The 114492-nt window shown below is 68.1% G+C and carries 101 protein-coding genes, 2 tRNA genes, 1 pseudogene and 1 riboswitch; of the genes and pseudogenes, 42 read left to right on the forward strand and 62 right to left on the reverse strand.

The features are described from left to right. The first annotated feature begins 38 nt into the window (after positions 1 to 38). Positions 39 to 611, forward strand: coding sequence for a CGNR zinc finger domain-containing protein (locus AB0F43_RS03560; RefSeq protein ID WP_360470068.1), 573 nt, complete (start codon positions 39 to 41; stop codon positions 609 to 611). Between the two features lie 14 nt (positions 612 to 625). On the opposite strand, the gene AB0F43_RS03565 is transcribed toward AB0F43_RS03560, so the two are convergent. Further along, positions 626 to 1666: a PHP domain-containing protein gene (locus AB0F43_RS03565; RefSeq protein ID WP_360470071.1), complete on the reverse strand. Its 1041-nt coding sequence runs from the start codon at positions 1664 to 1666 to the stop codon at positions 626 to 628. A gap of 126 nt (positions 1667 to 1792) precedes the next feature. On the opposite strand from AB0F43_RS03565, the gene AB0F43_RS03570 reads away from it, so the two are divergent. The 8 genes from AB0F43_RS03570 to AB0F43_RS03605 all read left to right on the forward strand — a co-directional run bounded on the left by AB0F43_RS03570 (position 1793) and on the right by AB0F43_RS03605 (position 9915). Further along, the gene (locus tag AB0F43_RS03570; protein ID WP_360470073.1) at positions 1793 to 2995 is read left to right on the forward strand and encodes a helix-turn-helix domain-containing protein; all 1203 of its coding nucleotides are present in this window, start codon (positions 1793 to 1795) and stop codon (positions 2993 to 2995) included. A gap of 78 nt (positions 2996 to 3073) precedes the next feature. Then, on the forward strand, positions 3074 to 4267 hold the full coding sequence (locus AB0F43_RS03575) for an acyltransferase domain-containing protein (RefSeq protein ID WP_360470076.1): 1194 nt from the start codon (positions 3074 to 3076) through the stop codon (positions 4265 to 4267). After that, a complete protein-coding gene (locus AB0F43_RS03580) occupies positions 4264 to 5259 on the forward strand; it encodes a beta-ketoacyl-ACP synthase III (RefSeq protein WP_360470079.1) in 996 nt (331 codons plus the stop codon). The genes AB0F43_RS03575 and AB0F43_RS03580 overlap by 4 nt, the downstream gene beginning before the upstream one ends. A 74-nt stretch (positions 5260 to 5333) precedes the next feature. Beyond that, positions 5334 to 5585: an acyl carrier protein gene (locus AB0F43_RS03585; protein WP_360473000.1), complete on the forward strand. Its 252-nt coding sequence runs from the start codon at positions 5334 to 5336 to the stop codon at positions 5583 to 5585. A gap of 111 nt (positions 5586 to 5696) precedes the next feature. Further along, positions 5697 to 6932 (forward strand): beta-ketoacyl-ACP synthase II, encoded by a 1236-nt coding sequence (gene fabF, locus AB0F43_RS03590; protein WP_360470081.1) that lies wholly within the window; start codon positions 5697 to 5699, stop codon positions 6930 to 6932. A gap of 60 nt (positions 6933 to 6992) precedes the next feature. After that, the gene (locus tag AB0F43_RS03595) at positions 6993 to 8420 is read left to right on the forward strand and encodes a carboxyl transferase domain-containing protein (RefSeq protein ID WP_360470083.1); all 1428 of its coding nucleotides are present in this window, start codon (positions 6993 to 6995) and stop codon (positions 8418 to 8420) included. Positions 8421 to 8740: 320 nt separating this feature from the next. Next, entirely contained in the window at positions 8741 to 9238 is a 498-nt protein-coding gene (locus AB0F43_RS03600; RefSeq protein ID WP_132157315.1) for a DUF3145 domain-containing protein, read from the forward strand. Between the two features lie 281 nt (positions 9239 to 9519). Next, positions 9520 to 9915, forward strand: coding sequence for a hypothetical protein (locus AB0F43_RS03605; RefSeq protein WP_360470085.1), 396 nt, complete (start codon positions 9520 to 9522; stop codon positions 9913 to 9915). Here AB0F43_RS03605 and AB0F43_RS03610 read toward each other — a convergent pair. Next, a complete protein-coding gene (locus tag AB0F43_RS03610) occupies positions 9848 to 10858 on the reverse strand; it encodes a LacI family DNA-binding transcriptional regulator (RefSeq protein ID WP_360470087.1) in 1011 nt (336 codons plus the stop codon). The two genes, AB0F43_RS03605 and AB0F43_RS03610, sit on opposite strands and share 68 nt — an antisense overlap. Before the next feature lie 236 nt (positions 10859 to 11094). On the opposite strand from AB0F43_RS03610, the gene AB0F43_RS03615 reads away from it, so the two are divergent. Next, positions 11095 to 11643 (forward strand): glycoside hydrolase family 9 protein, encoded by a 549-nt coding sequence (locus tag AB0F43_RS03615; RefSeq protein WP_360470089.1) that lies wholly within the window; start codon positions 11095 to 11097, stop codon positions 11641 to 11643. Between the two features lie 64 nt (positions 11644 to 11707). Here the strand turns inward: AB0F43_RS03615 and AB0F43_RS03620 are convergent, their stop codons facing one another. Genes AB0F43_RS03620 through AB0F43_RS03630 form a run of 3 tightly spaced genes read right to left on the reverse strand, consistent with a single transcriptional unit; the run spans position 11708 to position 14687 of the window. Next, entirely contained in the window at positions 11708 to 12661 is a 954-nt protein-coding gene (locus tag AB0F43_RS03620; RefSeq protein WP_360470092.1) for a VWA domain-containing protein, read from the reverse strand. After that, entirely contained in the window at positions 12661 to 13623 is a 963-nt protein-coding gene (locus AB0F43_RS03625; RefSeq protein ID WP_360470095.1) for a DUF58 domain-containing protein, read from the reverse strand. The genes AB0F43_RS03620 and AB0F43_RS03625 overlap by 1 nt, the downstream gene beginning before the upstream one ends. A 29-nt stretch (positions 13624 to 13652) precedes the next feature. Continuing rightward, positions 13653 to 14687, reverse strand: a complete 1035-nt coding sequence (locus AB0F43_RS03630) for a MoxR family ATPase (RefSeq protein ID WP_360470098.1) — start codon at positions 14685 to 14687, stop codon at positions 13653 to 13655. A gap of 362 nt (positions 14688 to 15049) precedes the next feature. Between AB0F43_RS03630 and AB0F43_RS03635 the strand changes: the two genes are divergently transcribed. Continuing rightward, positions 15050 to 15910 (forward strand): hypothetical protein, encoded by an 861-nt coding sequence (locus tag AB0F43_RS03635; RefSeq protein ID WP_360470101.1) that lies wholly within the window; start codon positions 15050 to 15052, stop codon positions 15908 to 15910. A gap of 70 nt (positions 15911 to 15980) precedes the next feature. Here the strand turns inward: AB0F43_RS03635 and AB0F43_RS03640 are convergent, their stop codons facing one another. From AB0F43_RS03640 to AB0F43_RS03670, 7 genes are all read right to left on the reverse strand, one after another. Then, complete coding sequence (locus AB0F43_RS03640; protein WP_360470103.1) at positions 15981 to 16241, reverse strand: hypothetical protein; 261 nt, start codon at positions 16239 to 16241, stop codon at positions 15981 to 15983. Positions 16242 to 16261: 20 nt separating this feature from the next. Further along, positions 16262 to 16329: riboswitch (guanidine-III (ykkC-III) riboswitch) on the reverse strand. Positions 16330 to 16332: 3 nt separating this feature from the next. Further along, positions 16333 to 17163: an aldo/keto reductase gene (locus AB0F43_RS03645; RefSeq protein WP_360470106.1), complete on the reverse strand. Its 831-nt coding sequence runs from the start codon at positions 17161 to 17163 to the stop codon at positions 16333 to 16335. Positions 17164 to 17553: 390 nt separating this feature from the next. Beyond that, on the reverse strand, positions 17554 to 18663 hold the full coding sequence (locus AB0F43_RS03650; protein ID WP_360470108.1) for a lactonase family protein: 1110 nt from the start codon (positions 18661 to 18663) through the stop codon (positions 17554 to 17556). Beyond that, the gene (locus tag AB0F43_RS03655) at positions 18660 to 20252 is read right to left on the reverse strand and encodes a CocE/NonD family hydrolase (protein WP_360470111.1); all 1593 of its coding nucleotides are present in this window, start codon (positions 20250 to 20252) and stop codon (positions 18660 to 18662) included. The genes AB0F43_RS03650 and AB0F43_RS03655 overlap by 4 nt, the downstream gene beginning before the upstream one ends. Before the next feature lie 58 nt (positions 20253 to 20310). Beyond that, positions 20311 to 21246 (reverse strand): oxidoreductase, encoded by a 936-nt coding sequence (locus AB0F43_RS03660; protein WP_360470114.1) that lies wholly within the window; start codon positions 21244 to 21246, stop codon positions 20311 to 20313. A 38-nt stretch (positions 21247 to 21284) separates the two neighbouring features. Beyond that, complete coding sequence (locus tag AB0F43_RS03665; RefSeq protein WP_360470117.1) at positions 21285 to 22742, reverse strand: M4 family metallopeptidase; 1458 nt, start codon at positions 22740 to 22742, stop codon at positions 21285 to 21287. Between the two features lie 239 nt (positions 22743 to 22981). Further along, positions 22982 to 23437, reverse strand: a complete 456-nt coding sequence (locus AB0F43_RS03670) for an Lrp/AsnC family transcriptional regulator (protein ID WP_360470119.1) — start codon at positions 23435 to 23437, stop codon at positions 22982 to 22984. An 87-nt stretch (positions 23438 to 23524) separates the two neighbouring features. Here AB0F43_RS03670 and AB0F43_RS03675 point away from each other — a divergent pair, with 87 nt between their 5' ends. Next, positions 23525 to 24082 (forward strand): alpha/beta hydrolase, encoded by a 558-nt coding sequence (locus AB0F43_RS03675; RefSeq protein ID WP_360470122.1) that lies wholly within the window; start codon positions 23525 to 23527, stop codon positions 24080 to 24082. A 79-nt stretch (positions 24083 to 24161) separates the two neighbouring features. Further along, complete coding sequence (locus tag AB0F43_RS03680; RefSeq protein ID WP_360470125.1) at positions 24162 to 25262, forward strand: winged helix DNA-binding domain-containing protein; 1101 nt, start codon at positions 24162 to 24164, stop codon at positions 25260 to 25262. Between the two features lie 45 nt (positions 25263 to 25307). On the opposite strand, the gene AB0F43_RS03685 is transcribed toward AB0F43_RS03680, so the two are convergent. The 9 genes from AB0F43_RS03685 to AB0F43_RS03725 all read right to left on the reverse strand — a co-directional run bounded on the left by AB0F43_RS03685 (position 25308) and on the right by AB0F43_RS03725 (position 36096). After that, entirely contained in the window at positions 25308 to 25526 is a 219-nt protein-coding gene (locus tag AB0F43_RS03685; RefSeq protein WP_360470127.1) for a hypothetical protein, read from the reverse strand. 231 nt (positions 25527 to 25757) lie between these two features. Next, entirely contained in the window at positions 25758 to 26837 is a 1080-nt protein-coding gene (locus tag AB0F43_RS03690) for a M48 family metalloprotease (RefSeq protein WP_360470130.1), read from the reverse strand. Positions 26838 to 26897: 60 nt separating this feature from the next. Next, positions 26898 to 28040 (reverse strand): hypothetical protein, encoded by a 1143-nt coding sequence (locus AB0F43_RS03695; RefSeq protein ID WP_360470133.1) that lies wholly within the window; start codon positions 28038 to 28040, stop codon positions 26898 to 26900. A gap of 21 nt (positions 28041 to 28061) precedes the next feature. Next, a complete protein-coding gene (locus AB0F43_RS03700) occupies positions 28062 to 28847 on the reverse strand; it encodes a hypothetical protein (RefSeq protein ID WP_360470136.1) in 786 nt (261 codons plus the stop codon). Positions 28848 to 29006: 159 nt separating this feature from the next. Further along, positions 29007 to 31010: a hypothetical protein gene (locus AB0F43_RS03705; protein WP_360470139.1), complete on the reverse strand. Its 2004-nt coding sequence runs from the start codon at positions 31008 to 31010 to the stop codon at positions 29007 to 29009. Beyond that, positions 31007 to 33961 carry an ATP-binding protein gene (locus tag AB0F43_RS03710; RefSeq protein ID WP_360470141.1) on the reverse strand — a complete coding sequence of 985 codons (2955 nt, stop codon included), beginning with the start codon at positions 33959 to 33961 and terminating at the stop codon, positions 31007 to 31009. The genes AB0F43_RS03705 and AB0F43_RS03710 overlap by 4 nt, the downstream gene beginning before the upstream one ends. Further along, on the reverse strand, positions 33958 to 34521 hold the full coding sequence (locus AB0F43_RS03715) for a hypothetical protein (protein WP_360470144.1): 564 nt from the start codon (positions 34519 to 34521) through the stop codon (positions 33958 to 33960). The genes AB0F43_RS03710 and AB0F43_RS03715 overlap by 4 nt, the downstream gene beginning before the upstream one ends. Continuing rightward, positions 34521 to 34808, reverse strand: a complete 288-nt coding sequence (locus AB0F43_RS03720; protein ID WP_132325634.1) for a hypothetical protein — start codon at positions 34806 to 34808, stop codon at positions 34521 to 34523. Before AB0F43_RS03720 ends, AB0F43_RS03715 begins: the two co-directional genes overlap by 1 nt. 49 nt (positions 34809 to 34857) lie before the next feature. Continuing rightward, on the reverse strand, positions 34858 to 36096 hold the full coding sequence (locus AB0F43_RS03725; RefSeq protein ID WP_360470147.1) for a conjugal transfer protein: 1239 nt from the start codon (positions 36094 to 36096) through the stop codon (positions 34858 to 34860). Between the two features lie 418 nt (positions 36097 to 36514). On the opposite strand from AB0F43_RS03725, the gene AB0F43_RS03730 reads away from it, so the two are divergent. Together AB0F43_RS03730 and trxA are read left to right on the forward strand one after the other, a co-directional pair. Continuing rightward, positions 36515 to 37390, forward strand: a complete 876-nt coding sequence (locus tag AB0F43_RS03730) for an aldo/keto reductase (protein ID WP_360470150.1) — start codon at positions 36515 to 36517, stop codon at positions 37388 to 37390. 144 nt (positions 37391 to 37534) lie between these two features. Beyond that, on the forward strand, positions 37535 to 37924 hold the full coding sequence (trxA, locus tag AB0F43_RS03735; protein ID WP_360470152.1) for a thioredoxin: 390 nt from the start codon (positions 37535 to 37537) through the stop codon (positions 37922 to 37924). A gap of 247 nt (positions 37925 to 38171) precedes the next feature. Here trxA and AB0F43_RS03740 read toward each other — a convergent pair whose 3' ends face one another. Next, positions 38172 to 39437, reverse strand: coding sequence for an FAD-dependent oxidoreductase (locus tag AB0F43_RS03740; RefSeq protein ID WP_360470154.1), 1266 nt, complete (start codon positions 39435 to 39437; stop codon positions 38172 to 38174). A gap of 90 nt (positions 39438 to 39527) precedes the next feature. Between AB0F43_RS03740 and AB0F43_RS03745 the strand changes: the two genes are divergently transcribed. Continuing rightward, the gene (locus AB0F43_RS03745) at positions 39528 to 41075 is read left to right on the forward strand and encodes a helix-turn-helix domain-containing protein (protein ID WP_360470157.1); all 1548 of its coding nucleotides are present in this window, start codon (positions 39528 to 39530) and stop codon (positions 41073 to 41075) included. 258 nt (positions 41076 to 41333) lie between these two features. Here the strand turns inward: AB0F43_RS03745 and AB0F43_RS03750 are convergent, their stop codons facing one another. The 3 genes from AB0F43_RS03750 to AB0F43_RS03760 are packed head-to-tail and all read right to left on the reverse strand — an operon-like array spanning position 41334 to position 43908. Then, positions 41334 to 42356, reverse strand: a complete 1023-nt coding sequence (locus AB0F43_RS03750; protein ID WP_360470160.1) for an NAD(P)/FAD-dependent oxidoreductase — start codon at positions 42354 to 42356, stop codon at positions 41334 to 41336. Further along, positions 42353 to 42862 (reverse strand): isoprenylcysteine carboxyl methyltransferase family protein, encoded by a 510-nt coding sequence (locus tag AB0F43_RS03755; RefSeq protein ID WP_360470162.1) that lies wholly within the window; start codon positions 42860 to 42862, stop codon positions 42353 to 42355. The genes AB0F43_RS03750 and AB0F43_RS03755 overlap by 4 nt, the downstream gene beginning before the upstream one ends. After that, positions 42859 to 43908: a 3-oxoacyl-[acyl-carrier-protein] synthase III C-terminal domain-containing protein gene (locus AB0F43_RS03760; RefSeq protein ID WP_360470164.1), complete on the reverse strand. Its 1050-nt coding sequence runs from the start codon at positions 43906 to 43908 to the stop codon at positions 42859 to 42861. Before AB0F43_RS03760 ends, AB0F43_RS03755 begins: the two co-directional genes overlap by 4 nt. Before the next feature lie 18 nt (positions 43909 to 43926). Here AB0F43_RS03760 and AB0F43_RS03765 point away from each other — a divergent pair, with 18 nt between their 5' ends. Further along, a complete protein-coding gene (locus tag AB0F43_RS03765; RefSeq protein ID WP_360470167.1) occupies positions 43927 to 44745 on the forward strand; it encodes a UbiA family prenyltransferase in 819 nt (272 codons plus the stop codon). Here AB0F43_RS03765 and AB0F43_RS03770 read toward each other — a convergent pair. Both AB0F43_RS03770 and AB0F43_RS03775 read right to left on the reverse strand, forming a co-directional pair. Further along, positions 44734 to 46509, reverse strand: coding sequence for a thiamine pyrophosphate-requiring protein (locus AB0F43_RS03770; protein WP_360470169.1), 1776 nt, complete (start codon positions 46507 to 46509; stop codon positions 44734 to 44736). The genes AB0F43_RS03765 and AB0F43_RS03770 overlap by 12 nt on opposite strands. A 51-nt stretch (positions 46510 to 46560) precedes the next feature. Continuing rightward, complete coding sequence (locus AB0F43_RS03775) at positions 46561 to 47448, reverse strand: LysR substrate-binding domain-containing protein (RefSeq protein ID WP_360470172.1); 888 nt, start codon at positions 47446 to 47448, stop codon at positions 46561 to 46563. Positions 47449 to 47557: 109 nt separating this feature from the next. On the opposite strand from AB0F43_RS03775, the gene AB0F43_RS03780 reads away from it, so the two are divergent. The 3 genes from AB0F43_RS03780 (at position 47558) to AB0F43_RS03790 (ending at position 52171) form a co-directional block, all read left to right on the forward strand. Next, positions 47558 to 49084 (forward strand): MFS transporter, encoded by a 1527-nt coding sequence (locus AB0F43_RS03780; RefSeq protein WP_360470175.1) that lies wholly within the window; start codon positions 47558 to 47560, stop codon positions 49082 to 49084. A gap of 165 nt (positions 49085 to 49249) precedes the next feature. Further along, positions 49250 to 51379 carry a CBM35 domain-containing protein gene (locus AB0F43_RS03785; RefSeq protein WP_360470178.1) on the forward strand — a complete coding sequence of 710 codons (2130 nt, stop codon included), beginning with the start codon at positions 49250 to 49252 and terminating at the stop codon, positions 51377 to 51379. 66 nt (positions 51380 to 51445) lie between these two features. Then, the gene (locus AB0F43_RS03790; protein WP_360470180.1) at positions 51446 to 52171 is read left to right on the forward strand and encodes a DUF427 domain-containing protein; all 726 of its coding nucleotides are present in this window, start codon (positions 51446 to 51448) and stop codon (positions 52169 to 52171) included. Between the two features lie 4 nt (positions 52172 to 52175). On the opposite strand, the gene AB0F43_RS03795 is transcribed toward AB0F43_RS03790, so the two are convergent. Further along, positions 52176 to 52586, reverse strand: a complete 411-nt coding sequence (locus tag AB0F43_RS03795) for a hypothetical protein (RefSeq protein ID WP_360470182.1) — start codon at positions 52584 to 52586, stop codon at positions 52176 to 52178. Next, positions 52586 to 53359 (reverse strand): SDR family oxidoreductase, encoded by a 774-nt coding sequence (locus tag AB0F43_RS03800; protein ID WP_360470185.1) that lies wholly within the window; start codon positions 53357 to 53359, stop codon positions 52586 to 52588. Before AB0F43_RS03800 ends, AB0F43_RS03795 begins: the two co-directional genes overlap by 1 nt. A gap of 224 nt (positions 53360 to 53583) precedes the next feature. On the opposite strand from AB0F43_RS03800, the gene AB0F43_RS03805 reads away from it, so the two are divergent. After that, positions 53584 to 55794 (forward strand): SulP family inorganic anion transporter, encoded by a 2211-nt coding sequence (locus AB0F43_RS03805; protein ID WP_360470188.1) that lies wholly within the window; start codon positions 53584 to 53586, stop codon positions 55792 to 55794. On the opposite strand, the gene AB0F43_RS03810 is transcribed toward AB0F43_RS03805, so the two are convergent. Continuing rightward, a complete protein-coding gene (locus AB0F43_RS03810) occupies positions 55737 to 56561 on the reverse strand; it encodes a phosphatase PAP2 family protein (protein ID WP_360470190.1) in 825 nt (274 codons plus the stop codon). The two genes, AB0F43_RS03805 and AB0F43_RS03810, sit on opposite strands and share 58 nt — an antisense overlap. Positions 56562 to 56819: 258 nt before the next feature. Between AB0F43_RS03810 and AB0F43_RS03815 the strand changes: the two genes are divergently transcribed. Then, complete coding sequence (locus AB0F43_RS03815; RefSeq protein ID WP_360470193.1) at positions 56820 to 58004, forward strand: MFS transporter; 1185 nt, start codon at positions 56820 to 56822, stop codon at positions 58002 to 58004. On the opposite strand, the gene AB0F43_RS03820 is transcribed toward AB0F43_RS03815, so the two are convergent. From AB0F43_RS03820 to AB0F43_RS03830, 3 genes are read right to left on the reverse strand one after another with little or no spacing between them, the layout of a single operon-like run. Then, positions 57994 to 58404, reverse strand: coding sequence for a DUF126 domain-containing protein (locus AB0F43_RS03820; RefSeq protein ID WP_360470196.1), 411 nt, complete (start codon positions 58402 to 58404; stop codon positions 57994 to 57996). The two genes, AB0F43_RS03815 and AB0F43_RS03820, sit on opposite strands and share 11 nt — an antisense overlap. Then, positions 58401 to 59657, reverse strand: a complete 1257-nt coding sequence (locus tag AB0F43_RS03825; protein WP_360470198.1) for an aconitase X catalytic domain-containing protein — start codon at positions 59655 to 59657, stop codon at positions 58401 to 58403. Before AB0F43_RS03825 ends, AB0F43_RS03820 begins: the two co-directional genes overlap by 4 nt. 21 nt (positions 59658 to 59678) lie before the next feature. Further along, entirely contained in the window at positions 59679 to 61898 is a 2220-nt protein-coding gene (locus AB0F43_RS03830; protein WP_360470200.1) for a S41 family peptidase, read from the reverse strand. Between the two features lie 121 nt (positions 61899 to 62019). Between AB0F43_RS03830 and AB0F43_RS03835 the strand changes: the two genes are divergently transcribed. Next, entirely contained in the window at positions 62020 to 63195 is a 1176-nt protein-coding gene (locus AB0F43_RS03835; protein ID WP_360470203.1) for a hypothetical protein, read from the forward strand. A gap of 33 nt (positions 63196 to 63228) precedes the next feature. Then, the gene (locus tag AB0F43_RS03840) at positions 63229 to 63933 is read left to right on the forward strand and encodes a M50 family metallopeptidase (protein ID WP_360470205.1); all 705 of its coding nucleotides are present in this window, start codon (positions 63229 to 63231) and stop codon (positions 63931 to 63933) included. On the opposite strand, the gene AB0F43_RS03845 is transcribed toward AB0F43_RS03840, so the two are convergent. Next, positions 63930 to 64655, reverse strand: a complete 726-nt coding sequence (locus AB0F43_RS03845; protein ID WP_360470207.1) for a DUF5995 family protein — start codon at positions 64653 to 64655, stop codon at positions 63930 to 63932. The two genes, AB0F43_RS03840 and AB0F43_RS03845, sit on opposite strands and share 4 nt — an antisense overlap. 64 nt (positions 64656 to 64719) lie before the next feature. Further along, positions 64720 to 65751, reverse strand: coding sequence for an aldo/keto reductase (locus AB0F43_RS03850; protein ID WP_360470210.1), 1032 nt, complete (start codon positions 65749 to 65751; stop codon positions 64720 to 64722). Positions 65752 to 65817: 66 nt separating this feature from the next. Between AB0F43_RS03850 and AB0F43_RS03855 the strand changes: the two genes are divergently transcribed. Further along, a complete protein-coding gene (locus AB0F43_RS03855; RefSeq protein ID WP_360470212.1) occupies positions 65818 to 66318 on the forward strand; it encodes a DinB family protein in 501 nt (166 codons plus the stop codon). A gap of 49 nt (positions 66319 to 66367) precedes the next feature. Here AB0F43_RS03855 and AB0F43_RS03860 read toward each other — a convergent pair whose 3' ends face one another. From AB0F43_RS03860 to AB0F43_RS03870, 3 genes are all read right to left on the reverse strand, one after another. Beyond that, positions 66368 to 67489 carry a hypothetical protein gene (locus AB0F43_RS03860; protein WP_360470215.1) on the reverse strand — a complete coding sequence of 374 codons (1122 nt, stop codon included), beginning with the start codon at positions 67487 to 67489 and terminating at the stop codon, positions 66368 to 66370. Next, complete coding sequence (locus tag AB0F43_RS03865) at positions 67489 to 68352, reverse strand: exodeoxyribonuclease III (protein WP_360470217.1); 864 nt, start codon at positions 68350 to 68352, stop codon at positions 67489 to 67491. The genes AB0F43_RS03860 and AB0F43_RS03865 overlap by 1 nt, the downstream gene beginning before the upstream one ends. Before the next feature lie 131 nt (positions 68353 to 68483). Further along, a complete protein-coding gene (locus AB0F43_RS03870; RefSeq protein ID WP_360470220.1) occupies positions 68484 to 69260 on the reverse strand; it encodes a uracil-DNA glycosylase family protein in 777 nt (258 codons plus the stop codon). A gap of 78 nt (positions 69261 to 69338) precedes the next feature. On the opposite strand from AB0F43_RS03870, the gene AB0F43_RS03875 reads away from it, so the two are divergent. The 6 genes from AB0F43_RS03875 to AB0F43_RS03900 all read left to right on the forward strand — a co-directional run bounded on the left by AB0F43_RS03875 (position 69339) and on the right by AB0F43_RS03900 (position 74243). Further along, positions 69339 to 70898, forward strand: a complete 1560-nt coding sequence (locus tag AB0F43_RS03875) for an amidohydrolase family protein (RefSeq protein ID WP_360470222.1) — start codon at positions 69339 to 69341, stop codon at positions 70896 to 70898. 46 nt (positions 70899 to 70944) lie between these two features. Next, the gene (locus tag AB0F43_RS03880) at positions 70945 to 71277 is read left to right on the forward strand and encodes a metalloregulator ArsR/SmtB family transcription factor (protein ID WP_360470225.1); all 333 of its coding nucleotides are present in this window, start codon (positions 70945 to 70947) and stop codon (positions 71275 to 71277) included. Beyond that, positions 71274 to 71780 (forward strand): SRPBCC family protein, encoded by a 507-nt coding sequence (locus AB0F43_RS03885; protein WP_360470227.1) that lies wholly within the window; start codon positions 71274 to 71276, stop codon positions 71778 to 71780. Before AB0F43_RS03880 ends, AB0F43_RS03885 begins: the two co-directional genes overlap by 4 nt. A 349-nt stretch (positions 71781 to 72129) precedes the next feature. Next, positions 72130 to 73014, forward strand: coding sequence for a sigma-70 family RNA polymerase sigma factor (locus AB0F43_RS03890; protein WP_360470229.1), 885 nt, complete (start codon positions 72130 to 72132; stop codon positions 73012 to 73014). A 492-nt stretch (positions 73015 to 73506) separates the two neighbouring features. After that, the gene (locus AB0F43_RS03895; RefSeq protein WP_360470232.1) at positions 73507 to 74046 is read left to right on the forward strand and encodes a hypothetical protein; all 540 of its coding nucleotides are present in this window, start codon (positions 73507 to 73509) and stop codon (positions 74044 to 74046) included. 124 nt (positions 74047 to 74170) lie between these two features. Further along, positions 74171 to 74243, forward strand: a tRNA-Asn gene (locus AB0F43_RS03900). Between the two features lie 234 nt (positions 74244 to 74477). Here AB0F43_RS03900 and AB0F43_RS03905 read toward each other — a convergent pair. Further along, positions 74478 to 74621, reverse strand: a complete 144-nt coding sequence (locus AB0F43_RS03905) for a hypothetical protein (RefSeq protein ID WP_360470234.1) — start codon at positions 74619 to 74621, stop codon at positions 74478 to 74480. Positions 74622 to 74749: 128 nt separating this feature from the next. Between AB0F43_RS03905 and AB0F43_RS03910 the strand changes: the two genes are divergently transcribed. Together AB0F43_RS03910 and AB0F43_RS03915 are read left to right on the forward strand one after the other, a co-directional pair. Beyond that, positions 74750 to 74823 (forward strand) — tRNA-Ile (locus AB0F43_RS03910). 1118 nt (positions 74824 to 75941) lie between these two features. Beyond that, positions 75942 to 76316, forward strand: coding sequence for an alpha-isopropylmalate synthase regulatory domain-containing protein (locus tag AB0F43_RS03915; protein ID WP_360470237.1), 375 nt, complete (start codon positions 75942 to 75944; stop codon positions 76314 to 76316). Between the two features lie 278 nt (positions 76317 to 76594). Here the strand turns inward: AB0F43_RS03915 and AB0F43_RS03920 are convergent, their stop codons facing one another. Further along, positions 76595 to 76975 (reverse strand): helix-turn-helix domain-containing protein, encoded by a 381-nt coding sequence (locus tag AB0F43_RS03920; protein ID WP_360470239.1) that lies wholly within the window; start codon positions 76973 to 76975, stop codon positions 76595 to 76597. Positions 76976 to 77116: 141 nt separating this feature from the next. Between AB0F43_RS03920 and AB0F43_RS03925 the strand changes: the two genes are divergently transcribed. Further along, entirely contained in the window at positions 77117 to 77524 is a 408-nt protein-coding gene (locus AB0F43_RS03925) for a RidA family protein (RefSeq protein WP_360470241.1), read from the forward strand. A 303-nt stretch (positions 77525 to 77827) separates the two neighbouring features. Here AB0F43_RS03925 and AB0F43_RS03930 read toward each other — a convergent pair whose 3' ends face one another. The 6 genes from AB0F43_RS03930 to AB0F43_RS03955 form a co-directional block, all read right to left on the reverse strand. Next, a complete protein-coding gene (locus tag AB0F43_RS03930) occupies positions 77828 to 78430 on the reverse strand; it encodes a hypothetical protein (protein WP_360470243.1) in 603 nt (200 codons plus the stop codon). Between the two features lie 519 nt (positions 78431 to 78949). Then, on the reverse strand, positions 78950 to 79939 hold the full coding sequence (locus AB0F43_RS03935) for a pentapeptide repeat-containing protein (RefSeq protein ID WP_360470245.1): 990 nt from the start codon (positions 79937 to 79939) through the stop codon (positions 78950 to 78952). A gap of 433 nt (positions 79940 to 80372) precedes the next feature. Beyond that, entirely contained in the window at positions 80373 to 81095 is a 723-nt protein-coding gene (locus AB0F43_RS03940; protein WP_360470248.1) for an SDR family oxidoreductase, read from the reverse strand. 357 nt (positions 81096 to 81452) lie between these two features. Beyond that, positions 81453 to 81809, reverse strand: a complete 357-nt coding sequence (locus AB0F43_RS03945; protein ID WP_360470250.1) for a PRC-barrel domain-containing protein — start codon at positions 81807 to 81809, stop codon at positions 81453 to 81455. A gap of 77 nt (positions 81810 to 81886) precedes the next feature. Beyond that, positions 81887 to 82045 carry a hypothetical protein gene (locus tag AB0F43_RS03950; protein WP_360470252.1) on the reverse strand — a complete coding sequence of 53 codons (159 nt, stop codon included), beginning with the start codon at positions 82043 to 82045 and terminating at the stop codon, positions 81887 to 81889. A gap of 453 nt (positions 82046 to 82498) precedes the next feature. After that, positions 82499 to 83050, reverse strand: coding sequence for a dihydrofolate reductase family protein (locus AB0F43_RS03955; protein WP_360470254.1), 552 nt, complete (start codon positions 83048 to 83050; stop codon positions 82499 to 82501). Between the two features lie 232 nt (positions 83051 to 83282). Here AB0F43_RS03955 and AB0F43_RS03960 point away from each other — a divergent pair, with 232 nt between their 5' ends. After that, complete coding sequence (locus tag AB0F43_RS03960) at positions 83283 to 84026, forward strand: ion channel (RefSeq protein ID WP_360470256.1); 744 nt, start codon at positions 83283 to 83285, stop codon at positions 84024 to 84026. 100 nt (positions 84027 to 84126) lie between these two features. On the opposite strand, the gene AB0F43_RS03965 is transcribed toward AB0F43_RS03960, so the two are convergent. The 4 genes and pseudogenes from AB0F43_RS03965 to AB0F43_RS03980 form a co-directional block, all read right to left on the reverse strand. Beyond that, positions 84127 to 84852 carry an HNH endonuclease family protein gene (locus AB0F43_RS03965; protein WP_360470259.1) on the reverse strand — a complete coding sequence of 242 codons (726 nt, stop codon included), beginning with the start codon at positions 84850 to 84852 and terminating at the stop codon, positions 84127 to 84129. A 221-nt stretch (positions 84853 to 85073) separates the two neighbouring features. Next, positions 85074 to 85517: pseudogene (locus AB0F43_RS03970) on the reverse strand (DUF998 domain-containing protein); the annotation flags it as partial. Between the two features lie 368 nt (positions 85518 to 85885). Next, the gene (locus AB0F43_RS03975) at positions 85886 to 86734 is read right to left on the reverse strand and encodes a DUF1028 domain-containing protein (RefSeq protein ID WP_360470261.1); all 849 of its coding nucleotides are present in this window, start codon (positions 86732 to 86734) and stop codon (positions 85886 to 85888) included. Between the two features lie 107 nt (positions 86735 to 86841). Then, positions 86842 to 90162, reverse strand: coding sequence for a S8 family serine peptidase (locus AB0F43_RS03980; RefSeq protein ID WP_360470262.1), 3321 nt, complete (start codon positions 90160 to 90162; stop codon positions 86842 to 86844). 349 nt (positions 90163 to 90511) lie between these two features. Here AB0F43_RS03980 and AB0F43_RS03985 point away from each other — a divergent pair, with 349 nt between their 5' ends. Next, positions 90512 to 91102: a tetratricopeptide repeat protein gene (locus tag AB0F43_RS03985; protein WP_360470264.1), complete on the forward strand. Its 591-nt coding sequence runs from the start codon at positions 90512 to 90514 to the stop codon at positions 91100 to 91102. Positions 91103 to 91167: 65 nt separating this feature from the next. Here AB0F43_RS03985 and dnaG read toward each other — a convergent pair whose 3' ends face one another. Both dnaG and AB0F43_RS03995 read right to left on the reverse strand, forming a co-directional pair. Then, a complete protein-coding gene (gene dnaG / locus AB0F43_RS03990) occupies positions 91168 to 93066 on the reverse strand; it encodes a DNA primase (RefSeq protein ID WP_360470266.1) in 1899 nt (632 codons plus the stop codon). A gap of 225 nt (positions 93067 to 93291) precedes the next feature. Beyond that, entirely contained in the window at positions 93292 to 94533 is a 1242-nt protein-coding gene (locus tag AB0F43_RS03995; protein WP_360470269.1) for an FAD/NAD(P)-binding oxidoreductase, read from the reverse strand. Between the two features lie 101 nt (positions 94534 to 94634). On the opposite strand from AB0F43_RS03995, the gene AB0F43_RS04000 reads away from it, so the two are divergent. After that, the gene (locus tag AB0F43_RS04000) at positions 94635 to 96623 is read left to right on the forward strand and encodes a sialidase family protein (RefSeq protein ID WP_360470272.1); all 1989 of its coding nucleotides are present in this window, start codon (positions 94635 to 94637) and stop codon (positions 96621 to 96623) included. Between the two features lie 62 nt (positions 96624 to 96685). Here AB0F43_RS04000 and AB0F43_RS04005 read toward each other — a convergent pair whose 3' ends face one another. Next, positions 96686 to 97912: a deoxyguanosinetriphosphate triphosphohydrolase gene (locus tag AB0F43_RS04005; protein ID WP_360470275.1), complete on the reverse strand. Its 1227-nt coding sequence runs from the start codon at positions 97910 to 97912 to the stop codon at positions 96686 to 96688. Between the two features lie 140 nt (positions 97913 to 98052). Here AB0F43_RS04005 and AB0F43_RS04010 point away from each other — a divergent pair, with 140 nt between their 5' ends. Beyond that, positions 98053 to 98790: a DUF899 family protein gene (locus AB0F43_RS04010; protein ID WP_360470277.1), complete on the forward strand. Its 738-nt coding sequence runs from the start codon at positions 98053 to 98055 to the stop codon at positions 98788 to 98790. Positions 98791 to 98798: 8 nt separating this feature from the next. Here AB0F43_RS04010 and AB0F43_RS04015 read toward each other — a convergent pair whose 3' ends face one another. Genes AB0F43_RS04015 through AB0F43_RS04025 form a run of 3 tightly spaced genes read right to left on the reverse strand, consistent with a single transcriptional unit; the run spans position 98799 to position 100189 of the window. Then, entirely contained in the window at positions 98799 to 99017 is a 219-nt protein-coding gene (locus AB0F43_RS04015; protein ID WP_360470280.1) for a hypothetical protein, read from the reverse strand. Between the two features lie 19 nt (positions 99018 to 99036). Next, positions 99037 to 99561 carry a MerR family transcriptional regulator gene (locus AB0F43_RS04020; RefSeq protein ID WP_360470283.1) on the reverse strand — a complete coding sequence of 175 codons (525 nt, stop codon included), beginning with the start codon at positions 99559 to 99561 and terminating at the stop codon, positions 99037 to 99039. Between the two features lie 22 nt (positions 99562 to 99583). Next, positions 99584 to 100189 (reverse strand): dihydrofolate reductase family protein, encoded by a 606-nt coding sequence (locus AB0F43_RS04025; protein ID WP_360470286.1) that lies wholly within the window; start codon positions 100187 to 100189, stop codon positions 99584 to 99586. Positions 100190 to 100262: 73 nt separating this feature from the next. On the opposite strand from AB0F43_RS04025, the gene AB0F43_RS04030 reads away from it, so the two are divergent. Both AB0F43_RS04030 and AB0F43_RS04035 read left to right on the forward strand, forming a co-directional pair. Beyond that, positions 100263 to 100871 (forward strand): helix-turn-helix domain-containing protein, encoded by a 609-nt coding sequence (locus AB0F43_RS04030; RefSeq protein ID WP_360470289.1) that lies wholly within the window; start codon positions 100263 to 100265, stop codon positions 100869 to 100871. Next, entirely contained in the window at positions 100868 to 102109 is a 1242-nt protein-coding gene (locus AB0F43_RS04035) for an MFS transporter (protein WP_360470291.1), read from the forward strand. The genes AB0F43_RS04030 and AB0F43_RS04035 overlap by 4 nt, the downstream gene beginning before the upstream one ends. Here the strand turns inward: AB0F43_RS04035 and AB0F43_RS04040 are convergent. After that, positions 102070 to 102675: a TetR/AcrR family transcriptional regulator gene (locus tag AB0F43_RS04040; RefSeq protein WP_360470294.1), complete on the reverse strand. Its 606-nt coding sequence runs from the start codon at positions 102673 to 102675 to the stop codon at positions 102070 to 102072. The two genes, AB0F43_RS04035 and AB0F43_RS04040, sit on opposite strands and share 40 nt — an antisense overlap. 85 nt (positions 102676 to 102760) lie before the next feature. On the opposite strand from AB0F43_RS04040, the gene AB0F43_RS04045 reads away from it, so the two are divergent. After that, a complete protein-coding gene (locus tag AB0F43_RS04045; protein ID WP_360470296.1) occupies positions 102761 to 103654 on the forward strand; it encodes an alpha/beta hydrolase in 894 nt (297 codons plus the stop codon). On the opposite strand, the gene AB0F43_RS04050 is transcribed toward AB0F43_RS04045, so the two are convergent. After that, complete coding sequence (locus tag AB0F43_RS04050; RefSeq protein WP_360470299.1) at positions 103619 to 105145, reverse strand: UDP-N-acetylglucosamine 1-carboxyvinyltransferase; 1527 nt, start codon at positions 105143 to 105145, stop codon at positions 103619 to 103621. The genes AB0F43_RS04045 and AB0F43_RS04050 overlap by 36 nt on opposite strands. 196 nt (positions 105146 to 105341) lie before the next feature. On the opposite strand from AB0F43_RS04050, the gene AB0F43_RS04055 reads away from it, so the two are divergent. Beyond that, positions 105342 to 106559, forward strand: a complete 1218-nt coding sequence (locus AB0F43_RS04055; RefSeq protein ID WP_360470302.1) for a hypothetical protein — start codon at positions 105342 to 105344, stop codon at positions 106557 to 106559. A gap of 213 nt (positions 106560 to 106772) precedes the next feature. On the opposite strand, the gene AB0F43_RS04060 is transcribed toward AB0F43_RS04055, so the two are convergent. From AB0F43_RS04060 to AB0F43_RS04075, 4 genes are all read right to left on the reverse strand, one after another. Further along, positions 106773 to 107051 (reverse strand): muconolactone Delta-isomerase family protein, encoded by a 279-nt coding sequence (locus AB0F43_RS04060; protein ID WP_360470305.1) that lies wholly within the window; start codon positions 107049 to 107051, stop codon positions 106773 to 106775. Positions 107052 to 107413: 362 nt separating this feature from the next. Further along, a complete protein-coding gene (gene ppdK, locus AB0F43_RS04065; RefSeq protein WP_360473003.1) occupies positions 107414 to 110083 on the reverse strand; it encodes a pyruvate, phosphate dikinase in 2670 nt (889 codons plus the stop codon). Positions 110084 to 110358: 275 nt separating this feature from the next. Next, a complete protein-coding gene (locus AB0F43_RS04070; protein ID WP_360470308.1) occupies positions 110359 to 112317 on the reverse strand; it encodes a VWA domain-containing protein in 1959 nt (652 codons plus the stop codon). Between the two features lies 1 nt (position 112318). Further along, positions 112319 to 113716, reverse strand: coding sequence for a sigma 54-interacting transcriptional regulator (locus AB0F43_RS04075; protein ID WP_360470311.1), 1398 nt, complete (start codon positions 113714 to 113716; stop codon positions 112319 to 112321). Positions 113717 to 114492: the final 776 nt, after the last annotated feature.

A 114492-nucleotide genomic window follows, 5' to 3' on the forward strand; every position in this document is an offset into this window, starting at 1 on the left:
CCTAATGCATAAATCAGAATATCCGTTAGTGTGTCTGCATGCAGAACGTAGTTCTCGACAGCGGCGCCGACGGCGAGCTCGCGCTGGCCCTCGTCAGCACGATCCGGCATGACGGCCAGGGCGGCGTCGCCGACGACTTCGAGGCGGACGAGCACGTCGCGGCCTGGATCGAGGCACGCTGGCCCGCAGCACGCGTCGACGCCGCGAAGGTGCGAGAACTCCGCCGTGCCGCCCGCGCCGCCTTTGCCGCGACGGTGTCCCCCGCACCTCCCAGCCGTGCGGATACTGCGAAGCTGATGACCACGGCGACAGCCGGCCGGCTCCTGACCGAAGCGATCGCCGGGCTGGGGTTGACCCACGAGGTCGACGTGAGCAGCGGATCGGTGGAGGTACGCCGTACCTCCACCAGCCGAGGTGAACAGCTGGTCCTCGGCTCTCTCGCGCTGGCCGTGACCGACTTCCTCACCGGCCCGCTGGCAGTTCGCCTGCGCAGTTGCCAGGCACCGCGTTGCGTCCGGTACTTCGTCCAGAGCCACGGCAAACAGCAATGGTGCAAACAGTCCTGCGGCAACCGTGCCCGTGTCGCCCGGCACGCGGCACGTCAGCACTGATCGTCAGACACCGCCTAGTTGGCCCACTCGCGGAGCTTGTCCTGGTCCCAGGTGTTGACGACGCGGTCAGGAGTGACGCCGCAGTCCTCGGCGCGTTCACAGCCGTAGACCTGCCAGTCGAGCTGGCCCGGTGCGTGCGCGTCGGTGTCGATGGCGAACAGGCAGTCCATCTCGACCGCGAGCGACAACAGCCGCTTCGGCGGGTCCAGCCGCTCCGGGCGGGAGTTGATCTCGACCGCGGTGCCGAACTGGCGGCACGCCTCGAACACCACCTCGGCATCGAACTCGGACTCCGGCCGGGTCCCGCGGCCACCCGTGATCAGCCGGCCGGTGCAGTGACCGAGTACGTCGACGTGCGGGTTCGCGATCGCCCGGACCATCCGCTCGGTCATCGGCCCGGCCGCCATCCGCAGCTTCGAGTGGACACTGGCGACGACGACGTCCAGCCGGGCCAGGATCTCGGAGTCGCAGTCGAGCGAGCCGTCCTCGAGGATGTCGACCTCGATACCGTTCAGGATGGTGAACCCGTCCAGCTCGTCGGCCAGCTTCTTGTTCAGCTCGGCGACCACCTCGAGCTGCTGCAGCCGGCGTTCGCGAGACAGTCCGTTGGCGACAGTCAGCCGGCCCGAGTGGTCGGTCAGCGCCATGTACTTGTGCCCGAGGCGGTGCGCCGTACGCGCCATCTCCTCGATCGGACTGCCGCCGTCGGACCACTCCGAGTGCAGGTGCAGATCCGCCTTCAGCTCGGCGCGCATCGCCGTACCGGCCGTGGTGAGCTCACCCGCGGCCTGCTCCAGCTTGACCAGGTACGACGGCGTGCTGCCGTCCATCGCCTCGACGATGACGGCCTCGGTCTTCGGCCCGATCCCGGGCAGCTCGGTCAGCGTCCCGGCCCGGCGGCGGGCCCGTACCTCGGCCGGTGGGAGCGCCGCGATCGTGTCGGCCGCCCGCCGGTACGCCTTCACCCGGTGCGTCGGCTGCCGGTCACGCTCGAGGTAGTACCCGATCGCCCGCAGCGCCGCGACCGCGTCGGCCACACCTGCGTTATCCGTCATGCGCCCCATCATCGCAGGGCGGACCGCCAGGCCATCACAATCAAGCGGACGGCGATCACCCCACGTGGGCGTCGGTCGACGTCGTGCAATTGTGATGGCGTGGCGGTCCGCGGCTACTGTCGACACGTGACGAAACGGCCTAAAGGGCACCTGGCCCGGGCGGAGCGGTTGCAGGGCGCGACCGGTGCGCTGGCCACTGCCGCGATGGCCGCGATGGACGAGCAGCTGCCCTGGTTCGGCAAGCTGTCCGCGCAGGATCGGTCCTGGATCGGGCTGGTTGCGCAGTCCGGTATCACCGCGTTCGTGGACTGGTTCCGCGACCCCGAGGCGCACTCGTCGATGCCGACCCGGATGTTCGGCTCCGCGCCGCGCGAGTTCACCCGGGTGATCTCGCTGCACCAGACCGTCGAGCTGCTCCGGACCACGATCGAGATGATCGAGAACACCATCGGCGACCTGCTCCCGCCGGACGACGTACCGGTGGTCCGGGAGGCGATGCAGCGCTACGCCCGCGAGGTCGCGTTCGCCGCCGCCACCGTCTACGCCCAGGCCGCGGAGATGCGTGGCGCCTGGGACGCCCGGCTCGAGGCCCTGGTGGTCGACTCGGTGATCCGCGGCGAGGCCGACGAATCCGTCCGCTCCCGGGCCTCCGCCCTCGGCTGGACCGGATCCGGTACGACGGGGTCGACGGAAGTGGCCGTGGTCGTCGGGCGCGCACCGGACTCCGAGCCCGGCAGCGCCAACGTGGCCGACGTGGTCCGGCACGCGGCCCGGGAGGCGGGCGCTGACGCGCTGTGCGCGATGCAGGGCGACCGGCTGGTGATAGTACTCGGTGGTACGAGTAAACCTGTTGAGATCGCACAAAACCTGGCCCAATGGTTTGGACCCGGCCCGATCGTCGTCGGACCGGTGGTGAAAGACCTGATGGCGGCGGTGACGTCCGCTCGCGCGGCGATCGCCGGACTCCGCGCGGTGCCCGCCTGGCCGGGGGCGCCGCGACCGGTGCAGGCCGACGAGCTGCTGCCGGAGCGATCACTGTCCGGAGACGGCCACGCGCGTCGTCAGTTGGCCTCCGACGTCTACGGCCCGCTCACCATAGGCGATGGCGTGCTGCTCGACACGGTCTCGACGTACCTGGACTCGGGTGGATCGATCGAGGCGACCGCCCGGGCGATGTTCATCCACCCCAATACCGTCCGGTACAGGCTGAAGCGTGTGGGCGAGATCACGGGCTACTCGCCACCGAACCCCCGAGACGCTTTCACACTTCGTGTCGCACTGGCCTTGGGCCGCCTGCTCAACCCGGAGCCGGGGAGTACGGTTTTGTAGGATTCCCACAAAGTCGGCCCGGTAGAATTCGTGCTGCTTTCCGGCCCACGGACGGCCCGGCTCGGGGAGAGTTGTCACGTGCTCGTCATCGTCGCGCCCGGTCAGGGTGCCCAGACCCCAGGATTCCTCGAGCCGTGGCTGGAAGATCCCGCGTTCGAGAGCCGGCTCAACTGGCTCTCCGCGGTGGCCGGCCTCGACCTCGCCCACTACGGCACCAAGGCCGACGCGGACACGATCCGGGACACCGCGATCGCGCAGCCGCTGCTGGTCGCGTCCAGCATGCTGGCCGCGCTGGCCGTGTTCCCGCACCCGGCCGACGCGTTCACCAAGGTCGGCGCCGTCGCCGGGCACAGCGTCGGTGAGATCGCGGCCGCGGCCGGCACCGGCGTACTGAGTGCCGAGCAGGCGATGGTGCTGGTCCGTGAGCGCGGCAAGGCGATGGCCGCCGCCTCAGCGCTGACCGCCACCTCGATGACCGCCGTCCTGGGCGGCGACCGGGACGAGATCCTGGCCAAGCTCGCCGAGCACGGCCTGACCGCCGCGAACGACAACGGCCCCGGCCAGATCGTCGCCGCCGGCACGGTCGACGAGCTGGCCGCGCTGGCCGCCGACCCGCCGGCGAAGGCCCGGCTGATCCCGCTGTCCGTGGCCGGCGCGTTCCACACCAGGCACATGGAGCCCGCGGTCCAGACGCTGGCGAAGTACGCGACCGCGATCAGCACGCACGACCCACGGACCCGGCTGATCTCGAACCGCGACGGCCAGGTCGTGCACGACGGCCGCGACGTGCTGAACCGCCTCGTCACCCAGGTCAACTCGCCGGTCCGCTGGGACCTGTGCATGGAGACGATGGCCGACCTGCAGGTGACCGGCATCCTGGAGCTGCCGCCGGCCGGCACCCTGACCGGCATCGCGCGGCGGGCGCTCAAGGGCGTCGAGACGTTCGCGCTGAAGACGCCGGACCAGCTCGACGACGCCCGCGCGTTCGCCGAGAAGCACGGCAGCCCGTCCGAGATCGACGCGTCGCCGACCTGGCGGCTGCTGGTCGCGCCGATGAAGGGCACCTTCAGCCGCTCCGGGCAGACCGCCCGCGAGGCCGGTGACACGGTCGAGGCCGGCGAGGTGGTCGCGAAGGTGAAGAGCCTGCGCGACGAGCTCGAGGTCTCCGCGCCGCACGGCGGCATCGTGGTCGAGTGGCTGGTCGAGGAAGGCGACCCGGTCGCCCCGGGTCAACCGCTGGTCCGCCTGCACCCGAACGGAGTGACTTCATGACCACGATCACCCCGTCGAGTGGTGCGGCGTACGCCGGTGTGCTTGGCATTGGGTCGTACCGGCCGCGCCGGGTGGTGCCGAACTCGGAGATCCTGGAGCACATCGACTCCAGTGACGAGTGGATCCAGACTCGGTCCGGGATCAAGGAGCGGCGCTGGGCCGACGACGACGAGACGGTCCTGATGATGTCGGTGAACGCCGCCAAGGACGCGCTGAAGGACGCCGGGATCGAGCCGGCCCAGATCGGCTGCGTCGTGGTCGCCACCGTCACGCACCTGTACCAGACCCCGGCGATCGCGACCCGGATCGCGGTCGAGGTGGGCGCCCCGACAGCGGCCGCCTTCGACATCTCCGCCGCCTGTGCGGGCTTCTGCTACGGCATCGCGATGGCCAACGACTTGGTCCGCGGCGGCAGCGCGAAGTACGTGCTGGCGATCGGCGTCGAGCGGCTCAGCGACCTGACCGACCGGACCGACCGGGGTACGGCGTTCATCTTCGCCGACGGAGCCGGTGCCGCGGTGGTCGGGCCGGCCGACGAGCCGGGCATCGGCCCGGTGGTGTGGGGCTCCGACGGTACGCAGTACCAGGTGATCAGCCAGAAGGAGTCCTGGCAGGAGGCGGCGGGCAGCTACAACTGGCCGCACCTGCGGATGGACGGCAACCCGGTGTTCCGGTGGGCGTCGTTCGAGATGGCGAAGACCGCGCAGCAGGCGCTCGACGTCGCCGGCGTGAAGGCCGAGGATCTCGACCTGTTCGTGCCGCACCAGGCGAACATGCGGATCACCGACGCGATGCGGCGGGCGCTCAAGCTGCCCGAGCATGTCAAGGTGGCCCGCGACATCGAGCGGCAGGGCAACACGTCGGCCGCGTCGATCCCGCTCGCGCTCACCGCGATGCGCGACAGTGGCGAGGCGAAGAGCGGCGACCTCGCCCTCATCATCGGCTTCGGCGCCGGCCTCGTGTACGCCGCTCAGGTGATCCGGGTCCCGTAGCCCATAGTTGTCCGGGGCGGCTCAGGTGGCCGGCCCCGGTCGTTGCAAGCAAGAGAATCCGAAAGGGAAACGAACTGATGGCCAGCACCGAAGAGATCCGTTCCAGCCTCGCCGAGATCGTGAACGAGATCGCCGGCATCCCGGTCGAGGACGTCCAGCTGGACAAGTCCTTCACCGACGACCTCGACGTCGACTCCCTCTCCATGGTGGAGGTCGTGGTGGCCGCCGAGGAGAAGTTCGACGTGAAGATCCCCGACGACGAGGTGAAGAACCTGAAGACCGTTGGTGACGCGGTCGCGTTCATCGAGCGCGCCCAGAACGGCTGACCAAGCCCCCGCATGTGCTGGCCGATGCTCACCGGACCGCACGTCCGGTGAGCACGGTGGCAGACCACCCCTCGCTCGCCGATCTCCGTACACCGAAGAATGAGGTAGAAGATGTCGAAGACCCGAGTCGTGATTACCGGGCTCGGAGCGACCACCCCGCTCGGGGGTGACGTGCCCAGCACCTGGGAAGGGCTGCTGGCCGGCCGCTCCGGCGCGCGGCGGCTGACCGACGAGTGGGTGCAGAACCTGGCGGTCCAGATCGCGGCCCCGGCCGCGGTCGAGCCGACCGAGGTGATCGAACGGGTCAAGGCCCGCCGGCTCGACCGCAACGCGCAGTTCGCCGTCGTCGCCGCCCGCGAGGCCTGGGCCGACGCGGGGCTTGAGGATTCCGGGCTGGACAAGGAGCGCCTCGGTGTCGCCGTTGCCTCCGGCATCGGTGGCCTGCACACCACGCTGGCCAACTACGACGCGCTGAAGAGCAACCCGCGCCGGGTGTCGCCGCTGGCGATCCCGATGCTGATGCCGAACTCGTCCGCCGCGTACGTGAGCCTGGAGTTCGGCGCCAAGGCCGGCGTCCACACCCCGGTCTCGGCCTGTGCCTCCGGCAACGAGGCGATCGCCCTGGGGCTGGACCAGATCCGGCTCGGCCGCGCGGACGTCGTACTGGCCGGTGGGACCGAGGGCGCGATCATGGCGTTGCCGCTGGCCGCCTTCGGGCAGATGATGGCGCTGAGCAAGCGGAACGACGAGCCGGAGAAGGCATCGCGGCCGTGGGACGTGGACCGGGACGGGTTCCTGCTCGGTGAGGGCGCCGGGATCCTGGTGCTGGAGTCGTACGAGCACGCCAAGGCGCGCGGCGCGAAGATCTACGCCGAGCTCGCCGGCGCGGGCATCTCCGCGGACGGGCACGACATCGCGCAGCCCGACCCGACCGGCTCTGGCGCGCGCCGGGCGATGGAGCGGGCGCTGGCCGAGGGCGACCTGACCCCGGCCGACATCTTCCACATCAACGCGCATGCCACCTCGACCCCGCAGGGCGACATCGCCGAGTCGCTGGCGATCCGGCAGGCGCTCGGCAAGGAGGCCGACCACGCGGTCGCCACCGCGCCGAAGTCGATGATCGGTCATCTGCTCGGCGCGGCCGGCGCGGTCGAGTCGATCGCGACCGTGCTCGCACTGCACCACCGGGTGTCGCCGCCCACCATCAACCTGGACAAGCTCGACGACCAGATCGAGCTCGACGTCGCGACGGAGCAGCGCAAGCTGGCCGACGGGGACATCGCGGCGCTGAACAACTCGTTCGGCTTCGGCGGCCACAACGCCGCCATTGCCTTCAAGACGATCTGAGGTTGTGTGGGCCCGCAACCAGGGCCCACACCGCACCTTCCTTCTCACCCCGGAGACGCCATGACCACCGCCGCTCCACAGAAGCCAGCCAAGCTGCCTCGTGAGGACGACCCGCGGAACCCGGTCGCCCGGCTCTCCGCACTGCTCGACCCGGGTTCGCTGGAGCTGATCACTCCGGACACCTTGTGCGGGATGCTCGCGGCGCGCGGCACGATCGAAGGTGCCCCGGTCATCGCGTTCTGCTCCGACGCCACGGTGATGGGCGGCGCGATGGGTGACGAGGGCTGCGACGTGGTGGTCAAGGCGTACGAGGCGGCCCGCCGGGAGGAGCTGCCGATCATCGGTCTGTGGCACTCCGGCGGTGCCCGGCTGGCCGAGGGTGTGCTGAGCCTGCACGCGGTCGGCAAGATCTTCTACGCGATGACTCAGGCGTCGGGGAAGATCCCGCAGATCTCCGTGGTGCTCGGCCCGGCCGCGGGTGGAGCGGCGTACGGTCCGGCGCTCACCGACATCGTCATCCTCGGGCCGGAGGGACGGATCTTCGTCACCGGGCCGGACGTGGTTCGCTCGGTCACCGGTGAGGACGTCGACATGCTGCGCCTCGGCGGTCCCGAGCCGCACGGACGGCGGTCCGGCGTCGTCCACATCACCACCGACTCCGAGGCGGCTGCTCTTGCCGAGGCTCGCCGGCTCGCGGATCTGCTCGCGAACCAGGGGTCCGTGTCGAGCAACGTACCGGACAGCGATCTGTCCGGGTTGCTGCCGGAGTCGGCCAAGCGTGCGTACGACGTCCATCCGCTGGTCGGAGGGGTGCTCGACGAGGACTCCTCCGTCGAACTGCACCAGCGGTGGGCACCGAATATCGTCACCACGCTCGGCCGGCTCGGCGGTCGGACCGTCGGCGTGATCGCGAACAACCCACTCCGGCTGGGCGGGTGCCTCGACGCGCTGTCGGCCGAGAAGGCGGCACGGTTCGTCCGGATGTGCGACGCGTTCGGCGTGCCGCTCGTGGTGCTGGTCGACGTACCCGGTTATCTGCCCGGTGTCGGTCAGGAGTGGGATGGCGTCGTACGGCGTGGCGCGAAGCTGTTGCACGCGTTCGCGGAGAGCGTCGTACCGCGGGTGACGCTCGTGACGCGGAAGACCTACGGCGGCGCCTACATCGCGATGAACGCACGGTCGCTCGGCGCGACTCGGGTCTTCGCGTGGCCGCGGGCCGAGGTCGCGGTGATGGGTGCGGTCGCGGCGATCCGCGTGCTGCACCGGCGCAAGCTCGCCGAGGTCGACCCCGAGCTCCGCCCCCAGGTCGAGGCCGAACTCGCCGCCGAACACGAAAAGATTGCCGGCGGCATCGAACGGGCCCGCGAGATCGGCGTCGTCGACGAGGTCGTCGACCCCGCCGAGACCCGCTCCGCCCTAGCCGCCGCGATCGCCCACGCCGAGTCCACCGGCCCCACCCGCGGCCACCACGGCAACATCCCGCTCTAACCCCACCACCTCTCCCCCCATCGCCTCGCTCAAGCCGTCGAGTCGTCACTTGTGGTGGGGTTCAGTCGCCGGAGCTGACCAGAAGTGACGAGTCGGCGAGGCTCGGCCGGGTTGTCAGCTGCCGGATCTGGTCTGCGACACGATGGCGATGTGGTTGACACGGCGCGGCTGCTGGTGTCGGTGGGGGCGGTGGTGCAAGATGGAGGCAGTGTTCTGCCAGGTGCCGGTGTGGTGCCGGGTGGGATGCTCGTACCGCTGGGACCGACAAGCAGGTGTTCGAGAACGCTGGGGAAGGCGCCCCTCGAGCACAGGAGGTCCCGGTGGCGACGACTCGTGGCGTTCTTTACGTCCACACGGTGCCGTCAGCGTTGTGCCCGCATGTCGAGTGGGCCGCGGGCGGCGTACTTGGCGTGCCCGTGAAACTGGACTGGACGCCACAGCCCGCGGCTCAGGGCACCTATCGGGCCGAGCTGTCGTGGCAGGCCGAGGCCGGCACTGCGGCGAAGCTGGCATCCGCGCTGCGCGGGTGGCAGAAGCTCCGGTTCGAGGTGACCGAGGAGCCGAGCAACGGAGTCGAAGGCGAGCGGTACTCGTTCACGCCCGCGCTCGGTGTCTTCCACGCGACCACCGGCGTACACGGCGACATCATGGTGCCGGAGGAGCGGCTGAAGGCGGCGATGCTGAAGGCGGCCAGCGGCGAGGCGGATCTGACCGAGGAGGTCGAGCGGCTGCTCGGCCGGCCGTGGGACGACGAGCTCGAGCCGTTCCGGTACGCCGGTGACGGCGCGCCGGTGCGCTGGCTCCACCAGGTCGTGTGAGTCGCACGCCTGAGGTGAAGCTGAGAAGTTCTGAAGAAAGCAGTGAAAGGTGCGGACTTCCCCGAACTTTTCGAGAAGACTGAGCATCAGACATCTCACCAGGGTGGGAGGGGCCGTGGCCGCTGGGCCACCGGGTGTCGGGACACCCCCGGTTGTCGCAAACAGCGGCCGCACCACGTGAAGGGCGCGAACCTCAGGGTTCGCGCCCTTCGTGCGTTCGACCCTTCGCGCTCTTGGTGCGTCCGCCCTTCGCGCCCTCCGTGCGTTGGCACACTGTCTCTGTGCAGAATCCCGCGTGGACGCGGCTGACGGCGGCCGTCCCCTGGCTGGCGCAGCTCCCGCCGGAGGTGCCCGGCGTACTCGACCTCGATGAGCTGGTGGTTCCGGACGGGATCGTCGCGTCGGTGCGAGCCGGGCTCGAGCGTTCACTGAGTCATCACGTCATGACGTACCGGGCCGATGCTGTCCCCCGGCCCGGCCACCTCCAGCTGTGCACGATCCTGGTCCCGGCCGCGCTCTCGCCGGGGCAGCTGGAGCTGCTTCGCCAGACGGAGAGCGCTCTCGCCTCGCATCGCGTCGTTCTCTGCGCGTACGCGAGGCCGCTGACGATCAGGCCGACGTACGCGGGATCAAGCGGGTCGGCAGGATCAGCGGGGTCGGGTTCTCCCCCGCGATGAGCGAGAGGAGCATGCGGGCCATCTCGCGGCCGAGGGACTGGATCGGCTGGCCGATGGTGGTGAGTGGGGGTTCGGTGTGGCGGGCGCTGGTGATGTCGTTGAAACCGACGATCGCCACGTCGCCGGGGACCGACCTGCCGGCGTCCTTCAGCACCCGGAGGGCGCCGATCGCCATCTGGTCGGAGGCGATGAAGACGGCGTCCAGGTCGGAGTACTTCGCCAGCAGCTCCTCCATCGCGCGGCTGCCGCCGTCCTCGCTGAAGTCGCCGTGCACCACCCGGTTCGCCTCCAGGCCGGCCACCGCGAGCGCCTCCTGGTAGCCCTTGTACCGCGCCGTACCGGCCCCCTCGTCCATCCGGCCGGTGATGGTCGCGATCCGGGTCCGCCCGGCCGCGACCAGGTGCTCCGTCGCCAGCCGCGCACCACCGCGGTTGTCCGCGTCCACGTAGTACCGCGGCTCGAAGTTGACCGGGCATCCCCCGAACACGACCGGTACGTCGACTTTGTCGGCCAGCGCGGCCAGCGGATCGTCACCGTGCATCGACATCAGCATCACGCCGTCCGCCTGCCGGGTCCGCAGCAGCTGCTCGAGCCGGGTCTGACCGCGCGTCGACGTCGCCAGCAGCAGCATCAGCTCGAGCTCGGTCTCCTCCAGCACCGAGTTGACCCCGACCACCACGTCGGCGAAGAACGGGTCAGCGAACACCTGCGGGTTGTCGCTGGAGATCGCCAGTACGACGGCGCCGACCTGCTGCGTGGCCAGCGCCCGGGCCGTGGCGTTCGGCACGTACCCGAGGTCGACGACGGCCCGCTGGACCGCCTCGCGCTTGGCCTTGCTGACGTGCGGCGCGTTGTTGATCACCCGGGACGCCGCCGAGCGCGACACACCGGCCCGCTCGGCGACTTCGTCGAGCGTCACTTGCCGTTTGGAGAGGTCGGTCACCGGCTGGTCCTTAACGTTTGAGTGGGTAGAGGGTAGATCATCACGACCGAACGGCGCCGTCCATGATGCCGCTGATCAGCTGCCGGCCGAACAGGACGAACACCACCAGCAGCGGCACGGTCGCGATCAGCGTGCCGGTGAACATCAGCGTGTAGTCGGTGTAGTACTGCGCGGCGAGCTGGCTGAGCGAGAACTGGCAGGAGACCGGCGGGCTGGCCGACCTCGCCCTGGCCCGCGTGCCGTGGCGATTGTCGATTGTCGACAGGTGGAATGTTCGCCAGCGGATCGCCGAGGCCGCAGACGCCTACCTCGCCAACCTGAGAGCGCAGGGGTACGCCAACCCCTACAAGCCGGCCGACGGCAAGTATGTGTGGGGTTCCAACAGCGGTACGGCGAACAACGCGATGATCCTGGCGATCGCGGCCGACCTGACCGGCCGGCCGGCGTACCGATCGGCCGCACTGGAGTCGCTGGACTACCTGCTCGGGCGGAACGCGGTCGGCCTGTCGTACGTGACCGGCTACGGCGAGCGGTCCAGCCACAACCAGCACCACCGGTTCTGGGCTCATGCGCTGAACCCCGCGTTCCCGTCGCCGTACCCGGGTTCGCTGGCCGGCGGGCCGAACTCCGGCCTCCAGGATCCCGTTGCCCAGCGCAACCTCCAGGGCTGCGCCCCGGCGAAGTGCTACGTCGACGAGATCGGGTCCTACTCCACCAACGAGGTCGCGGTGAACTGGAACTCGGCGCTGTCCTGGCTCACCGCGTACGCCGACACGGAGGCCTGAACGCACGAACGCCCGCGCGATCACTCGCGCGGGCGTTCACTGTCACGGCGTCAGGTTCACAGCATCACGGGAAGCGGGAGGCGAGCGCGACACACGCCCCGGCCGCGGCCAGTGTGAAGAGCATCGCGATCCCGGCGAAACGGGCGGTGACTTCCTTGTCCACCTCGTCGTACCCGACCGAGGAACCGATGTCCTTGTACACGTCCTCGAGCTCGCCGGCCGACTCGGCCGTGTACGCCTCGCCGCCGCTGATCTCGGCGACGCTGCGCAGTTCGGCCCGGTCCGGTGGCACCCGCTGGCGGATGCCGTCCATCTCGATGAAGCCGGAGTCGGTGCCGAAGCAGATCGTGTAGACCGGGGTGTTCTTCGCCTTCGCGGCCTGCGCGCCCTCCTGAGCGGTCCGGCCGACCGTCCGCTTGCCGTCCGACAGCAGCACGATCCGGGCCGGTGCCGGGTCGTTCGGATGGTCGGGGTCCGGCGGGACCTGCGTGAGCGCCTGCAACGAGGTGAAGATGCCCTCACCGGTCGCGGTCGACTCGGCCAGCTCCAGCCCGTCCACCGAGCGCAGCACCGTGGCCCGGTCCGTCGTCGGCGGCACGATGATGGACGCCGTACCGGCGAAGTTCACCAGCGCCACGTTGAACTTGGACGGCAGCTGGTTGATGAAGTTCTTCGCCGACTTCTTCGCCGCCTCCAGCCGGTTCGGCTCGATGTCGGTGGCCATCATCGACAGCGACACGTCGATCGCGACCACGATGGTGGCCCGCTCCCGCGGCACCTTCACCTCGTCCTTGGGCTGCGCGAACGCCACGATGCAGGAGAGCGCCGCCATCAGCGCCAGTACGACGGCCAGATGCCGCCGCCACTGCGGACGCCGCGGCGCGACCCGGTCGAGCAGGGCGATGTTGGTGAAGCGGAGCGCGTACTGCGCCCGGCGGTGCTGCAGGAAGATGTAGCCGGCGACCACGACCGGGATGATCAGCAGGAACCACAGCCGCCCGGGAGACATGAACTCCATCAGCGAGCCACTCCCTTCGGCGGTTGGTGCAGGCGGGGCGCCACCCGCCGGTAGGCGAGCACGAACCGCACCGTGTCGGCGACCCAGTCACGATCGGTCCGGAGGACCAAGTGCCCCGCACCTACCCTACGCAAGGCGATCCTGGTTCGTTCCCGTTGTGCGAGCGCGGCCGTCGCGAACGCCTCCCGGACCTTGCGCCGCCGGGTGTCGATCTCCCGGACGGCACCGGTCTCGGGGTCGCCGATCATGACCACGCCGATATTCGGCAGTTCCAGCTCGCGCGGGTCGACGATCTCGACCGCGAGCACCTGGTGCTGCGCGGTCAGCTTGCGCATCGCGCGCTCCCAGGACGGCTCCATCCGGATGTCGACCTCGCCGTCCTCCGGGGTGAGGAAGTCGGACACGATCACCCGCAGCCCGCGCTTGCGTTGCGTCCGGGCCATCGACTCCAGCGCCGCCGCCAGGTCACTGCGATGCGCCTCCTGGTCACCGGCGACCTGCTCGGCCAGCAGCGCCCGCAGCAGCCCGTAGAGGGCCAGCCGCCCGGATCGCGCCGGCCAGCGCCGCAGCGCCGAGTCGCGCAGCATCAGCCCGCCGAACCGGTCCCCGAGCCGGTGCGTCAGGAACCCGACGGTGGCCACGGCCGCGACCGCCAGCTCGCGCTTCTCGAGTTGCGACGTACCGAAGTCCATCGAAGCCGACAGGTCGACCAGGGCCCACGTCTCCAGCTCACGGTCCGCGATCAGGTCCCGCACGTGTGGCACCGTCGTACGGGCGGTCACCGCCCAGTCCATCCGGCGTACGTCGTCCCCGACCTGGTACTCACGCGCCTCGGCCAGCTCGGTGCCGGGACCAGGCAGCAGCCCCAGGTGCTCGCCGTGCAGATACCCCTCCAGCCGCCGTACGACGGTCAACTCGAGCCGACGCAACGCGCGCTCGGGAGCGAGCTGCGAAATCGTCATCGCAGCCCGCGGGTCTGGTCGGTTGGGCACTACACAAACTCCGGGCGGCCGGAGCCGTCGGTGCCGTCGCGCCAGACCGGCTGCGGTGGCGGGACGGTGGCGAGAATGCGCTCGATCACGGCGCGCGGGTCGATGTTGTCCGCGACCGCGTCGAAGGTCAGGCCGAGCCGGTGACCCATCACGTCCAGCGCGACGGTCTGGATGTCACTCGGCAGCAGGTAGTCGCGGCCGTGGATCAGCGCCAGCGCCCGGCCGGCCGAGATCAGGCCCAGCGTCGCCCGCGGGCTGACGCCGAGCTCGATGATCGGCTCCAGATCGGGCAGGTGGAAGTCGGACGGCGTCCGGGTCGCCATCACCAGGCGAACGGCGTACTCCGCGACCAGGTTGTGGACGAAGACCTGCTCGGCCGACCGCTGCAGCTCCAGGATCGTCTCCGGCTTGAGCACCTGCCGCGGCTCCGGCGGGTCCACACTCATCCGGCGCAGGATCTCGAACTCCTCGTGCCCCCGCGGGTGCGGTACGTCGATCTTGACCAGGAACCGGTCACGCTGCGCCTCCGGCAGCGGGTAGACGCCCTCGGACTCGATCGGGTTCTGGGTGGCGATCACGATGAACGGCTTCGGCATCGGGAAGGTCTGGCCGCCGATCGACACCTGCCGCTCGGCCATCAGCTCCAGCATCGCCGACTGCACCTTGGCCGGGGCCCGGTTCACCTCGTCGGCGAGCACGAAGTTCACGAACGTCGGGCCGAGCTCGATGTCGAACGCCTCCCGCGTCTGCCGGTAGATCCGGGTGCCGACGATGTCGGACGGGACCAGGTCAGGAGTGAACTGGATCCGGGCGAAGGTGCCGCCGACCACCGAGGCGAAGGTCCGCACCGCGAGCGTCTTGGCGACGCCGGGGACACCCTCGAGCAGGCAGTGACCCTTCGCGAGCAGCGAGACCATCAAAGTCTCGACCATGTGCTCCTGGCCGACGATCACCCGCTTGACCTCGCTGATCGCCTCGCCGATCAGCCGGGACTGCTGGGCCACCGATCCAGCCGGCACAGTGGTTTCGGTCATGCCTGTCCTTCCGGGGTCCACGCTCGGACCTTGTCAACGCCACGCCGGTCTCCGGCGCACTCACAACACCGGCCATTCCATCAGATCCCCGGGTCCCCCGGGCGCTGGGCCCACCAGGTCCATCCCTATCCTCCCCATCCACTCAAGTCCGCACGCCTCGAGAGGCCTGTCGTCACACCCGGTGAGCGCCACCGGCCCCGCCGACCGCTGCCAGTTCGCGGGGGCTGCAGCACGATCCGGAGTCCTTGCACAGGAAATAGCCTGTGCCAGGAACCCGGATCGTGTTCAAGCCCCCGAGTGGTCGCCGTCCGGCATCCGGGTGTGGCGACAGTGCTACCAGGGATGTGGTGGGATTGGGGGTGATGACTGCGACGGAATCACACACCGAGGTGCGGCCGGCGGAGGCGCCGGAGCAGACGCCTGCCCGGGTGATTCCGGACGCGCTGCCGCTGATGCCGGAGGACCCACCGCGGGTGGGTTCGTTCTGGCTGCGCGGGCGGCTCGGCGCGAACGCGGCCGGTTACCTGTACGTCGCCAGCGACGAGACCGGCCAGGACGCCGTCGTGGCGATGATGGCCGAGGGATCCGCTGACGACGCCGCGGCGCGGGACCGGTTCGTGACCGCGGTCGACGAGCTGCCCGGCGACGCCGTACTGGCGCACAACGACGGTGACGACGACGATCTGGCGCTGTGGGTGGCGATCGGGCCGATCCGGGCCGACGACGGGTCCAGCGCGGCCTCGGACGAGCGGCTGCTCGCCGAGCGTCGCGGTGAGGACGTCCTGTCCGCGGTCCTGATGGACCGGATCCCGCACCTCGGCCGGTTCCGCGGCCCCGACTTCCTGCACTACTGGGAGGGCCGCCGGCGCCCGGGCCTGTTCCGGATCTGGCCGCTGCCGTGGCCGAACGCGTTGCGGGCCGCCTCACGGTGGGCGCTGGTCCTCGCGCTGATCACGATGGCGATCATCATGGCGCTGGCGGTCTTCCTCGCCTGGCTGCTGTTCCGCAACGCCGAGCCGCTCGAGCCTGAGCCGGTCATCCCGACCCCGACCAGTACGGCGACGGTCACGGTCACCCCGACCACACCGCCGCCGAACACCGGCTCCCCGACGATGTCGCCGTCGCCCGTTCCGACCCCGACATCGGTCCCGACCACCGGCATCCCGACCAACCTGCCCAGCACTCCGGGCACTCCGGGCGGAGACCCGGGCGACAAGTTCTAGGTCATCGGGTCGCGGCCTGTTGTGTCTGGGTCGATGAGGTCTAGGCCTGTGAGGTTCAGGTCTCTGAGGTCTAGGTCTTTGCGGGTGCCGGCTCGCGGGTGCGGGTGAGGCTGAGCAGGCCGATCAGGCTGATCACGGCCCAGGTGCCCTCCAGCAGCAGGAAGCCCCAGGACGAGTCGACCGCGGCGATCACCGCGAGCACGGCGGAGCCGACCAGGTTGAGCAGTTGGTACGAGACAGTGCGCTGCCGCAGCCGTCCGGCCTGGGCGGCCGCGAAGGCGATCAGGATGGTGAGCGCACCGGCGATCTCGACGATGTCGATTGCATGCATCGGAGTGCCCCTCCAGGGGGCGGGCGCCGTCTTGTCGTGGACCGGGTACGACGCCACTCGTCCGGGGAGCCGCAGACCGCGGCTCCTCCGCTCAGGATACCAATCGCAACAGGTCCGGATCACGCCACAGATTGACCGGCACCGGCTTGCGGACAAGGGCCGCGTCGGCGCGGATCTCGGCCGGGCTGGCCGCCGCGATCAACACTGACGTGACCGCGGGATGCCTGGTGGGGTAGGCGAGTGCGGCTTGCGGCAGCGAAACGCCGTACCGCTCGCAGACCGCGGAGATCTGGCGCGCGTGGATCGTTGCCGGGTCACTCGACTGCTCGGTCCGCAGCACCTGCGGGGTGAGGATGCCGGACACGATCACCGAAGCCCCGCGCGCGAGGCAACGATCGAGCAGCGGCCTCGCGGTCTGGTCGAGCAACGAGTACTGCCCGGCCAGCAGGACCGTGTCCAGCTCGACGTCGCGCACGATCCGGTCGAGCAACTGCCAATCGCCTGATGCGACGCCGATCGCCTTGATCACGCCGTCCTGCCGCAGCTCGTCCAGCGCCGGGTACGCCGCCTCGATCGCGGGACCCTCCGCGAACACGAGATCGACGGCGAGGCCGAGCCGTTCGATACTCGCGCGGACCGACTCCCCGGCATCCGCGCCGGCCACCTTGGTCGAGATGAGGAATTCACCGCGCGGCCGCCGCTGTAACGCAGTACCGAGGCGTTGCTCGGCGGCGGCGCCGTACGCCGGGGAAGTGTCGAAGAACCGGATGCCGGCCTGGTACGCCGCGTCGACGGTGGCGATCGCCTTGGCGTCTCCGTCCCGGTCCGGCGGTTCGCCGAGTCGCGAACCAGCGAGCCCGAACCGGGGTGGCCGGAACTTGCTCGACGCAAGGGGCGCAAGAGCATGCCTGGGAGCAGCCATCACTGTCACCTCCCCTGGTCGGCAGTCCCTACCAGGATCATGTCTCCGCGACGAGTTCGCATCCCGAACGCCCCGATCCGCGCGGCTTCCCCATCCAGTGTGTCTCTCCGCGGCTTCCCTCCCAACGTCTTTCCGCGGCCTCCCCACCCAGCGTCTCCTCGCGGCTTCCCCAGCCAGCCTCTCTCCGGCCCCCACCCATCGTCTCGTCGCCGCTTCCGGCCTGCGCGACTCAGGGCTCAGCTTCTCCTCGCGGCTTCAGGCTCAGGGGCCTGAGTCGTGGAGCGTCGGCACCTCAGCGTCGAGCGGAGAGAAATGGATGCCGTCAGCACCTGATGTGCTGGGATCGGGGCCCAGGCCACCAGTCCCGAACGGAGGAGGTCGCGCGCTGAATCAAACGCTGACGCAGACCGGTGTTGGGATGCTGAAACTGCTGGTCTGGGTGAGCCCGCCGGTCCGGTGAGCGACCGCAAAGGTGGTGACGTTGTTCGACCGCTGGTTGGACACGAACATCAGCCGGCCGGAGGGGTCCAGCGCGCAGTGCCGCGGCCAGTCCCCGCCGCACGACGGCGTGCTCACCAGGCTGAGCGCTGATCCCGCCGCGGAGGTGGCGAAGACAGCGATGCTGTTGTGACCGCGATTGGTCAGGTAGACGAAGCGACCGTCGGGTGAGGTGATCACTTCGCCGGGGTAGTTCTGTGGCGAGCCTGGTGGGATTGTCGACACTGTGTTTGTCGGCGTGAGTCGGCCGTTGTCGTAGCGGCAGACGGTGATCGTGCTGTCGAGCTCGTTGGCGACGTACGCGTAGCGGCCGGAGGGGTGGAAGGCGAGATGGCGTGGGCCGGCACCGGTCTTCAACGTGGTCTGGTGCCGAAGGAGGAGCTTGCCGTCGGCGAGGGTGTAGGTGTAGATCGAGTCCGTGCCGAGGTCGACGGCGAGGACGTACTTGCCGGCCTGAAGGACTTGATGGGCATGCGGGGTCGTGCCCTTGTGCTTCACCAGGTCGGTCTGTTGCCCAAGGCTCCCATCGGAGCGGATCGGATGCACGGCGAGATCGCCGGACCCGTAGTTTGCGCTGAGCAGGTAGTCACCCGCGATCGTCAGGTGACACGGCGCGGATCCCTGGTTGGGTTGGCGGTTCAGGATTCGGAGTTTGCCTGGAGCATCGATCGCGATCGCCGTCACTCCCCCGGCTCTTTGCTCGTTGACGGCGTACAGGTGGCGGCCGCGGGTGACGAGGAAGGACGGATCCTCGACACCGCTCAGCACGCCGGTCGCGCTGATCTTTCCGTTGGCTTCGTACGTCGCGATGCCGATGCCGGAGCCACCACCGGGCGATGAGGTGTACGTGCCCAGGTAGAGCGTCCTGCTCGGCGTGCCGCCGCCGGGAGGTGCGGCGGAGCGAGTGGCGACGGGAGACGCGGCCGCGGGACTTGTGGCGGCTGAGGTCGTGGCGAGGGTGGCGGCGGTGATGCCGAGGAAGCCTCGGCGCGTCACGGTCATGACGCCACCGGGATGCTGATCGACGACGGGTCGCCGGCCGGCGAGCTGAAGGTGACTGTCTTGCCGATCGCGCTGTGGCCGAGGTACCGCGGGTCGACCGTGTCGACGACCAGGACGAGATGATGACCGGCCGGCACCTCCCAGCTGGTGGCCTCGAGTCTGACGTCGATCGGCACGGCTTTGCCTGGCGTCGCCCCGCGCAGCGTGAACGGTTTGTGCGAGACGAGCGAGCCGACGCCGAGCGCGTCGACGTCGTACAAGTAGGCGAACAGCGACGTATCCGGCCCAGACGGCTTGACCGTCAGATGCAGCGTCGGCGTGCCGTTGACGACGGCCCCGCTGGCGTGGACGGGGCCGGACCAGACACCCGCGAACGACCTGTCGACCAAGGGCGTCGCGACACTGGTCGGTATCGACAGCAGCCCCTGCAGAGCGCCGGAAACAAGCGCCACGCCGCTGTCCGCGATCGTCGGCACACCGGCTCCGATCCCACTGCTCCAGCCCGTCGACGCCTTCGGCTGAAGAGCGCCGGTCCGCGACAATCCGGCCGGCTTGGTGAGGTACGACGTACGCGGTTGTCCGACCGCGGCCCAACTCGGGTACCCACGCCAGACGCCGCGTTGGGACTTCAGCTGGACCGGAGCTTCCACGTCGGCGCCGTTGTCCGCGCCGGTCAGGTGGTGGTGCAACCAGGCGGCGAGCTCGTCCCAGGTCTCGTTCGGCAGACCGATCGCGCCGGACGCTTCCGGGGTCGAGTGATCGCCGTGGGCGAGCAGCAATCGCTTCGGCCCGGTCAGCCGGGTGAAGAAGTCGGTGTACTGCGCGGGCGGGAAGATCGAGTCCTCGAACGCGTTGGCGAGGAACACAGCCGGACGGTTGGCGTTGATCCGGTCGACCACAGTCGCCGCGGAGCGGACTGGCGCCAGCTGCTTCGCCTCGGCGATCGCGCCGTCGAAGTTCCCGCTGACGAACTTGGTCTGCAGCGACGCCATCTCCGGGCCGGGCCGGCCGGTGACATTGCCAAGGGCAAGCAGACCGGCGACGGACTGGAGTGCGACGGTCTCGTTCGGGTTGAGCGACGCGATCAAGTCGGCCCAGCCGCTCATCGCGCCGACCGCCTTGATCCGTGCGTCTTGCGCGCTCGCAAGCAGCGACGTGCCGGCGCCGTACGAGATCCCGACCGCCGCGACTCTGCCGGTGTCCGCCGGCGTGTGCTGGTCTGCCCAGTCGATCACTGCACTGACGTCGGCGACGGTCGGCGGACCGGCGATGTCGATCTCGCCGCCGGTGTCCCAGAAGCCGCGACTCGAGTACGAGATGACCTGGAAGCCGGACTCGGCCAGCTTGGCGCCCTGGCCGACGTACTCGACATTCGGCACACCCCAGCTGGATGGCATCACCACCAGCGGGAACGGCCCGTCGCCCTGGCCGGTCGGGGTGAGCACGACCGCGCCGATCTCGATCCCACCCGTGCCAGGGATGCGCTGGTACGACGTACTGAACCCGGCCTGATCCGCCTCGGCACCGACGGCCGGGCCGATCGTGATCAGGGCAAGGACGACAGCAAGGGCGGCTGCGATTCGGCGCACGGGCACGACCTCCGGCTCGGGATTACCGGAGAGTAGCCACAAAGACGCCGGTGTGTCACTACCTCGGCACGGTGAGTGCCGGATCGACCCCAGTCGCCTCGACCGACCAGACCCAGAGCCGCTCGGCTAGGGCGGGATCCTGCGCGGTGCGGGTCGGCAAGACCGCCGTCGGAGCACCGCGGTACTCGAAGAAGCCCGGACCGTAGTAGCCGCCGGGCCGCACGGACGGATCGGTCGCGGCGTACAGGCTCGGCCAAGCGCCGGCCGCAGCGGACTGAGCGACCAGCTTGGTGAAGTTGCCCCACACCCGGGCTTGGAGGGCCCGGCCGGCCAGCTCCGGCCCCGCCGCCTGGAGGTGCGTGGCAGCGTAGCCGGGATGCGCGCCGGCGCTGAGCAGATTGGACCCGGCGGCGCGCGCCCGCCGGTCGAGCTCGAGCATGAAGAGCACATTCGCGAGCTTGGACTTCCCGTAGGCGATCCACTTCGAGTAGCCCTGCTCCGGCCGCCGCAAGTCCGTTGCCTTGAGCCCCCGAACCGTCTTGTGCATAAAGGAGCTGACGGTCACGACCCTGGGTGCCGGTGCCTTGAGCAACAACGGCAGCAGCCGTCCGGTGAGGGCGAAATGCCCCAGGTGATTGGTGCCCAACTGCAGCTCGAACCCGTCCGCGGTCTGCCGGTAAGGCGTCGCCATCACGCCGGCGTTGTTCACCAGCAGATCGAGCTTGTCGTACGTCTTGGTGACCTGGTCCGCCGCCTTCTCGACACTGGTCAGATCGGCGAGATCGAGCTCGACGACGGTCGGCTCGTGACCGGACGCTTGCTTGAGGTTCTCGGCTGCGTGCGCTGCCTTGGCCGGATTGCGCGCCGCGATCAGCACCTCGGCGCCGTGTCTGAGCAGTTCGAGCGCCGTCTCGTAGCCGAGTCCGCTGGTCGCGCCGGTGACGAGCGCGCGACGTCCGGTCAGGTCGGGGATGTCCGCCGTACTCCAGGTCATGCGCCCACAGTAGCCGTGGGCGCATGACCTGGAATTTCTCAGAGGATCTTGCGGGCCTGGAAGGCTTGGGTGACCTTCGCGGCGGCGGCCTTGCCGTAGAGCAGGCGGGCGGCCTGGACGGTGACCCGGGCGGCGTCGGCGAACGAGGTGTCCGGCGCGTAGAAGAACGTGCCCTCGAGGATGATCTTGTCGGCCTTGGTCCGACCGAGCGACTTGTGGATGTCCCACAGCGCGTTCGACCAGATCTCCCCGTCGTCATGCACCTGGCCGACGATGTCGTCGGTGGTCTTGCCGGTGTCGGTACGGCGCAGGCAGTGCGGCTCGGTCGTGGTGTACGACGTCGCGTCCCAGTCCATCACGCACGGCAGGTCGAAGTTCCGGCTCACCGGCACCGACATCGTCACGGCCCAGTAGTCGCCGAAGCCCTCGCCGATCGCGCCGGCCTGCAGCGACTCGCCGTACCCCGGAACGACGTCGTCCTGGATGGCGTGCCCGTACTCGTGCCAGATCACCTCCGCGTCCTCGCCGTCGTCGACGCCACCCTCGCCCATCGTGATGACGTCCTTCGACGGGTCGTAGAACGAGTTGTCACCGGCGTAGGTGTTGATCTCGAAGTCCTGCGACTCGTTGTTCACCTCGGTGAAGCCGAGATTGTGGATGTACTCCTGGGTCTGGTTCACCTGGTAGTACGCCATCACCTGTTCGAACCGGTCGTCGTCGCGGTAGTACAGGAACTGGTTGTTCGCGCTCTGCGCGAGACCGCCCTTGGCCTTCTTGACGTTGACGTACGTGCCCTCGAGCTTCCCGTTGCCGGCCAGGTTGCGCAGGATCACGTTCTTGTGCGCCGGGAACAGCTCGTCGGTGTTCGCGTCATTCTGATCGGTCAGCTTCTCGTCGCGCTCGCTGACTATCGGGTTCGGGTCGAAGACGATGCCGCGACCGTCGGCGTGATCACTGATCACCTTCGACTCGACCACGGCGCCGGACTTGGCGTCGACCAGCGAACGGGTGACGCCCTGCGTCGACCTGCTGGTGACGTTCCAGACCAGACGCGCGTTCGGGCCGCCGATGACGGCCAACTGCGCCGCGCCCTCGGTGGCGGTCGGGGCCGGCGTCACGTCCTTCTCCGGTCCGGCCATCCGGGCCCGGGCCCGCGCACTCACCGCCGCGTTGGCCGACTTGGTCGCCGTTGCCGATGGCACCTTCGCGGTCACATCCAGATTCGCCGGTACGGCGTCCCGCCCGTCGGCGATCTGGGCGCCGCCGGCCTTGGTCACGTGTTTGGCGTAGTACCCGTTGATCACCGGCAGACCTTTGAATGTCTGCTGGTACCAGTAGTGCTTGCCGAGCAACGAGGTCTTGGTCTTGATCAGCTTGAGGCCGGCCGGACTCGCCGCGGCACTCTCCGGCGCCGCCCCCGCGGCGCTGGTGAAGGACAGCCCCATCGACACGGTGGCCAGACCGGCGGTGACGACCGCGATCACGCGTTTCGCCATGCGTTCCCCTCCTAGGTGGACGAGTTGCGTAACACAACAACTACGATCCGTAGAACCCTAGTTCGCCCGCCCACCCGGTGGGAAGGAAAAGCTCCGCCGTACTGCGCCCGCAAGGGAAATCCCCCACCCGCCGGCAGTCGGCTCCGCCGAAGGTCTCCGATCGCCGCCGACTGGCCGGCGACGATCTGGGGCTGACCGTCGACGACGCGGCTCGGCCTACGTCGATCGGATCGCAAGCCTCACCCGGACGCGAGGGGTTTGACCGGGTACTCGCGGAGCACAAGCGAGGTGGTGACCGGCCCCAGTCGGCCGATCGCGTCGACGACCTGCTCGAGCCGCCCGGCATCGGCGGTGTGGACGTCGAGCAGGAAACAGTCGTCTCCGGTCAGCCGATACGTCGCGGTCACCTCGTCCAGCGTGGCGAAGAGTTCGAGCGCGTCGGGGATGCGCGCGTGCGTCGTCCGTACCCGAACGACGGCGTGGATGTTGAGGCCGACGCGCGCGGGATCGACGACGGCCCGGTAGCCGGTGATCACGCCGGACCGTTCGAGCCGCTGGATCCGCGCCGACACCGCCGGCTGCGACAGGTTGACCTTGCGGCCGATGTCCGCCCCGCTGAGCCGCCCGTTCGTCTGAAGGATCGCCAGGATCTCCCGGTCGACCTGGTCCAATGCATTCGTGGTCGATTCGCCCATCTGCCTTCATTTCATCAGTTCGCGTGGCCCGGCCTGGATGATCTCACCCATGATGACAGCACACTGCGGCAATCAAGGGAGCGCTCCATGCGATTCATCATCGTCCCCGGCCTCGACGGCTCGGACCACAACCACTGGCAGTCGACCTGGGAATCCGGGTGGTTGCCCAACGCCTCCCGCATCACCCCGGCGTCCTGGACGAACCCGGATCGCGACGACTGGAGCAAGGCCATCGATGAGGCGATCGGTCCCGCCGACGAGCCCGTCGTACTCATCGCACACAGCCTCGGCTGTCATGCGGTGGCTCATTGGCTGAGCTCAGTCGGCTCGCCGGCCGTTCGCGGCGTCTTCCTGGTCGCGCCGCCCGACGAACTCGCAGCAACCTTCCCGGTCGACCTGCTCCCCACCTTCACGGACCTTGACCAGACCCCTCTCCCTGTCCCCGGCGTCCTGATTGCCAGTGACAACGACCCGTACTGCACCGTCGACGCCGCCGGCCGCCTGGCCACCGCCTGGGAGGTGCCCTTGATCACTACCGGCAGCCATGGCCACCTCAACTCCGACAGCAACCTTGGTCTCTGGCCGGACGGTCAGCGCCTCCTCACCAGCTTCCTCGCCGGCCTCGGGCTGACAGTCGCCGCGTGATCGACGTACTCGAGTAGCGGACTGGTTCTGGCCTCTTTCTCTCCTAGCGTTGGATCCGTAAACCAGGAGAGGATCAGCCATGTCGAAGTTGAGTCTGCAAGCCCTGAACCGCGCCACCCTGCACCGCCAATGGCTGATCGAACGCCATGACGCGACCGCCCTCGAGGCGATCGAGCACCTGGTCGGTATGCAGGCTCAGTCGCCGCTGGCGCCGTACGTCGGACTCTGGACCCGCCTGAACGACTTCGAACCCGGCGAACTCGCGAAGCTGATCGAGAACCGCGAGGCCGTCCGCGGCTCGATGATGAGGGCAACGATCCACCTGATGTCGAGCCGCGACTTCCTCGCGTTCCGCCCGCTCATCCAGCCGCGGCTCGAACGCGAGGTGTTCCAGAACATGACGTACGGCCGGCACCGACTCGAGGGTCTCGACATCGACGCGGTCCTGAAAGCTGGTATCGAGCGCATGACCGAGGCCCCAGCGACCGCCGTACAACTGCGCGAACACCTCGCCCCGCTGTGGCCCGACCGCGATCCCGCCGCCCTGGCGCACGCCGTACGCTGCCTGCTCCCCACCATCCAGACCCCACCACGCGGCATTTGGGGCAAGGGCGGCAACCCCGCCATGTCCACCGCCGAGCTCTGGCTCGGCTCCCCCGTCACCGATCAGCCGTCGGCCGACGACCTCGTCCGGCGCTACCTCGCCGCCTACGGCCCCGCCTCGGTCGCGGACGCCCAGAACTGGTCCGGCCTCACCCGCCTGTCCGAAGTCTTCGACCGCCTCGACCTCCGCACCTACACCGACGCCGAATCAGGCCGCACCCTCTACGACCTCCCCGAGATCACCCTCCCCGACGAGGCGATCGACGTCCCCGTCCGCTTCCTCCCCGAATACGACAACCTCCTCCTCTCCCACGCCGACCGCACCCGCTGGATCGACGCCCCCACCCGCCAACGCCTGACCCTCCACGACCTCCTAACCCAAGGCACCACCCTCCACAACGGCCGCCTAACAGCCCTCTGGAAACTAACCAAAACCAAGACCCGAGCGACCCTGGAAATCCAGCCGATCACCAAGCTGTCCCCCGAGGCCTGGCAATCCATCGAATCCGAAGCCCAAAAGCTCCTCACCTTCAGTGCCCCGGACGCCACCTCCGAGATCAAGCGCATCACCGCCTAACGCACAACAGCTCGACCACAAGGGTCGAGCTGCTGTGTCCCGCGCCTACGCGCGCCGAATCTGCAGTAGCAGAGCCAACGACGCGGCCACGAGCGGCAAAAGCCCCGGCCAGAACACCGAGACCACGCCGACCACGATCAGGACGACCTGAGCAGCTTGCCGAAGCAAACGAGTCAAAGTCACCATCAACGAGGTCAACGCAACCAAGTTGGTGTTCCAACGCTCAACTCCGGCGAATCGATCACGAGTGAACGAAAGCACCACGTGGTTACTTCCGTCTTTGCTTAGTGGTCAGCAATCAGCGCTTAGAGGTCAACATTCAGCCCACCTGCCCGCCATTACCTCTCTCAGTGACCGTACTGGTCATGCGATCGACTGGAGAAGGTAAGATCGTCAGGTCAGTGGAGGTGCAGCAACACCGTTGATGCTGATGAGACCGCGGCGCATTTTTCGGATCCGACTCCGTGCGCCGCGGTCTCTTGTGGTTTAGGACGCCTACGCGGTCGGAGTCAGTCCCTCAAGGGCCCGTACTCGGTCGGCGAGCGATGGTGTGCTCGACATCAACTGGGAGCGCCGACTGGCTTCGCGTCCTGACATGTTCTGGTGTTGAAATTGCCAACCGTAGAGAACCTCCCCCAGAGTGTGGGCGTATCCCATCGCCGCCGCCCGGCGATCAGCCTGGAAAACCTCTCGGCGACCGAGCCATGCCAGGATCGGGGGTGCAACAAAGGGTGTCAGGAACAACAGCGGCAACACAAAGCTCTCGTCGAAGATCAGAATGGTTAGCAGCAACCCGAGATAACCGAGAGTCAGGAAGCCGACAACAACGCACCCGACTGCCGGCACAGCCTTCATCAGCTTGACGAGCCCCCTCACGGACCACAGTGCGCACCGCGCAGGGATCGAGTACCAAAAACTCAGGAGGCTCAGCCAGTCACGACCCCCAACGTGGTGACTGACCTCGTGCGCAAGAACTGCGGCGAGATGCGTGCTTGGCAGGGTATACAGCGCCCAGGTCGTCAAAGCGATTGTGTGGCCCGGGGCCGGTTGCGCATTGACTTCGTCCGACTCTTGAAGCCAAAGCGAGTACCGGGCCGGATCCACGCGCGCGCGCTCGGCCACTTGTCTCCAGACCGGGTCGATACGCTGTTGCTCGATGATCGTCGGCTGGCGCAGGCGCAAGATGTGACGCGCAATAGCAAGTTCAATCGGACGGACAAGGACAAGGACACCGGACAGCAGCCACAGTGCGACGATGACCCAGCCGTAACCGAAGCCGACGATGCTTGCGATCCAGGAGACGACGACCAGACTCCAGAAAAGCCACGGAACCATGCTGAGCAGTGACTGCGCTGCCGAGATCTCAATACCGGCCGGCGACGACCACGCGCGAGAAGCTCCGTCTGGACCACCTTGCAGCTCAGGTGCCGCGTACGGCGGATTGATTGGCTCGCTTCCTTGCCCGTCCGGCGGCACGTTGCGATGAGGACCACGGTAGTGCGGGTCAGCATGTTGCTGCCATGGTCCGTTTGTCCAGGGGCCGGTTGGTTCGTTCGGGTCACCCGGACTGGTCATTGGGTTCTCACTTCCTGTGCCGCCTCAGCCACACGCGGCAGATTACGGAGACATCGATCATCAGTACAGGGAGACGTGGACGTGGTCGTAGTGGCCGCCGGTGGCGTCGGTGGGGCTGTAGACGCCGCCGCCGTTGTACGGGATCCAGGTGCCTCGGCGGGCGGACCAGATTTTGCCGTACCAGATGACGTAGCGCACGCCGGTCTGGCCTGCGGTCCTTACGGCCCAGTTGGCTATCTGGTCGCCGCGGGCGCGGGCTGGGGACGATTGGCGGGCGTCGGTGCCGACCATGATGTCGCAGGCTTTGCCTCGGGGATGGTCGCTGGTGGGGTTCCACAGGTGTGCGTCCCAGCAGCTCATGCTCAAGGTGCCGAGGTTCTTTCGAGCTTCGGCGACCCAGGCCGCCGTACGCGGGGTGACCAGGCCGCCCGTTCCGGTCGGGTCCGTGACGGTTTGCTGCTGCTCGGGCCATACACCGTTCACTGGTTGGCCGGAGATCAGGCCTTCGCTACTACAGTCGTCGTCTTGTGCGACGGCTTCGATCGAACCGCTCGGGGGTGCGCCCGCTCGGCCGGCGTACGGGTTGCCGGGGCGATTGAGGTCGATGCCGGCGGCGGCCGCGATCTGACGTGCCTCGCTCTCACGAGTGGCGTAGCGGTCAGGGAACGCGGACACCTGCACTCGCTGGGCCGCGTCCCCGAGGGCCATCGAGGGCCAACCGTCGATGTCCACCAAGCCCGGCGGATCTGGCGCGTCCTTACCACCGAAGAAGGCTTTGATCGAATACACCGGGTCGTTCAAGATCTTGGTCCTGTTGCCCCATCCCGCCCCTTGCCGCTGTTGGAAGAGCCCGACCGAGTCGGCGTCGCCGTACGCCAGGTTCTGAAGATTCGACTCCACCAAGGCCGTCATCAAGGCGATCAGGGTGGCTCGGCCAGGCAGACCCCGATCCTTCGCAACCTGATCGATGAGCTTCGCCCACCCGATCTGTGTTGCCCGAAGTGGACCGTCGGGGAGCGGATCGCCGGCTTGGCCGGGTGCAAGCGGTAGGCATGCGGCCTGTGGCTTGCTCGATCCGCCGAATGGGGCGAGCATCAGCAGACTGGCCACGCCCACGACGGCCAAGGCGGCTGCGGCCTTGACGAACACACCCCTGCTCGCGACCGAGAGCAGTCCCCTGCCGAGATCACGCTCATCGAACATCGCAGCCCTCCACAGATGTGGTCATGGCCCGGTACCGCCTGACACGTCACTGATGACCCATTGGTTGTCCTGATTCACCAGCGTGACGAGCAGGGGTACGTCGAATCGCTGAGCGTTCTTTCCGGTGACATCGATGGTGAGCTTCACGAATCTCGTGATCCGCGCCGGTGTGTCGACCGGCGCCTCCGCGTTGGCCGGCGGAGCACTGACCGGCGCCGAGATCACCGTCGACTTGCCACCGTCTTTCTTCAGTGCGTCGTACGTCGGATCGCCGGCGGAGCGGAAGCTCGACGCGACCTCCGGAGTCATGTACTTCGCAGACTTGGCGACCAATGCCTCGTAGGTTTCCGTAGCCGGATCCCGGGTGTAGAAGGCGCGCGCCCAGGTGCCGACCACATCGGTTGCCAGCGCAGTCGACTCGGCAGACGGACGCTGAGTCTGCGGCGGCGGAGTGGTGAGGGTTGGAATCGTGCCTTGTGGGCTCTCCTGACGTGGCTGGGTATTCGACGGCGCGGTCGGCAGCACGACCGAACTGCCAGGGGTCAGTAGGCCGATTGGGGTACCGTCCTCTGAGCTTTCGCCGCCGAACAGGCGCGGCAAACCTCCGCCCAGGCCGAGGATGATGATCGCGAGCAGAACGACCAACGCCACGATGACAGCTGGGCTGGTCGGCTCAGCCTGGCGCTGGCTGCGCAACCAGGCCATCCGCTGCGCATGGTCGTCACGCCGCCAGTTCTTCTTCGCCCGGCGACGCTCGCGACCGGTGAGCTCGTCCAGCTCTTCCGGATAGTCGTAGTCCGCGCTCATCAGCGAACGCCAACTGTCCGGTGCTTCCGGGCGCGGTCGTTCGACGCGGTCGTCGTACTCCGGTTCCGCCCACGAATTCTCGCGATTGCGCCGACGGGACGCGCGGCCCGCGCCCTCCCGGCGATCGTCAGTCGATCGATGCTTCCGTGCCATCCGCGATCACCTGCGCGTCGGCACGTGTACGGTCACGCCATCCTTCGTGATGGCGGAGTACTCGCGGAACCGGCGCGGCTGTGCAGCTGGCGCCCGGCGCCGCTGACGAGCCTTCGGCGGACCCTCGCGGAGGCTGGCCGAGTGCGTGTATGCCCTGGGTTCGTACCTCGGCTCGCTCACCGGGGCTGGCGCAGGCCTGCGCGAATGACGGGCCTTCTGTGCTTCCGCTGATGTAGTGCGGGACGTACCTGAACCGTTCGCGGAGGCGACATTGGCAGCCGAGACGGAGATCGTCCGCCGCCCTTCGCCGCCCTTGGACTGGGTGCGAGCGCGGGCAAGGTTCAACGCAGAAGTACCCCGACCCGGCCCATTCACCCCGGCTGCCCGAACAGCACCACCCTCAGCCCCCACCTGCTGACCAGCCGGACCGACTCCACCGGCAGTCCCGGCCCCCTCAGTCCTGCGTCGCTCAGGTCCTGCGGTGAGTTCATACGGCGAACTCGCCGCAGTCCCTCGCGTCAACGAACCGACTGCGGGCGCTTGTCGATAGACGCGGACAGAGGTAACCCGTTGAGAAGCTGCTTCGGTTGGCCGCATCCGGTCCCTTGCTCGTTCCGCAAGAGCCGGCGCCGCACCCCGGCTGCCGATAGCTCCCATGATGCGTCTAACGGCGCCCATTGCACCTCGACGCGCCAGTCCACCAAGCATGATGCTCCCAGCCCCGGGGCGCATCATCGTTGTCAGGTTGTCCAGCAGGCGACGGAGCCTGAATCCGGCAATCAGGACGGCTATGGCGAGCCCACTGACTGGAAGCCACCCGAGGGTACCGGTCAGGCTGAACACAGCGGTCACCAAAGTCAGCGCTGTACCAAACACGAGCATCGCCAGGAACGACTGAAGGACCAAGCCGAGCAATGCTTCAAACCAGTTCAGTCCCCACTGGCGGGGCCTACCGGGAATGATCCAGAGACAAGCAAAGAAGACACCCACGACTAGCAGGAGTAGACAGCCAACGAAAGCCATCAGCGCCGTGAACGCCAATGCGATGTTGAGGAATGCGAACAGCGTGGCGGCGATGGCAGCCAGCGTCAGAACACCGATCCGCCCGAACGGGTTCTCACCCTTGGTCCACTTGACCGTCGGAGAGTCACCACCCCCTTCGGCCGGGCTGATCACATCGTCAATGTACTTCTTTCGCGCGTCGTTGTCCGTCCCGGCATCCAACATACCTTTGCCATACCGCTGGCAGGCCGCGATTGATCCGAATTCGGCGATACACCATGGCGTCACGGCAAAACCGCGCCAGCTCGAATCTGCCGACTTCCTCAGCAAGGTGTCACGCGCGCTCCCAGCAAAACTCGGCTCGGGCCACGCGAGTGGTGACTGCATGGTCGGCCCCATTGCTTCCGATGACGCTGTCATCACCGCATCCGCCCCAAGCTGGCGAGCGCCGTCGACACCCCTCAACCACGTCGCGGGCGCAAGCGCGAAGCTGATGCTGAGAACTCCTGCCACGAAGACCCACGCCATTTGCCCGAGCGCACTCCCGCTCGCTTTCCGCTGTGTGTAAGCGGCCACCGCACCAAACGCCAAAGCCGAGGGCAGCAACCACCCGACCATCTGCGTACTAGTCGCACCAATCGTCGCCGACGTCGCATCTGTCAACGGCTTGATGTCCGTAAACGAGAACAACCACCAGCCGACCGAGATTGCGCCGCGAGTGATGGCAACGATGTACATCATCACCAACTGCGCATACCCGTTGAAAACGCTTGAGAGGGGATCGGTGATTGAGCGTTCGAAGTCCAGCGCATACGCCATCGGACTGTACTGCTCGAACAGCGTCCTGGTGTCACCGTGGGTCAAGTCTGGCGTCGGCACGAGATCGGCAAAGCCGGTTGGGCTTGTTGGGCCTGGTTCTGGGTCGGCGGCTAGGGCGATTTGTGTTGTGACGACCAAGGAGATGGAGAGCACTGTCACTGCCGTCCGCAGACGGCGTGACCAGGTCATGCGACGTGCTCCTTGTTTGAGGGGCCGGGGCGGGGGGTGTTGCCGTCTGGGGAGGCGGGGGCGCCGTCGCCGTGGGCGGGGTACATGGCTTCGTTGTAGGCGGCTTCGTCGGCTTCTTGGTCGTAGACCTCGTCGGGGCCGATGGGGGATTCGTAGCGGAGGGAGTGGCCGTTGGGGGTTGGGGGGTGGCCGTTTTGCTGGGGGACCGTGGGGGGCGGCTCGGGGGTGGGCGGTGCTTGGTTGGTGTACGCCGGCTGAGGGGTGGACGGTGCGTGCGCCGGCTCGGGGGTGGGCGGTGCTTGGTTGGTGTAGGCGGGCTCGGGCTCGGGGGTGTAGGTCGGCTCGGGCTCGGGGGTGGGTGCCGGGTCGGGGTGGGTGGTGTGGGCTTCGGCTTGGGCGGTGGCGGTGGCGGCGGGGGTGGGGAGGTCCTCGTAGTCGTCGGCGAAGGGGTCTTCTTCGACGGGCGGGAGGATGGGTTGGGTGGGTTCGTTGGCGTGTTCGGATTCGGGGGTGGTGCGGAGGAGGGCGGCGACCTGTTGGCTGGGGATGTCGATCTGGACGGTGGCTACCTCGTCCCAGCGGTCGCGCATGATGCAGTGGCCGTGGCGGATGCTCTTGCCGTTGGCGGCGGTGTTGATGCCGCGGACCAGGGCCTGGTACGGCGGGGTCTGCGGCCGGCCGAGGAGCTCGAGCAAGGAGTCGACCTGCTCGCGGGAGCGGAGGCTGAAGGCGAACAGGGTGGTGATCTGCTCGACCAGGCCGGGCAGTTTCAGGATGGAGGCCGGGTCCTGGGTGTCGAGGACCAGGGAGGCGCCGAGGGCGCGGCCGACGCGTGCGATGTAGTCGAGGAAGGACGCGCCGTCCGGGGTCTTCGTCAACAAGTGGACCTCGGGCACGATGACGACCTTGGAGCGGCCGCGGAACTCGCGGCGTCCCGTCGTACGGACCATCCAGGCGAGGCACCCGCGCAGGCAGGCCATGCCGACACGTTCGATCGGCGACCAGGACTCCGGTGCCGACTCGGGTGAGGGCAGGGTGAGGCCGGGCATCTGGACGACCCACAGACCCGGGTTGGTGGTCAGCGACGACAAGCCGGACGGCGGGCCGGCGACGACCGAACCGAGGCCGGTCTCGACCATGTCGCGCAGGGCGAAGCCGACCGTACGTGTGGTCTCGGAGTCTGACGCGCAAAGCCGCTGGATCACGCCCCACGAGGACGGGTCGGGCGACTGGATCTCGGCCCGGGTCGCGGCCATGACCGGAGCCTCGGCCGCGCCACGCAGGTGCGGAGGAAGCAGCAGCATCAGCTGCGAAGGTGCCTGCAGCAAGGCGTCGTCGACCGGCAGCACGCGCAGCAGGTCGGCAGCACCGGAGAACTGTGCGGTGATCTCGATGACAGCAGTCGGTACGCCGTACTCCGCCGCGACCGCGGACACACCGGCCGCGTCACCCTTCAGGTCGAGCAGCGGCACCCAAGCACCGGCGAAGGCGGAATCCAGGCCACCGAGCATCGCGGCCGTGGTCTTGCCTCGGCCGGAACGACCCAGGAAGAGCGTCGTCGTCGCGTCACCCAACGCAGAACCGGCGGCAGCGTCGAAGCGCACCAACCCGGGCGTGGAGCCGGTCAGGTAGCCAATGGCCGGACCGGTCGCGTCACCGATCGACGCGCCGCCCCAGAACCAGGAGCCGAAGAACGCGGTCGACTCACGCACGTGCCCGAGGTCGGGTACGCGCAACTGGTCGCCGGGCAGGGATTCCAGCCAGAGGTCGCGCTGCTCGTCCGCGCCGGCGGCCACGGTGATGCCGCGGTCGGCGTAGTGCGCGATGACGGCGTCGACGTACGCCTCCAGGTCCTCGCGGGTGTCCGCGCTGACCAGCAGGCGGGGGTGGTCCTCGACCAGGGTCAAACCGCTGCGGTTGATGTCGCGCTTGACCTCGCGCATCACGCGCTCGGTCTCGACGATCTCGTCAGCGGTCTCCTCCGCGGTGCCCTTGGCGGCGGACCTTCGTTGTTCCTTGGCGCTCTTGCGGGTCTCGTCGACCAGGTGCCGGGCGGTCTTCTTCGTCAGCACCCGGAAGCGAACGGACGCCTCGACGGTGACGTCGATCTCCTCACCGTCGTCGTCGATCGCCTTGATCTCGGACAGCGTCCGCAGCCACTCCCCCGCGCCCGGGGTCTCGAGCTCCTCGGGGAAGTCGGTCATCGCGAGCACGGTCGTGTACGCCGCGATCTGGCCGCGGGCGTCGTAGATGCGCAGGTGGTCGGTGTACGGAACCACCCGGCCGGAGGTGAGCCGAGCCAGGGAGGCGCCGGTGATCAGGCCGCGACGGGGCGCGGCGACGGCGCCGCGGTGCATCTCGCGGCTGATCAGCCAGGAGATCACCTCGGCCGGCGCGGTGTGCGCCCGCCAGACGGTGGAGCCGAGCTGGCGGCCGAGTTTGCGGACCCGCTCGTCCAGGTGGGCGAGCTCACGGGCGCTGACCCGCCAGGACGTCGTACCGAGGGCGTCGCTGATCGAACCCCGCACCTGGGCGGTGGCGCGGGGGTCGCGGTCGCTGAGGTGGACGCCGAGGGCGACGTACCGCTCCGGCATCCGCATCTCGTCGATCCGGTCGGCCCTGGTCTGTGCCCAGGCTTCGTGGTCGCCGAGCCGGTAGTGACCGGCCACGCTGTCGATGTAGTCCTGACCGGTCGAACGGCCCCAGACCACCTTCAGGTGGCTGAGCCGGTCGCCGAGGATGGTGGCGGCGGCGCTCACCGCGGCGTCGAGGGCCGCGTCCTGCTCGGACTCGGTGGCGAGGTCGGTGTTGGCCACCGAGATCAGGAACCACGCCTCGGCGCTGCGCTCGGTGACGAGCAGGCCGTCCGCGATGGCGACCAGACGTGGCGGCGGCAGGCCGCGCTCCCGGCCGACACCCACCAGGTTCAGGAGCTTGTCAGCGATCTTCATCCGTCCCTCTTCCCAGACGACGTCCTGCGACTGACCCGCTGCACGTGATCCGCCCCGAGGAGGCGGGCACGCTGGTTCACAGTGATGTCCGCACCCGCGCGGACTCTCGGATCCAGCTCCACCACGACCTCGCGATCCCACTCCGGGGTCACCCTGGCCTTCGCCAGGTTGGCCACCTTCTGGGTCGCGACGCGCTCACGCCATGGCAGGTACTCCGTCTTGTCGGCGGCCCGGGCGCCGAGACCGATGATCGGGCGGTGGGCGCGCAACGCGTAGCGGACGGCCAGCGCCCACTCGGTCACGCGGCGGCGGCGTTCGTGGAACTTGCCGGGTCGCCAGCCGAACGCGGTGATCACGAACGGCGGAACGATGTACAGGCTGACGGTGCTCTTCTGCGGGACTCCGATGAACGGAACCAGCAGCGCGACCCACAGCACGATGACCACCGCTCCGAAGATGATCATCCGGCGCCGGGCGCCTTCACCGAGGTCGATACCGAGCAGGTCGTACTGCCGGGTCTCGATCTCGAAGTGGTGAGTCAGGGTACGGCCGACACGCATCAATTACCTCCGGACAGCAATCCCCAGAAGCCCTTGAGCACATTGATGGTCTGGTTGTTGGCGTAGATCAGCCCCCCGACCAGCACCCCGGCCGCGATGTGGCCGAACAGTTCGCCCCACTCGCGCTTGAAGTAGTGCCCGATGGCACGCAACACGAGGATGGCGATGAAGATGTTCCCCGCGATGACCAGGACCCAGTCCTTGAAATCCGCGCCCGTCGGGACGTTGCTGTCGACCAGCGGCACCGCGAGCTGAACCACGCTCGCAGCCAGTTCGTGCGTCATCATTGCGGTGTCTCCCTTGTTGCCTCGGTCATCCGACGGCTGGTCGCTGATGTCATCCGACGGCAGCCACTTGCCATCGTTGTGCTCCGTCCGTGGCGACCGTTCGCCGCAGCGTGAGCGTGTAGGTCTGGTCCAAGGTGGTGTCCCCCACCCCGTCCCAGGTGACGGCCGCGGTCGCCCGCCGCTCGTCGTCGTTGCCGGCGAAGACCTGCCAGTCCTTGAGTTCGCCGAACTTCACCGAGCCGTTCAGGCTGCGGATCGTCGAACCCGGCGAGGTCACCGCGGACACCTTGTTGTCCGACTCGGCGTACGCGGCGAAGAACGCCTCCGCGTCCTTCCGCGTCGCGGCGGTCAGGTCGTCGTCCGGTACGCCGGCCTCCGGCATGTTGTCCGGCAGCGCGGCCCGCTCGTCCGGTACGAACGTCGGCGGCCCGCTGGCCACCACCCGCGACGCGGTCCGGGCGACCGGGACGGACAGCCGCTCCCAGGAGTACGGTCCGGCGACCCACGCCGCGCCACGCTTGCTGAACGACCGGACCTCGACGCGTACGTCGACCACGGCCGTGACGCCACCGGAGTCGACCTTGACCTCACCCGGGTACGCGGTGTCGGCGGTCTGCTTGCCGCGACCGTTCCACCCGGCCCGGCTGTCCAGGCCGGCCGCCAGGTCGAGGGCGATCAGGGCCGGGCGGGCGTCCGGGTTCGTCTCGTCCCAGTTCAGGTAGGAGACGGCGTACCGGGTCGCGACCGCGCGGGCCTCGTCGACCGGGAAGCTGTTCTGGTTGCTGACCACGGTCTCCGGGGTCCGGTTCGGCGCGATCCAGGAGCGGACGCCACTGATCGCGGCCAGCAGCAGTACGACGACCACCAGGCCGCGGAAGAACCGCCGGGCCCAGGTGGAGAACGACGACTCGGGCTCGGTCGACCACGGCGGCTGCCCGGGCTCGAGCGGCTCGCGGACCGGAGCTGGCGTGGCGTGCGCGCCGTGGGGTGAACGCTGTTTCAAACGCTCGGGCGTGCGATGCGCGCCGGGTGCTTCCGACGTACGAGACGCGGGACGACGGGGTGGAGCCATCACGCCGCCGGCCGGCGGATGTGCCGGCGGGGCTGAGTACTGCGCCGCTACGCCCTGTGCCTGGCGAGGTGTCGGTGACACCGGACCTTCCGGGTGGGCCCACCACTCCGGTGCGGTGTTCGACGGGCGCCCCTTGCCCGGCTTCTTCGTGCGCCGCTGGTCCGACCAGTGCTCACCTTTTGGCGGCAGGTTCAGCAACGTTCGCCACCAACTCATCGCTACCCGCCCCTCAGACAGCAGTTACGCGGACAGTAGCCGGGACAATACGACAAGCAACTGCCCTCCGGGAGCCCTGAGACCAGGATCCGGATGCTCCATCGCTCCCCGCAGCCATACTGTTACCCCGCTCGCGGGAAGTGTCACCCTCCTCGAGCAAGAGTGACACCTTCAGTACCGTCGTCATAGCTCCTCTCTCATGCTCGATCCTGTCGAATCGGGCAGCGCACACCATGCCATACACCGCGGACACCCTTCGAATATCCGTGCGAACAACATGGTAAAGAACGCATCAACTGATCACGCATAGTAACCGATCTTCACGTCCAGCCTGTGGAAACTCTCCCGTGGCGAGGGGTCAAAAACGCCCCGGGCGGGCATAGGGTCGCAGTAACCCTGCTACCCCTGGAGGACCGGGATGGAAACACGCCGACTGGGCAGACTCGGGCACGAGAGCTCGGTGCTGATCTACGGTGCCGCGTCGCTCGGCGGGGTCGACCAGGATCGGGCCGACGCCTCGATCCAGGAGGCCCTCGATGCCGGCATCAACCACTTCGACGTCGCCGCCGACTACGGCGACGCGGAACTGCGGCTCGGTCCGCGGATGCCCGAGATCCGCGACCGGATCTTCCTCGCGACCAAGACCGGACGGCGCACTTACGAGGAGGCCTGGTCCGAAATCAACCGGTCGCTCGAGCGGCTGCAGACCGACCACGTGGACCTGATCCAGATGCATGCGGTCTGTGATCTGGAGAACCTCGATCTCGTCACCGGCAAGGGCGGTTCGCTCGAAGCGGCCATTCGGGCCAAGGAAGAAGGACTGGTCCGGGCGATCGGTATCACCGGGCACACCGCGCAGGCGCCGGCCGTGCACACCGAGAGTCTGCGCCGGTTCGACTTCGACAGTGTGCTGACACCGCTGAACTACCGGTTGTCGACGGATCCGCAGTACGCCGCCGACTACGCCGCCCTGGTGGACGCGGTGAAGGCGTCCGACGCCGCGCTGATGACGATCAAGATGATTGCCCGGCGCAACTGGAGAGAGGGCGAGGAGAAGACGTACGACACCTGGTACCGGCCGTTCGACGAGCAGCGGTACATCACCGCCGCGACCGCCTGGCTGCTGAACGGGCACCCGGAGATCACCGGCCTGGCCACGGCTGGCGAGATCCGGCTGCTGCGCCAGATGGTGGTCGCGGAGCGCGAGCGGGCCGACCTCTCCCCGGAGGCCGCCGCCTCGATCCTCGACGAGGTGCAGGACTACTCGTCACCCTTCGTGGACATGCCTTTCTGACCTCGACGTGTGCCAGGTCACACTCGGCTTACCGCATTCCGGTCACGGTCAAGCGCTTGTACGCCGTACCCGCGAGGCGACCGGGAACACCTGCGCGCGGCCTGATGTTGTAAAGGCTGTATTCGTCTAACTTCGGAGGTCGCAGTGGCAACGGTCGAGCTGTCCCAGGAGAACTTCAACGAGGTCGTCAGCGGTGACGGTCTCGTGCTGGTGGACTTCTGGGCGGAGTGGTGCGGCCCGTGCAAGATGTTCGGACCGGTGTTCGAGAAGTCGTCCGAGCAGCACACGGACATCACCTTCGGCAAGGTCGACACCGAGGCGCAGGTGGAGCTCGCGCAGGCGTTCCAGATCCGGTCGATCCCGACCCTGATGGCGGTCCGTGACGGCGTCGTCCTCTACTCCCAGCCCGGCGCGCTTCCCGCCGCCGCCCTGGAAGACCTGATCGGCCAGCTGCGCGCGGTCGACATGGACGAGGTCCGCGCCCAGATCGCAGCCCACGAAGCCGAACACGGCGCCGAGCCGCACACGCACTGATCCAACCGCAGAAGCCCCGGACCGGTCGCGGTCTGGGGCTTCGTCATGTCGCCGGGGATCGATCGGAGCGGGCCCTGGGCAGGAGAACTTGGCCAGGGCCCGCTTCGGGCTGACCGGTGCGGCGGAGGTGAGCCACTGAGGCGCAGGGCGGTGAGGCAGTGCCGCCCGAAGGGTCACCTGTAGCGCCGCTCGAGGTGTGGTCAGCGCGGGTGGAGGGACCACGTCGTTGGGGTCCCTCCCGATGGTGTCAGCGGAGTGGGTTGAACGGAGCCAGCTCCCTCGGGGTGCGGCCGGTGGTGATGGTCTCGGCCAGCAGCTGTCCGGTGATCGGGCCGAGGGTGATACCCCACATGCCGTGACCACCGGCGGCGAAGACGCGCGGTGACGCGGTCGCGCCGATCAGCGGGAGACCGTCCGGGGTGCAGGGGCGCGGTCCGACCCACTCGAAGGTCCGGGCGTTCAGGTCGGCGTCCCGCAGGAGCGGCCGGGCCGCCTCGACGATCGCGTCGATCCGGCGCGGGTCGAGGTTCGCGTCCGGCTTGCGGAACTCCATCATCCCGGCGACCCGCAGCCGGTCGCCGAGCGGCGTACACGCGATCCGCTGCGCCGGGAAATACACCGGGCCGGCCGGCACGTGCGCCATCGGGACGCTGAAGCTGTAACCACGTCCTGCCTGCACGACGGTGCGTACGCCGAACTGCCGGGCCAGATCGCCCAGCCAGGCGCCGGTCGCCATCACCACGGCGTCGAACGGGTAGGTCTCACCGTCGCCGGTGACAAGGCGTACGCCGCGGATCTCGTCGACGATGTCCTTGACCACGACACCGCTGATGATCTGCCCGCCGCGAGCGATCACCGAGTCCGCGAGCATCTTCACGTAGTCGCCCGGGTTGATGAACCGCTGCCCGTGCAGCCGGATCGCGGCCCCGATCTCATCCGACAGCGAGGGCTCGATCTCGCGGGCGTCGTCACCGCTGATCGGCTCGAACTCGATGCCTTGGCCGGCCGCGTGGATGTGCTCGATCTCCTCGAGCAGCACGCTGCGCTCGGCCTCGGTCCGGTACGCGGCCAGGAACGACTTGGCCTCGTACGTCTGTGCCTCGACGCCGGCCTTGGCCAGAAAATCAAACGCGGGCAATGCCTGGCGGTTGATCGGGACCAGCGCCTCCATCGCGGTCCTCCAGCGTCCGGCGGTGCTGTTGCGAGCGAAGCGGGTGAGGAACTTGAGGAGCCGCGGGCTCGCGGTCGGTGGAACGTACACCGGTGAGGAGGGGCTCAGCACCGCACGGACGCCGTACTTGAGGACGGCCGGTTCCGGCAGCGGGGTGGCCAGGCCGGGCGTCAGCCAGCCCGCGTTGCCCCAGGAGGCACCGGCGGCGACGCCTTCGCGATCGAGCACGGTGACCTCGACGCCGGCCTCCTGGAGGAACCAGGCAGTGGCGAGGCCGACCATGCCCGCGCCGACGACGGCGACGCGGTCGGGAACGATGTGGGTGGAACCAGCAGCGACCATGTATCGATGGTGCGTCCCCGGCGAACCACTGTCATGGTGCGATCACACCACAGAAGAGACAAGTGACTGTGCTCAGCGCACAATAACCTCATGATCACCGCGCCTGACCTGATCGTCGCCGTCGGACCTGCGCTGTTCGAGGTGGTGGTGACCGGCAAGGGTGACGGAGAGGTCCGTGACGTCTTCCTGGCCGATCCACAGGAGCCTGCGACCGGTCAGCCCGGCGACCTGGTCCTGGGGCTCGGCCTGCGTGACGCAGAGGACGCAGTCGAGCTGGTAGAGCGCTGCGCCGCCGGCAACGCCTCAGGGGTTGTTCTGCGTACGACGCTCGCACACGAACCCACCGTGGTCGCGGCAGCCGAGCGGTGGCTGCTCACCCTTGTCGCATTGCAGCCAAGCGTCACGTGGGCCCATGTGGTCTGGCTGCTGCGCGGTGTCATCGACAGGGCCGCCGCACCCGACTCCCCCGCGGCAGGAGACGCCGGCGTGCACCAGGAGCTGTTCGCACTCGCAGATGCGGCCGCCGCGATCGTGGACGCTCCAGTCACCATCGAAGACAACCAGTCACGCGTGCTGGCGTACTCCTCCGGCCAGGACTTCACCGACCCCACCCGCGTGTCCACCATCGTCGGTCGTCGCGTGCCGGCCGAGGTCATCGCGCACTTCCGGGCTCGTGGCATCTTCCGTCGGTTGGCCCGGTCCAGTGAGCCGTTCCTGGTGCCTGACGGCCCCAACGGCATCCGCCCGCGTCTCGTCGTACCTGTCCGTGCAGGGGGTGAGTGGCTGGGGTCCATCTGGGCTGTGGTGGACGGACCGGTCAGTGACGAGGTGACAGCTGAGCTGAGCAATGCTGCGTCGGTGCTGGCACTGCATCTGCTCCGGCTGCGCGCTCAGGCGGACGTCGCGCGACGGAGTGCCATCGACAGGTTGCGGACGATCCTCCGCCAGTTCTCTCCCGACAATCCGATCGACGTACGGCTACCACCTCAGCCCTGGCGGGTTGTCGCACTCGGCACGCCCGAGGGGTACGACGTACCGCAGCAGCTCGACCTGTGGGAGTCGACCGGTCGTCGGCACGGGTGGAGCGAGCCGCAACTCGCGGATCTCGACGGCACGGTGCTGGCGGTGGTCACTGACGCGGACGGCCCCGGCTCGTGGAACTGGTTGCGCAAGCTGGTCACCGAGCAGGCCAAGACCGCTCCTGGCACGATCGCTGCCGCAGGCGGCCCGGCGCGCGGTCCTGCCGATCTTCCGAGCTCACGCGCCCAGGCGGTCGAACTGCTGGGCCTGGTACGACGAGGTGCCGCAGCCGGACCGGCATTACCCGTGGAGGCGGCCTGGCACGTGCTGACCGTTCACCGGGCAGTCACCTCATTGGACATCACCAAGCTGGACGGACCGCTCGCGACACTGCTGCGGCACGACATCGAGCACGACACCGGGTATGTCGAAACGCTGCAGGCGTGGCTGGAGCACCCGGGTCAGCCGCAGCGCGCGGCGCGCGAGCTTCACCTACACACCAACACCCTGCGGCACCGGATGAAGCGAATCGGCGAGATCGCGGCGCTGGATCTGTCCAATCCGCGCGAACGGCTCGCGTTGCAACTGCAGATCGCGGCGGTGCGGACCGAGCACTGAGATGTACGCCACAAGCCTCCGTAACAAGGCTTCATATTCCGGCAACTGTTGGGCAACATCCGACTGATTAAGTCTTCCTCAGGAACACCGAGGAACACCCCAGGGACTGTCCCAGCTTTTCACCAGGAAGCTGGGGCACCGTTCCAGCCTTTCACCAGGAGGCTGGACCGGCCGGTCCGAGCTTTTCACCAGGAAGCTCGGGTCACTCGTGGGCCCGGCGGTTGTCTGAGCGATCGCCGGGCCCCAGAGAAACCTTGCTCACGACAACCGGTTGACGATCGTCGCGTAGACGCCGGGAAGCCGCACGGCGGCCGGCACGATGCGGGGAGCGAGCAACGACGTGTTGCGGGCCCAGAGCAACGAACCGGTGAGCAGGCGGCACTCCCAGGAGACTCGGCGCCAGGCCGCCTCGTAGTCTTCCGGCCGATCCTGCTCCACGCAGCGGACCAACTCGGCGGACGTGCGCAGCGCGACCGCGATGCCTTCGCCGGTCAACGCGTCGACGTAGCCGGCCGCGTCGCCGACCAGCATCACCCGCCCGGCCACCCGCGCCCGCACTCGCTGGCGGAGTGGTCCGGCCCCCATCACGGCGTTCGCCGGGCAGGCGCCCTGGAGGCGGCGCTGCAGGGCTGGGAAGGCGTTGAGGTGAGAGTCGAAGCTTCCGCGGGCCGAGGTGAGGATGGCGACGCCGACCAGGTCGTCGGCGACCGGTGTCACGTAAGCCTCCCCCAGCCCGGACCAGTAGACCTCCACGAGGTCTGTCCAAGGAGATACCGAGAAGTGCTGGCGCAACCCACGACGAACGGCTCCTGCGGCGCCGGGTGTGGGGGCGAGGCCGAGTTGGCGGCGGATCGGTGAGTGGAGGCCGTCGGCGGCGGCCAGGTAGCGGGCTGTGTAGCCGGCGGCGGTGACCGAGGTGGTGTTCTGCGTGATCGGGCCGACGCGACCGTCGACAATCGGCACGCCCAACGAGGTCAGGTGGTCGACCAAGGCCTGGTGGAGGGTGGTGCGCCGTACGCCGAGACCGGGCCCGGCGGTGAACCGGGCGTCGACCTGGTGGTTTGCGTCGAGGTATCTGATTCCGTAGAACGGGCGGCCGGTCAGCTCCACGCCCAACCGGCCCAAGTACTGGACCGCGCTGTGCGCGACGCCCTCGCCGCAAGCCTTGTCGATGGGCGCCGAGCGGGGCTCCACGACCACGACCGACAAGCCGGCGAGCGCCGCACGGATGGCTGTCGCGGCACCAGCGGGACCGCAACCTGCGACCAGAAGGTCGATCACTTGGCCAACGCAGAGGTCAAGGCGGCTTCTTCCACACGAATGCGAATCGCGAGCAACGGAATGTTGAGCACAGTGAAGACCAGGGCAGTCACCCACGCCGTGTGGACCAGCGGCAACGCGATGCCCTCGGCAACGACCGCGACGTAGTTCGGGTGACGCAGCCACCGATACGGCCCACGCGCAACCAGCCGCAGCCCTGGTACGACGATCACCCGCGTGTTCCACTGCCGCCCGAGCACCGTGATGCACCACCACCGCAACCCCTGCGACAGCAGCACCACCGCGAACATCGTCCACCCGAGCCACGGCACGAACGGCCGATGAACCGCCTCCACCAGACACCCGGCCAGCAGCCCCGTGTGCAGCACCACCATGAACGGGTAATGCCCGCGCCCGGACTCCACGCCACCCTGCGCGAAACTCCACTTGGCGTTCCGCAGCGACACCACCAGCTCGGCGACCCGCTCGAACCCGACCAGCACCACGAGCACCGCGTACCAGATCATCGCCACTCCAGCAGTACCAGCTCGGAGCAGAATCCCGGGCCCATCGCCAGCAGCAGTCCCATCCCGACAGGATCCTGCCGCAACGTCTCACTCAGCACGTGCAACACCGACGACGACGACAAGTTGCCGACCGCATCGAGCGACTGCCAGGTCAGGTTCAGTGCCCCGGGCCGCAGGTCGAGCGTCTCCGCGACCGCCTCCAGGACCTTCGGTCCACCCGGATGACTCACCCAGGTCCCGATGTCCGGCACGGTCAGTCCGTACGACGACAGAAACCCCCGCACGTCATCACCGAGATACGTCCGGACCACGTCCGGCACGTCCGCCCCGAGCACGATCCGGAACCCACCCGAACCGACGTCCCACCCCATCACCCGCTCGGACTCCGGATACAGCCGGCTCCGCGTCGCCACCACCGACGGCCCTGACGCCGCCGGATGCTCCGACCCGGTCATCACCACCGCCGCCGCGCCGTCCCCGAACAACGCACCGCCGACGAGATTCGGCAACGACGAGTCGTCCCGCTGCAGCGTCAACGAGCACAGCTCGACGGACAGCAGTACGGCGACATGCGTCGGCCAGGCCTGCAAGTAGTCGTGCACCCGAGCGATCCCCGCCGCCCCGCCGACACATCCCAGCCCGAACAGCGGCAGCCGCTTGACGTCGTCCCGCAACCCGAGCCGCAACGCGACCCGCGCGTCGATCGAAGGCGCCGCCACCCCGGTCACGGTGGTGAACATCAGCAGGTCGACGTCGTCCAGCGTCAGCCCGGCATCCTTCACCGCGCCCGCCACCGCTTCGGCGCCCAGGTCCACCGCCGTTGCGATCCACGCGTCGTTCGCCTCGCCGAAGTCCTTCAGTACGGCGTACTGCTCCAACGGCAACGCCAGATGCCGAAACGACACGCCCGCGTTGGCGTGCAGCCGCCGGAGCAACGCCGTTCCACTGCCGTCGGGCAGGCAGATCGACGCGAACGCGTCGGTGAGGTCGGACTGCGGATAGCGGTACGGCGGCAACGCGGGCCGGACCGCTGCGATCCGCGTCATCGTGGCATCGTTACTTCGGTGAGCCCAGCCGTCACGACCGTGCGAGGCCTCGCGCTCGCTTGCCATCCCGGACCGACGGTCGCCGTCACCGCACTCACCACGGCCGTGGCGTGGTCGGCCGGGCGCAGTCCGGCCGGGTGTCTCCTGGTCGCAGCAACGATCCTCACCGGCCACCTCTCGATCGGCTGGAGCAATGACGCGATAGACGCCGCCCGCGACACCATTGTGAACCGGCAGGACAAGCCGGTGGTACGTGGACTGGTGAGTCGCCGCACGCTGATCGTGGCCGCCGCGGTCATGCTGGTCGTCACCATCCCGGTCTCCCTCGCCAACGGGATCGCCGCCGGCTTGATGCATCTGCTCTTCGTCGCCTGCGCCTGGGCGTACAACCTCGGCCTCAAGTCGACGGCCGTGTCCTGGCTCCCGTACGCCGTCGCGTTCGGGGCGCTGCCCTCCTTCGTCACCCTCGGCACGACGCACACCTGGGCGCCCTGGTGGGCCACCGCCGCCACCGCCCTGCTCGGAGTCGGTGCCCACCTGGCAAACGTCGTACCCGATCTGGCCGACGATCTCGCCACCGGTGTCCGGGGCTGGCCGCAACGACTCGGCCGCGCGGCCCGGCTGCTCGCCCCGGTCCCGTTGGCCGCGGCCACGCTCCTGCTCGTCGTCGCCCCGCCCGGGCCGGTCGGTGTGGTCGGCTGGGTGACCCTCGGCGCGGTCGCCGTACTGCTCGCCGTCATCGTGACGTGGAAGAACGCCCCTTTCCTGGTCACCATCGCGGTCGCAGCCGTCAGCGTCGCGGCGCTCGTCCTCCGCGGCGACGCGTTAGTGCCGTAGCTCCTGGAGTTTTGTCTTCACGCCTTCCTTGAGCACGCCCCAGCGGTCCTCGTCACCGCGCCACAGCGACTTGGCCGTCTTCTGGATCTGATCCCAGCTCGCGTGCGGCGGAATCGGCGGTACGTCGGGATCGCAGTGCACGTCGAGCAGGGTCGGCCGGTCCGCGGCCAGCGCGGTGCCCCAAGCGGAGGCCAGTTCGGCTCCGGAGCGAACCGTCATCGCCGCCAGCCCCACGGATCGCGCGAAGGCCGCGTAGTCCACGGACGGCAGCGTCTGCGAGTCCGGGAACTTCGGCGCACCCTGCAGCGACCGCATCTCCCAGGTCACCTGGTTGAGGTCGTTGTTGTGCAGTACGGCGATCACCAGCCGTGGATCGCTCCACTCCTGCCAGTACCGCTTGATCGTGATCAGCTCGGCCAGCCCGTTCATCTGCATCGCGCCGTCACCGGAGAACGCGACCACCGGTTTCCCCGGGTGCCCGACCTTCGCGCCGATCGCGTACGGCACCGCGGAGCCCATCGTCGCCAGCGTCCCGGACAACGACCCGTGGGTGGTGTCGTTGAACCGCAACTGCCGCGCGTACCAGTCGGCCGCCGAGCCGGAGTCCGCGACCACGATGCAGTCGTCCGGCAGCCGCTCGGAGAACTCGGAGAACAGCCGCTGGGGGTTCACCGGGTCCGCCTCGACCTGCGCGGCCGCCGCCATCACCTCCCACCAGCGCTGGACGTTCTCCTCGATCCCAGCGCGCCAGGACCGGTCCTCTTTCTGCACCAGGTACGGCGTGAGCTCACGCAACGTGGCCCCGGCGTCGCCGACCAGGTTCACCTCGTACGGGTACCGCATCCCGATCATGGTCGGATCCGCGTCGATCTGCACAGCCCGCGCCTGACCGAACTCCGGCAGGAACTGCGAGTACGGGAAACTCGACCCGACCGTCAGCAGCGTGTCGCAGCCCTGCATCAGCTCCCAGCTCGGCCGCGTCCCGAGCAATCCGATCGAGCCGGTCACGTACGGCAGGTAATCACTCAGCACGTCCTTGCCGAGCAGCGCCTTCGCGACGCCCGCGTTCAGCAGGTCCGCGACCACCTCGAGCTCACGCCGCGCACCCCGCGCACCCTGGCCGACCAGGATCGCGACCTTCTCACCACTGTTCAGAATGTTGGCCGCCCGCTGCAGAGCCTCCTCGTCCGGCACCTCCACCGCGGCCGCGAACCCCAGGCTCGACGGCACCATCTTGAACGCGTGCGGAGGCGGCGAGTACTCCAGCTCCTGTACGTCGGACGGCACGATGATCGCGGTCGGCGCCGACCGGGCCAACGCGGTCCGGATCGCCCGGTCCAGCACGTTCGGCAACTGCTCGGGCACGTTGACGGTCTCGACGTACTCGCTCGCGACGTCCTTGAACAGGGAGTGCAGGTCCACCTCCTGCTGGTACGAGCCGCCCATCGCGGACCGGCTCGTCTGGCCCACGATGGCGACCACCGGGACGTGGTCGAGCTTGGCGTCGTACAGGCCGTTCAGGAGGTGGATCGCGCCGGGACCGGAGGTCGCCATGCAGACGCCGACCCGGCCGGTGAACTTGGCGTAGCCGACCGCCTGGAAGGCGCTCATCTCCTCGTGCCGCGACTGGACGAAGTGCGGGCCCTCGTCAGTCTGCGTCCAGGCGGCCAGGATGCCGTTGATGCCGTCGCCCGGGTATCCGAAGACGGTGTCCACCTGCCAGGCCCGGAGCCGCTCGAGCAGGTAGTCGCCGACCGTTGCCATGATTCAACCTCCGAGAATGGGTTTCTCCTCGGGTGCCCCTCGATCAGGTCTTCATGCGGCGTCAGGCTTGAGCGGGGCGTTGCTCCCGAGGATGGCCGCGGTCAAGGCTTCGGCGGGCTCCTTGGCAGCGCGGGGATTGGTGATCAGGACCAGGTCGATGGCCGGCAGCTCCGGGAGGCCGGCGCTGGGTGGCGGCTCGACCAGGTCGGCCGGCATCAGGGAGCGGGCGAAGATCGCGATGCCGAGCCCGGCCCGGACTGCCGCGAGTACGCCGTTCACGCCGCGGACGATGCAGGTGATCCGGCAGGACCGGCCCGCCTGTTCCAACGTTTGGACACCGAGCGACCGGCTCAGGCTGGGCGCCTGGTACGCGACCAGCGGCACCGGGCCGTCGGGCGCGATCCGGGTCCCGTTGATCCCGGCCCAGACCAACGGGTCCCGGCGGACCAGCCGGCCGTTCGGCTCGTAGCCGGTGCCGACGCTGTGCTTCACGTAGGCCAGGTCGAGGTGGCCGGACTCCACCCGGCGGAGCAAATTGGGGCTCTGGGCAACCGTAAGCTCGAGGTCGATCCGTGGATACAGCTGCCGGAAGTCGCGCAGGATCCGTGGCAGTGGCGTGAGGGCCAGGTCGTCGGTGACGCCGAAGCGCAGCCGGCCGCGCAACTCCGAGCCGGTGAAGTAACCCGCGGCCTCCTCGTGCGCGGCCAGGATGGTCCGGGCGAACCCGGCCATCGCCTCGCCGTCCGCGGTGAGCGTCACCGTCCGGGTGTCGCGCAGGAACAGCGGTCGCCCGACCGCCGCCTCGAGTTTGCGGACGTGTTGGCTGACGGTCGGCTGCCGGATACCCAGCCGCTCGGCCGCCTGGGTGAAGCTCAGGGATTGGGCCACCGCGAGGAACGTGCGCAGCTGGTCCGGGTCGTACATCGATTCCCCTCTCATAGCGCGACGCAATAAGACTAATAGGAGTAATTCGGTGTCAGAATCCAGTACCGAACTGTGAGGATGGGACTGTCCTCCCCTGACCAGTCCACTCGCGTAGGGAACGCTCTTGACCTCCCGGGCCACCGGTACTGTCCCATCCGTCCCCGACTTCCACACCCACAACAGCAAGACCTCGTCCGAACTCCGCGCAGCCCAGCGGCGCCCCGGCTTCCGGGACACCTTCAGCGCGCTGCAGGTCCGCAACTTCCGCCTCCTGGTCAGCGGTCTGCTGGTCAGCTCGACCGGCGGCTGGATCCAGCGCATCGCCCAGGACTGGCTGGTGCTCACCATCACCGGCAGCGCCACCGCGGTCGGTATCACCACCGCGCTGCAGTTCCTCCCCACCCTCCTGCTGGGCCTTTACGGCGGAGTGATCGCGGACCGCTTCCCGAAGCGGAAGGTCCTGCTGGTCACGCAGTCGATGATGGGCACCGGCGCCGCCATTCTCGCCGTCCTGGCCTTCACCGGTCAGGTGCAGGTCTGGCAGGTGTACGCGCTGGCCCTGTTCCTCGGTCTCGCGACCGCCGTCGACAACCCGACCCGGCAGTCCTTCGTCACCGAACTGGTCGGCAAGGATCGGATCCGGAACGCGATCAGCATGGTCTCGTCGACGTTCCAGCTGGGCAGCCTGATCGGCCCGGCGCTCGGCGGCGTCCTGCTCGGCGCCCTCGGCACCGGCTGGGCGTTCGCGCTGAACGCAGTCACGTTCTTCGCGTCGATCTCCGCGCTGCTGATGATGCGCGAGCACGAGATGCCCGGCCTGCAGGCGGCCCGCCGGGCGAGTGCCGGGATGCGGATCCGCGACGGACTGAAGGACGGGGTGCGGTACGCCCTCGATGAGCCGGCCGTCCGCTGGGCGATCGCGCTGGTCGGGATCTACGGCATGTTCGCGATCAGCCTGCCGGTGACGCTGACCGCGTTCGCCGACCGCGTCTTCCACACCGGCGCGACCGGGTACGGCGTACTGAACTCGGTGGTGGCCGTGGGTGCGCTGACCGGCGCGCTGCTGTCCGCGCGCCGGGTCCGGACGCCTCGGCTGCGGAACCTCGTCGGGATCGCCGCGCTGCTGGCGGTCACCCAGATCCTGGCCGCGATCCAGCCGTCGTTGTGGACCTTCATCCCCCTGCTGTCCGCGCTCGGTATGGCGACGCTGATGTTCCTCACCGCGGCGCAGTCGATGGTCCAGCTGACCACCCCCGACGGGCTGCGCGGGCGGGTGTCCGGGATCTACAACCTGGTGTTCATCGGTGGCGGTGCGATCGGCGGACCGCTGGTCGGCTTCCTCGCCCAGACCTGGGGCGCACGCAGCAGCCTGCTGCTCTCCGGCCTGATCCCGGCCGTCGCGACGATTGCCATCGCGCTCCGGCTCCGCCGCGACGGCCGGTTCCGGCTGGTCCTGATCCGCACCCGGTCCCCGTGGCACCAGCCGCCGGTCCGGGTCAACCTCGAGCAGACATCGATCCAGCTGTCGGCTCCCACCAGCCGTCCCGCGGCACGTACGTCGCGACCCTTCGTGCTCGGCCGTCGTCAGCACCAGCGCACCGATCCGCACACCCGCCCGGTCCGCCCCCGCCGCCGCCCCCAACACCACTGACTCACCGCTCTGGACGCTCACCTTGAGAACCCACCAACCATTTCTTGGCTCGTCACTTGGTTGGTGGCTTCTCAAGGTAGAGCAGACTCGAATACTTGACGCGGTAAATTAAGCGACCCTAGGCTCGGCCGGGTCCGCTCTCTCCTCCCCCGGAGGATCATCATCGTGTTCAACTCGCGCCTCCCAGGACGCCGTACCACCGCCGCCGTGATCGCAGCCGTCGCCCTGGTGTCGACGGCCGCGGCGATCGCACCGGCCGATGCGGCCCAGCCAACAGCGATCCAGCCAGGCCCCAAACCGATGCCGGCCGAGCCCGACTCCACCTTCCAGGGCATTCCCGACCTGACGCAGTCGGCCAAGGTGCCGGCGGCGTACCCGCAGGTCGCGGCCAAGCCGTACATGGGCTGGAGCAGCTGGAGCCTGCAGTCCACCAACTACCCGGGTGTGAACCCGGACGGCCCCGGCAGCTTCATCAGCGAGAAGAACATCCTCACCCAGGCCCAGGCGATGGCCACCAAGCTCAAGCCGTACGGCTACGAGTACATCAACATCGACGCCGGCTGGCAGCTCGGCGGCGACGAGTACGGCCGCCCGGTCGCGAACCCGAAGCGGTTCCCGCGGGGGATGAAGGCAGTCGGCGACGACCTCCACAAGCTCGGCCTGAAGTTCGGCATCTACACCGTGGTCGGTCTCGGCTTCGATGTCTACCGCGACGGCAACACGCCGATCTACAACGCGCCGGGCTGCTTCACCCGCGACATCGTCTACCCGGACCTGCGCACCACGAACGGCTGGGACCAGGCCTACAAGATCAACTACGAGAGCCCGTGCGCACAGAAGTACGCCGACTCGATCGCGAACCTGTTCGCCGGCTGGGGCGTTGACTTCATCAAGATGGACGGTGTCGGCCCGGGTTCCTGGAAGGGCGCTCCGGACGATCCGAACCACAACAACACCGAGGATGTCGAGGCGTGGTGGCGCGCGGTGCAGAACTCCGGCCGCCCGATGATGTACACGCTGTCGTGGTCGCTCAGCCACCGGTACGCCGACGTCTGGAAGCAGAACTCGAACGGCTGGCGGATCGACACCGACGTGGAGTGCTACTGCGACACCATCGTCCGCTGGGACGGCTCGGTGAAGCAGCGCTGGTGGGACCTGCCGCAGTGGATCGACGACGCCGGCCCGGGCCACTGGAACAACCTGGACGCGGTCAACGTCGGCGTGGGTGCGATGGACGGCCTGAACGAGGCCGAGCGGCAGAGCTACATGACGTTCTGGGCGATCAACGCCGCACCGCTGTTCGTCGGTGACGACATGACCAAGCTCGACGCGTACGGCCTGAAGCTGCTGACCAACCGCGAGGTCATCGCGATCAACCAGTCCGGCAACCCGGCCCGCCCGCTGAACCAGGACCAGCTGCAGCAGGTCTGGTACGCCAAGAACGCCGACGGCAGTGTCACGGTCGGCCTGTTCAACCTGGCCGAGACCCCCGCCACGGTGACGGGGAACTTCGACCAGCTCGGCATCACCGGTACGGCGACCGTCCGCGACATCTGGGCGGACCAGAACACCAGGAACGTCAGCGGCCAGGTCAGCGCGGCGCTGCCGGCGCACGGCTCGAAGCTCTACAAGATCATGCCGAACGCGAAGGCGACGCCGAGCAAGCCGGCCGACCTCACCGCGACCGACGTCAGCCGTACGACGGTCAGCCTCGACTGGCAGCCGAGCACCGGTGCCTCGTCGTACAAGATGTATGCCAATGGCAAGCAGGTGGCGACCAGCTCGAGCACGAACGTGGTGGTGACCGGGCTGCTGCCGCAGACGCAGTACACCTTCACCGTGAAGGGTGTTGCCAACGGACGTACGTCGGAGGCCAGCGCGCCGATCACCATGTTCACCTCGAAATCGGGTGGACCGGTGAGGTACGAGGCCGAGGCGCCGACCAGCACGCTGACCGGGAACGCGAGCATCTCCGGCTGCACCCTGTGCTCGGGTGGCGCGAAGATTGGCAACATCGGCGGTGACGCCACAGTGACGCTGAACAACATCACCGTGCCAACCACCGGGACTTACCTGGTGAAGATCGCCTACACCGACGGCGACACCAGCCGGCAGAGCATGCTCACCGTCAACGACGCCGACACCTACTGGGTCAACTACCACGGCCTCGGCGACAACGACTGGGGTACGCCGCAGGTCACCTACCTGCCGATGAAGCTCCAGGCCGGAGCCAACTCGATCAAGGTGCACAACCCGACCGGCTACATCGCCGACATCGACTGGATCACCGTCTGATCCTGAAAGAAACCCCCGAGTGGGGCCGGCCTTCCCTGGGGCCGGCCCCACGCCTTTACTGGATCCATGAGCGCCTATCCCGAACCTCTGGTCCCTGCCGGCTCCACCGCGCCGGTCCCCCGGCGGATCCGCGCGACGCTGGGCAATCGCGTCGTACTGGACACGACGGATGCGATCTACCTGTGGGAGTTCCCGCCGTACCCGCAGTACTACGTCCCGGTCGCCGACGTGGCGGACGGCGTACTGACCGACACGGGTGAGACCAAGGCGTTCGAGCACGGGGTCGCGCGGGTGCACACCGCGGGGTCGGGCAAGGGGTGGGTGTACGACGACGGGGTCGCCAAGGATCGGGTTCGGTTCCAGTGGGAGGCCCTGGACCGCTGGTTCGAGGAGGACGAGGAGGTGTTCGTCCATCCACGCAATCCGTATGCGCGATGCGACGCGATCCGGTCCGGCCGGCACGTCAAGGTCGAGGTGAACGGCAAGGTCCTGGCCGCATCCCGATCGGCCGTCATCGTCTTCGAGACCGGCCTGCCGCCGCGCTACTACTTCCCGTGGCCCGAGGTGAACTTCGACAACCTCACGCCGAGCGACAGCCGGACCGCCTGTCCCTACAAGGGCCGCACCACGGCGTACTGGTCCGTCGGCGGCCGGGACGTCGCCTGGTCGTACGACTTCCCGACCGCAGCCTTGCTGCCGGTGGCCGGACTCGTCGCCTTCTTCGACGAGCGAGTCGACATCACGCTGGACGGCGTACCCCAGGAACGCCCGGTCACTCCGTTCTCGGACTGAGACGTCACTCCGCCCGGTAGCCCTGCCATCCTGCGGTGCTCGCGAACTCGAATCTGTAGTCGGTGCCGTCCTTCACGTTGGAGGCGACGACCTTCCAGCCCTTGCCGCCGGCGGGGATCCAGGTCCAGCGATCCTGGCAACCGCTGCGTCGGAAGCAGACCGTGACGTTCGCGCCGGTCTCCATCCACATGGCCGACTGGACGTTGATATCGCGGCAGTTGCTCGTCGTCCGGAACCACGAGATCCCCTGTGGCACAAGCGTCGTACCGGACTTCTTCTCGAAGAACTTCTTGCTGTCGTAGCAGCCCGCGGCACTCGCCTGGCTGGCGGCGATACCACCGATCGTGACCGTGGCGGCCGTCAGCAGGCCGGTGGCGAGCGCGATCCGGCCGGCCGGCTCGCCGATCCCGAACATCAGATCGCCGACGTCACGCCGCCGTCCATGGTGATGATCGCGCCGGTGACGTAGCTGGCCAGTGGGGAGGCGAGGAAGACGGCGACATTCGCGACCTCGGCGGGTTCGCCGGCGCGGCCCATCGGGATCTCGGCGACCATCTCCGCCAGCAGCTCGTCCTTCGGGCGGCCGCTGGCCCGGACCGCGGCCTCGAGTCCTTCGTCGACCCGGGCGGTGCGGGTCATCCCGGGGTTGATCACGTTGACCCGGACGCCTTGGCCGGCGTACGCCTTGGCGTAGCCGACCGACGCCAGCATCAGCGCCGCGTTGGCCGCGCCGCCGCCGATGTGCAACGGGTTCGCCGCGCGGCCGCCCTGGCCGACAACGTTCACCACCGCGCCGCTGCCGCGCTCGGCCATCCCGCGGATGACCGCCTCGGTCGCGTGCATGTAGGTGAAGTACTTCGCCTCCATCGCCGCATGCAGCGCCACGCTGTCGAGCTCGTCGACCGGGGTACGGCGGGCCGCTCCCGCGCAGTTGATCAGGATGTCCGGTACGCCGATCCGCCCGAACGCGGCCTTCGTCGCGTCGGCGTCGGTGAGGTCGACCGCCAGGACGTCGTAGCTCAAACCCTTGCCCGCCAGCTGCTCCTGCGCCTTGGCGAGATTCCCGGCATCCCGGGAGATCCCGATCACCTTCGCCCCCTCCCGGGCGAGCGCCTCCACACAGGCCAGCCCGATCCCCTTGCTGGCTCCGGTGACAACCGCGGTCCGACCGGACAGTTGCAGATCCACGTCACTCCTCAGCACTCGGCGCGTCGTACTCCGCTCGAGTCTAGGCGACCTGATCGATGCCCTGAGCAATCGTCAGCTGTCGGGATCACGGGCCTTCGGCAACGAATTGGAATTGTCGCTGTTGTGAGCTTGAACAGCCCAGTACGATGAGTGACCAGATCGACACTCTTTGTTTCGACGCCTGATGCCGAGAGCACCCGACGCCGGAGGGACCCGTGCCGACCATGTCAACTTCCCATTCCCCGCCCGCTTCCAACGGTGGTCCTGCGCCTGAACGCAGGACCTGGAAGCTGGTCCTTCACCATGACCTACCGGCCTCGCTGGTGGTCTTCCTGATCGCAGTACCACTCTCCCTGGGGATCGCCGCCGCGTCCGGTGCCCCGCTGATCGCCGGTCTGGTGGCCGCGGTGGTCGGCGGTGTGGTCGCCGGCGCGCTCGGCGGCTCGACGTTGCAGGTCAGCGGTCCCGCCGCCGGCCTCACCGTTGTCGTCGCCGGCCTCGTCAGCCAGTTCGGCTGGGCCGCGACCGCCGGCATCACCTGCGCCGCCGGCCTCTTGCAGATCCTGCTGGGCGTCACCCGGATCGGGCGGCTCGCCCTGTCTCTTTCTCCCGCTGTGGTGCACGGCATGCTCGCCGGGATCGGCGTCACGATCGCCGCCCAGCAGTTGCACGTGGTGCTCGGCGGGCAGGCGCAGAGTTCATTGATCGCCAACCTGGCGGAGCTGCCCGGCCAGCTTGTTGCCCATCACCCCCATTCGGTGCTGGCCGGCGTACTTACCGTCGTCATCTTGCTGGTGTGGCCCAGACTGCCCACCCTCAAGGCGATTCCGGCGCCGCTGGTGGCCGTGGTCGCGGTGACCGCGTTGGCCGCCGTGTTCATGGCCGACGTCAGCCGGGTCGACCTGCCGGATCAGCCGCTGCAGGAGTTGATCCTGCCCGCGATGCCCGACGGCACCCCGATGGAGATCGTCACCGCGGTGCTGACCGTCGCCTTGGTGGCGAGTGTGGAGTCACTCCTCTCGGCCGTTGCCGTGGACAAGCTTCATCGCGGCAAGCGGAGCAACCTCGACCGTGAACTGATCGGCCAGGGCGCGGCGAACGCGGTGTCCGGCGCCCTAGGTGGCATGCCGGTGACCGGCGTGATCGTGCGCAGCTCCACCAACGTCGCGGCGGGTGCCCGGACCCGCGCCTCGGCGATCATGCACGGCATCTGGATCGCGGTGTTCGTCCTCGCCGCGGGCTCGATGCTCGAACTCATCCCGATGGCCGCGCTGGCCGGCGTACTGCTCGTCACCGGGTTGCGCCTGGTCCAGCTGGCCCACATCCGCACCCTGCACCGGCACGACGAGTTGCTCGTGTACGTCGTGACAGCCGCCGGCGTCGCAGTACTCGGACTGGCCGAAGGTGTCCTGATCGGCTTGGTGCTCGCCCTCGCCCGCGTGCTCTATCGGTTGACCCGGGCAACTGTCACCGCGACCGAGCAGGACGGGCTGTGGACCGTGCGGATCCGCGGCACGCTGGTCTTCCTCGGCGTCGCGTCGCTGGTCCGGACGTTGCGGACGATCCCGGTCGGTACGCGGGTCCGGGTCGAGCTGGAGGTCGACCACCTCGACCACGCCGCCTACGAGGCGATCGAGGACTGGCGGCGTGGTCACCTCGCGCGCGGTGGCTCGGTCGAGCTGAACCGGGCCGCGTTCCGGGCCGCGCTGCGCACCGACCCGGCCCGGCGGCTGCTGCCCTGGCAACGCCAGGTGATCCCCGAGCCGGACCGGCGCGTCTCGATGCTGGAGGGGATCCGCGAGTTCGAGGCGTCGGCCGAGCTGATCCGGCCGATGCTGGCGAAACTGGCGGCCGACGGGCAGAGCCCGGCGCATCTGTTCATCACCTGCGCGGACTCGCGGATCGTGCCGAACATGATCACCACGAGTGGTCCGGGCGACCAGTTCTGCGTGCGCAACATCGGCAACCTGGTGCCGCCGAAGGGATCGAACAGCGACTCGGTCGACGCCGCGATCGAGTACGCCGTCGAGGTCCTGGGGGTGAAGTCGATCGTGGTCTGCGGTCACTCGCACTGTGGCGCCGCCGCGGCCGCCCTGGAGGCGAACGTCCCGGCCGGCTCCGGCCTGCAGAACTGGTTGCGCCACCTGGAGCCGTCGGTACGTCGTGCCGTCGGCCTGCCGGACATCGTCGACCCGGCGACCGGCGTGAAACTGTCGCCGGCCGACAAACTGTCCGTCGCGAACGTCGGCGTACAGCTGGCGAACCTGCGCAGTTTCGCCTGCGTCCGCACGGCCGAGGCCGAAGGACGGCTCGAGCTGATCGGGCTGTGGTTCGACATCGGGGCGGCCGCGGCCCGGCTGGTCCTGGACCGCGAGCCCTACCTGGTCCGCGCCGGCGAGGAACTCGCCACCGCGGGCACCTTGTCCAAACGCTGATCGAGTTCGGCGGGTGCGCTCCTCGGGCGGCGCACCCGCCGGGCGTCGAAGACCGACAGCAACGGCAGCGCCAACGCGATCGCCACCAGACCGTCGAGCCAGTAGTGGTTGGCCGTCATCACGACGACGGCGAAGGTGAGCACCGGGTGCGCGATCCACAGCCAGCGCCAGCGCGAGCGTGTCGCGCGGATCAGGAACACCGCGACCATGAACGACCAGCCGACGTGCAGACTCGGCATCGCCGCGAACTGATTCGCCACCCCCGAGTCCGTCGTCGGGCCGTAGACGGACTGCCCGAGCAGTACGCCGGTGTCCACCCAGCCCGGCATCATCCGCGGCGGCGCCAGCGGGAAGAACATGTGCCCGATCAACGCCAGCCCGGTCAGTGAGACGAGCGCCCAGCGGGCTTTGCCATATTCGGCCGGCCTTCGGATCATCAACCACAACAGGACCGCGGCTGTCAGCGGGAAGTGCACACTCGCGTAGAAGACGTTGGCAGCCTCGGCCAGCCCAGGGATGCGCAGCGCCTGCTCCTGCACAGTCGCCTCACTCGGCAGCCCGAGCCAGGCCTCCCAGCGGATGAGCTCGTCGGCGTGGTCGTACGCGGAACCGGCATGCGCCGCGGACAGAAAGCGGCCCAGGTTGTAGACCCCGAACAGAACCGCCAGCAGGGCGATCTCCCGAACGATCCGCCGTCCGCCGCCGCGCGGTTTCACGACCACCGGAAGTGACGACTGCTCCACCCGCTCCAGCGTCATCTGCGCCATGCCGACCCCCATCAAACCGAACGCTCGTTCTTTGAACTCTCAGGGTGCTCCCGCGGTCCGCGGAAAATCAAGAACGGTCGTTCGTTTTGCACTGTGATCCCGACCCGCATCAGTCCGCCCTTTCAAATTATCGCAACTTGCTTATAGTTGCGAAAAATATGAACCAGCTCACACGTTGCCGGAAATCCAGTGGCGGTGAGCCGGTCCCGGAGTGAAGGGTTGGGGCCGGACGAGCTGACCAGAGGAGGCCCAGGCGACGTGGTGACCGTCTTCCTGCGGTGGACGTGGATGCGGGCGGTGCTGCACAACGGCTGGTGGCTCGTGACCAGCGTCTACCTGGTCGTCGATGCCGGCCTCTCGCCCGCCCAGCTTGTGCTGATCGGCTCGGTGCAGAGCGTGTTCGCGTTGCTGTGCGAAGTGCCGGCCGGGGTCTTCGCCGACACGATCAGCCGCAAGTGGTCGCTGGTGATCTCGCAGCTGCTGATGGGTACGGCGATGATCACGACCGGCCTCGTCTCGTCCTTCCCGTTGCTCCTCGCCACTCAAGTGCTCTGGGGCATCTCATGGACCTTCGCCAGCGGGTCCGACGTCGCCTGGATCACCGACGAACTCGATCAGCCGGACGGCATCACCGCCGTACTCGCCCGTGCGGCCCGGGCTCAGCTGACGGGTGCCGCGGCTGGACTGATCCTCCTCGGCCTGCTCGCCTGGGCGACCCGGCGCGACATCACGATCGTCGCCGCCGGCCTGGCGATGATGTCGCTCGCGGTCTACATCGCGCTTCGGTTCACCGAGCAGCGGTTCGTCCCGGTCCGGACCGCGCGCTGGTCATCGTCGTGGACCACGTTCCGGCGGGGTCTGACGCTCGTCCGGCGAAGTCGCGAGATCCTGCTCATCTTCGCCGCGACCTTCCTCGTCAACGGCGCCTCCGACGCGGCCGGGCGGCTGACCCAGAAGCAGTTGCTCGACCTCGGCTGGCCGAGTGAACCCGATCCGGTCATCTGGTTCACCGGGCTCGGCGTCGCCGGGTTGATCGTCGGCGCGTTGACCTTGCGCGTGTTCGCCAAGCGCATCGACGGCGATCACGCCCGCACCGACTACGCCTGGGCTGCCGTTGCCGGGGTGATCAGCATGCTGATGCTCGCAGTGGCGCATGATCCAGTCGTCGGTGCGATCGCCGTCGTCATGGTGTCCGGGATCGTCACACCGCTGACCCGGGTGATCAGCACGATCTGGGTGAACGCGCGAACGACGGCGGACATCCGGGCGACCACGCACTCGTTCCTGGCCCAGCTCGAGTACCTGGGCGAGATCGTCTGTGGTCTCGGCATCGCCGCGATCGCCCGTCTGACCGATCTACCCGTGGCCCTCGCCGCCTGTGCGGCCCTTTTCGCCGCGACCGCCGTACTGATGAGACGTCAGCGGACTGCGGTCACCAACTGATGGTGGCGTTCTCCGGGTCGGCGTTGATGCGCAGCTGGCGGTCGGTGGGGAGATCGTCGTACGCCGGCCGATCGAGGACGACCACTGGGGTCGCCAGGCCGTAGAGCTCGTGGGCGACAAGGGCGCCGAGGGCAATGATCGAGTCGGGACGCGCGAGGATGATCGCGGCCGGCGCGGTGTGCGCGCGGATCTGCTCGGCGAGCACACTGGACGCGGAGCTGGAACCCCGGCCGGACTCCATCACCAGCACGCGACCGGCCAGGATCGTGCCGCACTGCGGGTGATGCGCGTCGACGATGCGACCCTGCTCATCCGTGCCTCCCCAGAAGGACAACGGTGAGGCCAGGCGGATCGGCTCACCGATTGCGGTACCGGGATGGAGTGTGCGCGCGGGAATCATCCGCCGACCTCGTGCAGGACGACGCGACCCGCTCGCGCCGAGGCGACGCATTCCTCCAGCGAGCCGAGGACGACGTCGACGTTGAGGTTGCCCGGCGCGTAGTGCGCCCACTTGCCGGAGTTCGTCATCACGTTCTTCCAGGCCGGCGACAGGATCGACGTCACATACGTACAGGTGTCGACGACGACCGTGACACCTGCGGACTCGAGTGTCCGCAGTACGCCGGTCTCCTCGGCGCCAGCGCATGTCGCCCGCCCGGTGGACAGATAGAAGGGGACCTTCAACGGAGGCCCGGCGCGGAGCAGGTCCGCGAGGCGTTCACACTCGGCGTACGACGCATGCGGCGTGCCGACGCTCACCGCGTCCAGACCCCCCATCGTGAAGGTGGACAACTTACTCCGGGTAAGTCGCATCGTCTCGAGGTCGACGTCGTACCTCGGCAGCTTGTCGAGCGGACCCGTCGGCGCCTCCGGTGTCACCCCGACCACGTGGAACAGCGCGACTCCCCCGGCCGAGGCCGCCGCGGCGCCAAACGCTTTCAGGTTGTCCTCGCCCGCGTCCGCGGGAATGCCAACCAGCACAGGGATTTCGCTGCCGACGACAGACCCGACGTGATGCCCGAGCAGCGGGTAGGCCAGATCCGACCGCAGGAAGCGATCGCCGAGCGGGCGGCAGTCGAAGACCACGGTCCCGCGTCGCGCCTCGGTCGTCTGCAACCCGGCGTACGGCGCTCGTCCGGTGATCGCGGCGCAGATGTCGAGGAAGTCGCCGTACCGATCCGTCCGTGCGCCGAGGACCGAGTTCGCGAACACGATCGCGTTCGACTCCGCCCAGGCGATGTGCTCGCCGAGACCCGGACGGTTCGGGAGCTGGTACGGCGCGCAGGTCCAGGTCGGGGTGCAGCCGAGGTCGACGTACGCGGACATCAGCTCGCGGCCGCGGAGCGCGACCTCGCGTTCGGCGCCGGTGCCGGTGCGGACCAGGCCGGGATGCAGGAGGTCCATCGAGCCGACGTTCAAGGTGGTCGGGACCCGGACGGTCGCGCCGAGGCCGACGAGTTTCCGGGCGAAGTCGAGGCTGACCTGGCCGTGGTACAGGCACGAGTCGACATGGGCGGAGGTGATCTCGACCAGCCGCGGTGCGCCCTCGATCCGGGCCAGGCTGACGACCACCCGCATCGCCAGCGCAACGCCGGCGCCAACCTGACCGCCGAGCATTCCTTCATCCTCGGCGGTCAGGTGCAGATTGTTCACAATCCGAAAAACCTACATCCTTCAGACGGTGTGGCGGCGAGAGGCCACCAGCTCTCCCGCCTGGTACCCGTCGGCTCTCAGCAGCTGGCCCGGCGTGACCTCCAGGATGTCGATGCTGAGCGGCGCGCCGGTCAGGTCCTCGGAGCTGATCGGCCGGTCGTCCAGGTACAGGTCGACCCGGTCGATTCCTTCCACGTCCAGCGTGACCGTCAGCGTCGTACCGCTGAAGGACGTGGTCATGCCGAGCCGTCGCACCGGCAATGCCGCCAGCAACTCACCGGCCTTGTTCAGCAGGTCGACGTTGCCTTCGAGCAGGTCGGCCCGCGTCATCTTGTGTGTCTCGTGCGGCCGGATGCCGAGATCCTCGACCGGTGTGCCGGACAGTTCGCCGACCCGGAGCGTGCGGCGGATCGAGACGCGCAGGTTCGCGCCGTTCGGCAGCGCCTCGTACGGCGAGGTCGAGTCCGGTGGCGGCGGTTCGTTCAGCAGCGCGGCGAGCAACCCGTGCGTCCACACGTTCGCGCCACCCGCGCCGGTGTTGTCGTCGACGCCGAGGATGGTGCCGATCTCGTGGTCGGCGAACCCAGCGGCGAAGATGTCGGTCGCCGAGTACACCCGGGCGTCGGTGATCAGCACCACCGGCCCGTGGTACGTCTGGCCGATGTCGTTCGCGCCGTCCTCGGGCGTGATCGGCTTCGCCGCCGAGTACGCCGCCCCCGTCTCGGTGGCCAGGTCGAGCGAGTCGAACCACGGCCCGAGGTCGATCCCGGCCGGGTTGTCCTTGTGCCGGCGGCAGATCCTCAGGTTGAGCGGCGTACTGATGAACTGCACCGGCTCCGGCGCGATGCGCCGCGGTGTCAGCGTCTGCAGGGTGAACTCGCTGGCGTAGATGTGCCCGCCGCCGTTGTCGCGGACGTCGACAATCAGACCACGCTGTGGCAGTAGGCCGGCCAGCCGGACGAACTCGTCCCGGAACGCGACCGGGTTCTGCACGCTGAAGGTGAAGATGCGCAACTGCCCGAACGTCCCGGACGGCGTGACGACCTCGCGCGCCCGGAACACCCCGGGCATCGTGGTCGGCAGATCCGCTCCGCCGACGGCAGCCGGCGTACTCAACTCGGCCGAGCTCTGGCCGCCTTCCAACTCGACCACGTCGCGAACGTAGAGGACCTTCTTCGCCCGGGCCTTCTCGTCGGAATCCAGATCCAGGCCCATCGAGGCGGACGTCTCGCTGATCGCGTCCAGGTCCGTCATCGGCGGGAGGTTGGCGGTCACCTTCCACTGCTCACGCAGTTCCTGGGTCGAGCCGTCGAGGCCGATGTAGGTGAGGTTCACCCAGTCCTCGTCCGGCGGCGACTGGATCACGAGCGGCCGCAGAGTGAGTGACTCCAGCCCGCGGGCGAGGTTCGCGGCATCGTTGCTGCCGGCGAACTGGGCACCGTTCAGGGCGACGGCGCGGGCGATCGGCGTACCGTTCCAGTGCGTCACCTCGGCGCCCGGGCCGAACTGCGGGGCCGAGTAGCCGGTGACCGTCCGGGTGATCAGGTAGTGCTCGTCGCCGGCGGCGTCGTTGCACTTCTCGATCAGGAACGGCAGATAGGCGATCTTCCCGGCGAACGGGACCGGCAGCAGGTAGTTGGTGTGCAGGTCGCGGACCGAGTGGAAGATGCTCGACATCTGCCGGTGGAACATCCACTCGGGTTCCATCGTCTCGGCGGTCTGGCGTTCCATCCGCGACCGCATCACGCGCAGCCGCTGCAACGGGTTGACCGCGTGCATCGCGGCCTTGAGTGGCAGGTGCACGTAGTTCTGGTCGAGCAGCAACAACGCCTGGTCGACGAGCAGCTTCCGCTGGCCGATGGTCAACGTTCCGGCCGAAGCCAGGAACTGCGGCAGCGGTACGGCGGCCGCCGCCTCGACGTCTGCGGCCCGGCTCGCACGCTTCCTGGTTGTGCTCGCGATCGTCTGCTTGGCTGCTCTCCTGCTGCCGGACGTGGCCCGCGCCGGCGTCTTCTTGGCGGTACTCGTCTTCTTGGCGGTGCTCGTCTTCTTGGCGGTGCTCGTCTTCTTGGCGGTGCTCGTCGCCTTGGCCGTGCTCGTCGCCTTGGCGGTACTCGTCTTTGTGCCGGCGCTCTTCTTCCTGCCGCTGCTGGTCTGCTTGGCGGTGCTCGGCTGCTTGGTGCCGGTGTTCTTTGCCGTCGTCTGGTCGGCAGTGGACTTGATGCTGCGTGGCTGTGACATCTCTCCCCCAATACGGCAGCCCTCCCCCGGGCCACGATCCCTCCACCGTCGTGCGCGCACCCGGCGATGTCAACGCCCGCGAGCCCTCGCGTTTCCGGCGCTTGTCAACGATTATCGAAGAATGCGGATCAGTCGTTTGTTGTTCACCGCCGCCCTGCTGATCGGCGTCTGTCCCCTGCCGTCCGCCCAGGCCGCGGCCACCTTTCCACGCATCGACGCGACCGGCTTCCAGCTGGTCTCCGGTGACACCTTCAGCACGTACGGCGCGCGCGTCGCCCACCTGGAGACGAAACCCCAGCTCGCCCCGGTCGGGGTCACCGAAGTCCTCGCCGCGTCCAACCGAACCGGCCGGAACCTCTGCCATCCGACGTACCTGAACGCCTCGCTCAACCCGCAGGGCTTCTGCTGGCAGGACGGCGAGGACGACGACGCGAACGTGTGGATACCGCAGGGTTTCAGCGGCTCCGGCGACGCGCAGTCGGCCGGTGGCGCCCGTCGCGTCCTCGTCGCGAGCTGGCACAGCAGCGGTGACACGGCGATCCGCGTCTCGTTCCTCGACCTCGCGACGTACAAGTATCGGCACGTCCTGCTCGTCGAACCGACCGCGGACGGGGACTTCCAGGCGATCGCAGGACACGGGCATGGGTTGTTCTGGTCCGGCAACCTGCTGGTGGTGGCTACCAGCGGGTCGGTGCTGCGTGTGTTCGACCTGCGGCACATCTGGCGGACGGACACCAGCACCGGCGAGGTCGGATTAGGTGCCGACGGCAAATATCACGCGCTGTGGCACGCCTTTGCGCTGCCGCAGCTCGGCGCCTACTGGTACGCCGGCGGCGGGTGTGCGTCGTCAACCGGTGTGAAACCGTGCTTCGCCAGTCTCGGGATCGATCACGCCGGGGACGGTTCCTTCGTCGCGGTCGAGCACACCGTCCGCGGCGGCGGCCGGATCGTACGCTGGCCGCTCAACGAGTCCACCGGCCTGCCACGCGCCGGCGCGGACGGCGTCGTACGCGCGATCGAGGCGTTCAGTTCGCCGGTGTGGGGGATGCAGGGCGCGGTGTCCCACGACAACAACTTCGTGATCGCCGGAGTCTGTCCGGAGTACGCCGACAACATCGGTGACGGAGTCGATTACCCGAGTTGCCTGCATCGTGGCACCGGCGGCGTGTCCACATCGGTCTGGACCAAAGCACCCAAGAACACCGAGAACCTGTCCTACTGGCCGGCCACCCGCGAGCTCTGGCTGATGAACGAACAACTCCGTGAGCGCGTCAGCGTGCACATCCCCTTCCCCTGAGGCGGTTGACCACCGTGCTGCAAGGATGGGGTGGTGAACGAGGTCTGGGACAGCTTGACGTCGGTGCAGCCGGAGCCGTCGCTCCGGGTGGTGATCGGCACCGGGATCGCCGCGCTGCTGCTGATCGCGTGGCGGCCGCTGTGGCGGCACACGCGGCAGGTGGTGACGATCGCACACGAGGGTGCGCACGGGCTGATCGCCGCGCTCGTCGGCCGGAAGCTGGCCGGAATCCGGCTGCACTCCGACACCTCCGGGGTCACGGTGTCACGTGGTCATCCGACCGGCGCGGGGATGATCGCCGTACTGCTGGCCGGCTATCCCGGGCCGGCGCTGTTCGGGTTGGCCGCCGCTTTCGTGCTCAGCCGTGGGTACGCCGTCGCACTGCTGTGGGGGCTGTTGCTCGCGTTGGTGATCCTGCTGCTGCAGATCCGCAACCTCTACGGTCTGTGGTCGGTCGTCGTTTTCGGCGCGGTCGTCTTCGCCGTGTCCTGGTGGGGGTCGCCGGATGTGCAGTCCGCGTTCGCACATCTGCTGACGTGGTTCCTGCTGCTGGCCGCGCCGCGCGCCGTACTCGAGCTGCAGCACTCGCGCCGAGGTGGCGGCGGGCGTAGTTCCGACGCGGATCAACTCCGGCGGCTGACCGGCGTACCGGCGCTGATGTGGGTCGGGTTCTTCGGCCTGGTGACGCTCGGGTGCTTGGCGCTCGGAATGGTGTGGTCAGGGGTCCTGCCCGGCTAGGCCGGCGGTGGGAGCGTTACGCCGAAGCCGGTGATCGCGAGCCGGAGTAGCACCTGACCTGGGCGGAGCAGGTCCGCGATCTTGGCCGCGCTCAGGAGTTCCAGCTCGGCGAGCCGATTCGCGTACGCCGTTGGGCCTTCGAGCCGGGCGCGTTGCAACTCGGCGGTGTTGTGCCAGACCTTCTGCCGGGACTCGCGGAGGAACCGCTGCGACGAGAGCCGGTTGAGCGGGGTGAGGACTCGGTCGAGCAGGCTCCTGGCACCGCCCAGCGCGTTGTCTTCGGCGGCGACCCGTTGCGCGAGGACGCCGTCGATACGTTCGTGGTCGCGACGACGCCGCTCCATCAGCTGCGGATCCGTGAAGTCCTCGTCACTGATCACGGCGAGCAGCGCCTGCGGCAGGTCGTAGTTGACGTGGGCGTTGATTCCGAGCAGAACATGCAGCAGGGGTGGGAGGTCCGCCGGCGCATCGAACGCGAGCCGCCACGGCCGCGCCGCGTTCTGCGCTGCGTCGTGCGCGTCCAGGTAGAGCTCGGCGAACTTCACGTCCCATTCCTCAACCCACTCCGCGTCCTCGAAGCGTGCCTGCTCGATCGCCACGCCGACGGCCTGCGTGGTCCGGAGGTAGGTGCTGAGAAAGATGCGGCGATGGTCGAACTCCGCGGGCAGCTCGTCCAGCCGCTGCTGCATCCGGGCGACAACTCGGGAAATGCCATCGGTCATCGGGTCTCCTGGACTGGTCGGCGCCTCCCGGAGAGCGGCTGGTGTCTCCGGCAGGCAGTTGAGGTCAGGCCCGGCCGCCGGAGATCGGCCGACCGCGCTGGGCGATACCGGGTCCGCCGTACGGGTAGTCGGCTGCGCCGGGGTCGCTCGCTTCGTCGAGCTTCGCCGTCTCGTCCTCGGTGAGGTGCAGGTCGGCCGCGGCGAGGTTGTCGTCGAGCTGCTCGAGGGTGCGGGCGCCGAGGATGACCGACGTGACCGCCGGCCGGTCGACGAGCCAGGCGAGCGCGACCTGCGCCATGGAGATGCCCCGGGCCGCGGCGATCTCACGAACTGCCTCCACCACCTCGCGAACGCGCTGGTTGCGGCTGCGGCGATGCCAGGACTCGACGCCGCGGTCCGGATTCTCGCCCAGGCGGGTCGCGCCGGTCGGCTCCTCGTCGAACGAGTACTTCCCGGTCAGCCAGCCACCACCCAGCGGCGACCACGGCAACAGCCCGAGTCCGTTGTCCTGCGCGGCCGGGACGATCTCCCACTCGATCTCCCGCACCAGCAGGTTGTACTGCGGTTGCAGCGTGACCAGCCGGGACCAGCCACGTCGGTCGATCAGGTCGCACGCCTTCTGCAATTGCCACCCGGTGAAGTTGGACAGTCCGGCGTACGAGATCTTGCCCGCGCGTACGGCGTCCTCCAGGAAGCCGAGCGTTTCGTCGAGCGGGGTGACCGGGTCCCACGCGTGCAACTGGTAGAGGTCGACGTGGTCCACGCCGAGGCGGCTGAGGGACGCGTCGAGGGCTCGGCGGAGATGCCAGCGGGACGTGCCGACGTCGTTGGGCGAGTCGCCGGTCGGGAACCGGCCCTTGGTGGCGAGGACGACGTCGTCGCGGGCGGAGCTCTTCGCCAGCCAGCGGCCGACGATCTCCTCGGAGACGCCGGCCGAGTACACGTCCGCGGTGTCGACGAAGTTGCCCCCGGCCTCGACGTACCGGTCCAGCTGCGCGTGCGAGCCGGCCTCGTCGGTCTCGTTGCCGAACGTCATGGTGCCGAGCGCGTACGTGGACACGACAGCGCCGCTACGGCCCAGAGTGCGATATTCCACGGTTGCTCCCTCTTTCTTGTACCGACCACCTTAGAACTGTCGGGAACGCGCGCTAGGTTGGCGAGCATGGACACCAGTGAACTGCTGATCGACGCGTACGGCCGGATTCAGGAGGAGGTGCATGCGGTGGTCGACGGGCTCGACGAGAAGACCCTCGCGGCCCGTCCGAACGACACGGCGAACTCGATCGCCTGGCTGATCTGGCACCTGACCCGGATCCAGGACGACCACCTCGCCGACGCGGGTGGGTACGAGCAGGTCCTCACCGCCGACGGGTGGTACGACCGGCTCGGGCTGCCGTTCGACCCGACCGACACCGGGTACGGGCACACGTCCGACCATGTCGCGCAGGTGCAACTCTCGGCCGAGCAGCTGATCGGGTACTACGACGCCGTCCACGTGCGCACGATCGAGTACCTGAAGACAGTGACCGACGAAGGGCTCGACCGGATCGTCGACCGGCGCTGGACCCCGCCCGTGACGCTGGGTGTGCGGCTGGTCAGCGTGATCGGCGACGACCTCGAGCATGTGGGCCAGGCGGCGTACCTGAAGGGCCTGCTCAGCTGAAACCGGTCTACTCAGCTGGAAATGTTCTGTTCAGCTGAGCGTGGTCTGGTTAGCTGAGCGTGGACTGCCAGAGGTTAGTGCCGGCGATCAGGTAGAGCTTGCGGTCCTTGGTGATCGCCGCGTCGGTCACCGGGCCTTCGGCGTCGCCGGTTGAGTTCTGCACGGTCCAGCTGCCGTCACGGCCGCTGACCACCTTGACCTTGTTGTCCTGAGCAACGACCTGGACGATCCGATCGCCGTCGACGATCGGCGGCGGCAGCTTGTCCTTGTCCCCGACCGGGATCGACGGTACGCCGGTCAGTCGCTTGGCGGTCCCGTCCTTGTCCAGCTGCCACAGTGCGAGCTGCCCGTCGACGTACCCGGAGATCAGGCAGTACGTCGTACAGGTCGCGGAGATCGCCTGACTCCGGTTGCCCGGATCGGGCAGCGCGATCCGGCTCCAGCCCTGGTTGAGCTTGGTCGATCGCCACACCGCGGCCTCCTGCGCGACCACGTTCGGCGCGAGCCGGACCTGCGAGCCGACCAGGATGATGCTGTCGCCGAGCGCCGTACCGTAACTGGGTCCGACCAGGAGGGACGGCGTACTCTGCAAGGCCGTCTTCGCCGGGTCCTGCCGGATCCACTTGGCGTCGCCCTGCGGCAGCCAGACCGCGCCGTCGTTCCCCGTCTCGACACCGCCCCAGGAGCCGAGCAACGCGCGGCCGCTCGGCGTGATGATGACCGAGTACAACCCGCCCGCGGTCTGTCCGCCGAACGTGTTGAACTCCTGCGGCCTCTCGATCAGCCCGCCGTCGATCGTGCCCGTCCACACCGTCCAGCGCGTGTTGGAGTGCGCCCCACCGGATGCACCGCCGAGCGCGAGCAGTTGCTTGCCGTCGTACGCGATCGAGTACCAGATCGCCTCGAACGCGTAAGGGCTGGTGGGCGACGGCTTGACCGCGACCTTCTGACGCTGATCGTTGTGGAGGACGACGAGCTGCGGCACCACCTTGGCACCCCGATCACGCAGGCCGACCAGGAGCTGATCGCCGTACTCCGTGAGTACGACGGGCTCCGCGCCGACGTCGACCTTGGTCCAGGCGACGGGCGCTGGTGCCGACGTCTTGTCGTCACTGCAGGCGGCCAGCGACGCCAGGACCACGGCCGCGACCGCGGCGGCTAGGCGACGCATCAGCGGTTCTGCGGGAGTTTGGTCTTGCGGCCGGTCCGTGGCGCGGACGGCGGCGGTACGACCGGACCGATATCGCCGTCCGGGGCGACGTCGAGGTCCACGATGACCGGCGCGTGGTCACTCGGCCCGGTGCCCTTGCGCGCCTTGCGATCGATCCACGCGGCCTTGACCCGGTCGGCCACCGGCTCCGTCGCGAGCATCAAGTCGATGCGCATGCCGAGATCCTGGTGGAACATGCCGGCCCGGTAGTCCCAGTAGCTGAAGATCCGATGGTCGGGCCAGCGATCGCGGACAACGTCGTGCAGCCCTTTGGCCGACATCAGCTCGGCCAGTGCCTGCCGCTCCGGCGCGGTCACATGCGTCTGGCCGACGTACGCCGCCGGATCGAAGACGTCGGCGTCCGTCGGCGCGATGTTCATGTCGCCGCAGACGATCTGATCGGCCGGACCGGCGGCGACGACCTCACGCAAGGCCGCGAGCCAGGCGAGCTTGTAACGGTAGTGATCCGAGTCGGGCACGCGCCCGTTCGGCACGTAGAGCGAGTGGATCCGGATGCCCCCACAGGTCGCCGCGATCGCGCGGGCCTCGGGTTTCGGGAAGCCGGGGCCACCGGCGACGCCGGTCACCACGTCCTCCAGCCCGACCTTGGACAGCAGCGCGACACCGTTCCACTGCACCTCGCCGTGCATCGCCGTCTCGTAGCCGCGCGCGGTCAACTCGTCCTCGAGCAACTCGGTGAACGCGTCGTTCGCGAGCTTCGTCTCCTGCAGGCACGCCACGTCCGGCTGCCGCTCGTCCAACCAGCCCAGCAACCGCGGCAACCGCTGCTTGACCGAGTTCACATTCCAGGTCGCTACTCGCACCCGACCCACGGTAGACCCCGGCATGGACCATTTCAGCTCTTCGACCGGCTCACGCCAGCCTGGTTGCGCGCCTTCAGCTCTTCGACCGGCTCACTCCAGCCTGGGTGCGCGCCTTCAGCTCTTCGACCGGCTCACTCCAGCCTGGGTGCGCGCCAGACCAGGGTGTTGAGGAGGTCGCTGGACGGGCGTTCCACGCAGTTGTTGTGCCTCGGCTTGTCCTTGCGACCCCAGGCATCGTCACCCAGCCACGGTGGTACGCCGAACGGCAGGTCGCGGGCCGGGATCCGCGCGTAGTCGGACTCGAGGAACTTCGGGCCGTAGTTCGGCACCGACGGATCGCCGTCGGCATCCGGCGTGACGATGGTCCGCAGTTCCGTCACGGCCGCCCGCCAGCTGTCCACCAGAACCTTCGGGCTTCGGCTCGACGGATGCGGTACCTCGAACACCGGCACCTCCGGACTGCCCTCCCACAGCCTGAGCGCCAATCGTGCCTGCGACCCGAACGCGACGATCGCCTGCAACTGTGGACCGGTGATCAGCTCCAGCAGCGTGTTGCGCCAGGCGAGGTGCTCGGGCTTGGACAGCAGCGGCGCCGCCTGCTGGGCACGCGACGGCAGCAACGCATACGCGTAGGCGTTGACGAGCGTGTAGCTGCGCGTCAGGCCGAGCTTGGTCAGGAACCCCTGCACGCGCTGCCCGGCGTCCCCGACCAGCGTCCGGCCGGCGATCCGCTCGGTCGGGCCGGGATCGGACGCGATCGCCAGCAACCTCGCGGTGCGATTCAGCCGCCCGCGATAGAACACCGGACCCCAGTCGTGCCAGAACATTTTTCGGTAATCCGCATAACTGGGCACTTTCGCGAAGTGTCGCGCCACCGCGGCCGGCGGGCCGGGATCGAAATCAGCCATCGTCAATACCCCCTCCTCAGCGATTCCTGACCTACGCTCGTGAACAGGGCGGCACGGGGATTGTAAACGGGAGGGACCATGTTCGTACTGCGTGGAACCGTGGTGACGATGCGACCGGACGGGCAAGTGCTCGATCAGGGTGCGGTGTACGTCGGTGACGACGGACTGATCGCGGCCGTCACCCCGCCCGACGCCGAACCGGACGGTTTCGAGGACGCACCGCGGATTGCCGCCGGCGGGCTCATCTATCCCGGCCTGATCGATCTGCACAATCACTTGATGTACAACAGTCTGCCCTTGTGGACTGAACCTTCGCGCACAGTTCCGTGGACCTCCCACAACCAGTGGGGGCGCGCACCGTCGTACAGCTCGCAGATCAGCCAGCCGGCCCGGCTGCTGGGGGCCGCGGCCGGCCGCGCCCTGCTCCGGTACGTCGAGACACGGGCGATCGTCGGCGGTACGACCTCGATCCAGGGCAACCCGCGCGGCGCCGTACCGCCGGACAACGACCTGATCCGCAACGTCGACTCGGAGAAACTCGGCACCCGCGACGACTTCATCCGGGTCAGCACACTGGTTGCCGACAGCAAAGAAGCGCTGGCGCCGTACGTCGCCGCCGTTCAGCAGGGCCGTGGATTCATCGCGCATTCGGCGGAGGGGTCGGATCCCAGACTGCGCAAGGAGTTCCAACTGCTCGACGAGGTCGGCGTGGTCACCCCGCAACTGGTCGCCATTCACGGCGGGGCGCTGACCGCGGCCGATTTCGCCCGGATGAAGTCCGGCAATTCGAGCCTGGTCTGGTCACCTTTCTCGAACTATTGGCTGTACGGCGCGACCGCCGACGTGGCCGCGGCGAAGGAGGCCGGCGTACGACTGTGCATCGGCTCGGACTGGGCGCCGTCGGGCACCCGCAATGTCCTGTGGGAGCTGAAGGTCGCCGATCTCTGGAACAAAGCCCAACCGGCGCGGGTGTTCACAGACGAGGAATTGGTGCGCCTGGCAACGTCCAACCCCGGCGAGGCGCTGTCCGGCGTCTGGCCGCACCCGCTCGGCCGGATCGAGCGAGGCGCTCTGGCCGACCTGATCGTCGTACGACGGGAGCACGCCGGCGTCCACCGCAACCTGATCGAGGCGACCGAACCCGACATCCGGCTGGTCGTGGTCGGCGGGCGCGCCCGGTACGGCCTGCGCTCGCTGATGAAGCTCCTGGCCCCGGCCGCGACCACGATCTCGGTCGGCCGTCTGTCCCGATCGATCGACTACGGCGACCCCTCCATCACCTGGAAGTCGGTCCTCACCGAACTCGAAGAGATCCGCAAGAACCCCTCAGCCGCCGCCAACCGAGCCGCCGCAACGTTCGCCGCCCTGGCCGCCGCCGACAGCGCCGGCTTCAACGCCCTGGTGACTGGCGACGGCCCGATGAACCTCGGGACCGACGACACCTTCGTCCTCCTCCCCGACATGCCGGCTCCCGAGCTCGACACCGATGTCCGCCGCCGGGGTCCCACCGCCGCCACACCCCCCGCGGTCACCGTTCCCCCGCTGGAACCTCTGATGACCGGTCCCAGCTGGTTCGACCAGGTCGACACCAACCCCTTCCACAACGGCCTGCTCTCCGAGCTCCGCAGCTACGCCTGAACGTATTACTTGTAGTGTATATACGCCTTCTGTAATACTTCTGGTCATGGACGTGTTCGAGGCGATCGCGGAACCCAGCCGGCGGGAGCTCCTGGACCTGCTGGCCGAGCGGGAACGACCAGCCGGTGAGTTGGTCGACCACCTGCCCCGGCTGACCCAACCCGCCGTGTCGCGCCACCTGCGGATCCTCCGCGAGGTCGGCCTCGTCGACGTCCGCCCGGACGGTCAGCGCCGGATCTACACCCTCCGTGCCGACCGCCTGATCGAGATCGAGAACTGGATCAGCCAGTACCGCAAGTACTGGCCGGGCCACCTCGACGCCCTCGAGCAGCACCTAGCCCAGACCCAGAACCAGACGCAGAAGGAGCCCACCGAATGACCACCCACGACCGCCATGGCGAGCTGACCATCGACGGCGACCGCGCGACCATGACCTTCCGCCGCCACCTGCCGCACCCGATCGCGGCCGTCTGGGCCGCGCTCACCGACCCATCGGAGCGCAAGGCCTGGTTCGGCGAGACCACCATCGACGCGCGTACCGGCGGCACCATCGAGATGATGCCCGACGAACCACCCGCCGCCCCCGACGCGAAACGGCTGACCGGCCGCATCCTCGTCTGGGACCCACCCCACGTCCTCGAACACGAATGGCACCAGCGCATCGTCGAAAACAGCATCGTCCGCTACGAACTGACTCCCGACGGCGACGGCACCCTCCTCACCTTCACCCACACCGGCCTCTCCCCCACCAACGCCCGCGGCTTCATCCCCGGCACCCACGCCTTCCTGGACCGCCTGGAAGCCCACGTCTCCGGCACGCCCCTCCCCAACTGGTCCACCCGCTACGAAGAACTAGCCCCCACCTACCCAGCCTGGACCTAACCGCAGCAGCCTGGACGACGACCACGCGCCGCTCGACCGTACGAGGCGCACGTCCACCGCCGAGCCGCCGTCCACCGGGGTCCGGGCATGCCCAGCCCCGCCCCCGTCGTGAATCTGCCCGGCCCCGCCCCCTCTCATGCTCGGCGCCACATCCAGCCAGGCCTTGCCTTCACGCCGTACGAGCTCAACCTGCGAGCGCGGCCGGGCATCGTACATCGGCACAGACCCCCGATCCCCTTCATCCACAGGGGCAGGTCCGGTGACCTGTGGTAGTTATCCACCGACGGAAAGTCAGTGCGTTCGAGCTGCCCCGATCACGGCACTCTCTTTGTCGAAGAGAGGGGAACGGATGGCCGAACTCGACTGTGAACCCGCCGACGTCACCGCACTGGTCGCCTACCTGCGCGACATCGGACACCACGAACTACTGACCCTGGAGGAGGTCAACGAGCACTCGTACTGGATAGAAGCCGGACTCCTGGCCGCCGAACGCCTGGCCGGTGACCCAGGCCGGCCGGACCACGCCGACCTGCAGCAGGTGGTCGCCCTCGGAAAGCACTCGTGGCGGCGGATGATCGAGGGCAACCTGCGGCTGGTCGTGTCGCTCGCCAAGCGCTACACCGGCAAGGGCATCTCGCTCCTGGACCTGATCCAGGAGGGCAACATCGGCCTGATGCGCGCGGTCGAGCGATTCGACCACCGGCGGGGTCACCGCTTCTCGACGTACGCGATCTGGTGGATCAAGCAGTCGATCGGCCGCGCGATCTCGGACCGGTCGCGCCTGGTGCGCATGCCGGCCCAGGCGTACGCCGACGCCTGCCGGCTGGCCGCGATCCGGCACGACCTCACCCAACGCCTCGGCCGCGAACCCACCGTCCCGGAGCTGGCCACCTCATCCGGCCTCACCGTCGCCCGCGTCGAGCGCGCGCACGCGTGGCGGGTCCACCCCGAAACCCTCGACCTCGACGACTCAGAACTCTTGATCGACGACGAGTCGGTCGTACTCCGCGCCGCCCTCCGCCGAGACATCGCCCACCACCTCCAGTTCCTGGACGACCTCCACCGCCAAGTCATCCACCACCGCTACGGCCTCAACGGCCACACCCCTTCCACTCCCGACGAAACCGCCATCGCCCTCAACCTCACCCCCGCCGAAGTCCGCACCCTGGAACGAGAAGCCCTCCGCCACCTCCGCCGCCGAGCCACCCCCCACCTCCGCGACTACGCCGCCTAACCACCCATCCGCCAACCACACCCCACCCGCCAGCCTCCGGCCCAACCGCCGGACACCAACTCCCGCCATCCCCAACCAGCTGAACCGCATTCCCACCGACCGACACGACCACCCGCCGACCTCCGGCCCAGCGGCCGGACGCCAGCCCGCCCCTGGCCAACCCCATCCGCCGGACGCCAGCCCCTGCCCACCACCCCCAACCGCCAACCTCAGCCCCCGCCGCACCAATCCCAACCCGCCCCCCGTCCCCCATAACCGCCACGCCACCCCATCCGCCCACCCCAGCCCAACACCCACCGCCACCCCATCCGCCCACCCCACCGCCCCCAGCCGAACCGCTGCCCCGACCCCAACTGCTCCCGTTTCGGTGCCTTGCCTGGCCGCCGACGACCACCCGAAAGCAGGCCTGCAAGGCACCGAACGGGAGCTACCCGCACAAACCGCGGCGACAGCGGCAGCCGCACCCCTTGGCCCAACTGGAATGATGGGAGCGTGAGACTCAGGCGCACCTCCTGGCCCCGCGAGCTGACCGAGTCAGTAACCGCCACCTCCAAGCACACCGGCGGGGGCAAGGAGGACATCCTCGCCGCGGTACAGCTGACCGACGGCAACTGGGTCGCGGGCACCCGCGCCGCCGTCTACCTCCCCGCCGACTCCCCCGCAGCACTCCGCCGCGTCGGCTGGGAGAAGATCGAGCGCGCCGGCTGGGACTCCGAAGCGTCGGTGATGCACATCTACGAGACCACAGAGTTCGGCACGCCCCTCCGCGCAACCGAGCTCAAGATCGACGACCCCGGCCGCTTCGGCCAGCTCCTCCGCGAACGCATCGACGCCAGCATCGTCGTGCAACGCCACGTCCCGCTCGCCGGCAAGCGCGGCGTACGCATCGTCGGCCGCCGCAATCCCTCGGCCACCGACGCCCCCGTCACCTGGAACTTCGTTCTGGACAAGGGTTTGGAGCCTGACCAACCAGGCATCGTCGACGCCGCCGAAGCCGCCCTCAAGTCCGTCCGCGACGAGTTCGGCATCTGACCGTCACCCGCCCCAAAGCTGCCCCGGAAGCCAAGATCCCTGCCCCGGAATCCCGTTTTTGTGGTTCGCCCCGGGCCTGCTAACCTACTCAAGTCCTCGGGATCGGGGGCACGATTCACACCGATCCCGCGTAGCTCAATTGGCAGAGCAGCCGGCTGTTAACCGGCAGGTTACTGGTTCGAGTCCAGTCGCGGGAGCAATCCAAGCCGGTTTCCACACGAAACCGGCTTTCGTCATGTCAGACCGCCGTACGCCGGGGCCCACGCTGAAGCCGAAGAGCGAACAGCCTCAGCCGGTGAGGCTGAGGCTGTTGAGTGTCTGCGGAATCGTCGACTCACACGCCCTGTGACGCACTCTGACCCGTCGTCGGCGAGCAGCCCGACATCGGGCATCCCGCAGTCAAAGCCCAACCTGAAATCAGGAGCGTGTACTCAGCGCTTGTTGTCCTTCCGCCGGTCGATCGCTCGCTGGATACGGTGCTGCGGCTGCCCCGTCAGCTTCGCGATCAGCGGGACGCGATACTTGTACGCCGCGATCGCGCCCACCACGAGCACGAGGAATATGAACCAACCCATCGGTCTTCCCTTCGTCGGGACCTGCCTCCATCATGCCCGCTCCGCCGTACCCGCCTCCTCAGTCAGACCCCTGACCCACCCCTGGTTTCCCTCCCCACCCACCCGAACCAGATAACATCTCCGCACACGGGGCGGTAGCTCAGCCGGTTAGAGCAGAGGACTCATAATCCTTTGGCCGTGGGTTCGAGTCCCACCCGCCCTACAACACAAAACCGCAGGTCAAAGGCACTTTGCGCCGTCTGGCCGAGGCTCAGACGAACCCACCTGCCATGGCTCGTGCCATCCCTCATGTCACGGTCTGCGCATGGAGCTCGGTCTCCCAAGTCGAATCGTCAGCGAGGCTCCATTCGCCGCCAGCCCTCTGGCTCGCTTGCCAACCCGGCTGCTCAACCTGGTCGATGAGAAGCGCAATCCGAAACACCCGCGCCAGTCTGCTCGGCTCGACACAGCTCGCGCGGCTCGACATCGAGACACTCGACACCTTCTACTCCGAGCTGCGCCGATGCCGAAGGACACCAAGACGCGCCAGCAACGTCGAGTCATCCTCGGCGCGGAGCCCGATTCGATCCTCGACCGCCAGGAGCAAGAGCGAGAGAACGTGCCGCGGCCGCCACCGTCACCTTCGACCCCAACGGGTTCATCTACTCCCCGTTCCTGATGACAGCCTTCCGTACAGCCCCAAGCGGTATGCCAGACTCGCGAAACGTCTTGGAATCCAGTGCACACTGAAGCATCATCGCCACTACAACGCGACCGACTGATCAACGCGGGCTCCAACGTACACACAGCGACCAGCCGCCTGGGGCATCCCGGCGGAGGGACGGCGACGCCGCGCGTATACACGGCATGGTGATCAGAGGCAGACCAGCGCGCCGCCAGGTCCACACCGACTCGAGTGCCACCGAGACCAACGCCAGCTAAGCCGACAGCGCGGAAGTCGACGCGCGAGCTACCGCACCTCCGATGAGGATCTCCAGCCGCACGTGGTCGGGCGCCTGCGGATGGGCAACTACGACGTGTCGGACAGTCTGAGTTCGGTCACCGAAGCAACTGCTGGCTCATCAGTCGCGGTGCGCTACTCGTGGCGGCACGGCTCGTGACCGCGTCAAGAGGAAGGCGAGCGACGCCGCGGCTCGTCGACAATCTCTCCGGCAGACCCATAGCCGAGCACGCGCGCCGGCGACCATTGGTCGGATTCCTAAACCGTCGGGCTATGCGTCATGCGAACCAGAGGATGGTGCTCCGGCTTAGGGCGCCGGGCGCAATATGCTTTCGGGGAAAGTACCGACCCTGGCTTTGCTGGACATCAAGGGGGATCGCATGACGGAGCCATCCACCGGCTGGCAGCTCGACGCCATCACGTACTCCGGGGGCACGCAGGACGGGCCGCGCGCCAACGTGAAGCTCTCCCGGGCTGGGGAACAGGTGCACGCTGAGGGTTCTGGCACCGGGCTCATCGACGCGGTGTGCCATTCGATCTCGCAGACGACGGGCGTGGAGGCGCGGGTAGTCGCATTCCGGGCCTATTCAGTCGGCCCGGGCAGCGAGGCTGTCGGAGAGGTCGAGCTCGAGGTGGAGCTGCCGGGCCGCAGGGTTGCGGTCCGGGCGTCGTCCACGGATGTCGTGGAGGCCGCCGGGCTTGCCCTCGTCGCGGCCCTCAACCAGTACAACGCGAAGCGGCCGGCACGAGGCTGAGCCCAGCGAGATGACCGTGGTCCGATGAGCGCGAGCGCCGCCGCGCCGCGCGTTCCGTCGCTGGCCCGATCCGGATGTGCGTGCTGACGGCTGCGTTCGGGCGACGGGTCAGCAACCGCCCGAGATTGCCCGCACTGTCAAGGTCTGCGGTCACCTGGGTTGGAACTGCGCCAGGCGGCGACATCTCGACTCAGTACCTGTTGTTGAGCTCGGTCGGCAGCACCTGTGATTGAGCGCTTCGGCTGGTTCGCGCTCTGAGCATCTGTTGACCGCGGAGGTCAGGCGTTGAAGCTTCGGCGGGCGGCCTCGATGTGACCTAGGTACCGGCGGGTCCAGCCGCACATTCCGTCAACTGTCGCTCGCAGAGCCTGCCCCGGCTCGGTGAGGGTGTATTCGACCCGCGGTGGGACGGTGGGGTACACGGTGCGCTCGACCAGGCCGTTGCGTTCCAGCATGCGTAGGTTCTGGGTGAGCATCTTGTGGCTGATGCCTTCGATCTCTTTCCGAAGCTCGCTGAATCGCAGCGTGCGATCACCGAGACCCTCGACGATGAGGAATGCCCACTTGTTGGCGACGTCCGAGAAGATCTCCCGCGCCAAGGAGTCCGCACGCGCCAAGTCCGCATCCTCGGGCGAGCCGGTGAACGGCTTGGTCACCATAAGGTTCTCCAGTCACTGAAAAGTGCGTTCTTCCATCTCACCGGTCACTCTCCTACGGTTTCTCAGTAACCACAAGAGAGTACGAGCGTGTTGATCGGGCGGACGCGAGCCCGCGGCGCTCAGGACGAGGAGGTACGCAGTATGGCCATCACCTTTGTGAACCCCAGCGGATTACCCAAGATCGATGTCTACCGGCAGGTGTCGATCGCATCCGGGTCGAAGCTGGTCTTCATCGCCGGGCAGGTCGCATGGGATGCCGAAGGGGTCACGATCGGCGAAGGTGACCTCGCTGCCCAGGTCGAGCAGGGTTACCTCAACGTGGCCACCGCCCTGGCAGAGGTCGGTGGCTCCTTCGACGACGTCGCGAAACTGACGTTCTACGTCGTCGACTGGACTCCCGACAAGATGCCTGCGCTCCTGGAAGGGATCTCGCGGGCAGCCGCGAAGCTGAGGGTCACCCCGACCCCGCCGACCACGCTGATAGGCGTTGCGGCACTCGACGTTCCCGACCACCTGGTCGAGATCGAAGCCACCGCGATCCTCGACTGAACCGACACCTTCGCTCGCTGAACGCCGAAGTAGCCAACTCTGGTTCGCCGGTTCCTTGCGTAGCCTCAGCACCAGCTCGACCGCCTCGGCCGCCGCGACCGCGGCTCCGACCACGAGCGCGCCGGCAGCCGCTAATTGGAGTGCTCAGGGCCGGCCTCAGGTGCTTGGCCGTCTTGGACTTCCGGAGGCGTCGCCTGCTCCCACGGTTGTTTCAATCCACCGGCTCCAGCGGATCTGCACCGAACGGGTTCGCCCTCTCCCGGACGGCGTTGACCCACGGTTGGCCGCAGGTGCGCCACCCCGCTACTCGCTGTCTGTCGGCAGGGCTGGCAACTTGATGACGGCCACAAAGAATGCAAACAAGACGAGTGCGATGCCCGAGAACCAGTCTTCGTACCAACTGGTGGTTGCAAACCATCCACCTGTAGCGAACACGTAGACGGCAATGCCAACGGCACCCATGGCGATCTGTGAACCTCGGACAATGTTGAGGACCGTCCTCGCATAGACGGCTGTCAGAATGATCGCGGCTACAAGAGTCCAGAAGAGCCACCTCTGCAGGGCGTCGGAACCCTCCTCCACATTCGCGGTTATCAGGCCCTCAACGAATAGGTATGCGCCGAGCACTTCAATAGGCACGTACTTCAGGAGCTTCGTCAGGTAATCATCGGCGGTCGGCACCTTGACTGCGCCTGGACCACCCGCCGGAGCTACGCCCGGCGCTGCGTGAGGGGCCGGGGAACCATCGGCCCGCGCTGCCGGAGTAGCCGCGGCACCAGCGGCAGAAGCAACGGGGATGTCTCCGGCAGGTGGCGCCGACTCAAGTGTCCTAGGAGTGCCCGCGTCGGGGTCGAGCAGATTCTGGATGTCAACGTTAGTGATGATGTTTCGGTTGAATGGACCCATGCCGCGCTCCCGTGATGGTGATGGAACAGTAAAGAAAGGACACTTGGTCGCAGCCGAGTTACACAGTTGATTGAGACATGTCGGCGCGGAATTTGTCAAGATGGTAGCGGCCGGCGGGAGTTACCCAGCGGTCGCGTGAAGCGCCTTGTTTTGTTGGGTTTCTTGGCTGGGCCGGTTGATCCAGGCGGCGGCAGGCAGGTTGAGGATTGCGGGTGTGGTGGGGGTGGTGAACCGTTCGGCGTTGGTTCGTTCGGTTCGAACGGGCAGCCAGGGCGCGGTGGCGGCGTCGGTGGCCGCGGTGAGGCGGCAGGCCGCGGGATCAATCGCGGTGCGAAATGGAGTCAAACGGTGTCAGTTAGATGGGGCCAGCAGCCCTTCCAAAAGTGACGTCCCTGACGCCCAGAGGGCTGGTTACCAGGCCGTATGCGCCCTTTGATCCCCAGGATCACCGGCGAGACAGACCAGATATCCATTTCGGTCTCAACAATTGTCCTCCGTCGTTGGCACGCTGTTGAGCAGTCACGTCGGGGCGTGGATCTCATCAAGGTACTGCTGCACCGGCGGGGGCAACGACACGCCGAGAGCCTCGGGTCCGCCGGTGGGTCGAGTGTCGGCGTCGTGGTGCCAGAGTCCATGCTCATTGAGGCTGTCGATGATGTCCTGCGGTAGGCGACTGTGGCGGTGCTTGCGGACGTGCTGCTGGAAGTCGGGCGGCAGGGCGTCCCACCAGGCGGCGATGAGACCGCGCGTGAGGGGCAGTCCAATTGCACCCTTCTTCAAGGCGACATTCAAGTTGTGCGCGTTACTGAGCTTCGCCCCGGTCAGATTGGCGAAGCTCAGGTCTGCACCGGCCCGGTACAACTTGCTGTCTTCTTGGAACCTGCCGAAGTTGGCCTCATTCAGATCGCTATTCTCCAAGTGAGCCTCACGAAGATTGGCGCCTTCCAGTCTCGTCCCCCATAGGCTGACACCATCGAGCCGCGCATTGTGCAGGTCGGCACGGCGAAGATCCGTACGAGACAGGTCGAGCAGTCCGGTCATGCCCGAGGAGACACGCTCGTCGGATAAGGGCGAACGACAGAGGACGGTCAGGGCGGCCTGCGCATCGGGCGCTCGCAGTCGCAGGATCTTGACATAGCCGCCGTCGCCAACCTCGGCGGCTGGCAGGCGCTCGCGAATGAATGCCGCCAGCGTGTCAACAATGTATGCGTGATCGCTGGGTGAATCCCGAGCCATCCGTTCCAGCGCGAAGATCCCACCCATCCGGACATGAGGGATCTGGCTCCCCAGCTGTTCGATTGCCCTCGTGAACCGGTCAGTTGCCTGCGCTGATCGTATGAGGTCTATCTCGTGTTCTCGAAAATCCCTCTGCCAACGCAGAGATTGGCGCTGGCTCCGGTAGTTCAGAAGTCCAATGACGAAGGTCGCGGCTGCGCCAATGACGGCTACGATGAACGCGGTTATCGTGACGGCTGGAGAAGGGGAGGCTGCTGCCAACACGGTTGTCATGGACGGACCCGCTCTCCAGTGAACTGGTCGCTCAAGTGTCGCGCAGATGCGCCGAGCTCGCTAGTTGCTGGAGTCGATGAGATTCGAGCTCATGATGGCCTCTGAGGGGCTCAAGTCGACCCCCGCCGCAGCGGTCCAGCGGCCTTCTAATCCGTTTGCCGTCGACTCAGCCGGATCGCCGGCGGCCGAATAGGCAGCAACTGCTTGAGGCTGTGACTCTGCCAGTCGGTCGTAGAAATGCAGCATCGCGGCCGGTACTACTTGCGGATGCCATTCATCGAACCGCTCTTCATGCGGGCAGGCTAGGGCTTGCCCGCATGCACCGAAGGCGCGTCCCGCGGCCCGTCGGCGCGCGCTCTGGATCTGCTTGGATCACATTCCCGGTCGGAAGCCGCGCTGGGTACCGTTCGTGCCACCTGCAAGGTGCTGAGCATTACCAGGGGATCGGGCCGTTCTCGTCGAAGAAACCGCCGGAGGGTCCGTCAGCAGGCAGGGCCGCGTACCGGACCACGACGGCAGCGCCGTGTGCGACCGGTCGGTCGGCGTCGGGTGACATGTCCGTCCTGGTGTAGCCGGGGTTGACCGCGTTGACCTTGATCGGCGTCTCCCGCAGCTCGATCGCGAAAGCGACGGTCACCGCGTTCACCGCCGACTTCGACGTGTTGTACGCCAGACCGTTCCACTCCGGTCGCCAGTCCGGTCGGCTGGTGACCGCCAGCGACCCAGCCCCGGACGACAGGTTCACGATCCGTCCGGCATCGGCTCTGCGCAGCAACGGAAGCGCAGCCTGCGTCACGGCGACCAGACCGAACACATTGGTCTCATAGGTCCGCCTGAGGACGTCCAGTGCTACCTCGCTCGGCGGGCCCTCGGGCTGGGCAATGCCGGCGTTGTTGACGAGCACGTCGAGCCGTCCGTGCTGCTGGTCGATCAGCTGGATCGCTGTCGCGACGCTATCCGGGTTGCTGACATCCAGGACGACGTACGACGCCTCTGCACCCTCGGACCGGAGTTTGTCTGCCGCTGTCCGGCCGCGGAACTCGTTGCGCGACCCGATCACCACCCGGTGATTCAGTTGGGCCAACTGCCGGGCCACCTCGAAGCCGATGCCCTTGTTGCCGCCGGTTACCAGCGCGATCTTCCCGCGGTCTGTCATTCGTCATCCTCGGCGTAGAGTCCTGGTCCGCGTCCGGAGGTCGGCGCGAAGGAGGACACCATTCTCACCATCGAATACAGCGGCGTTTGACGTGGCGGGGATTGCGCGGGGTCGCAGCGAGCGGGTGAACTCGTTCGGCGGCGGCGGGACGATGACGGGGCTCTTCAGTCGCGGGTCAACGGCGTGTTCGTGATCGACGACCGAGAGACGTCCAGTGAGGTGGCCCACTCCGCGGGCTTGGCTTGAGGCTCACGCGAAGGCGACGACACTTGACGGAGTGCACAGGTCTGGCCTCAGCAAGCCATCTCTCCGGCGGCGGGTCGACGGTGGATCGCTGAGGCCAGCGGTCCTGGGGGGTTACCGGTAGGTGTCGCCGTAGTAGCCGCCGAGGCGGGTGCGGTAGTCGTCGTTGATGCCAGCGTCTTCGTCGTACTCGGGGGCGTCCTTGATCTGTTCCTTGGTCCGGTCCACGTAGACCTTGCGCTCCTCGGTGTCGACGCGGTCCACCACGCCGGCTGGCAGCAGCACCTTGCGGCCGAAGATCCACGGTCCGGTGTCGACGACGAGACCGGAGGCACCGGCTTCGTAGGTGGCCTGGTCGACCTTGCCGATATCGCCGTCGAGGGCCGCGATCTTGTACCCGACCAGGTCCAGCCCGGACGAGTAGCCGGTGTCGGGCCGGTAACTCCAGGGATCAAATGCGCTCATTGTCATCGTTGATCCCTCCTTCCGTTGCGTACAGGATGAAGCGGTGGCAGGGGGAGTTCACCTGAGGGACGTCAGGTCTGCCCTCAGCCGAGCGGGTCGGCGTCTGGCCGGCCGGGCAGGTCCGGGTTGGGATCCAAGTCCGGCTCTCGGTCCGGATCGGGCGCCGGCATGTCGGGGTCGATGTCGGGCTCCGGGAACGGCCCAGTGGGGTCATCGGGGTCCTGCGGGAAAGGTGTCGACATGACAGGCCTCCTTTCGCAACTTGAGTCACCTGTACCCGCTTCCACGCATCGGCAGCGCTGCCGTGGTCTGTGGGTACGTCGCATTCACGCCGCTCGATCCCTTCAGCCAGCTTGACGAGGTCATGGGTGCAGCGACGCGCTGAGTGGTTGTACGAGCCGATGCAGGTGACCAGCGCCAACCGGGGCTACGAAGCACCGTGGAACAGGTCGGGGCGGCAAGGCTCCGTGCCGGTAGGTCCGGCGAGCCACAACTCGGTACCGGCGTCCACGAAGCCGGGCAGCGCTAGCCGGATCGGGGCAATGGCGGCTTAGCGTGAGGAAGCGAGCAAGGGTGCGCTGGTGGGGCTGCGTTCCGCAGGTGTTGAAGGGCAGGCTGCCGAACCTCTCAGCCATCACCGAGCGGCATGCCGATGGTGATCGTCCACGAGCAAAGCGATCGGCGACCGTGAGCGGTCAGTGCAGGGTCGGCACGTATCTGAGCAGCTGCATGCGCCCGTCAAAGGTGCGCGACGTGACCAGCTCGAGGTCCAGGTCGGGCCAGTCCGCGAAGATGGGCTGCAGGCCGGTCTGGCCGGTGACCACGGGGAAGACCACGAGCTGAAGGGTGTCGACCAGGCCCTCGCGAAGCAGCACCTTGTTGAGAGAGATGCTCCCCATCGTCCGCAGAGGGGCCGAGTTCTCCTCCTTCATCTGGCGCAGAGCCGTGACGGCGTCCTCGGCGACCACCTGCGTGTTGGCCCACGTCAACGGCGGTTTCAGTGTCTTGGAGAACACGACCTTCGGAATCTCGGCCATCCGCGCGAAGGTGGGATCCTCTTCCTCGGCCACAATCTGCGACATCGTGCGGTAGGTGTTCGCGCCCATCACGATGACGTGGTCCTCGGCCAACGTCTCCTCCAGCCACGCCATGAGCTCGGGACCTTCCTTGCCCCAGTAGCCCGGCCAATCCTCAGCGGCGGCGAAACCGTCGAGGCTGCTGAAGAGGTCGATGGTCAGCGTGCTCACGGATGGAACTCCCGTCTACCCGAACGCGGCCGGACGTGCGGATCCATCGGTCGCCCGGCGTCCCCCTGCAGTGCCGGGACCGTCCAAGACCGGGCCTGGCTCCTCGTACCTGGCTACCTCATGTGCCCACGGCATTCAAGATCGGCGACGACCAGATGCGCGGCAGATGGGTCGCATCGGTTCCTCGCGACAGCGTTGTAGCAACGAAACGCGCCTGCGAGATCCTGTCGGCATGGTCACTACGAATGCAGAACGCTTGGCGACGTACGAGCGGCGGACCGGGTGGCTGCTCACTGTTGCCGCCGTGCTCTTTCTTGTTGTGTACGCGTGGCCGATCCTCGACCCTGACCTGCCGATAGCGCTGGTCCGCGCCTGCTCGATCGCAAACATCGCGATCTGGGTCGGGTTCGGCGTCGACTACCTGGTGCGGTTGGCGCTGGCGCCCAGCAAGCGACGGTTCGTCCAGGCGCACATCCTCGACCTGGTGGTCCTGGTTCTGCCGCTGTTGCGCCCGTTGCGGGCCTTGCGGGTGGTGGCTGCCCTCGCGCGGATGAATCGAGCATCGCTTTCTTTCCGGGGCCAGACCACGATGTACGTCGTGGGCGCCGTCGCGCTGCTGGGTTTTGTCGGCGCCCTGGCCGTGCTCGATGCGGAGCGAGACAGCGAGAATGCCAACATCGCATCGTTCGGCGATGCCCTGTGGTGGGCATCCACGACCATCACGACAGTCGGGTATGGGGACCGCTTCCCCACGACCGCGGAAGGCCGCATCGCCGGCGTGGCCCTGATGATCGGCGGAATCGCACTCGTCGGCACGATCACTGCCGCCCTGGCGTCATGGTTCGTAGAACACATCGGCTCGGTCGAGAAGGGCAATGCAGAAACGCTGGACGAAGTCGCAGGCCTCGTGGCGGAGCTGAGGGCCATCCGCACCGAACTCGCGGCGGATAAGGACACTGGTCAGCCTGAGAGTTGAAAGAGGCCGGTAGTGCTTTCCGATGTCAGTGGCGAGGTTCGTTGCGGTCGGCCACGAATTGCTCATGACGAGTCCGCTACCGGTGAGCTGGCTCGGCTTCCTAAGGGCAGGATCGGGTGATCGCCTCGGCGGCGTCGTGATCGGCTGCGGTGATCGGGAGCGCGTACTTGCGGGCGACCTGGAGGTACCGCAGTACGTAGGTGCATCGGTAGCCGCGGTTGAGGGGCATCCACTCGCCAGGTCCAGCGTCGTTCTTGGACGCGTTGGCCGGCCCGTCTACAGCCAGCAGGTTCGCGGCCTGGTCGTTGGCGAAGTCGATGCGCCGCTGCATGGGCCAGCGGGCCGCGCCCATGTCCCACGCACGGGCCAGCGGATACAGGTGGTCGATCTGCACCTTGCTCGCGGCGGCCTTGCGGAACTCGACGCGGCGACCGGTGTAGGGCTCGGCGGGAAGGGTGCCGGCGATGATGACGCATCTGGAGCGACCGCGGTACTGCACCGCAGTCAGTTGGGCCGTGAGTACGTCGTTGCGCGTGTCGCAGCCGTTGTGGCCACCGCGGCCCGCGTGGTCGTCGGTCCAGGCCTGCCCGAACTGGTCTCGCTTGTATCCAGGCACATCGGGCCGGGCGGCGATGACACGGATGCGGCGGAGTTCGGCAGAGATCAGCTTGGCCGTGCCGGCCGCCGGCTGAACGGTGACGGGATTGCTGGTGGGTGTGGCTCGAGGCGGTGGGTTCGACTCGGCCGGGTCGACGCCGGCTACCGGATAGGCGCACCCGGCAGTCGCGAAGCCGAGCACGATCAGGGCAGCAAGTACGGTGCGCATCCCGCGACCTTAGGGTACGGCTGACCCGAATCTCACCCGCCACACGTAGCGGCTCAGCCTCATCTCAGCCGCTACGCAATAGGGCTCTTCTGAACCCACATGTGCCCTGTCCCCTAACGAGAGCAGACCGGAGGGGACGGGGCCGGTGTGGCGTCATGGAGGCCATATCCTCGCCGATGTGGACGACCAGGGGGCAGTCGGTGGGTGAGGCCGTGGTGGGCTCAGGCAAGTTGGCGAAGCCGTAGGCCCATCACCGCGAACCAGGCGAGAAGCACGGTGACCAAGCCATAGAAAGCCACTTGCCCAAACGGTGAGAGCGCCGCTGCGACCGCGACGGCCAGGGGGATGTTCAGCAATGAGTACAGCCAGTACCCCTTCCAACCTGGCGCGCCCCGCAAGGCCAGTCCGCCGGCGACGAAAGCCACTGCCGAGCCCAGCATGAGAAGGAAAAATCCCAAACCGTGAAGGTTGCCATGCCAACTGGCCGGCTCTCCTGGCAAGTCAGTGACGAACGCGCTGAGAGCCCCAGACAAGCCGACCGCCGCGAGGCCGACGGTGGCCACCAGACCCGACCAGCGGTGAACGAACTGAGTGCGCAAACCTTGGGCGAAGATGACAGCAAGCACGCCGAGGACGAGGAAGTTGAGTGATTGCAGAAGTCCGTAGTCGCCAGTGCCAAAGTGCTGGGGTAGTTCACTGTGTTGTCGTCAACGACCGTCCAGCCCGTTCGATGTAAGAAGTCCCATTCGAGCCAGGTCAGCAGGACGACGACGATCGTGAAGGCTGGATACATCGCCAAACCGGCGGTTCCAGCTAGCCGCAGGCTCCGATGACTGGCAACGGGATGCGCTGCTGCGCGCAGGTAGCTTTGGGTACCCATCGCGGCTCCCTCTTGGCCGCCTGACGGCGGCTCTTCCTCTGACGTTACGCCTGATCCCACGCGCTGCAATGAGCGGCCGGACACTCGGTGGGCAGGTGGTCACCGAGATCGTCGAGCAGGGGTTCTGTGCATGCTCGGCGTGGGAATGAGGGCTCAGGAGGCCTTGGGGGCCTGGTGGCGGAGTTGGTCCAGGAGCACCGGGTCGAGTTTGCCTGGCACTAGGCGCTCCTCGAAGTTTTCTGTGGACGCCCAGGTTTCTAGGGCCTCGAGCAACCGGGCACCGTCGGCGGTGGGATAGCCGAGGGTTTCCAGGGCTCTGGCTACCTCGGCGGCCAGCTTGCCTTCCAGTGGCAGCAAGCTCTCTGGAGTTGGCTTGCCGAAGTACAGGTCGTGGAGGTCCAGTAGACGGCGGAGTTCGTCGATTGGCGTTGGGTGGTCGTCGACGCGCAGGTCGATGGCGATGTCGAGGGCGCCGCCGTACGCGGCCCCGGAGCGCCACACGCGGAGTGCCGCGCTCTGGCGGCCTCGGCGGTCTCCGCCGGCCTGGTCGCCGGCCGTCAGCGCCGCTACCAGTCGCCGCTCGAATGCCTCACCGGCGCGCTCCTTCCAGGTGTCGGCCATGGCCGCCACCACCTGCGGGCCGGCCAGGATATTGCCCTGGATCGCGAACCCGTCACCGGCCTGGCCGCCCGCCCAGTCCAGGCAGGAGGTGCCCGTGAAGGTTGCGCCTCGACCTTGGGCGTCGACTACGCCGACCTGGCGGTGCTCGCGCTCGTTGTCGGACTGGGTCAGCTGTGCCACTACCTCATCAGCCGAAACACCGTCGGCGAGCAGATCGAGACCGTCTGGCCCGTACGAGGGGTTGGCCATGGCCTGGGTGGCGACCGCGCCGGCGCCGGCCCGGCCCCAGGGCACCACCGCGCCCACCGCCAGGAACTTCGAGGCGACCGCGATTCCTGAGGAACCGGAGTCCGGATCGAACGCCACGATTGAGAAGGTCATCGCATTCTCCAGCCTGCCGGATCCGGCCGGCCGTTCGTCCGATGGTTGAGGACCTCCTGGCGCTGGAGATGCGCCAGGAGGTCCTCGCCGTCAGTAAGGATTCGTCGTCACGGCTGGGTCACCGTGTCGACGATCAGGGAGCCTGCGCCGACGGTGACGCCGGCGTCGGTCTGCACGGTCAGGGTGCCGGTGATCTTGCGGCCCGCACCCGGTTCCCCAGTGACGGTCAGGGTCGCGGTCGGCGTCCATGACGAGCCAGAGGGGTGGCTGGCGTCGGCGTCGTTGCTGGTCAGCGTGCCGAGCGCCGGCGACACGTAGGAGTCGACGAGGTCGTACGCCGTACTGCCACTCGGCACTGAGAAGCCGTCGACCTCTATCCGGTAGAGCGCCGCCGGTGGGTTGGTGAGCGTCACCTGCTCAACAGCCGTCGCGCCGCCACTGGATCCTACGAGCACGCAGGTAGGCGCGCAGCGGAAGACGAGCAGATCGATGTCCGCCCGCAGATCGGACGCGTTCCCGGTCCGGATCGTGTACGACGTAACACCAGCCGGCAGGGTGACGTCGAAGGTCTGCGACGCCAGGTGCGCAACCGTTGGACGCTGGGTCTGGGTACTGGCCAGCGCGCCGCCGCCGACGAGCCGGCCGGTGAATCCGGCGAGCTGGTTGGTGACCGTGTAGTTGCGGACCTGCGGCGTACCGATGGTCGCGGACGACACCACGTCCGGGTTCGGCGAGATCGCCGTACCGAGGACAGTCGCGGTCAGCCCGAACGGCGCCGAGAGTACGTCGGAGGTACGGCGTGCCTCCACCACGAGCTCCCAGACGCCCGGCTGCGGGTTCACCACCGTGCGACTGTGCGCTGTGCCGTTGGCGCAGCCCGAGCCCGCGTCCGGGTCGTAGCAGCTCAGGCTCGAGGTGCTGTCCAGCGGCAGGCCCTGTGGGGTGTACCGCAGGAACCGGATCTGGCCGGCGCCCGCGCCGGCCCCGCCGCCGGTCAGGTCCACCTTGAGCGCGCTGGCGCCGACAGGCACGCGGACGAAGTAATGCCGAGTGGCGTTGCGGCCGATGGTGCCGCTTGCCTGGAACGTGTAGGCGTTGGCAGCCGTGAGGTCGTTCGGCACGAACACGGCGTTCATGGTGATCAGGTCGACGCCGCGTGTGGTCGGGTCGTCGAGCTGCAGTACGGCGGAGTGCGCGCCGGGACTGAACGGATTGACCTGTACCGAGAAATCGACCGGCTCGTTCAGCGGCAGATTGACCTTCGCCCGCGAGCTGAACGCCCCGTCGTTCCCCACCCATCGCACCACGTGCGGAACCGGCTTGGCCGGCCCGCTGGTCCGGGTCAGGGTGTACGTGCGGTTGTACTTCACCCCGAGTGTGACGCCCTCGCGATCGTGAATGCCGACACCGACGTTCGGCGTGGCCAGCTGGTCGCTGAGCACCGTGTTCACCGGCACGGTCGCGGTGATCGCGTTCGGCCGCTGTCCGGCGCGAAGCTGATCCCAGGCCGCCGGCACCGCGAACAGGCCGGTGCCCTGCTCGTACGCGCCGAGCTGGGGCTGATAGGCAGCGCTCGAACGGATCGCGCTGCGCAGCGCGGCAGCGGTCGGCCGGCTGCCGAAAGTGGCCTTGTACGCGCTGACCAGCAACGCACCGGCGCCGGCGGCCTGTGGGGCGGCCATCGAGGTGCCGTTCAGCATCGAGTAGCCGGGCGGCAGGGTGTAGGTGCCGGTCACCGGACCACCGGGCTGCCACAGCGGCGTGGTGGAGATCGCCGCGCCCGGCGCGACGATGTCGGGCTTGAAGCCGCCGTCCTCACGCGGGCCGCGCGAGGAGAACGGGTGCAGCCCCTTGTCGTTCAACGGGTCGGAGCCGTAGTTCGACAGCCAGGTCGCCCTGGTGACGTACGACCCCACGCTGATCGAGTTGGTCGCCACGGACGGGTCGCCGACGGTGTTCGCGCCGGCGCCGCTGTTGCCGGCCGAGATGAAGATCTGCATGTTGAACTCGTCGATCGTGCGGTTGTACAGCAGCGCGCGGGCGTTGTTGCCGTCGTTCAGGCCGGGCAGGCCGCCGATCGAGATGTTGACCACGTCGGCGCCGTTGTGGGCGGCGTACAGAACGCCGTCGACCAGGCCGCTGCTGGTGCAGGACGAGGTGGTCAGGCAGACCTTGACCGCCATCAGCTGCGCACCCGGGGCCGCACCGCTCATCGCTCCGCCGAACAGGCCGTTGGCGGAGGTGATGCCGGCGACGTGGGTGCCGTGCTGCGCGCCGGCGATGCCCAGGTTGACGACCGAGCCCGCATCCGAGTTCGGGTTGTACACGGATCTGTCGGTCACCACCACGAACGGGACGCTCTCCTTGACGGCGGTCGCCGGGTCGTCGGTGCCGAGGTGACCGGCGTCCCGATTGACCTTGAAGTCGATCATCGGGGTCTGGTCGGTGAAGTCGCCGTCCTGGTCGATGTCGACGTACACCTGCTTGGTGGTGCGGTCCTGCAGTACGCCGATCGACTCGGCGGTCACGCCGTCACGGTCGATGTCGCCACCGAGCTCACCCTGGGCGAGTTCGCCGGCCGCCTCACGGAGCAGACCGAACGCGTACGGTCCGCCGGTCGCGGGTGCGGTCCAGGTACGGCTGCCGGAGGTGAAGGTGCCGGTGAATCGTCCGGTGGTGCTGATCCAGGTGGCATCACCGGAGGTCGGAGAGTTCGCGTTGTACCAGTCGACGATCTTCGGCTGGCCCGTCGTTGTGGTCTGCAGCGCTGGGACGTCGAGGTCGACACCCGAGTCCAGGATCGCGATCGTGGTGCCGCGGCCGTCCCACTGCGGGTTGGCCATCGCGAACTGCGCAGCCTGGGTGTCGCCTGTGGGCAGGTAGGGGTTGATCCGCGGGGTGTTCGCGTCGGGCGGTGTCTGCGGGGTCGGCTGCTGGGCGCCCTCCGGCTGCGGGTCGTCGATCGGGACCAGCCCATCGACGTCCACTGCCTCGATCGAGCTCAGCCGCGCAGCCTGCTCGGCCTTCCCGGTCGGGATCTCCACCTTGAGGTAGTCGACGGCCCCATCGGACTTCAGCACGACGCCGCCGAGGGCGCGCAGCTGACCGGCGGCAGTCGACAGCTTGCCGGGTTCCGCGGCGACCAACAGTGTCACTGTCTTCTTCCCGGCGGACTGGGCCGCGGCGATCCTCGCCCGGTCCGCCTCGCCGAGGTCTTTGTCGGATTTCGGATCCGGCCGGCTCGCCGCCGCGTCGGCACGGTCGATTCCCCCCGGTTGAGCGGCCGCCCCTGGCAGCGCGGCGAGAGTCGCGGCCGCCAACCCGAGTACGGCGGCGAACACGGCAACAGGCCGAGCCTTGGTACGACGTTCGGCGCCATGTTTGGTACGACGCTTGGCGCGATGCGCAGGCGTATCCGACAGAGTCATGATCCGGTCCCTCCCCTGGCCCGATTGAGCTAGGAGCAGTGCACTCCGTCCCAGCCAGGTAGCGCAATAGCCTGAGCCTTGTGACTCTCCGCAGTCACGGTCCAGCCCTGACCCAAGTTATCTCACCCTGTGTGCCCTATCTGTCACACAACGGCAGTATCCCCGCGCCCCAGCCGGTGATTGCTCGGCGGGCGCTTGCGCGCTGGGGCCGGCTTGGGCCTCGGAGGAGTGGTTCCGAAGCGATTTTCGTAGGGGGTACGATAATGCGGTGTTCGCGCATGCCGTGCCGATCCTGCCGTGTCGGTCTATCGATGATGTTCAGCCGTTTTATGAGGCACTTGGGTTCGTCGTGGGTTATCGGCAGCTGCGGCCCAACCCGTATCTGGCGGTCAGTCGTGACGAACTGGATCTGCACTTCGCCGCGGTGCCTGGGTTCGTGCCGGAGGAGTCGTACGGGAGTGTGATCTTGGCGGTCCCGGACACCGGCGCGGTCTACGAGGAGTTCGCGGCCGCGCTTCGATCGGCGTATGGCCGGCTGCCGCTTCAGGGGATTCCGAAGATCACCCGGCCGCGGCGGAAACAGGGCACCCCGGGTGGCTTCAGTGTGGTCGATCCCGGCGGCAACTGGTTGCGGATCACGGCCAGGCAGGACGAACCGGATGAACCGGTTGCCGAGGGCCCCTTTGACCGGGCGTTGCGTACGGCCGCCCGACAGGCCGATGCCCGTGGGGACGAGACGAACGCGATCGCCGTCCTGGACGCCGCGCTCACCCGCCACCCAGACACCACGGCGGCCGAGCGGCTTCCGGTCCACCTCTACCTGGCCGAGCTCCTCATCCGCACAGGCGACACGACTCGAGCCCGCGCGCTCCTCACCGAACTCTCCAAGGTGGCACCCGCTGAGGTGGCCGACCTGACCACCCAACTGCCATCCCTCTGACGTCAGCGCCTGGTCCGGAGGAATGCGACGTCGCGAAGCGAATGGTCGTTGGCGCAAGCAGAACCCTAGAGGGCGCCGGAGATCGCCTTCTTGCGCAGCTCGGAGCGGTAGGCCTCGAGTGCGATCAGCTCGCCGAACATCCGGTTGTAGTCGTCGGCCCGGTCGATCGGGTTGGTCCGTTGCAGCTTGGACTTCAGGTCCTGGATCCGCCGTGCACAGGTCAACTCCTGCAATCGAGCCAGCAGCGCCAGGGCGTACGCCTCGTCCGGTTCGCGGCCGAGCCGGAGCGGGTCGACGGCCAGCGCGCCGACCACCGCCGCGGCCGGATCGTTGCCGATGGCATCGCGTACGGCGACCACCCAGGCCTCACCGGGAGCCGCGGAGGCCGGACCGCCCGCCTTCGCCATCGCCGCGCGGATCGCGGCCAGCCACGGATGCGTGAAGTCGTGGTCGTCCAGCTCGTCGAACGCGACACCCACCAGCGCCGGATGTTGCATCGCGACCTTCAGCACGTCCCACTCGATCACGAACCGCTGGTCCCGCGGCGACGGCACGTCGACCCGTGGCGGTGGCGGCGGAGCCTCACCCTGTACGACGACCGGGTGCGACCGCTCGTTGGAGACAGCAGGCCGCGACGCCGCCCGGTACACCTCCGAGCGAACCTGGTCGACCTCCATGCCCAGATGCCCGGCGAGCTCACGGGTGAAGGCGTCCACCTTCGACCGGTCGCGGATGCTGACCACCAGCCGAGCCGCGTCCCGCAGTGCGTCGATCCGGGTGTCCGCGCGGTCCAGGTCGTACTTCGACAACACGTTCCCGAGCACGAACCGGTACAGCGGGACCCGCCGGCCGATCAGCTCACGCACCGCCGCGTCGCCCTTCTGCAGTCGCAGGTCGCACGGATCGAGCCCGTCCGGCTCGATCGCGACGTACGTCTGGGAGGCGAACGCCTGGTCCCCCGCGAACGCCTTCAGCGCCGCCCGCTGGCCGGCCTCGTCACCGTCGAAGGTGAAGATCACCTCGCCGCGGAACTGGTCGTGATCGAGCAGCAGCTGACGTAGCACTCGCGCGTGATCGTCGCCGAACGACGTACCGCAGGTGGCGACGGCTGTCTGGACGCCGGACAGGTGGCAGGCCATCACGTCGGTGTAGCCCTCGACGACGACCGCCTGGCGGCCCTTCGCGATCTCGCGGCGGGCGAGGTCGACGCCGTACAGGACCTTGGACTTCTTGTAGATCGGGGTCTCGGGGGTGTTCAGGTACTTCGCTTCGATCCGGTCGTCGTCGAACAGCCGCCGGGCTCCGAACCCGATCACCTCCGAGGACGCGTCCCGGATCGGCCACATCAGCCGGCCGCGGAATCGGTCGTACAGCCCGCGCTGGCCCTCCGCCGACAGCCCGGACGCGACCAGCTCCGCGTTGCTGAACCCGCGGCCGCGCAGGTGGTTGGTCAGCGCCTCACCGCCGCGCGGCGAGAAGCCCACGCCGAAGTGCACCGCGGCGTCCTTGTCGAATCCGCGCTTGTCCAGGAATTGCCGTCCCAGCTTCGCGTCGGCGGCGCCGAACAGCTGCTCCACGTAGAACTCCGCGGCGACCTTGTGCGCCTCGACCAGCCGAGGCCGCTGGTTGCCGGGGCCGCGTTGCATCGGCGCACCGGAGTCGTCGTACCGCAGCTGGATGCCGACCTTCGCGGCCAGCGTCTCGACCGCCTCGTGGAAGGTGATCTGGTCGATCTTCTGGATGAAGTCGATGACGTCGCCGCCCTCTTGGCAGCCGAAGCAGTAGAAGAATCCCCGCGACGGGGTGACGTTGAACGACGGCGACTTCTCGTCGTGGAACGGGCACAGACCCTTGAGCGACCCACCGCCGGCGTTCTTCAAGGTCACGTACGAGCCGACGATGTCGTCGATCCGGGCGCGCTCGCGCACCAGCGCGATGTCCTCGTCCTTGATCCTGCCTGCCACCCCGTAAGCCTACGATCATCTCCAAGCCATCCGCCCCACCGGACGACGATCTGGGGAAAACTCCGTGCCGAGAACCTTCCGCGAGGGCCAGCGCGCCGAGCTGTACGTCGTCGACGCGAGCACCGGCGACCAGCGTCTCGTCCACAGCTCGTCCACGCTGCTGTTCGAGGCGCCGGGCTGGTCGCCGGACAGCACGTCGTTCGCGTACGTCGCTTACCCGCTGGATCAGACCTCGGACAGGTCCACCGACGAGTCGGCGAGCCGCGCTGGGTCCAGCTGCTTCTGCGAACGGATCAGGTCCTGGACGGCGTCGATCGCGCCCCAGGTGTTGACGTGCATCCCGGCCAGCATGCGCCGGTCGTCGTCGAGCCAGAAGGCGAGATACGCGCCCGACGCCGGATCACCGCGCAGCACCACCTGGTACGACGTACCGCGCGGAACGTCACCGGCGTACTCCATGCCCAGGTCGTACTGATCGGTGAAGAAGAACGGGATCGCGTCGTGCGCGACCTCCTGGCCGAGCATCGCCTTCGCCGCCGACTTCCCGGTGTCCTTCGCGTTCTGCCAGTGCTCGACCCGGACCGGGCGGCCGAACAGCGGGTGCTCCCACCGGACCACGTCACCGGCCGCGTACACGTCCTCCGCCGAGGTGCGCAGGTCCGGGCCGGTCACGATGCCGGAGCCGTTGTCCGGGGTGGCGACCTCGATACCGGCCTCCGCGGCCAGTTCGGTGTTCGGCTGAACGCCGACGCCGACGATGACCAGGTCGGCGGGGATGACGTCTCCGTCGGAAGTCCGTACGCCGGTCACCTTGTCGGTGCCCTCGAATCCCTCGACCCCAGTGCCGAAGCGAAGGGTCACGCCGTGCTGCCGGTGCAGATCGGCGAACAGCTCACCGACCTGCTCCCCGAGGACGCTGGCCAGCGCGGTGGACTGTGGCTCGACCACCGTCACCTCGCAGCCGCGCTCCCGGGCAGCCGAGCCGGCCTCGAGCCCGATCCAGCCGGCGCCGACCACGACTACTCGCGGCTTCGCGGCGTACGCGTCGGTCAGGGCCTGTGACTCCTCGGCCGTGCGCAGATAGTGGACTCCGGATAGGTCGGCACCGGGTACGTCGAGGCGCCGTACGCGGCTGCCCGTCGCGATGAGGAGTTTGCGGTAGGACAACTGTGAGTCGTCGTCGAGCGTGACGGTGTGGGCCGCGGTGTCGATGCCGGTGACGGTCGTGCCGAGTCGCAGATCGATGCTGTTGTCGTCGTACCACTGCTGATCGTGCAGCTGGGCGACCTCGGTCTGGTCCTTGCCGAGCAGGACGCCCTTGGACAACGGTGGTCGCTCGTACGGCAGCTTGGCCTCGCTGCCGATCAGGACGATGCCGCCGGTCCAGCCGTCGTTCCGGAGTTCCTCCGCGGCGGTCGCACCCGCAAGGCTCGCGCCGACGATGACAATCTGCTCTGCATCGGTCATGCGCATGACTCTAGTGGTCGAGCCCTTGTCGCGCGCGCGACTCATCGCATACCTTTCGCAAGACATCATACGTCCTATGTCCTGCCAGGAGAGCCATGCGCATGAAACCTCGTCTCGCAACCACCGCCCTGCTTGCACTGGTTCCACTGCTGGCCTCATTCGCAGCACCTCCGGCCGCCTCCGCCCGCCTCGCTCCGGACTCACCGGTCGCGGCCTCCGCCGTACCGAGGCCCGACGCAGCGCCGCCACCTGACGCCGCGCCGAGATCTGAGGCTGTGCCGGCGTCTGAGGCGGTGCCGGCGTCTGAGGCGGTGCCGTTGCACGAGGACAACGTGCTGTTCCAGCAGAAGACGAACGGGTACGCGTGCTTCCGGATCCCGGCGATCGTGCGGGCGACCAACGGCCTGGTGCTGGCGTTCGCCGAGGGGCGGGTCGCGGACTGTGGCGACGACGGCGACATCGACGTCGTACTGCGGCGATCGATCGACGGCGGCGCGACCTGGGGCCCGCTGCAGGTGGTGTCCGAAGGCAACGGCAGCACGCATGGCAACCCCGTTCCGATTGTCGACAATCGGACTGGCCGGATTGTCCTCGTCACCACCCACAACGGTCCGGCGCCCTGTATGAACGGCTGCGACCGCGACCCGTACGTCCAGACCAGCGACGACTTCGGCGCGACCTGGACGACGCCACGCGCGATGACCGAGGGCAAGCTGCCGAGCTGGAACTTCTGGTACGCGACCGGCCCGATGCATGGCATCCAGCTCGAGCACGGTCGACATGCCGGTCGTCTGATTGTCGGCGCCAGCTTCGAGACGTACGACGGCGTCGGCCCGCACGTGTACGGCACCCACCTGCTCTACAGCGACGACTCCGGGCAGACCTGGCACATCGGCGCAACCACCTCCCGCGACGACGGCGAGGTGATCGCCCAGGAGGTCACCGTGGCCGAACTGACGGATGGCCGGATCTACGCACTGGCCCGTGAACGCGGCACCGACCCGGGAAGTCGCGCGTACGCGATCAGCGGCGACGGCGGCGAGACCTTCGACCGGCCCTTCCGGACGCTGCCCCGGCTCGTGATGCCCGACGTCCAAGGCTCGTTGCTTCGCTTCAGCTCGCGGCCGGATGGCGATCGGCGCAACCGCATCCTGTTCTCCGCGCCGGCGCATCCGTCCGCGCGCGAGGTGATGACCATCCGATCGTCGTACGACGAGGCGCGGACGTGGGAGAGCTGGAACGAGGGCAAGGTCTTCTACTGGGGGCCGACGGCCTACTCGGACATGGTGCGGCTCCACGGCGACCAGGCGGCCCTGCTGTACGAGGCAGGCGACTGGACGCCGTACGAGACGATCCGGTACGCGCGGTTCAACGAGGCCTATCTGGAGACCCCGAACGGCACTCCCCCTGGTATCCCCGGGCCGCCCGAGCCTGGACCGACCACGCCCGACATGGGTCCGGCCCACAATCCGGCGTACGTCCGTGGTGGCGCGACCGTTGCCGAGGGCAAGTTCGGGACCGGGCTGGCGCTGGACGGGGTGGACGACCGGGTGGAGGTGCCGTTCGACCGGTCGATCGACCTCGGCGCGGAGGACTTCACCCTGACCTCGTGGATCAAGTACGGCGCGACCACGGGAGCGCACTCGATCCTGTGGGGTTATCGGGTCGGCTCGGGGACGACACCGGCGTTCTGGCTGCGCGCCGAGCCGGAGAGCAAACGGATCCGGGCGATGCTGATCATCGACCGGTTCACCGTCAGCGTGCAGTCGTCGTCGGCCTACAACGACGACCAGTGGCACCACGTGGTGCTGCAGCGGGGTGACGGCAAGCTGCGACTGCTGATCGACGGCGTCGAGGTGGCGTCGGCCGTCGCACCGCCCGGTTCGGTCACGGCGGGCAAGGAGTTCGGTGTGCAAGGCATCCACGTCGGCCAGCGACTCGACGGGGTCAACCGCTTCCGCGGCACCATCGACGAGGTCCGCGTCTACCGCCGCGCACTGTCGCCCGAGGAGCTCGACCAGCTCCGTCTCACCAACAAACCCATCCCCTCCCAGCTCGGCCTCAACCTCCCGTTCACCTCGGTGGGCTGACGACCAACCCGCACGGACCTGGCACCTCCAGACAACCGACTGTTGGGCCAGGTCTGGCGGGTTCAGGCGACCAGTTGGGTGTGCCAGGCCTGGGCCGAGGGGTCGGTGAGGGAGGCGACCTGATCGACGATGACGCGTAGGCGGGCGTTGTCGTCGGGCGCCTGCAGGAAGTCAGCTCTGAGGGGCGCGTCGAGATGCAGTGGTGCCGTCTTCCACAGCGCGTCGACGAGCTCGGTGAGGAGTTCGCGTTGGGAGGCGCGGCGGGCCTGGCGTTCCGGGGAGTTGAGGACGTGGAACATCCCGACCCCTTTGAGCAGGCCGATCTCCACCCGGATGCCGTCGGGGATGATCAGGTCCGCCTCGTAGCGGATCAGGCGGGATCGCCCGAAGACGGCGTGCGTCGCCTGCTCGGCCGCTGTGCAGAAACGCCCGATCAGCTGACTGGTCAGGTCCTTCAACCCGCCGAGCGCCCGCCGGCTGTCGTCGAACGGCGAAGCTGGCCAGTACGGCAACCGGGTCAGCCGCCGCCAGCCCTCGTCCAGCTCCTCGTCGGTTGCCTCAGGCAAGTACAGCTCGCGGACGATCTCCCAGTACGGCGCCCGCTCCGCACCGACCGCCGCCAGGTCGATGTGGTGGGCAACGATTCCGTCCTCGACGTCGTGCACCGAGTAGGCGACGTCGTCGGCGAAGTCCATCACCTGCGCTTCCAGGCAGCGCCGGTCGCCGACCCCCTGACGCAACCACTCGAAGACGGCGAGATCGTCGTCGTACACGCCGAACTTCCGCTCTCCCAGCCGCCGCGGCCACGGGTACTTCGTCGCGGCGTCCAGCGTGGCCCGGCTCAGGTTCAGACCGACGCTGCGGCCAGCCGGGTCGAAGGCCTTCGACTCCAGCCGGGTGAGCAGGCGCAGCGTCTGCGCGTTCCCCTCGAACCCGCCGATCCCCGCCGCGGCCTGGTCGAGCGCCCGCTCACCGTTGTGCCCGAACGGCGGATGACCGAGATCGTGCGACAGGCAGGCCGCGTCGACGATGTCCGGATCGCAACCGAGGGTCGCCGCCAATTCCCGGCCGATCTGCGCGACCTCGAGACTATGGGTGAGCCGATTCCGGACGAAGTCGTCACTACCTGCTGTCACGACCTGCGTCTTCGCGGCCAGCCGGCGCAAGGCGGCACTGTGCAGTACGCGCGCACGATCGCGAGCAAAGGCCGTCCGCCCCGGCCGCTTGACCGGCTCGGCTACCCACCGCTCGGCGTCATGCTCGTCGTACCACTCATGTTGCTTCCTCATCAAAGCTCACAGTAACCGCCAGGACCGACAGTTTTGTGAACAACGCAAAGGGAACAAAAACGCGAGGACCAGGTCGAGACGGCCGCACCGGCTCCGACGTCCCGATCATGACCGAGAAGAAGCAACGACAGGAGGAAGTCATGACGGACGTCAGCACGACCGCGAGCCTCCCGCCGATCGTCGACCGGGAAGCCTTCGAGGCGGAGAACGACACCCTCAGGGTCCGGGAGAAAGCACACACCCACGAAGGTGACGCGATCGCCGCCGCGCGCAGGCGTCTGCCGATGGTCGAGGTGGACCCGGACACCGAGCTGATCGGACCCAACGGACCGCTCACCCTGCTCGACGCGTTCGAGGGCCGCCGGCAGCTCATCGCCTATTACTTCATGTGGCACCCCGGCCACCCCGCGGCCGAGCAGTGCCAGGGCTGCACCTGGTGCAACACCCACGTCTCGGAGCTGTCCTACCTGCATTCCCGCGACATCACGTACGCCGTCTTCTGCCAGGGCCCGTACGACGAAAGCCGGCGGTACGCGGACTTCATGGGCTGGACGATGCCGTGGTACTCAGCAGTCGACTCGCTCGACACACTCCTTGTCGGGCGGGTCATCGGCCGGATGCACCTCGTCTGCTACGTCCGCGACGGCGACCGTGTCTTCGAGACCTGGTGGACAACCGTCCGCGGCGTCGAGGTGATGGACAATAGCTACTCGCTGATGGATCTCACCGTGTACGGGCGCCAGGAGACGCACGAGGACTCACCCGAGGGCTGGCCACAAGACTGGGAACCCGGCGGCCTGACCGCGAACGGCCGTCCCATCTCCCACTGGTCGCGCCTCGAGGCCGGCCGCAACGACGACCTCACCGCCGACCACTGACAGCTCTGTCAGGCGGGATGGGCCCGTAGGGCAGCCAGGAACCAGCGGAACACCGGCGCCAGCGACGGCGGCGGTTCCGAACCGTTGACCACGGCGAGCAGATACCAGTAGCGCTCGGCCAGCGGGTCGGACGCGACCTCCAGCCGGCGTACCAGGCGAGCCCGGTACGCCGGACTGTCCGCCTCACCGAACGTTACGCCGTACTGCGCGATCAAGGCAGCCAGCACCGGCTCAGCCGCAGGAGAATCAGGCGCGATGCCGTCGGAGATGGCTTGCTCGACCGTGCGGCGGACGAACCGCCGACCGCAGCAGCTCGACCAGCTCGGGATTGGCGTCCAGATCACCGAACGCCTCGTCGATGAAATCGTTGATGAGGCGGCGCCGTTCCAGGTCGGTCAGCTCTGCCAGCCGGTGCATCAGGTGTAACTCCTCGGGTTGGGAGCCGCGCCGCGCCACCGTCCGCAGGACCGCCCGCCGGATCCGCAGCGCACGGATCTGAACATCCAGCGCATCGGCGTGGGCGGCCGCGATGTCGGGGACCGTACGCTCGCGTTCCAGCACCTGCTGGATCGTGGGCAGGTCGATACCCAGCTCGCGCAGCGTGCGCACCAGCTCGAGCCGGGCCAAGGCGTCGAGGTCGTAGCGTCGGTAGCCGGCCGGGCTCCGGTCGGTCGGCGGCAGCACGCCTCTGTCGGAGTAGAACCGGATCGTCCGGACCGCGAGTCCGGTGCGCTCGGCCAGCTCGCCGATCGACAGAAGGATGTTCGTCATGGCGCCAACTCTGACGTCTCCATCAGGTGGAGACGCAATACCGCAGCCAGACGACTCCGCCTTCGAAGACCTCGGTGTTGACCGGCTGCAGGCCGAACTCGTGCCCTTCGGACCAGCGGCGCCCGGCACCGACGACGACCGGATGGACCAGCAGGGCAAGCTCGTCAACCAGCCCCAGGTCGAAAAGGGCGCCCAGCAACACACCACCGGAGTCGACCCGGACAACCCGAGCGCCACGATCTCCGAGGGTGTCCAGAACCTCGGCAAGATCCACGCGCTCGTAGCCCGTGACGAGCTCGCGGGTCGTGCTGTCAGGCGACCGGGCCGGCGTCTGGTCGGCGTACAGAGCGAGTACGTCGGACCAGTAGCCGAGCTGCCGCAGTACCTCCCACGACCGCACCCGCGCACGGCTGTCGACGACGGCGAGCAGCGGACCGTCCGGCCGCGGACCTGGCTGCAGCGCGGTCCGTACGGCGGTCTCCTGCGCCAGGATCGTGTCGGCCCCGGTCAGGGTGACGTCCTCCTGCCACAGGGTCGCCAGCGCGTAGAAGCGCGCGAGATCCACGTCGAACCCCGACGTCATCCCGTCGAGCGAGACCGCCACCTGAGCCACCACATGAGGCCGCATACCGCCCAAGCTAGGCGCGGCCACCGACAATTCCATGTTGCAGAGTCTTCTCTGCAGAGACTACTCTGCATCCATGCGACGGATCGATGCCCGCAGCCTGCGCGGACTCGCGCACCCACTCCGGATGAACATCCTCGAGGCGCTCGAGCTCGACGGCCCGGCCACGTCGACCACGCTGTCGGCCAGGCTGGGCGAGAACACCGGCACGATCAGCTGGCACCTGCGCCTGCTCGCCGAGCACGGCTACATCGAGGAGGACGTCGAGCGCGGCACCAAGCGGGAGCGCTGGTGGCGGATCCCGGGCCGGACCGTCCTCGACCCGTCCGAGTTCCGTGACGATCCGGAGACCAGCGGCGCACTCGACGTCTACCTTCGTCACCTGGTCGAGCGGTACTTCGACCGCGTCCGCACCTACGTCGACCAGAACTGGCCCGGCGAATGGCAACAGGCCGCCGCGTTGTCCGACTGGCGCGATCTCCGCCTCACGCCCGCGCAACTGACCGCCCTCAACGAGGAGATCGCCGAGGTCATCGAGCGCTACACCACAGTCGAGGCGGACGGCACCAACGCCGAGCGAGTCATCGTCCAACTTCAGTCGTTCCCACGCCCGTCGTCCCCCGCCGACCAACCGGACCGGGAGGACGCCGAGCCGCGCGGTCAGGCCGGGACCGGCCGGTCGTGAGTCTGCTGCGGCGGCACCGGGACTTCCGGTTGCTGTGGATCGGCGAGACGATCAACCGGTTCGGCAGTGCGACCTCGGCGGTGGCACTGCCGCTGATCGCGATCTCGATGCTAGAGGCAACAACCTTCCAGGTCGGCCTGCTCACCGCGGCCGCGTGGGCGCCCTGGTTGCTGATCGGCCTACCGGCCGGCGCCTGGGTCGACCAACGCAACAGACGGCCGATCCTGCTGGCCACCTCGGCCGCATCCAGCGTGCTGCTGGCCGCACTCCCCTTCGCGGCGTGGCTCGGCGTACTCACGATCCACCTACTACTTACCGCCGCCCTCTTGGCGGGCGCCGCGGCCGTCCTCTTCCAGACCGCCTACACCGCCTATCTCCCCACGCTTCTCGACCCCGCCGATCACGCCGAGGGCAACGCGAAACTGCACGGCAGCGCGTCGGCCGCTCAGCTCGCCGGCATGGGCTGCGGCGGCCTCCTCGTCCAGTACGCCGGACCAGCCAACGCACTTCTGGTCGACGCCAGCACCTTCTTGGTCGCCCTCACCTGCCTGGCCGCGATCCAGTACCGAGAACGACGTACGACGGACGGCCGCCGAGCCGGTGGGATCCGGGCCGGGATCACGCTGGTCGCTCAGGATGTCTGGCTGCGGACGTTGACGATCTTCGGCGCGGTCTCGAACCTCGCCCTGATGGGCTACCAGACCATCGTGGTCGTCTTCCTGGTGCGCGAGGCCGGCCTGTCCGCCGGCACGGTCGGCGCCCTGATCGCCGCGGCCGCGAGCGGTGGCATCCTCGGCGCCTTCGCCGGCCGTCGCCTCGCCGCGCGGCTCGGCACGGCACGCGCACTCCTGCTCTGCGAGCTCGGACTCCCCACTCTCGCGCTGCTGATCCCGCTGAGCAGTCTGAGCCCGTGGCTCTACCTGGTCGGCGGCTTCGGCGTCAGCCTGGGCGTGGTCGGCGGCAACGTGGTCAAGGCAACGTTCCAGCAGTCGTACTGCCCGCCGGACTTGCTCGGCCGACTCACCGCCACAGCGTCGTTCGTCAACTACGGGACGATCCCACTCGGCGCACTGCTCGGTGGAACGCTCGGCGAACTACTCGGCCTCGGCCCAGCCCTCTGGATCACCACAGCCGGTGTCCCGCTGGCAGGCCTGGTCCTCGTCTTCTCCCCGATCCGCCGGCACCGTGACCTCCCGACTCACACGCCGGCCGACTCGAGTCTGGCCCGGATGGCCTGACGCGCCTGGACGTACGCCGACTCACTGCCGTGCAGGATCGACGCCAGGTTGGCCGACTCGTAGTACGCGTTGAGATCAAAGGCCAACTGCGCCGGATCCGCCTCGAGCTCACCGCGCTCGACCGCCTCACGCACGGTCGTCTCGATCAGCCCCATCCATTCCAGATGTACGGCGGCCAACGCCTCGTGGACGGCACCGCCGCGAGCGCCGTACTCGTGAGACACCTTGGCGAAGAAGCAACCGCCGGGGAAGACGCGCTGCCGTGAGTACTCGAGCCAGCTCTCGCTCAGCGCCCGGACCCGCCCGAGGCCGGGCTCGACCTCGAACGCCGGCGTGACCACGGCATCCGCGTAGATCCGTCGCGCCGCCCGAATCGTCGCCAACTGCAGCTCTTCCTTCGAGCCGAAGTGCGCGAACAGACCGCTCTTGCTGATCCCGAGCTCAGACGCCAGCCGCCCGATCGACAGTCCTTCCAGCCCATCGACCGAGGCGATGTCCACCGCCCGGCGCAGTACCGCCCGGCGGGTCTGATCACCCCGCACCAACCGCCCGTCGACCTTCTCCACCCGCCGATCCTATTCCGCTTGACCCTGGACCCGTTCCAAACTAATAATACGACCGTTCGTATTGTTTGCAAGTCAAGGGAGCGCCATGAAGAACCTGATCCGGGCAGGATTGTCGGCCATCGGAATGTTCTCGCCCCCGCTGGCCGGTCGGCTCGCGTTCGAACTGTGGCGTCGACCGCTGGCCCGCGGGCAGGTCCGCGAGGCCGAGCGCGCGATCCACGCGGCCGCGCGGGTGGAGGTCGTCGACGGGATCGTCACCTACGCCTGGGGCGACGGCCGACGCCCGGTCCTGCTCGTGCACGGCTGGCGCTCACGCGCGTCCCGGTACGCCGGTTTCATCACCAAGCTGCTCGAGCTCGGCTACAGCCCGATCTCGTACGACGGACCCGGCCACGGCGACACGACCGGGCCGATGGGCACGATCCTCGACCACGAGCGCATCATCACCGGACTGGCCGACAAGCACGGCCGGTTCGAAGGGGTGATCGCCCATTCGCTGGGCGTTCCGTTCGCCCTGTACGCCGTCCGCCAGGGAGTGGCCGCGGGCAGGATCGTCTCGATCAGCGGTGTCGCGGAGTTCGGTTACCTGGTCGACAAGTTCAGCCGCGAGCTCGGGCTGAAGCCCACGGTGCAGGCGGAGCTGAGGAGCTCCATCGAGCGCGGGTTGTTCGATGGTGACCCGGAGATCTGGACCAGGTTCTCGGTCGGTCCGGGTGAGGCCGAGCTGCTGATCATCCACAACGACGTGGACGACGTGGTGGACCCGTCACAGGTCGCCGTACTGCTGGCGTCGTACGGACCGAAGGCCCGCTTCTCCCCCAAAACCGGGCTCGGCCACGGCCGGATCCTCTCGGACCCGGCCGTGATCGACGAAGCCGTCGCCTTCGTCACGTCCGAAGAAGTGGCGAGACGTCCCTCCAGTTCCTCGGACGCAAGCGAGTGGTCAGATGTCGCGGAAGGTCTCGATCTGGGCGCCTAGGGAGTTGAGGCGGGCGGCCAGGTCCTCGTAGCCGCGGTTGATCACGTAGACACTGCGCAGGACCGACGTACCCTTCGCGGCCATCATCGCGATCAGCGTGACGACGGCCGGGCGCAGCGCCGGCGGGCACATGATCTCGGCGCCGGAGAAGTGCGTCGGGCCCTCGACCATCACCCGGTGCGGGTCGAGCAGCTTGACCCGGCCGCCGAGCTTGTTCAGGTCGGTCAGGTAGATCGCGCGGTTCTCGTAGACCCAGTCGTGGATCAGCGTCTGCCCGGTCGCCGTCGCGGCGATCACCGCGAAGAACGGCAGGTTGTCGATGTTCAGGCCGGGGAACGGCATCGGGTGGATCTTGTCGATCGGCGCGTGCAGCAGGGACGGCCGGGTGGTCAGGTCGACCAGCCGGGTCCGGCCGTTCTCGGCCAGGTACTCCTCGCTGCGGCTGTAGTCGAGGCCCATCTCCTCCAGCAGCGCCAGCTCGATCTCCAGGAACTCGATCGGCGCCCGCCGGATGGTGATCTCCGAACCGGTCACGATCGCGGCAGTGAGCAGGCTCATCGCCTCGATCGGATCCTCCGACGGCGCGTAGTCGACGTCAACGTCGATCTCGGCCTTGCCGTGCACCGTCAGCGTGGTGGTGCCGATTCCATCGATCTTCACGCCGAGCAGGTCGAGGTAGAAGCAGAGATCCTGGACCATGTAGTTCGAGCTCGCGTTGCGGATCACCGTGACCCCGTCGTACCGGGCCGCGGCCATGATCGCGTTCTCGGTCACCGTGTCGCCGCGCTCGGTCAGCACGATCGGCTTGCCCGGCGACACAGCCCGGTTCACCATCGCGTGGTACTCACCGCCGGTCGCCTTCACGTCCAGCCCGAACGGCCGCAGCGCCGCCATGTGCGGCTCGACCGTCCGGGTCCCGAGGTCGCAGCCTCCGGCATACGGAAGCTGGAAGGTGTCCTCGCGGTGCAGCAGCGGGCCGAGGAACATGATGATGGAGCGGGTACGGCGGGCGGCCTCGGCGTCCATCCCGGCCAGGTCGAGCTGGGCCGGCGGGACGATCTCGAGGTCGCCGGCGTCGTTCAGCCAGGTGGTCCGGACGCCGATCGAGTTGAGCACCTCGAGCAGCCGGTTGACCTCTTCGATCCGAGCGACCTTGCGCAGCGTGGTGCGGCCCTTGTTCAGCAGGCTGGCGCACAGCAGCGCGACACCGGCGTTCTTACTGGACTTGACGTCGATTGATCCGGACAACTGCCGGCCGCCGGCTACGCGGAGGTGGACCGGACCGCCACCGAGAGAGACAATTTCGGAGTCGAGTGCCTCGCCGATCCGGGCGAGCATCTCGAGCGTGAGGTTCTGATGACCCTTCTCGATCCTGTTCACCGCACTCTGGCTGGTGTTCAGCACGTCCGCGAGTTGCGCCTGTGTCCACCCGCGATGCTTCCGGGCGTCCCGGATGAGATTGCCGATCCGGCTCAGGTAGTCATCAGTCATGCGCGGGACCTTATCTCACATGTGAGATACCCCAGCACCGACCCGCCGAGGTCAGCGTAGCCAATGTCACCTCGCCTCGATCGACCGCCCCCGGACGCCTGACAGCACAGCAAGTCGGCGCCCCCTACAGTCCGTTGAAACCTCTTCGGCCTACAGTTACCCCCAACTCCCGCCGCCATCCGGAGAGGACCAGCAGATGCCCGAGGACACCGCCGCCGCGGCGGTGAAAGAGTTCGAGGCGGAGTCGTGGCCGCTGGAGGCGGCGGCCGACAGCCTGCATCAGGTGATCGACGGCTTCCAGAACGGCGACACCCGGCCGCTGGTGATCGGCGACGGCGACCAGCCGGTGCTGGTGGTGCTGGCGATCGCGGACCTGGCCGACTTCCGGGCCCGGATCGCGGAGCTGCTGGCCAACCCGGTCGACGCGGGCTGGCTGCGGTACTACCTGCGCTCCCACTTCGACATGAGCTCCGAGCGCCTGATCGAGTTGCTCGGCGTCGACACCGACCACGGCCTGTCCTCGCTGGCCAGCCAGGTCAACGTCGAGCAGGCCGCCGTACTGATGCCGGATCATCTGCGCCGGACCGAGGCCGGCGGGAACCCGCTGATGCTGATCGGCGACGGGATGATGGCGACCGCGGCGCTGGTCGCGTTCCCGGCGTTCCAGGTGCTGCTCGCGATGGAGAGCGAGGGCAAGGTCGAGGACGACTCCTGCGCGCACGACGACGAGGAGAAGCCGACCACGCCGCTGGAGGTGCTGGCCGAACGGCTCGGTCCGGTGGCGACCCAGCTGGTCGCTCAGATCAACGCCGGACGCGAGCCCGGCCTGCCGAAGTACGAGCTGCACTTCGAGGACGAGCTCGTCGAGCACCTGCGCGATCTGGAGGCGCGCGCGGAGAAGACACCGGGCGGAGGTGCGTACGACGAGCTGAACGACCTGCTGCACCAGTTCGACCAGATGCGCAGCGGACTGGTCGAGGTCGAGGAGGACGAGCCGGCCGAGGCGCCGTACCTGGAAGCGACCGACCTCAAGGCGGCGCTGCCGGATCTGCGGGACAACTTCCGCAGCGGCTCCGACGACCCGTACCTGATCGGGATCGACGGCAGTCCGCTCGCCGGGCTGATCACCTTCGACCTCTACGAGGAGCTGCAGAAGGTGTCGGTCGAGCTGGACGGCACCGACGAGGCGCCAGTGCTGCCGCTCCCCCAGCCGCACTGGGAGCACGGGCCGCGACTGCTGCCGTTCGAGGCCGCGGTCGAGGTGTGTGACGCGGTGATCGAGGACATCTTCAACGGCGAGGCGTCGATGGTGTTCGTCGCCGACGAGGACGGCGACCCCGAACTGGTCCTCGCCCCCCTCGTCTGGCTCTGGGCCTACGTCGACCACCTCGACCTGGAAGCCGCCGACGCCTGACCGGTTGGGGATCCCCACCGAGGACGGGGGTTGCCCACTGAGGTTGGGGATCCCCACCGAGGACGGGGGTTGCCCACTGAGGTTGGGGGTTGCCCACCGAGGTTGGGGGTTGCCCACTCACGTGGAGGGTTGCCCATCCGGAATTCGAAGGGGCAAGCCCTCCACTCAGGGGTTGACCACTGACGATGGGGGTTGCCCACCGAAGTGGGGGGGTTATCCCAAGGGGAAGAGGGGTTGCCACTCGGCGAGGGTGGCGATTTCGTAGACGTTCTGCGGGGTGTACGGGTCCTTGGCGAGGATGTCGCGGAGCTCGGCCTCGTCGGCGACGTCGTAGATGAGCAGCGCGCCGGTCTGGTCGGTGAACGGTCCGGCGGCGACAAGCTTGCCGGCTTCCTTGAGCTCGCTCAGGTACTCGCGATGGGCCGGACGGACCTCCATCCGGCGGTCGGTCTCGGCAAGATCGAAGCGAAACTGCACGACATAAAGGGCCATGCGCAAAACCCTACATGGCCTGCGATGCAAGGAGATTTGGTGCGGGAAAGGGCGTCACGAGCCGCCCACAGCGGCTGGTTCAGGTCGGACCCGAAAGTCGACGAGTGCTCGCCCTTCCCGCCCGGCTATTTTCACTGGTCAACGAGCCCGGATGCAAGGGGTTGGTTAAGGAAATTGCTGCGGACAGTTGAGTCAGGTAACGCTTGGTGATCCAACCCCTGCGGGCCTCGATGAGAGCGCTGAGACAGCCGTACAGTCCGTCACACAGCTGGGTTGTCAAGGCGCTGTCCGCCGACCTTGGGAAGCCACCAACCGTTTCCTGGGCCGCGAAATGGTCGGTGGCTTCACAAGGTTGCCTGGGATCAGTCCAGGGCGGAACGGCCGGCTTCCAGCCGCGCGACCGGGATCCGGAACGGCGAGCAGGAGACGTAGTCCAGACCCACCTCGTGGAAGAACTGGATGCTGTCCGGGTCGCCGCCGTGCTCACCGCAGATACCGAGCTTGAGGTCGGGCTTGGTGGCGCGGCCACGCTCGACGCCGGTGCGGACCAGCGCGCCGACACCCTCGCGGTCGATCGACTCGAACGGCGACACCGCGAAGATGCCCCTCTCCAGGTAGCGGGAGAAGAACGCCCCCTCGACGTCGTCGCGGCTGAAACCCCAGGTGGTCTGGGTCAGGTCGTTGGTACCGAATGAGAAGAAGTCGGCCGCCTCGGCGATCTGGTCGGCGATCACCGCCGCGCGCGGCAACTCGATCATGGTGCCGATCGGGATCGTCCATTCGACCCCTTCCTCGGCCGCGACCTCGGCCAGTACGCCTTCGACCTCGTCGCGGACGAGATGCAGCTCCTGGACCGCACCGACCAGCGGGATCATGATCTCGGGCCGCGGGTCCTTGCCCTGCTTCTTCAGCTCGGCGGCCGCCGACGCGATCGCCCGGACCTGCATCGCGAACAGCCCCGGGACGACCAGGCCGAGCCGGACCCCGCGCAACCCGAGCATCGGGTTCTCCTCGTGCAGCCGCTCGACCGCGGTCAGCAGCGCGGCGTCGTGCCCCGGCTTCTCACCGCGTTCGCGGGCCAGCGCGACCTTCACCGCCAGCTCCTCCATCGACGGCAGGAACTCGTGCAACGGCGGGTCGATCAGCCGGATCGTCACCGGCTGCCCGTCCATCGCCGCCAGCAACTCGAGGAAGTCGCCGCGCTGCAACGGCTCCAGCTCGGCCAGCGCGGCCTCCAGCTCGGCGTCGTTGTCGGCCAGGATCAAGTGCTCGACCGACTCCCGCCGCTCCCCCAGGAACATGTGCTCGGTCCGGCACAGTCCGATCCCCTCGGCCCCGAACCGCCGCGCCCGGGCCGCGTCGTCGGCCGTGTCCGCGTTCGTTCGTACGCCGAGACGCCGTACCTCATCGGCATGGGTGATCAGCCGGTGGACCGAGGCCACCAGGTCGTCCCCGGAGTCGGGGTCGAGCGAGCCCTCGAAGTACTGGACCACCGGTGACGGGACGACCGGGACCTCGCCGCGGAACACCTCGCCGGTGGTGCCGTCGATCGAGATCATCTCGCCGGCCCCGATCACCGTGCCGTTCACCTTGATGGTGCCTTGGGCAACGTTCACGTCGAGTTCCTCGGCGCCGCAGACACAGGTCTTGCCCATGCCGCGGGCGACCACGGCCGCGTGCGAGGTCTTGCCGCCGCGGCTGGTCAGGATGCCTTGGGCCGCGATCATGCCGTGCAGGTCGTCCGGGTTCGTCTCGCGCCGGACCAGGATCACGTTCTCGCCGCTCTCGGCCGCCTCGACCGCGGCCGCCGAGGTGAAGACGATCTTGCCGGAGGCCGCACCCGGCGAGGCGCCGATCGCCTTGGTGATCCGCTCCTTGTCCGCGTCCGCGTCGAACCGCGGGAACATCAGCTGCGCGAGCTGTGCACCCTTCACCCGGCGCAGCGCCTCGTCGGTGTCGATCACACCCTCGTCGATCAGGCTGGTCGCGATCCGGAACGCGGCCGCCGCGGTCCGCTTGCCGACCCGGGTCTGCAGCATCCACAACTTGCCGCGCTCGACAGTGAACTCGATGTCGCACAGGTCGCGGTAATGCCCCTCGAGCTTGGCCATGTTCGCCATCAGATCGTCGTACGACGTCTTGTCGAGCTTCTCCAGGTCCGCCAGCGGGACGGTGTTGCGGATGCCGGCCACCACGTCCTCGCCCTGCGCGTTCTGCAGGTAGTCGCCGTACACGCCGGGCTGGCCGGTGGAGGGGTCGCGGGTGAAGGCGACGCCGGTGCCGGAGTCCATGCCGAGGTTGCCGAACACCATCGAGCAGATGTTGACCGCCGTACCCAGGTCGGCGCCGATCCGCTCCTGGCGACGGTAGAGGATCGCCCGCTCGGAGTTCCAGGAGCCGAAGACCGCCTCGATCGCCAGATCCATCTGGGTCCGCGGGTCCTGCGGGAACTCGCGGCCGGTGTGCTCGTGCACGGCGTGTTTGAACGTCTGGACGAGCGCCTTCAGGTCGTCGGCGTCCAGGTCGAGATCGCTCCGCGCGCCCTTGGCCTGCTTGGCCTCCTCCAGCGCCTGCTCGAAGACCTCGCCGTCCATCCCGAGCACGGTCTTGCCGAACATCTGGATCAGCCGCCGGTACGCGTCCCAGGCGAACCGCGGGTTGGCAGCCTGGTGCGCCAGGCCATTGACCGAGTCGTCGTTCAGGCCGACGTTGAGGACCGTCTCCATCATGCCCGGCATCGACGCCGCCGCACCGGACCGGACCGACACCAGCAGCGGGTCGTCTGCCTGGCCGAGCTTCTTGCCCATCTTCTGCTGGAGCGCGTCGACATGGTGGTCGATCTCCTCGGCTAGCTCCGGCGGCACCGCTCCGGTCTGCAGGTAGACCTTGCAGGCTTCGGTGGTGATGGTGAATCCCGGTGGCACGGGCAGGCCGAGGTTCGTCATCTCGGCCAGGTTCGCCCCCTTCCCGCCGAGCAGGTCCTTCATGTCCTTGTTGCCTTCGGCGAAGTCGTAGACGAGTTTCGGCACGATCACTCCCTGGGTTTCAGGCGTGTTGAGGCGCGGAGAGGTGACCCGCTGGCCCATCGACTCCGGCGGCGGGGGCGTGCTTTCAGAGTAAGCCAGAAAACCAGTCCAGTTGAACACTGGTCTCACCATATCGACGTGAGCCTGCCCACAGGTCGAAGGCCGGAAAGCCCTTCCCTGCTTGACAACGCGAGACAATCGCCACGTTTGCCGATGAAACGCAGAAGCAGGGTGTCAGCCACCTTCCAGGTGGGTAACACCCTGCTTCCGGGAGTGCATGACTACAGCTTGCGGCGGGTCCTCAGGTAGTCGCCGACGACCGCCGCGCCGAGTCCGTCGAGGTCGGGTGCGAGGACGCGACCCCCGCTGCGACGAGCCAGCAGATCGACGAAGGCGTTGAGCCGGGGGTCGTCGCCGAGGCGGAAGACGGTCAGCGAAGCGCCCAGCTTGGCCAGGCGGTCCACTTCGAAGATCGTCTTGCGCAGCGTGGCCGGCTCGGGCGGGTAGGAGAACTCCGCGGTCCCGTCCGGTTCAAGATGCGCGGTCGGCTCGCCATCGGTCACCATCAGCACGACCGGCTGCGCGTCCGGGTGACGACGCAGATGCCGGCCGGCCAGCAGCAGGGCGTGATGCGCGTTCGTCCCCTGCTCCCAGGCGCCCTCCATCCCGATCAACTGCGGTAGCTCGACGACCCCGGCGTACCGCCCGAAGGTGATCAACTGGAGCGCGTCGTTCCGATAGCGGGTCGAGATGAGTTGGTGCAGCGCGAGCGCCGTACGCTTCATCGGCAGCCAGCGGCCCTCCTGGACCATCGACCACGACGTGTCCACCAGCAACGCCACTGCGGCCCGGGCCCGATGCTCGGTCTCCGCGATCTCCACATCGGACACGTCGAGCTTCACCGATCCACTCCGTGAAGCAGTCCGCAGTACGGCGTTCCGGACCGTCCGGGGCACGTCCCACGGCTGGGTGTCGCCGAACTCCCACGGCCGGGTGGACCCGCTCAACTCACCGGCCGCGCCGGCGTTCGCCGCGTCGCGTTCACCCGAGCCCCGGGCAGTCCGCAGTACGTCGGCCAACGCGGTCTGACCGAGTTGGCGCAAAGCCTTCGGCGACAACCGCAACGAACCGTCCGGAGCGCGTTCCAGCAGCCCTTGATCGCGTAGCTGCCGCTCCAACTCGGTCAGCCGGCGCGCGTCGACCGTCACCTCCTCGCCGAGTTGACGAGTGAGTGCATCGAGATCGATGTCCTCCATCCGCGCGCCCGGATAGGACTGCGCGAGCTGCTCGGCCAACGCGTCCAGCTCGGCCAGATCCGACATCGCCCGCGCGCCATCGGCGAGACCGAGCGGATCGTCACCACTCATCCGGGCCGAACCACTCCAGTCCTCCCCCGGCCGGAGCGCCTGCAACTGCGCGTCCAACTGAGCCAACTGCTGGGCGAGCTGCGGACTGCCGAACGCCTGCTGCGACAGCTCCATCAGCTCGGCCCGCTGCTCAGGAGTCATCGAGTTGAGCATCCGCTGCGCCGCGGCCGCCCGTTGCGCGAGTACGTCGATCAGCTCGTCGACGTTCCGTGGATTCTCCGGGAAGAACTCGCCGTGCTTGGCCATGAACTCGTCGAACAACTGCGGCACATCCGGCCGACCCTGTGCGTGCGCGGCGAGCAACGCGTTCAGGTCGGTCAGCATCTCGTTGATCCGGGCCACGTCCTCCGGCGTGGTCTGCTGCAGTGCCTCCTTCATGCCCTCGAACCGCGACCCGAGCAGCTCCCGGCCGAGCAACTCCCGGATCTCGTCGTACTTCTGCCGCGCCTCCGAGGACTCCCACTCGTAGTTCGCCAGCTCCCGTACGGCGGCCGCCGTACCCGCTGGGAGTGCGTCGAGCTGGGCCTCCTTGAACCGGGCGTCGTCGGACGGGTTCGGGAACAGCTCGCGGCGCTCGGCCGCCAGCGCCTCATCGAGCAGCCGCTGGACGTCTCTCAACGTCCCATCGAGGTTGTGCCGCTGCTGGATCTCGCGGCGACGCTCCCACAACCTGCGGGTGAGATCGTCCAGCCCCTGGGTGCTCCGGGTGCCGCGCCGGAGCATCTCCTCCAGCGCGGACCGCGGCGACGAACCGTTCATCACGTCACGGCCGATCTCGTCCAGCGCGTCACGCAGATCGATCGGCGCGGCGAGCGGATCCGGCCCGTCGTGCCACGGCCCGTAGGACCAGCCTTCGGGGATTGAGGCGGTCATCTCAGGCCCCGTAGACCGTGGTGTCGTTGTCGGCGTCCTTGGCGAGACGTTTGGACAGGTACAGCATTTCCAGGGCGAGCTCGACCGCCGCGGCGATGCGGCCCGGCGACTCGTTCGGGTCGACACCGGCCCGGGCGGCGACGTCGTGCAGCACCGGCAGCTCCGGCAACGCCGCGAGCACGTCCCGGCCCGGCACCCGCTCACCCGTCGTCACAAGGTTGCCGTCGGCAACAGCATGGGCGAGCGGGCTGAGGTCGAGACCGGCGAACCGCTCCCGCGCGGTGTCCGCCACCGACCGGCGCAGCAGATACTCGAGCAGCTCGATCTCGCGCCCTTCCTCACCAGGCTCGAACTCGAGCTTGCCCCGCAGTACGGCGGGCACCGCCTCGAGGTCGACCGGTCGCGCGACGGCCGGCTCCTCACCGGTGATCGCGCTCCGGCGCAGCGCGGCCGCGGCGATGGTCTCGGCCGCGGCCACCGCGAACCGGGCCGACACACCCGACCGCTGGTCGATCGCGTTCGACTCGCGCAGGTGCCGGACGAACCGGGCCAGCACCTCCAGCAGCGGCTCGCCGACCTCGGCGGTGAACTCCGCCTCCTGCCGGATCACGTCCACCTCGGCGTCGATGTCGAGCGGGTAGTGAGTCCGGACCTCGGCGCCGAACCGGTCCTTCAGCGGTGTGATGATGCGGCCCCGGTTGGTGTAGTCCTCCGGGTTCGCCGTTGCCACCAGCAACACGTCGAGCGGCAGCCGCAGCGTGTACCCGCGGACCTGGATGTCGCGCTCCTCCATCACGTTCAGCAACGCGACCTGGATCCGCTCGGCCAGGTCCGGCAACTCGTTGATCGCGACGATCCCGCGGTGCGACCGCGGGACCAGACCAAAGTGGATGGTCTCCGGATCACCCAGGCTGCGGCCCTCGGCCACCTTCACCGGGTCCACGTCGCCGATCAGGTCACCGACCGACGTGTCCGGCGTCGCGAGCTTCTCGGCGTACCTCAAGTCCCGATGCAGCCACGCCACCGGCAGCTCATCCCCGAGCTCAGCGGCCCGGCGGCGGGACGCGGGTGTGATCGGATCAAGCGGATGCTCGGGCAGCTCGGCCCCCTCGATCACCGGGGTCCACTCGTCCAACAGCCCGACCAGAGTGCGCAGCAGCCGCGTCTTGCCCTGACCACGCTCACCCAGCAGTACGACGTCATGCCCCGCGAGCAGGGCACGCTCGAGTTGCGGAATCACCGTCCGGGTGAATCCGACGATCCCAACCCACGGATCACGCCCAGCCCGCAGCTCCTTCAGCAAATTGTCACGAATCTCGGCCTTGATCGACCGTGGCAGATACCCGGCGGCCCGCAGGTCACCGGCCTTACGTGGAAGTTCAGCAGGTGCACTAGTCACCCTGGAAACGTTAGCTCGCCCACCCCAACCCCCACCCCACCCCGACTCGCCGCCGCCGAGTCAATCCAGGTCCACGACACGCCGATCCCCCAACCAAGATCGACGACTCGACGCCCCTCACCCCCGCAGACGCTGGATCGGCCAGATCCCGGAGCCGTGAACAACATGAAGGGACCGTGAACAGGCTATTTCTTGTGTCAGGACCCTAGAAGGTGTTCAAGCCCTCAGGTTCTGCCCGGTTCTGGCCAGCATGCGAACCAAACCGCCCGCCAACCGAAACCCCGGCCACACGTCCGGCAGGGTCTCCCTCACGGTGGTGGATGGGCTGGGTGGTGCGCCTGCGTTTCGGGGCCACGGGGTGGCGGCTGGCGGGTTGCGTCACCGCTGGCGGGTTGCAACACGCCAGTGGTGAGATAACCCGCCAGCGGGACGCGCCGCTTGCCGGGTTGCCCGGCATATGAGCGGTTTCGTCCGCATCCCGGGATCCGAGAGTCGGTCGCCGGGGGCTTGAACACCTTCTGGGGACCGGGGACATGACATGGCCTGTCTCCGGACCCCAGAAGGTGTTCAAGGTCCTGGGCTCTGCCCGGTGTGACCGGCATGCGGGCAAAATCGCCCGCCCATCGAACACCGGGCCCGTCCCGATCCAGGGCCAGGGGAATCCGGCGCATCCAGGCCGGCACACCGTGTCCACGCCGGGCGCACGTGACCACTCGGTGAGCTGCTCCGGGACAGCTACGTCCTTCCCTGGTCGTGGTGGCGTGGGTCAAGGGTCG

This window comes from Kribbella sp. NPDC023972 (genome assembly GCF_040639075.1).
Lineage (GTDB): Bacteria > Actinomycetota > Actinomycetes > Propionibacteriales > Kribbellaceae > Kribbella.

Bases quoted from the DNA above. Each gene is read 5' to 3' on its own strand.
- AB0F43_RS03560 (WP_360470068.1), top strand. From the start codon at position 39: ATGCAGAACGTAGTTCTCGACAGCGGCGCCGACGGCGAGCTCGCGCTG.
- AB0F43_RS03565 (WP_360470071.1), bottom strand. From the start codon at position 1,666: ATGACGGATAACGCAGGTGTGGCCGACGCGGTCGCGGCGCTGCGGGCG.
- AB0F43_RS03580 (WP_360470079.1), top strand. From the start codon at position 4,264: ATGACCACGATCACCCCGTCGAGTGGTGCGGCGTACGCCGGTGTGCTT.
- fabF (WP_360470081.1), top strand. From the start codon at position 5,697: ATGTCGAAGACCCGAGTCGTGATTACCGGGCTCGGAGCGACCACCCCG.
- AB0F43_RS03595 (WP_360470083.1), top strand. From the start codon at position 6,993: ATGACCACCGCCGCTCCACAGAAGCCAGCCAAGCTGCCTCGTGAGGAC.
- AB0F43_RS03620 (WP_360470092.1), bottom strand. From the start codon at position 12,661: ATGGAGTTCATGTCTCCCGGGCGGCTGTGGTTCCTGCTGATCATCCCG.
- AB0F43_RS03625 (WP_360470095.1), bottom strand. From the start codon at position 13,623: ATGACGATTTCGCAGCTCGCTCCCGAGCGCGCGTTGCGTCGGCTCGAG.
- AB0F43_RS03630 (WP_360470098.1), bottom strand. From the start codon at position 14,687: ATGACCGAAACCACTGTGCCGGCTGGATCGGTGGCCCAGCAGTCCCGG.
- AB0F43_RS03635 (WP_360470101.1), top strand. From the start codon at position 15,050: ATGACTGCGACGGAATCACACACCGAGGTGCGGCCGGCGGAGGCGCCG.
- AB0F43_RS03640 (WP_360470103.1), bottom strand. From the start codon at position 16,241: ATGCATGCAATCGACATCGTCGAGATCGCCGGTGCGCTCACCATCCTG.
- AB0F43_RS03645 (WP_360470106.1), bottom strand. From the start codon at position 17,163: ATGGCTGCTCCCAGGCATGCTCTTGCGCCCCTTGCGTCGAGCAAGTTC.
- AB0F43_RS03650 (WP_360470108.1), bottom strand. From the start codon at position 18,663: ATGACCGTGACGCGCCGAGGCTTCCTCGGCATCACCGCCGCCACCCTC.
- AB0F43_RS03660 (WP_360470114.1), bottom strand. From the start codon at position 21,246: ATGACCTGGAGTACGGCGGACATCCCCGACCTGACCGGACGTCGCGCG.
- AB0F43_RS03665 (WP_360470117.1), bottom strand. From the start codon at position 22,742: ATGGCGAAACGCGTGATCGCGGTCGTCACCGCCGGTCTGGCCACCGTG.
- AB0F43_RS03670 (WP_360470119.1), bottom strand. From the start codon at position 23,437: ATGGGCGAATCGACCACGAATGCATTGGACCAGGTCGACCGGGAGATC.
- AB0F43_RS03675 (WP_360470122.1), top strand. From the start codon at position 23,525: ATGCGATTCATCATCGTCCCCGGCCTCGACGGCTCGGACCACAACCAC.
- AB0F43_RS03680 (WP_360470125.1), top strand. From the start codon at position 24,162: ATGTCGAAGTTGAGTCTGCAAGCCCTGAACCGCGCCACCCTGCACCGC.
- AB0F43_RS03690 (WP_360470130.1), bottom strand. From the start codon at position 26,837: ATGACCAGTCCGGGTGACCCGAACGAACCAACCGGCCCCTGGACAAAC.
- AB0F43_RS03695 (WP_360470133.1), bottom strand. From the start codon at position 28,040: ATGTTCGATGAGCGTGATCTCGGCAGGGGACTGCTCTCGGTCGCGAGC.
- AB0F43_RS03700 (WP_360470136.1), bottom strand. From the start codon at position 28,847: ATGAGCGCGGACTACGACTATCCGGAAGAGCTGGACGAGCTCACCGGT.
- AB0F43_RS03705 (WP_360470139.1), bottom strand. From the start codon at position 31,010: ATGACCTGGTCACGCCGTCTGCGGACGGCAGTGACAGTGCTCTCCATC.
- AB0F43_RS03710 (WP_360470141.1), bottom strand. From the start codon at position 33,961: ATGAAGATCGCTGACAAGCTCCTGAACCTGGTGGGTGTCGGCCGGGAG.
- AB0F43_RS03715 (WP_360470144.1), bottom strand. From the start codon at position 34,521: ATGCGTGTCGGCCGTACCCTGACTCACCACTTCGAGATCGAGACCCGG.
- AB0F43_RS03720 (WP_132325634.1), bottom strand. From the start codon at position 34,808: ATGATGACGCACGAACTGGCTGCGAGCGTGGTTCAGCTCGCGGTGCCG.
- AB0F43_RS03725 (WP_360470147.1), bottom strand. From the start codon at position 36,096: ATGAGTTGGTGGCGAACGTTGCTGAACCTGCCGCCAAAAGGTGAGCAC.
- AB0F43_RS03730 (WP_360470150.1), top strand. From the start codon at position 36,515: ATGGAAACACGCCGACTGGGCAGACTCGGGCACGAGAGCTCGGTGCTG.
- AB0F43_RS03740 (WP_360470154.1), bottom strand. From the start codon at position 39,437: ATGGTCGCTGCTGGTTCCACCCACATCGTTCCCGACCGCGTCGCCGTC.
- AB0F43_RS03745 (WP_360470157.1), top strand. From the start codon at position 39,528: ATGATCACCGCGCCTGACCTGATCGTCGCCGTCGGACCTGCGCTGTTC.
- AB0F43_RS03755 (WP_360470162.1), bottom strand. From the start codon at position 42,862: ATGATCTGGTACGCGGTGCTCGTGGTGCTGGTCGGGTTCGAGCGGGTC.
- AB0F43_RS03760 (WP_360470164.1), bottom strand. From the start codon at position 43,908: ATGACGCGGATCGCAGCGGTCCGGCCCGCGTTGCCGCCGTACCGCTAT.
- AB0F43_RS03770 (WP_360470169.1), bottom strand. From the start codon at position 46,509: ATGGCAACGGTCGGCGACTACCTGCTCGAGCGGCTCCGGGCCTGGCAG.
- AB0F43_RS03775 (WP_360470172.1), bottom strand. From the start codon at position 47,448: ATGAGAGGGGAATCGATGTACGACCCGGACCAGCTGCGCACGTTCCTC.
- AB0F43_RS03790 (WP_360470180.1), top strand. From the start codon at position 51,446: ATGAGCGCCTATCCCGAACCTCTGGTCCCTGCCGGCTCCACCGCGCCG.
- AB0F43_RS03795 (WP_360470182.1), bottom strand. From the start codon at position 52,586: ATGTTCGGGATCGGCGAGCCGGCCGGCCGGATCGCGCTCGCCACCGGC.
- AB0F43_RS03805 (WP_360470188.1), top strand. From the start codon at position 53,584: ATGTCAACTTCCCATTCCCCGCCCGCTTCCAACGGTGGTCCTGCGCCT.
- AB0F43_RS03810 (WP_360470190.1), bottom strand. From the start codon at position 56,561: ATGGCGCAGATGACGCTGGAGCGGGTGGAGCAGTCGTCACTTCCGGTG.
- AB0F43_RS03820 (WP_360470196.1), bottom strand. From the start codon at position 58,404: ATGATTCCCGCGCGCACACTCCATCCCGGTACCGCAATCGGTGAGCCG.
- AB0F43_RS03830 (WP_360470200.1), bottom strand. From the start codon at position 61,898: ATGTCACAGCCACGCAGCATCAAGTCCACTGCCGACCAGACGACGGCA.
- AB0F43_RS03835 (WP_360470203.1), top strand. From the start codon at position 62,020: ATGCGGATCAGTCGTTTGTTGTTCACCGCCGCCCTGCTGATCGGCGTC.
- AB0F43_RS03845 (WP_360470207.1), bottom strand. From the start codon at position 64,655: ATGACCGATGGCATTTCCCGAGTTGTCGCCCGGATGCAGCAGCGGCTG.
- AB0F43_RS03855 (WP_360470212.1), top strand. From the start codon at position 65,818: ATGGACACCAGTGAACTGCTGATCGACGCGTACGGCCGGATTCAGGAG.
- AB0F43_RS03860 (WP_360470215.1), bottom strand. From the start codon at position 67,489: ATGCGTCGCCTAGCCGCCGCGGTCGCGGCCGTGGTCCTGGCGTCGCTG.
- AB0F43_RS03870 (WP_360470220.1), bottom strand. From the start codon at position 69,260: ATGGCTGATTTCGATCCCGGCCCGCCGGCCGCGGTGGCGCGACACTTC.
- AB0F43_RS03875 (WP_360470222.1), top strand. From the start codon at position 69,339: ATGTTCGTACTGCGTGGAACCGTGGTGACGATGCGACCGGACGGGCAA.
- AB0F43_RS03880 (WP_360470225.1), top strand. From the start codon at position 70,945: ATGGACGTGTTCGAGGCGATCGCGGAACCCAGCCGGCGGGAGCTCCTG.
- AB0F43_RS03885 (WP_360470227.1), top strand. From the start codon at position 71,274: ATGACCACCCACGACCGCCATGGCGAGCTGACCATCGACGGCGACCGC.
- AB0F43_RS03890 (WP_360470229.1), top strand. From the start codon at position 72,130: ATGGCCGAACTCGACTGTGAACCCGCCGACGTCACCGCACTGGTCGCC.
- AB0F43_RS03905 (WP_360470234.1), bottom strand. From the start codon at position 74,621: ATGGGTTGGTTCATATTCCTCGTGCTCGTGGTGGGCGCGATCGCGGCG.
- AB0F43_RS03915 (WP_360470237.1), top strand. From the start codon at position 75,942: ATGACGGAGCCATCCACCGGCTGGCAGCTCGACGCCATCACGTACTCC.
- AB0F43_RS03920 (WP_360470239.1), bottom strand. From the start codon at position 76,975: ATGGTGACCAAGCCGTTCACCGGCTCGCCCGAGGATGCGGACTTGGCG.
- AB0F43_RS03925 (WP_360470241.1), top strand. From the start codon at position 77,117: ATGGCCATCACCTTTGTGAACCCCAGCGGATTACCCAAGATCGATGTC.
- AB0F43_RS03930 (WP_360470243.1), bottom strand. From the start codon at position 78,430: ATGGGTCCATTCAACCGAAACATCATCACTAACGTTGACATCCAGAAT.
- AB0F43_RS03935 (WP_360470245.1), bottom strand. From the start codon at position 79,939: ATGACAACCGTGTTGGCAGCAGCCTCCCCTTCTCCAGCCGTCACGATA.
- AB0F43_RS03940 (WP_360470248.1), bottom strand. From the start codon at position 81,095: ATGACAGACCGCGGGAAGATCGCGCTGGTAACCGGCGGCAACAAGGGC.
- AB0F43_RS03945 (WP_360470250.1), bottom strand. From the start codon at position 81,809: ATGACAATGAGCGCATTTGATCCCTGGAGTTACCGGCCCGACACCGGC.
- AB0F43_RS03950 (WP_360470252.1), bottom strand. From the start codon at position 82,045: ATGTCGACACCTTTCCCGCAGGACCCCGATGACCCCACTGGGCCGTTC.
- AB0F43_RS03960 (WP_360470256.1), top strand. From the start codon at position 83,283: ATGGTCACTACGAATGCAGAACGCTTGGCGACGTACGAGCGGCGGACC.
- AB0F43_RS03965 (WP_360470259.1), bottom strand. From the start codon at position 84,852: ATGCGCACCGTACTTGCTGCCCTGATCGTGCTCGGCTTCGCGACTGCC.
- AB0F43_RS03975 (WP_360470261.1), bottom strand. From the start codon at position 86,734: ATGACCTTCTCAATCGTGGCGTTCGATCCGGACTCCGGTTCCTCAGGA.
- AB0F43_RS03980 (WP_360470262.1), bottom strand. From the start codon at position 90,162: ATGACTCTGTCGGATACGCCTGCGCATCGCGCCAAGCGTCGTACCAAA.
- AB0F43_RS03995 (WP_360470269.1), bottom strand. From the start codon at position 94,533: ATGACCGATGCAGAGCAGATTGTCATCGTCGGCGCGAGCCTTGCGGGT.
- AB0F43_RS04000 (WP_360470272.1), top strand. From the start codon at position 94,635: ATGAAACCTCGTCTCGCAACCACCGCCCTGCTTGCACTGGTTCCACTG.
- AB0F43_RS04005 (WP_360470275.1), bottom strand. From the start codon at position 97,912: ATGAGGAAGCAACATGAGTGGTACGACGAGCATGACGCCGAGCGGTGG.
- AB0F43_RS04010 (WP_360470277.1), top strand. From the start codon at position 98,053: ATGACGGACGTCAGCACGACCGCGAGCCTCCCGCCGATCGTCGACCGG.
- AB0F43_RS04020 (WP_360470283.1), bottom strand. From the start codon at position 99,561: ATGACGAACATCCTTCTGTCGATCGGCGAGCTGGCCGAGCGCACCGGA.
- AB0F43_RS04025 (WP_360470286.1), bottom strand. From the start codon at position 100,189: ATGCGGCCTCATGTGGTGGCTCAGGTGGCGGTCTCGCTCGACGGGATG.
- AB0F43_RS04030 (WP_360470289.1), top strand. From the start codon at position 100,263: ATGCGACGGATCGATGCCCGCAGCCTGCGCGGACTCGCGCACCCACTC.
- AB0F43_RS04045 (WP_360470296.1), top strand. From the start codon at position 102,761: ATGAAGAACCTGATCCGGGCAGGATTGTCGGCCATCGGAATGTTCTCG.
- AB0F43_RS04050 (WP_360470299.1), bottom strand. From the start codon at position 105,145: ATGACTGATGACTACCTGAGCCGGATCGGCAATCTCATCCGGGACGCC.
- AB0F43_RS04055 (WP_360470302.1), top strand. From the start codon at position 105,342: ATGCCCGAGGACACCGCCGCCGCGGCGGTGAAAGAGTTCGAGGCGGAG.
- AB0F43_RS04060 (WP_360470305.1), bottom strand. From the start codon at position 107,051: ATGGCCCTTTATGTCGTGCAGTTTCGCTTCGATCTTGCCGAGACCGAC.
- AB0F43_RS04070 (WP_360470308.1), bottom strand. From the start codon at position 112,317: ATGACCGCCTCAATCCCCGAAGGCTGGTCCTACGGGCCGTGGCACGAC.